A 115,343-nucleotide genomic window follows, 5' to 3' on the forward strand; every position below is an offset into this window, starting at 1 on the left:
CTTGAGCTTTTGGAAGCAGATGCCACATTCTCAAGCTTCCTTGTGGACGAAAACAGACCCATACATGCGGCACAGGAGTTTATTCCCATTCGGGCAGGACTGGTGCGTTTGCGCGCGGCGCTATGCCGCAACAGCCGCTCGTCCGAAGCACTCTTTTGGTTGGAACAGATCGGCTGGGGCGAACTGCTGGAGCTGGCTGACAAGCGTGATCATGCAGGCCGTGAACTGATCGCTGGCCGTGCTTTCTGTGCGCCGGAGGGTGGTGTTGCCATTCTCCCCAAAGACTGGTGCGACCATGCGGCGGCCTAACGCCTCTGAACTGGCCCGGCTTCTGGCGGACCACATTACGCGCCTTGCGCCTGAACTGCTGCCTCATGGCAAAAAGGACGGTGCAGAATGGCGCGTGGGGTCTTTAGCTGGAGAGCCGGGGCAAAGCCTTGCTGTGCGTCTGACAGGTGCGCGGCGGGGGCTGTGGTGTGACTTCTCCAGTGGGGAGCGTGGCGATGCTTTGGACCTTGTAGCCGCCTGCCTGTTCAGCCATAACCGCAAAGATGCAATGGCATGGGCAAGCACATGGCTGGGGCTGGCGAACAACGCGCCACAAGCCCCCGTCCAGCGCCCTCCGGTTCAAGAAAAACTGAATAGTCCTGAACTGGACAAGGAAGCACAGCAGCGCAGGGCCAAGGCCCGGCGGCTGTGGCAGGACGCCGCGCCCGGCATTGCTGGCACTCCAGTCGAAACCTATCTGTCTGGCCGTGGCATAGACCTGCGCTTGCTTGGCCGTGCGCCGGGTGCGTTGCGCTTTCATCCCGCCGTGTGGTGTGCGGAGGTGCAGCGCCCTTTGCCTGCCATGCTGGGCGCTATCTGTGGGCCAACGGGAAAGATGGTTGCGGTGCACCGCACATGGCTGGCAAAGGCACCCTCCGGCGCATGGTGCAAGGCTGATCTGGCAAATGCCAAAAAGGTGCTGGGCAGTTTTGCTGGTGGATGCGTGAGGCTCTGGCGTGGTGGCTCTGGTGCAGCCCTTGGCATGGCTCCGGATGGTGATGTGACCATTCTGGCGGAGGGCATAGAAACAGCCCTGAGTTGTGCCGTTGCCTGTCCGGAATACCGAGTTCTAGCCTCTGTAAGCCTGTCAAACATGGCTGCCGTCAAACTGCCTGACACCATCACCGAAATTATTGTGGCGGCTGATAACGATGCCGGAAATCCGGCTGCGCGTAAGGCGCTGAAAGCTGCCCTTCACCAATTTGCACAGCAGGGCCGCACTGTTCGGCTCGCCGTGCCAGAAATCGAACATGGAGACTGGAACGATGTCCTCCGAAACGAACCAGACACAGGCCGGAACAGGTCGTGAAGGTGTGCGGGCAGCTTTGTCGGGTGCCAAAGTTATCAAACTGAAAAGCGGTAACGGTAAAGATACCAAGAGCAAGCCCTCCGCTAGACGGACAGAAACAGAGGACGGGCGCTTTTTCTGTGACGCTCATGGCCTGTTCCGAAAAGCAGTGGACAGCGCCAAAACCGATACGAAACTGTCCGGCCCTATTGAAGCCCTAGCCGAAACACGCGGGCCAGATGGCAAAGGCTGGGGCATCCTGCTGGGCTGGATTGACCGGGACGGACAACAGCATGAGCAAGCCTTTCCGCGTAGCCTGTTCAGTGGCGATTGTGGCGAATTGCGGAGCCAGCTTGCAGACGGAGGGCTTACGCTTGCAAGTAGCCCGGCCGCCAAGGCCGCCTTTGCGGACTGGTTAAGCAGCATTTCTACACCAGAGCGGGCGCAGTCGGTCGGGCGCATTGGCTGGCACACGCTGCCGGCTGGCCGGGCCTATGTGCTGCCAGATGCCACCTACGGCAACATGGACGAACGGGTAGTGCTGCAAACAGCCGAGCCGGAAACGGATCTGTTTGGTGTATCTGGCACGGTGGAAGAATGGCAGCAGCACATAGGTTTGCTGTGCCGGGGCAACAGTCGCCTTATCTTGAGTGTATCAAGTGCGTTTGCGGCACCATTGCTTGGCCTGCTGGGGCTGGATGGTGGTGGTATATCGCTCTTTGGTGCCAGCCGGGCCGGTAAATCCACAGCATTGCTGGTTGCCTCCAGCGTATGCGGTGGCACGGCAGATGCCGGGGCCAAAGGCTATGCCCGCTCTTGGCGCTCTACCAGCAACGGACTGGAAAGCGTTGCGCTAGCAAGCTGTGATGCCCTGCTACCGCTGGACGAAATAGGACAGCTAGACCCAAGAGAAATTGCTGATGTGAGCTACATGCTTGCCAATGGGCAGGGCAAAGTCCGTGCCAGTCGTACCGGCTCTGCGCGGGCAGTTGCGCGCTGGCGGGTGCTGTTTTTGAGCACGGGTGAAAAAACGCTGGATGATGTGAACCGTGAGGCTGGCCGGGCCACCAAAGCAGGCATGGAGGTGCGCTACTGTGACGTGCCAGCCGATGCAGGAGCCGGTATGGGCCTGTTTGAGAACACGCACCATATGGATAACGCTGGGGAGTTTGCAGACCATCTGGGCAATGCCTGCGGGCAGTTTTACGGCGCACCTTTTCGGGCCTTTCTGGAACGTCTGACCGCCCTCATGGCGGAGGAAGGCATACGCCCACTACGGGAACGCCTGCTGGAGCGTCTGGAAGCCATAGCAACAGGATACCTGCAAAACTGGCCCCGTGCCTCCGGACAGGTGCGTTCTGTTGCCCGGCGCTTCGCCATGATTGCCGTGGGCGGTGAACTGGCAACCACCTTTGGCCTGACCGGATGGGATGCAGATACGGCAGACGTGCTGGTTGGCCTGTGTTTTGGTGACTGGTTACGGGCGCGTGGCACCTCTGGCCGGAGGGAAGATGAACAGGCCGTGCAGCAACTCCGCGACTTCATTGCCCGCAATGGTGCGTCCCGCTTTCAGGATTGGGTGGACAGAACGGCAGAAGAACTCCCCCAGTCATGGGATGAGGGCAAACCACCACCAGAGAGATACCGCACACAGAACCAAGCAGGCTGGAGACGCTGGGCCAAAACGCAAGAGGGACAATGGGGCTGGGGTTACATGCTCACGTCCTCGGGGATGCGTGAGGCTCTAGCGGGCCTGAACTTGCGGGACGCAACCAAGGTGCTGGCCGAGCGTGGTGTGCTGATACCGGATAAAGAGGGCAAGTTCTCACAATCTGTCCGCCCGCCGGGGCAAGCTGGCAATATCCGGCTCTATGTGGTGGCCGGAAACATTCTGGCACTCGCTGCCGGCAATGAATGACCTATAGCCGGAGGGAGCATGTCTGTTTTCCCCCCGGTCTATTTCCGCTCGGTATGCACCAGTAGCATGACTCGCTGTGTCTCTTTGAAGTATACCCCATAGAGACAAATTTGTGAGACAGTGGGTTGGCGGTTTTCTGCGTCTCAAATGGGTTGATTTTTAATTTTGAGACACATAAAAGAGAAAGTCTAAACCCTATTGAGACAAACGAGACTCGGAATGACCATTTACGGATATGCGCGAGTCAGCACGACTGACCAAGACCTGACCATTCAGGAGCAGACCCTTGCCGCAGCCGGGTGCACGGTCATTCGCTCCGAAAAGGTTTCAGGGTCGAGCACTAGTGGCAGGAAAGAACTGCAAACCCTGCTTGCCTTCCTCCAGCGGGGCGATGTGCTGGTCGTCACACGCATAGACCGGCTGGCCCGCTCTATTGCTGACCTTCAAACCATTATGATGGAACTCAAGGCAAAGGGTGCAGCCTTGCGCTGCACAGAACAGCCCGTGGACACCAGCACGGCAGCAGGCAAAGCCTTTCTGGATATGCTGGGTGTGTTTGCCGAGTTTGAGACAAACCTCCGCCGGGAACGCCAGATGGAAGGCATAGCCAAGGCTAAAGCGGACGGACGTTATAAAGGACGAAAGCCTACAGCCCGCAATCAGGCCACCGAAGTGCAGGCACTTATGGAGCAGGGTATGAGCGCCACCGAGATTGCCAGCCGTCTTGGTATAAGCCGGGCCTCTGTTTATCGCTGCAAGGATGCAGCCGAGCCTGCGTGAGCCGTGGACATGCCGTGCGTGGTGTGTGCGGGCAGCGCGCGGGTTTCTTTTCCGATTTTTGAGCATTTCAGAGCTAAAACAGGCCGAGCTATGCACCAAAAGCATAACGAAAAATGTGTATTTTAAGGGGCAAAAAGCAGGGAAAACCAGCCGTTTAGAGCGGCAATATCCCTATGAATGGCAGAAAACAGCCATTCATGCTTTCAAAGTGATACACCTATTTTCGGCAGGTGTAACAGCCAGAACAAAAAAGGTGTATCACTTTTAGATAATTAAATCAGTCACTTATCCAGAGTGATACACCTGTTACACCTGATACACCTTTTTTTGGGTAGGGGTGGTAAGAACAGGAAGGTGTGACGCGGCCAAGGTCATGCGTAAAGCGCATATCTCAACCTTGGCTCATAGGCTGGGGGCTATCGGAAAGTCGGGATGCCCTTGGGCACCGCAACCGCATCAGGCTCACGCGCGGATTTTTTCGGCTGTTTGAAAAAAATCAAGTTTTCAAACGCTGGTGACTGTCATGGGGATGGGGGTATCCAATCTCTAGCGGCCATGAGCACCCGGACCGCGCCATGGGCAAATTTTTGCATCCGCGAAATTGAAACAAAAAGACACACAGGTAGCCGGAGGGCCAAGGCTGTCAGGTTTTTGAGAGAGAAAATCTGTGGCGGGAAAGAACCCTGCCCCATGCCAGCTCAGAAAACGCGGTTTCAAATGACTCCGGATTGACTCCGGAAGGCAGGAGAACCCTGCCAGCCTGAAACCTGAAAACCACCAAAAGCTAAGGAAAAGCTTGGTGGGTGCACAAGGACTCGAACCTTGGACCCGCTGATTAAGAGTCAGCTGCTCTACCAACTGAGCTATGCACCCTTACAGCCCATGAGGCTGAATTGGGGGTCTTTTACCACCCCTTTTTAAACAACACAAGCCTGAAAATTCAAGATTTTAACAAAGCCAGAACCGTATCTAGCTGATCGAGATTTTTATAGTGAATTTCCAAAGAGCCACCTTTGCGGCCATCAAAATTCACAGCCACCTTCAGCCCCAGTCTGTTGGCCAGGTCACGCTCAAGCGCTGCGATTTCTGGATTTCTGGTTTTTTTCTCTTCAGCCGCTGGTTTACGGTTCTGCTGTTCCAACGCCTTTTGCACCAGAGCTTCAGTCTGACGGACAGACAGGCCCTTGGCAATCACCTCTGCTGCTGCTGCTATGGCATTAGGGTGTGCCAACAATGCTCTGGCATGGCCTGCGGATAACGTGCCTTTTTTCAGCTCATCCCGAACAGCCGGCGGTAGCTTGAGCAAACGCAGCATGTTGGCAACATGCGGCCGGGACTTGCCAATGGCTTTGGCCAGTTCATCCTGCGTCAGGCTGTATTCGTCCATCAAGCGGCTAAAGCCTTCCGCCTCTTCCACAGGGTTGAGGTCCGCACGCTGGAGGTTTTCCACCAACGCGGCGGCCATAGCATCTGCTTCGCTCAGATCACGCACATGCACCGGAACTTCGTGGCACTGGGCTAGCTGGGCGGCGCGCCACCTGCGCTCCCCTGCGATAATCTGATACTGACCTTTTTTATTCGGGTCCGGACGCACCAGAATAGGCTGTAAAATACCACGCTCACGAATGGACTCAGCCAGTTCCTCAAGAGCGGCTGGCTCCATATCCTGCCGTGGTTGAAAAGGTCCGGCAACAAGAGCCTCGACCGGAAGAACGCTCACTGCACCACCCTTCTGTTCGGAATCAGTTCCTTTTGCATTAGCGGATACGCCAGCGGCTTCCCCCAATAATGCTGCGAGTCCTCTGCCCAGTTTAGGGCGGGCAGCAGACTTGCTCCGCGGTGGTGCGCTCATGCCGTTCTCCTCATAATTTCGGCAGCAAGCGCCTGATACGCCGCAGCCCCGGTTGCACGGGGGTCATACGTCATGACGGGCAGACCATGGCTTTGCGCCTCGGAAATACGAATATTTCTGGGGATAAGGGTCTCAAGGACATCATCCCCAAAAAAGCTGCGCGCATCTGCCGCAACCAGTTCAGACAGATTATTGCGCTTGTCATACATGGTGAGCACAATGCCTGCGATCTTAAGATCCGGATTAAGATTTTTGGTGACATGCCCAATGGTTTTAACCAGATGCCCCAACCCTTCCAACGCAAAGAATTCGCACTGCAAGGGCGCCAGCACACCATGGGCCGCCACAAGGGCATTGAGCGTAAGCAGGCCAAGGCTTGGGGGGCAGTCGATAATAATATAGTCAGCCTGCTGGGCCAGAGGGGCTAAGGCCTCGCTCAGGCGATGCTCCCGCCCTTCTGTGTCAACCAGCTCAATTTCTGCCCCAACCAACTCGGTATTGGCAGCAATAACAGACAGGTTCTCAATTTCCGTCGGTTGCAGAACATCCTGCGCAGACTTTTCGTGCATAAGCAGGGCATAGGCCCCACCTTTTCTGGCATCGTAACTGACGCCAACACCCGTGGACGCATTGCCCTGCGGGTCCAGATCCAGAAGAACAACACGAGCGCCATCGGCTGCCAGAGCTGCTGCCAGATTAATGGCCGTGGTGGTTTTGCCCACGCCGCCTTTCTGGTTTGCTACTGCAAGAATGCAGCAGTCTTTTCTGTTCTTTTTAGCCTTCTGCACGATTAAAATTACTCACTTCCAGAATCACACCATCGGGGCTTGTCTTGCTGGGCCATGACCGGACATCAAACCGCCAGGTCTTAGCCGCATCCTCAATTTCCTGTTCAGCCTGCCGTCCTTTTAAAAACAGGCCAACGCCATCGGGCTTTAGCAAGGGACGAGCCCATTCCAACAATTTGTCCAACGGGGCCAGCGCACGCGCCGTTACAACGGGTGCAGGGGCAACTTCCGCACGGTCAAGCCGGCATGGCAGAACGGTCAACTGCGCGCCGGTTATTCTGGCAGCCTCACGCAGAAAAGCAGATTTTCTTTGGTCCGCCTCAATCAGAACACCCGGAATATTGGCGGCAATACCGACCACAATACCGGGGAATCCCCCTCCTGACCCCATATCAACAAAATGTCTGCGCCCTTTTAACAAAGGAACCAGTTGGAGACTATCCAGAATATGCCGCTCCCACAGGTTATCCATATCCTTTGGGGAAACCAGATTAATCCGCTCATTCCATTTTTTGAGCAGCGCCGCATAAGCCTGCAATCGTTCTTCTGTTTCACGTGAAACAGAAACACTCTCACTCTGCATGAGCATGGTCCTGACCTTTACGCAAATACGCCAGAATGGCCATAAGCGCGGATGGCGTAATGCCGGGAATTCTCTGCGCGGCACTAAAGCTCTCGGGCTTGGCCTGCTCCAACCGTTCCCGCATTTCGGCACTCAGCCCACCAATGCTGGCAAAATCCATTGCTGCGGGAAACCGGATTTCTGTCTCAGCTTCAAGCTGTTTGATTTCCCTGTTCTGGCGGGTCAGATACCCACTATACCGCGCCTGAGTGGTAACATACTGCCGAACACGATCTGGCACATTCAAAAACCATGGCGCCACCTGCTCCACTACGGACTGATCGGCCCCATAGCCCATAATTTCCAGCAAGGTTCTACGCTTGCCGTCCTGCGCTACTTTCATCCCCACACTGGCAAGTTGTTGCGGCTGCCAGCTCTCGGCCTGTGCCCGCTCTGTTACAGACTCAATTTCCGCCAGTTCATGCTCAAAGGCCGCTTTACGTTGAGCCCCAACACAGCCCCACTCCATACCCAGCTTTGTCAGACGAATATCAGCATTATCGGCCCGCAGCGTCAGCCTGTATTCCGCGCGAGAGGTGAACATACGGTAGGGTTCGCTCACCCCCTGCGTTGTCAGGTCATCCACCATAACGCCAATATAGGCCTTGCCTCTATCCAGACTGACGGAGGACTGCCCCCCTGCGCGCCGAGCAGCATTGACCCCGGCCAGAAGCCCCTGCGCACCGGCCTCCTCATACCCTGTTGTCCCATTAATCTGCCCGGCCAGAAACAGACCGGGGCACTGCCGCAGTTCAAGCGATGTGGTTAGTTCACGCGGGTCAACATAGTCATACTCCACAGCGTAACCATACTGCGCAATAACAGCGCGCTCGAGGCCGGGGATAGAATGGATCATGGCATCCTGCACATCCGCAGGCAGGCTGGTGGAAATTCCATTGGGGTAAACCAGATTTCCGCCCTCATGCTCCGGTAGCGCTTCGGGTTCCAGAAAAATCTGATGGCTGGTTTTTTCCGCAAACCGCACGACTTTGTCTTCGATCGAAGGGCAATACCGTGGCCCACGGCCAGAAATTGCCCCACCATATACCGCAGACAGATGCAGATGCTCCCTGATAATATCGTGCGTTTTCTGTGTTGTCGCCGTAATGCCACAAACCATCTGACGGTTGGTTATGCTCTGTGTCATGCGGCTGAACGGTTCTGGGATATCGTCCCCTTTATCCTCAGCCAGCACGCTCCATTCAATACTATCCCGCTCAAGTCTTGCGGGGGTCCCTGTTTTGAGCCGGCCCATTCGTAGGTTCATGGAACGCAGACGCTGCGCGAGTGCAACCGAGGGTTGTTCGCCTATGCGTCCAGCGGGCTTTGATTTATGCCCAATATGAATAATTCCATCCAGAAAGGTTCCAGTGGTCAGCACCACGGCTCCAGCCTGCCATTGCCTGCCATCTTCACAAACAACACCACACACACGCCCGTCCGGCTGGCACAACAGGTCGGCGGCGGCACCTTGCTCTATATCCAGCCCCGGTGTTTGCTCCAGCATGTCCTGAATGGCCTGCCGGTATAACATGCGGTCAGCTTGCGCACGCGGCCCCTGCACTGCAGGCCCTTTGGAACGATTAAGCAATTTGAAGTGAATGCCCGCCCTATCTGCCGCGCGGCCCATAAGCCCATCCAGCGCATCAATTTCACGCACCAGATGGCCCTTACCAATACCGCCAATAGCGGGATTGCAGGACATGGCACCAACCGTCTTTTTATTATGCGTGAGCAGCAGCGTTCTGGCGCCACAACGTGCAGCCGCAGCAGCGGCCTCGCACCCTGCGTGGCCACCGCCCACCACAATCACATCATAAGACACCATCATAACCATAGGTCCTGCACTACACCGTTATTTACCAATACAAAACTGCCCGAAAATGGAACCGAGCAGTTCCTCCACCCCAACATGCCCTGTAAGACGGCCCAAAGCCCGCATGGCCAGGCGCAACTCCTCGCCACGCACTTCCGGCCATTCCTGCCGCAATGCTTCCTCCAGACTGGCACATGCCTCTTTAACACCAGCGCTATGGCGCGCTCTGGTCAGCAGCGGCATGTTGGTGGATGAGGCCGTAAGCTCCTGCACTTTGCTTTCCAGTATCTGCCGCAACGCGCCCAAACCCTGCCCACTTTTAAGACTAACCGGCACAACAGGAACGCCCTCTACCTCTGCCGGAAGTGGTGCCAAGTCAAGCTTGTTCCCCACCAGAATTGCATCAGGAAAAACACTTTGCGGCACATCCGTTGCAGCGAACATCTGCACAACGCAGTCTGCCTGTTTCACGTGAAACAACGCACGGCGCACACCTTCGGCTTCAATTTCATCCTCGGTTTCACGCAGGCCTGCCGTATCCACAAACGTAACTTTTATGCCCGCCAGACTGCCGACAATTTCCAACGCATCACGCGTTGTTCCCGCTATGGACGAAACTATGGCCGCATCCCGCTCCGCCAGCCAGTTCAGCAAGCTGGATTTCCCCGCATTGGGTGGCCCCGTAATGGCAAACACCACACCCCGTCGGATACGCTCACCCAGTTTGCCGTCTGCAATATGCTGCTGCATCTGGTCAATAAGCTGACGGATTCCTGAACGAATTTCCTCCTCCACTTCTGGAGGCAAATCCTCATCTGGGAAATCAATCAACGCTTCCTGAAACGCCAGAAGCTTTTTAAGCCGATCCGCCCAACCTTGGTAAACACCGCTTAACGCGCCATCAGCCTGTGCAAGGGCCTGCCTGCGCTGGCTTTCCGTTTCCGCTGCAATCAGGTCTGCTATCCCCTCGGCTTCCACAAGGTCCATCCGCCCATTGGTAAAAGCCCGGCGTGTAAACTCGCCCGGTTCGGCTGGTCTGGCGCCGCCCTGCACAAGGGCATTGGACACAGCCTGAATAATAGCAGGACCCGCATGGAGGTGCAGTTCAAACCCATCCTCCCCCGTATAGCTTTTTGGCCCCGGAAACCACAGCACAAGAGCCTCATCCAGCAGTGTGTCCTGCGTGCTGGCCTGCTGCCACACACGACGCAACACCGCTTTACGCGGAGGAGGCAGGGCACCACAGAGCTTTATCAGCAGGTCTGCGCTCCCTTTGCCGCTCACACGCATAACGGCAATGGCAGCCCGCTCCACCCCCGTAGAAAGAGCAAAAATGGTGCCTTCCCCCTGATACCCCACTGTGCCCTGCCCCTTTTCTATCCTACATGCCTATTTGCTAGAGTGTTCTAATGCAGTTTTGCCCGTAAACGTAGATTTAAAAGATGATAAAAAAACGGACTATATGAATGACATGCCATAAGGCACAATGTGCCACCTGCTTGAATACTGTTCCGTTTTAAACCACCCCAGAAAGTGCCTGACCATGCCCCAGCTTTCCCTCCATTCCCCTCTGGGACCACTCACCCTGTCTGAAGAAGATGGAAAAATTATTTCTCTGGATTGGGGCTGGGGACGTGACCAGACCGAAACACCATTGCTCTGTCAGGCTCGGGAGTGGTTGGACCAATGGTTTGATGACCCCGCAGCCCTAGGCGCATTCCCTTTTCCTCTGGAACCTTACGGTACAGCCTACCAGAAAAAAGTGTGGGCGCTTTTGCAGGATATTCCTGTTGGCGCAACCACAACATATGGCGAACTGGCACAGAAGGCCGGAGGCAGCCCCCAGTCCGTAGGGCAGGCTGTAGGCCGTAACCCTATACCCATTCTTATTCCCTGCCACCGCGTTCTGGCGCGTAACGGACTTGGAGGCTATTCGGGCGATGGTGGGGTAGATGACAAGGTCTGGCTGCTGGAACTGGAAGGCGTGGACCTCCCTACCAAAGCCTGATCAAGATAAGCTGGTTGCCCTGACGACAAAGAGCAACCAGCTTTTACGCCATTACCGCTTATCGCAATTTTGCGTTAAGTTGTTGTAAAAATAACCATCTTTACAATTAAACATCGCCGTCCCATCGCTTCCGGGCATATTTGCTGGCGGTGGCATTGTATTTGTGGAAGCCGGATATTGCCCATAATCCGGACTGGCATAGTAAGACGGCGGGGCATAAATGCTCTGCCCGTCTCCCTGCTGCACCGGCGTACTATCCGGCGTTGCAGGTGGAGCCTGATTATACTGCGGGTAAGAACCACTATACGTTTCTACATCCGCCATGCGACCATAAGCATAGGGCATGGACCATCCCCAGCCCCAACCGGCCCAATAGGGGCTCCAGTATGGATTGCCCCCCCAGTATGGGTTCCAGCCACCATACCCGCCATATCCTCCGTAATAATAGGGGGAATACCAGCCGCCATAATAGCCGCCCCATCCTCCCCATCCCCAGCCCCATCCTCCCCATCCCCAGCCCCAACCGCGGCCACCACCGCCCCACGGGCCTCCTCCACGCCAGCCGCCACCGCCACCCCAACCACCGGGACCGCCCCCATGCCAGCCACCGCCAGGACCACCAAAGTGACCACCACCTGGCCCACCGCCAAAATGGCCACCCCCATGTTGGGCATAAGCATGACCGCAAGAAAGACTGCCTCCAGCCAACAGAATGGCCAGTAAACCAACTTTCACTTTACTTGCCTGCTTCATTTTAAGCTCCTCATCCTGTTGCCTGTTGATCAGCAGACAAGAAAATCATGTTCTAAAAATGGGCATGATCGGGAACGCTTTCCAGCATATGTTTCCATCTTTTTTGGCATATCAGAAAAACGAATCACGCACGATTTGCCTTGCATATACAGAATGTCTGATATACCTTTTAATCAACGGAGAAAGCGAGGTGCCACACACCCTACCGCTTTTGCCCCCTAACAAACCCAAACTTAGGAGGCCGGACCCATGGCATGGAAAAAAGCAACTTTCGTTTCGCTCTGGCTCGCAGCCCTGAGCCTTGCTATCTGCTCCACTTTTATTTTTGTGACCTGCGGACTCAAGTTTTCCGTATTCCATGCCGGCATGGCCGTGCATTGGCAGGACTTTACGGACAATTCCGCACTCTCACATTTCCTGTGGCAGTCTCTGCCTGAATCCGAACACTGGTCGGACTATGCTTTGTCGCTTCCCGGTCTGGTTGCCAGCGCGGCGTTTGTCTCCAGCATTGTTCTAGGTTCTTATGCCGCATTGCAGCTTGAAGAGCTCAACCACGGTATTCAGGCAGACAGGCAGGCCGATATACGCCGCTGGGAAAGCCTTCTAGTTGGGCAGGTGCAGGATGCTCATCAACCCAGTCTTTTTGCCGCCAACAATGTTGTGGACGTGCATTATACCACGGTAGCCAAACAGGCCTGAGTGGCTTCCCCCATAAACACGTAAACCCCTACTTTCTGATTGAGAAAGTGGGGGTTTTTTATAGGTCTACGGGGAAAATTTAAAAGTTTATGGCTGAATACCAGTTAGATTCTGGATATTTGGCGCACCCCAAACTTATGCTTTAGCCAACACAAGTAGTGTATGCTGCACATGTTCCCCGCCGGGGAGAATTTAATTTTTACAGAAAAGCCATGGTCGGAGTGAGAGGATTCGAACCTCCGGCCCCTGCGTCCCGAACACAGTGCTCTACCAGGCTGAGCTACACTCCGTAATGGTTGAATGCGCTATACATCTCTCTTGCTATATAAGCAAGAGAGTAATTGCATTTAGCCTTGACGCCTTAAAGAGCGGACACAGGCAAACCGTCCACCTGATCCGCCACGGTAGAGCAAGTCAGAGCCGACTGAACATCGGGAACTACCTGCAACAACGCCCGCGCTTCGGCTGAGGCAAACCCCTGCCTGACGGCTGCATCCAGCATGGCGACCATGGCATCGGCCCATCCATCCACATTAATCAGCAGAATAGGCTTTTTGTGCTGCCCAAGCTGCTTCCATGTCAGAATTTCCATGGTTTCATCAAAAGTGCCAAACCCACCGGGAAGAATCCAGAATGCATCTGCCTCTGAAAACATAATCTGTTTACGGGCATGCATGGAGTCCGTCACGATCAGCTGCGAAACCTTCTCGTGCATCCGCTCACGTGTTTTCAAAAACTCGGGAATAACACCTGTAACAGCACCACCGGATTTGATGACTGAGTCAGCCACAACCCCCATCAACCCATTGGCGCCACCACCATAAATCAGTCGAATATTTTTTTCGGCCAATGTTTTGCCGGTCAATTCGGCTGTCTGTCGATAAACCGGTTTTTCTCCCATCCGGGAACCACAAAAAACCGCAACGGAACGCACAGTAAGAGACATATGACTTTTTCCTCCTGAGATTCTCTTTTTATAAATTTGAGCAATTCAAACATATGGGCAAACAACAATCCATGTTTTTGCCATTCATTTTAGAAGCTACGTTTAAGGTTACAGAAGTTTTTACAAAACGCAAATATTGGCCATGATCGGGCCTTTATAGTCAGACCCGGCAAGGCAAAACCTCTAACCAACGCAGCATGATCTGAACTTTATTACACGCCAGATCAGGACACTATATGATATAATATTATACTTTTTTAAAATGGCCTAACAACAACCATAATAACAATAATCATCATAAGGACAGTTGGAACTTCGTTCGCTATTCTATAGAATTTTTCGGAATTGTGGTTATCATCCCGTGCAAAACCACGATACCACCGACCACAAAAACCCTGAAATGCAAACATACACAGCACGGCCAGCAACTTTAAGTGCCACCAGCCTGCATGCCAGTCCACTGATCCGGGTGTTAAAACCAGTAAAACACCAAAGAACAGGCTGGAACACATGGCAGGCACCATAATTGCCTTGATAAGTCGGCGTTCCATGGTTTTGAAACGCGCGCTTTCCGCCGATCCCACCTTAACCTGACAATGATAAACAAAAAGACGGGGCAAATAAAACAGTCCCGCCATCCATGCCATGACAGACATGATATGGAAGGCAACCAACCATCTGACCCACGGAAGCAGCGCGTCAAAAACCATTATGATACGACCTTGACCAGTCTGGAAAGAATTTCTGGAAAGTCAGACAGTTTGTCTATTCTTTCGACCCCTTTCCAATCAGGTATCGCCTTGCCCGGCTCACGCAGCATAACACAGGCCATGCCAGCATTAACAGCCGCTCTGGCTCCGGGGTCACTATCTTCCAGCACCACACATTCGTAAGGCTGAACACCTTCCGCTTCTGCAGCCTTAAGATACACATCCGGCCGGGGTTTAGGTGTGCCCATATCCCGCGCTGAATGAATACGCCCATCAAAGTAAGGCGTAAGCTCGGTCACTGCAAACTTTACATCCATTTCCTCGCAAGAGGAGTTGGACGCAACCCTTACGGGAATCCCCAGTTCTTTCACGGCATCCAGCATGGCATGTACGCCAGAAATGGGTTCAACACCCTCCTTCATGGCAGCCACAAAACGCTGCTGCATTGTGGGCTCCCATTGGGGGCCAAGCTTTTTGCCCGCGTGCTGTTCGATCATAGGTTGAATGGTTGCCAGGGACATACCAGAAAAAGTCTGGACGGCCAGATTATCTGGCACGTCCCACCCAGCATCCCGCGCCGCCTGAGCACACAGGCGGCAGCAGGCTTCCTCGCTATCAACCAGCACACCATCACAGTCAAAAATAACCAGTTTAAGCGGTCCACGAAAAACCTGTGAGAGTGCTGATGGCATCAGGCTGTTTCCCGCACTGTCCGCACAAGATCGGCCACATGCTCAACTGGTGTTTGAGGCAGAACACCATGCCCAAGGTTAAATACATGGGCACGCCCTCGTCCTGCTTCACGCACACGCAGGGCCTCACGTCGCATGGCTTCGCCCCCAGCAAGTACAGCCACAGGGTCCAAATTCCCCTGTAGTCCCAGAGTCTGGGGGACCATATCGCGCACAATGGCCATATCAGCCCCTGTATCCAGCGCCAGCACATCTACCCCGGTTTCACGCGCATATTCAGCAGCCATAACACCGGCAAGACGCGGAAAACCGATAACGCGAACATGCGGGTAACGGGATTTGATGGTCTGAACAATCTGCCGGCTGGGCTGGATAACGTGACGGCGGAATTCAGACGGCGGAAGAAGCCCGGCCCATGAATCAAACAGCATGACGGCTTCAGCACCGGCTTCAATCTGGGCGCAAAGATAAGTTGCCGTTGTTTCCGTCAACAGGGCCATAAGCCGATCAAAAAGAGCAGGTTCGGAAAAAGCCATGTTCCGCGTTACAGAAAACTCACGCGATCCACGCCCTTCTACCATGTAGCAGGCAACGGTAAACGGCGCGCCGGTAAAGCCGAGCAAAGTTGTTGCGCCCGGTTTGGCAACACCAATGCTGTCTGGTCCATCCACGGCCTTGCGCAACCGGGACAAGGTCTCAATTACAGGGGCGGTGGCCTCGGCAATGCGGGCGGGGTCCAGTGCGTTCAGGTCCTGTTCAGAACGAATGGCGCCCAGAACGGGGCCTGTGCCTTCCACAAACTCCAAAGACTGACCCATGGCCCATGGCAGAATCAAAATATCGGAGAACAGGATGGCCCCATCCATGCCAAACCGGCGGATAGGTTGCAGGGTTAGTTCTGTTGCAATGTCCGGTGTCATGCAACGGGTCAGAAAATCCGCCTGAGCACGCATGGCGCGGAATTCAGGCAGGAACCGCCCGGCCTGTCTCATCAACCACATCGGAGGGGGCCAGAGAGCTTCTCCATTGAGACTTCTGAGCAGACGTTTGGCGGAGGGAATATGTGTTTGCGTTGTCATGAGCAGAAGTCCTGCACGTCTTTGTCTGCGCTGTCCACGTCCCACTTCCTATAAAAAAAGAAAGAAAAAGGTTTGATGAAGTATGAGGGTACTGTTGATAACGGGGTACCCGGCATTCCAAAAATGTACCCCACCTTTCCCACAGTGTGTACAGATTGAAGACCCTTGCAAAACAAAGGATTTTTGAAGTTATCCAGAAAACATCCAACACCCCCTGTGTACAACTCACCGGTTCATGAGAGTTGCAAGTTGTGCCCGGTACTCGGTACGGCCATGTTCTGAACTCCGTACAATCCACATGTACCCCGGTACTAAGGATAGTACTCACAGCCCCTTTTTTGACCAGTACCTGAAAGAGACTCGCTCCCGTGACCGATTTAGTACTAATGCCGACTCTAATACAGAACAGAGCAGATAAACTGCTTTTAGCCAGTGGATCATGGACCAGACGGCGTATTCTGGAAAATGCAGGACTGGTCTTTGAGGTTGAAGCGTCACCAGTGGATGAGGCTCCGCTGAAGCAGGAAGGACGGCAGAAAAACTGGTCAGCCGATGTGGTGGCTCTGCGTCTGGCAGAAGCCAAGGCTCTGTCGATCAAAAAACAGGATACAATTGTGATCGGGGCCGACCAGATGCTGACATGCGGTGCAGACTGGTATGACAAGCCAGAGGGGCTGGCAGGTGCACGGCAGCAGCTGCTTCAGCTCAGAGGAAAAACGCATGTCCTGCATACAGCAGTTGTGCTGTGCCAGAATGGGCATGTTCTCTGGCGTCATGTTGCCCAACCCACGCTGACCATGCGCATGTTCTCACATTCTTTTGTGGATGCTTATCTGGCTATGGAGGGAGAAGCCTGTCTGGGTTCTGTCGGGTCTTACAGGCTGGAGGGGCCGGGCATACAACTCTTTGCCACTATAGAAGGGGATGCGTTTGCCATTCAGGGTTTGCCCTTATTGCCCCTTATTGCAGCCTTGCGGGATATGAAAGTGCTGCCAGATTAAAAATAGGGGTTGTCAGCGTTTTGAGGAGGTTGTAAGAGGCTCAACACACGCAGCGGGACTGTTGCAAAACAGAACCAGACAGTGTGTGACAGAACAGTGGGGCCATAGCTCAGTTGGGAGAGCGCTTGAATGGCATTCAAGAGGTCGGCGGTTCGATTCCGCTTGGCTCCACCAGTTCTTCTTCCCAAAAAAATGCGATGAAATTGCGACTGTTAAAAAACAGTAGCCAGCATTTTTAGGGATATTGCCTTTTTTCAGACATATCCGGATGCCACAGTCTTTGGCAGGCAAGGCGTTAGGCGCTTTGCACATGGTATTTATGAAGCGAAGGCTGAATAATGAAAAAAGCATTGCTGGCAACAACACTGGTTATGGGTCTTGCGGCCTTCTCCGGAGCCGCTGCCCGGGCTGATGAGGCCTCTTCCACCGTTGGTGCCCCTCCCCCTCCGCCGCCAGAATGTGGCTGCATGCACCATGGACCGGGGCCGGGTGGACATATTCTTAAGCTGGATGGCATTAAGCTGACTTCGGACCAGAAGAAAAAGATCAAGGCGATTTTGGATGCTAACCGTCCGGAAGACCCCAAAGCTGGCATGGAGCAGACGCGTGCTCTGCAGGAGCAGATACGCACCGTTATGACAACGCCGGGGCCGGTTGATCAGGCCAAATTGCAGGATCTGGAGCAGCAGATTAGCGCGGTGCACACACAACATGCGCTGCATAAGTTGCAGGTCGAAGCCCAGATTCATGATGTGCTGACTAAAAAGCAGCTTAAGCAGATTGCTGAGCAGCCGGACCATCCGCCTGGCCCGCCGCCGGCATGTGGTGGCAAAATGCCTCCGCCGCCGTCTGAGGCTGGCCAGAGCGCCAAGCCTGAATAACAAGGTTAGAAGAGAGGGCTGCCGGTTTATTCCGGCAGCCCTTTTTTTGATTTACGTTGACTGAGCGGGAGTTACCCGGTTTTAGGGAGTGGACAAATACCGGAGGGCGCGAGAAGAGTGAGTATTCCTCCCCTGGTATTGATGAGATGACTGTCCCTTCCGCGTCCCATGCGTCTTCTTTCCCATTTCGGCTGATTTTTCTTTTAGGGCTGGTAACGGCCATAGGGCCGCTGGCAACAGATATGTACCTGCCAGCCTTTCCTTCAGTCGAACATGATCTGGGTGGTGGTGCTGGATCGGCGCAGTTTACGCTTGGCGCTTGGTTTTTAGGGCTGGCGTTTGGCCAGTTTTCGCAAGGTCCCCTTTCTGACCGTTTTGGGCGTAAAGCCCCACTGGTTATTGGCCTTGGTGTGTATGTGCTGGCTTCTGCCGGGTGTGCGCTTGCCAGTAACTACCATCTGTTCTGTCTGTTTCGGTTTATTGGCGCCTTTGGTGGATCAGCCGGGGCGGTTATTCCGCGCGCCATTGTGCGGGATGTCGCAACAGGCAAAAAAGGTGCGCATATTATGGCGCAGCTCACACTGGTTTTTGGTGTTATGCCTGTTCTGGCCCCCGGTATGGGAAGCCTTGTTCTTAAATTTGGTGACTGGCGCTGGATCTTCTGGATTGGTGCATTGTACGGTGTGGCGGCAATTGTGGGTATTCTGGTCATGTTGCCCGATACGCTGGCAGTTGCGAAGCGTATCCGCTTTCGGCCAGTGGAAATACTCTGGCGTTATCAGGGGATTCTGCGCGAGCCAGTCTTTTTTTCTAATGCGCTGATCACAACATTTTCCACTTTTGTCATGTTTGCCTATCTGGGAAGTGCGCCTGTTCTGTTTGAGCAGACATTACATTTCTCTGCTGGAGCATTCGGGCTGTTCTTTGGAGCAAATGCCGCAGCTTTTATTCTGGGCACCCAGATCAACGGTCGGCTTATACACCGTGTGTCCATGCCCGCTTTGCTGGAGGGGGCCATTCTATGGGCCTTTGCACTTGGGTGTGTGTTTGTTGCTTTGGCGGTGTCGGGCGTGGTGGGAGTTGCTCATCCGTGGCTGACCTGTACCTTTATTGTAGGGATAACGGGTGCTCTGGGGTTTATTGGCCCCAATGGCACGGTCATGTCTTTTTCCCGGCATGGGCATCATGCAGGCAGCGCATCTGCCCTGCTCGGTACCATGCAGTTCAGCTTTGGCTCGTTGAGCAGTGTGCTGGTGGGGTTGTTGCCCGGCGGAGGGGCTATTCCCACAGCCGTGGGAATGATGACTGGCGTGCTGGGTATGGCCATAGGCGATCTTCTACGCCGTAGAACATCTGACCAGCACGAGACAGAAGACTAAAAACCAGATCTTATTTGGTTTTCTGTGTCTGACTGTCGTCCTGCTTGCCATAAACGGCTTGAGCCTGTGGCGTAATGGTGTGCCCGTTATCCGTACGCATGGGGCCCGCAGAGCCGCCGCCATCATACATGGGGGGCAGGACTTCGTAGTGGTCTTCGGGTTTGGGAGGTGTGTCAGGCTTTTTTATGCCTGCGGCTTCCTGCGCGGCTTCAAGTTTTTCCTGCCGTTCAACGTCTCTTTGCGCTGCCCGTGCCTCGGCTGGTGCGGCCTCGGGTAAAAAACGACCGGGCCGTTCCGGCGGGAGATCAATATTGTCTCCCTCAATCATATGGTGGCAGCCTGCAAGAAGTGGGGTCAGCAGGAGCAGACGACCAAGGAGTGAGCTGTGTTTTTTTCCCAAAAGCATGGGCATATCCGAGGCAGAGGGAAAAAAGCGTTAATCAGCCTTCAATACGGCGGGCTTCGTCCGGCAGCATAACGGGAATGCCATCAAGAATAGGAAACGCCAGACCAGCTTTTTCGCTGATCAGCTCATTGGTTTGCGCATTAAAAACCAGCGGGCCTTTGGTTACCGGGCAGACCAGAATGGACAGAAGGCGCGGGTCAAGCGGTGCTGTATCGGACATAAAAACGGTTCCCACATCATATAGTCAGGAAGGAGGGCCTTCCTGTTCAGGACCGGACAGGTCTAGCAGTGTTTGCAGGACCCGCACACGGTCTGTCAGATTTTCTGCATCCAGCAATGCCTGTTTTTCCGCCGGAGGAAAAGGACAGATCATGGGTAAAGTAACCAGAAGCAGGCTATCATCCATCTGTTCTATCAGGGACCAGCGGGCATTCAGCCCTTTTTTTGAAAATAATGCTTGAGCGAGTTCAAAAGCTGGGCACGGTTAAACGGTTCGGATGGAATTTCATTCAGGTCTCCCGCAAAGGAAGACACATCAATACGCGCAAGCCGGTAACCCCGGCGCAGACCCGTTTCCCGCAGGAGGCGGAAGCGTAACAGGCCGGTCAGGGTAACGGCATAGGTGCCATCGGCCCGTTCGGTCATGGAGGTCAGGCGGCCAAGGCAACCAATGGAATAAAGGGGTGGTGCCTCATTACCTTCGTCCTCATCCTCCTGCCAGCGGGGCTGGATCAGGCCGATAAGCCGGTTGGATGCCAGAGCATCTTCCACCAATGCAATGTAGCGGGGCTCGAACACATTAAGCGGTAGTTTGCCTCTGGGTAAAAGCAGAACACCACTGAGCGGAAAAAGCCCCACTTCGGGTGGAATATCCGCAAGGGTCATGTCCCCCAGCCGCGGAATGCGGCGGGGGACATCGTCATCATCAGAAAAAGGTGGGGAGACGCTAGGCAAGGTCGGATCAGGAGAACAGGAGGGATGAGAGCCGACGGCGGGATACGGCTGTGGCGGGGTCTTCGTTCCCCCATGCTTCAAAAAAGCGCAGGAGTTGCTGGCGGGCGGCACCATCTTTCCAACCACGATCCACTTTGATGATGTGGAGCAGTTCGTTCGCGGCTTCCTCCCGTTTGCCTGCGGCATTCAGGGCTGTGGCCAGCTCGCAGCGGGCCTCATAATCTTCCGGGTTGGCGGCTAGGCGTGCGCGGATGCCTTCCATGGCTTCTGCTGCCTGGCGGCCTTCCTTCTTCAGCTCAAGCGCCGCGCGGGCACCAGCCACTTCCGGGGCATTGGTAATTTTTTCGGGCACATCAGCCAGCGCGGCTGCTGCGGCTTCCTCATCATCAAGTGCTAGCATGGCGCGGATCAGCCCCGCCCATGCTTTGGGGTTTTCCGGCTCTTCACCAATGACGGTGGAATACATGGCTGCGGCTTCTGCCGGGCGTCCGGTTTCCATGGCAACATCGGCTTCGTGCAACTGCTCTGTGGCCGGTAGAATGCCGCCCCCACTGGCTTTGAGCAGGGTTTCTATAAATTTTTTGACTTCGCTTTCAGGCAGCGCACCCTGGAACATATCCAGAATCTGCCCTTTCCAGAAGGCAGCCACCAGCGGGATGGACTGGAGCGGCAGACCTGCCTGTGCAAGCTGGCCAGCCAGTGCACGGTTGGCTTCAATATCAATTTTAACCAGCCGCACCTTACCCTTGGCGGCTTTAACAACTTTTTCCAGAACGGGGGTCAACTGTTTGCAGGGGCCACACCATTCCGCCCAGAAGTCCACCAGAACGGGCACGTTCCGGCTGGCTTCTATAACGTCCTGCATAAAGGTTGCCTGCGTGCCGTCGGTAATCACAGCTGCCGCGCCGGAGCCGCCAAAACTGTTGTCCGAACCCGGGGCTGGCTGACCGATCAGATGCTCCATCTGGTTTTGTTCCTCAAATTTCTGTCACGCAGGCAAAACAGTGCCTACCGTGCTTTTGGTCACAGTACATCACTTGTGTCTGTAAATGGTCAATCATGTTTGCAAGCGCAATGGTCAGAATGGCGGGGCAGGCCATTTTGCATACCCATGGCTGCCGTGTGTTTCATGGATTGCATAGGAGTGGATTAAAGCGCCATAATAGAGGACAAAACAGGAACGGCGGCAGAGAATTTTCCATGACAAAATCAGGCCTTCCCGGTCAGCACAGTATTCGGGTGCGTGGGGCACGTGTTCACAACCTGAAGAACATAGATATTGATATCCCCCGTGATAGGCTGACCGTGGTGACGGGGCTTTCCGGCTCCGGCAAATCCTCTCTGGCGTTTGACACCATTTATGCCGAAGGGCAGCGCCGGTATGTGGAGAGCCTGTCTGCCTATGCCCGCCAGTTCCTTGAACTGATGGGCAAACCGGATGTGGACTCCATAGAGGGGCTTTCTCCCGCCATTTCCATTGAGCAGAAAACCACCTCCAAAAATCCGCGCTCCACGGTCGGTACGGTAACCGAAATTTATGACTACATGCGTTTGCTCTGGGCACGGGCAGGCATACCGTATTCGCCTGCAACGGGGCTGCCCATTGAGGCACAGACCGTAACCCAGATGGTGGACCGTATTCTGGCCATGCCGGAGGGAACAAGGCTTGTGCTGCTTGCCCCGGTCATACGGGACAGGAAGGGCGAATACCGTAAGGAACTGGCTGAACTCCAGCGCAAAGGTTTTACCCGCGTGCGGGTGGACGGTACGTTGTATGAAATCGCGGACGTACCAAGCCTTAACCGCAAGTTACGCCATACGGTGGAAGTGGTTGTGGACCGGGTGGTGGTCAAACCCGGTATGGAAGCTCGTCTGGCGGATAGTTTTGAAACAGCTCTGGGCCTGAGTGACGGCATTGTTTACGCCGAGGAAGTGCTTAAGGGAGAAGAGCGAGAACCAGAAAAACTTGTGTTCTCATCACATTTTTCCTGTCCCGTCAGTGGTTTTACACTGGAAGAAATAGAGCCGCGTCTTTTCTCCTTCAATGCACCACAGGGGGCCTGCCCTGCCTGTGATGGGCTGGGCGTGGAGACATATTTTAACCCCGTTCTGGTTGTGCCTGATATTTCGTTGTCCCTTGCAAAAGGGGCCATTGCACCATGGAAAGATGCAAAATCTCCCCTTCTGGAACAAACGCTGGAAAGCCTAACAAAGCATTTTGGTGTCAGCATGAGCACCCCGTGGCGTGACCTGCCTGAAGAAGCGCAGAATGGTATTCTGTACGGCGTTACGGATGACATCAGCTTTACCTATCAGGATGGTAAAAAAAGCTATGTTGTGGAGCGACCTTTTGAAGGTGTTCTGACCAGTTTACAAAAACGGCTGGCTAATACGGATAGTGCATGGGTTAAGGAAGAACTTTCTCGCTATCAGTCAGAAAAACCCTGCCATGTCTGCCACGGTGCCCGCCTGCGGCCGGAGGCCCTTTCGGTACGTGTTGCCGATAAAACCATTGCGCAGGCGTGTGACCTGTCCATTGGGCGTGCTCTGGCATGGTTTGATACGGTTCTGCCAACCCTTACCCCCCAGCGGGCAGAGATTGCCCGGCGTATTCTGCGCGAAATTCTGGAGCGCCTGAAGTTTCTGGACGACGTGGGGCTGGATTATCTGACCCTCTCTCGTGGGTCGGCGACCCTCTCCGGGGGGGAAAGTCAGCGTATCCGTTTGGCCAGCCAGATTGGTTCGGGCCTGACCGGTGTGCTTTACGTGCTGGATGAACCTTCTATTGGCCTGCATCAGCGCGATAATGAACGGTTACTTGGAACGCTTGAGCGTTTAAAAAACCTTGGTAACACCCTTATTGTTGTTGAACATGATGAAGACGCCATAAGAAGTGCTGACTGGTTGGTGGATATGGGGCCGGGTGCCGGGGTTAATGGCGGTCAGGTTGTGGCGCAGGGCACCCCCAAGGATGTTGCCAAAAATCCGGATAGCCTGACGGGGGCTTATCTGTCTGGTCGCAAACGGATTGATGTGCCAGAGCAACGTCGGCCCGTAAACAAAAAGCGGATGCTTACGGTGGAAGGGGCTTCAGGCCATAACCTCAAGGATGTTACAGCGCATTTCCCGCTTGGTACCTTTACGTGCGTGACCGGGGTTTCGGGGAGCGGCAAATCCACTTTGGTGATCGACACGCTGTATAAGGCGCTCTCGCGCCAGCTTATGGGGGCAGCAACATCACCTGAGCCGTATAAAAAAATAAAAGGTATGGAGCAGGTCGATAAGATTATTGATATTGATCAGTCTCCTATTGGTCGCACTCCGCGTTCTAACCCTGCAACTTATACAGACCTGTTTACCCCTATTCGGGACTGGTTTGCCGAACTGCCAGAAAGCAAGGCGCGTGGTTACAAGGCTGGACGTTTTTCCTTTAACGTTAAAGGGGGACGGTGTGAGGCCTGTCAGGGTGATGGGGTGCTTAAAATTGAAATGCACTTTCTCCCCGATGTGTTTGTAACCTGCGATGCCTGCAAAGGTGCGCGCTATAACCGCGAAACGCTGGACATTCGTTTCCGCGGGAAGACCATAGCCGATGTGCTGTCCATGAGTGTGGATGAGGCGTATCCTCTTTTCTCTGCTCAGAATCGTATTCGTGACCGTCTGAAAATTTTGCAAAAGGTGGGCTTGGGTTACGTGGCGCTAGGGCAGCAGGCAACAACCCTGTCTGGTGGGGAAGCGCAGCGCATCAAACTTTCCAAGGAGCTGGCGCGCAGGGCTACAGGTCGAACCGTGTATATTCTGGATGAACCTACAACGGGTCTTCATACAGAAGATGTTAGAAAACTTCTGGAAGTTTTGCACGCTCTTGTCGATCAGGGGAATACGGTCATCGTCATTGAGCATAATCTGGAAGTCATTAAAACGGCTGACTGGATTATTGATGTGGGGCCGGAAGGGGGCGATGGCGGAGGCACCATTGTGGCAGAAGGTACGCCAGAAACCATTGCCGCCTGCAAAGCCAGCTATACTGGGCACTTTCTGGCACCCCTTCTGGCTAAAAAATCATGAAAAAATTCTGTGTATTCGGTCTAATTTGCAGTGCTTTATCCCTCTTTCCGTTGCAGGTACAGGCACAGTGCCTGCAACTACCCAAGAGCGTTCTGTTTGAAAAAATGACATGGACCGAAATTGCACAGGATATATCATGTGGTTTTAAAACCATTATTATTCCTGTAGGCGGAACGGAACAGAGCGGGCCTTACATAGCGGTTGGCAAGCATAATAGTCGTGTTCTGTTTCAGGCAGAAAAAATTGCCCGGCAGGCAGGGCGTACATTGGTGGCGCCTGTGGTTGCCTATGTGCCAGAAGGCGGCACCTCACCCCGTACATCCCACATGCGTTTTCCCGGTACCATTACGCTGCCACCAGATGTGTTTGAGAGGATGCTCTCCTCCATAGCGGAAAGCTTTCGCGTACAGGGGTTTAAGCTGGTTGTTCTGATCGGGGACCACGGTGGCTATCAGAAGGATATGGAAAGAGTGGCTGCGCAACTCAATGTGCGGTGGCAGAGCACAGGCGCGCATGTGCTGTATGTGCGCGCCTATTACGATGTTATTCCCCAGCAGTATGCAACATGGCTCCGGCAGAATGGGTACAGGCTGGATGTGGGCCAGCATGCAGATATAGGCGATACCTCGCTTATGTTGGCTGTGGACCCGTCCATGGTGCGGGAGGAGGCGCTCCGCCATGCACCTAATCCAACCATGGCGCAGGGCATTTATGGGGGAGATCCCAGACGGGCAACATCCACATTGGGGCAGCCGGGGCTGGCCATGCAGGTGGAAGCTGCGGTGAAAGCCATTGATGATGCGCGAAGCAAATAAATATATAAAATAATTTTTCTATAATAATAAATCGAAGATTTTAACCATACTCGAATAGACGTTATTTATTCTGCATGATAAATGCGGAGCCTCATCTAAGGTCTAAGAGTGATAACAGGCACAGAGGGTCTGGATTATGGGTTTTAAACAGTATCTGGTTGCGGCTGCTGCCATTGTTGGCCTGAGTGCTGGCAGTGTGTCGGGTTGGGCGCAGGATGTCGGTACGCCGTCCGAGAGTGTAGCGCCTGCTGAACCTTTGGTTCAGACCATTCCAGGCATGCCCGCAGTGCCGGACCCGGAGAACCTGTATAGTGAGACGGGCGTGGGCCATATTGCGCCGGACGTTGCGCAGGACCCGGCGCGGATCTATGTGCCCAACCTGCGGTCGAATGATGTGTATGTTATTGACCCGGCGACCAACAAGGTGGTGGATCGTTTTCCAGTTGGCAAAAGCCCCCAGCATGTTGTGCCGTCATGGGACCTGCGCACACTCTGGGTGACCAATAATGCCGAAGGCACCACCCATGGTAGCCTGACCCCCATTGACCCGCGTACGGCGCGCCCCGGCCCGTCCATTGCGGTGGATGACCCTTACAATATGTATTTCACGCCCGATGGTAAATCGGCCATTGTGGTGGCGGAAGCCCGTAAACGTCTGGATTTTCGGGACCCGCATAGTATGCAGTTGCAGCAATCCGTAGATGTGCCTGACTGTAAGGGCGTTAATCACGCCGACTTTTCCATAGATGGGCGTTACGCCATTTTCACCTGCGAATTTGGCGGCCATCTGGTTAAGGTGGATATGGTTGAGAAAAAGGTCCTTGGCTACCTTAAGCTTTCCAGTGGTGGTATGCCGCAGGATATTCTGGTCTCCCCCAACGGAAAAACCTTCTACGTTGCCGATATGATGGCCGATGGCGTTTTTCTGGTGGATGGCGATACGTTCCGCGAGGTTGGCTATGTCCGCACAGGTCTGGGGGCTCATGGGCTGTATCCCAGCCGTGATGGTACAAAAATGTATGTTGCCAACCGTGGTTCGCATCTGATCCACGGTCATCCTCATAGCAAAGGTGGTGGTGTTTCGGTTATTGATTTTGCAACCAACAAGGTTGTGGCAACATGGCCTATTCCCGGTGGCGGCAGCCCGGATATGGGAAATGTCAGCGCGGATGGGAAAGACCTATGGCTGTCTGGGCGGTTTGATGATGTTGTTTACCGCATTAATACAGAAACCGGCTCCATGATCAGTATCCCTGTTGGGCAGGAACCTCACGGTCTGACCGTATGGCCCCAGCCCGGCCGTTACTCCATTGGTCATACAGGAATCCTACGTTAAAATTCGTAGGTTTTCTGGACTGTTCAAAAGCCTTTCCTCATAATGGGGGAAAGGCTTTTTTATTGTTTTTTGGAGTAGCATGATCATGGATGTACAAAATAATCAGGCCTTGCAAAAACTCTCCCCTTACCGTGCTCTTTCCGTCGAGCAGGAAGAATTGTGCAAAACTGTTATACAGTTCTGTCAGGATCACATTATGCATGGGAATGCTGTTTTTGTAATCAAAGGGGATGCAGGAACGGGTAAAAGTATTGTCATTAACAAAATATTTAATGAAATACAGGAATTATCCAGTCAAAAAAACAAGACTAATCCTCTATTAGGAACCAAAAATTATCTGTTAGTCAATCATCCTGAAATGATGAAACTTTACAGAAATATTTCAGAAAATTCCATTTATGTAAAAAAGAAGGATTTTGAAAGGCCGACAACCTTTATTAATGCTATGCACAAAACCGGGCAGGTGGCAGACATTGTTCTGGTAGATGAGGCACATCTTCTTTTAACAAAATCAGATAAATACAATAGATTTTCTCAGGATAATCATCTTGAGGAAATTCTTAAATGCGCCAAGGTTGTTGTTATCGTTTTTGATGATAAGCAGGTACTCAAGTTTAAAAGCCATTGGACGGAAAGTCAGCTGGCATCGGTTCTTGCGCAAAAGCAGGTTAAAACCTACCACCTTAAAAATCAGTTCCGTATGCAGGCTGGTCCAGATATATGCCGATGGATAGAAAAGTTTTGTCAAAAATCAGTGCTGCCATTCCCTAAAGACCCTAAGTTTGAGCTGAGGTCTTTTGGTGATGCGCAGGAAATGTATGAGCTGGTCCGGCACAAAAATGCACAGTTCGGCCTCTCCCGCATGGTCGCGACATATGACTACCCATACAGGCTGGACGGGAAGGAGCATTTTGTAACGGAAGGGCGCTTCCATCTGAAGTGGGACATTGCCAAACCCGAGGCCCGCCTGCCGTGGGCTGAGCGGGCGGATACGATAGATGAGGTCGGGTCCGTTTATACCGTGCAGGGGTTTGACCTGAATTACGTGGGGCTGCTTCTGGGGCCCTCCGTACGGTACAATGCTCAAACCAACACGCTTGTGCTCGACCCAGCCCGGTATGAAGATGGCGCAGCATTTGCCGGGCGTAATGGCCTTGCCCACCCAGAGCAGACCATGGAGCGTATTATGCTCAATGCGATGAATGTGCTGATGACACGCGCCGTAAAAGGCCTGTACCTTTATGCGCATGACCCCGCGTTACGGGCGCATCTGGAGCGTATGCAGGCGTAACCGCCCCCGCCGGGGTACCGTGTCATTGCACGCATGGCAGGATTGTCCACCTAGCGGGGGCATAACGCGGGAAACAGCCAAATTACCCTCCGCTTCTGACCGGGGTGGACGAAAATTTTCATACAGAACTTGTTCTGTCCTCATTCTGATGCCAACTGAAAGGTAACAACACAGGCTTACCCTACAGATCGGATACTTCCGCCATGTTTATAGAAACCGAAGGCACTCCCAACCCCGCCACACTCAAGTTCCTGCCCGGTCAGGCTGTTGTGGGGGATGCAGGCACCATAGACTTTATTGATGCTGACGCCGTGGCGGGGCGCTCGGTTCTGGCTGATGCGCTGTTTGCCCTGCCGGGTGTTGCCCGCGTTTTTCTGGGCAACGACTTTGTTTCCGTCACCAAGGCCGATAGCGCGGACTGGGAAGAGCTGCGCCCCTTGGTGCTCTCCACTCTGATGGATCATTTTGTGGCGGGTCTGCCGGTTGTGGCCGAAGGTGTGGCCGTGCGGGAAGATGAAATTGCACCCGAGGATGCGGAGATTGTAACCCAGATCAAGGAACTGCTGGATACGCGCGTACGCCCGGCTGTTGCGGGAGATGGCGGGGATATTGTTTTCCGCGGGTATCGCAATGGCGTTGTGCGCCTGACCATGCAGGGGGCCTGCTCTGGCTGCCCGTCTTCCCGCGCAACGCTCAAGCACGGGGTGGAAAACATGCTCAAGCATTATGTGCCAGAAGTAGTCTCGGTCGAGCAGGTGGACTGAGCAGCCCCCAAGCTGGCTCTTTTCGGCACGGGGCGCTTGCCTTAAAGAGGTGAGGAAAGCGCCAGAGCAACCCGGCGCAGTTGGAGGCAGGACGGAACATGTTGGATGCAAGTGGGTTAGATCTGCTGTTTAACAAAGCGCGCACGCCCCTGCGCTGGACAACCCGCCCTGTGGAAGAAGACCTGTTGCGTCAGATGTATGATCTGGTGCGTATGGGGCCGACCTCGGGCAATTGCAGCCCTGCCCGCCTTGTTTTTATTACAGGTTCCAATGGGCGGGAAAAACTGCGTCCTGCCCTGTCTGCCGGGAACATCAACCGTGTTATGGGCGCGCCGGTTATTGCCATTGTGGCGCATGACCCGCTGTTTTTTGAACAGCTTCCCGTCCTTAGTCCGGGTGAAGACCTGCGTTCGTGGTTTGCTGCGGATGTTGGCCTGTCGGAAGAAACCGCGTTTAGGAATGGCACCTTGCAGGGGGGGTATATGATCATGGCCGCCCGTGCCCTTGGGCTGGATGTTCTGCCGGTTTCTGGCTTCGACCAGTCCATGGTGGAGGATGCTTTTCTGGCAGAGCAGGGGTGGCGAGCCAACTTTTTGCTGTGCCTTGGGTATGGGGATTTTACAGGCCTGCCTGAGCGCGCTCCCCGCCTGAATTTTGATCAGGCCTGCCGGATTGTACAATAGTGGTGCAGCGTATTCTGGTGCTTGATGGCAGCCCGGCTGGCGAGCAGGCCTCGGGCACGGCGGCGTGTGTCGCCAATAATGCGGGACAACTGCATGTGCTGGCCTATAGGCAGGAGGCAGGCAAACAGGCGGCGGAAGGTGTTAGCCTGCTGGCGGCCGAGGTTTTGCAGCAGGCCGGCTGGTCACACGCACAGAGCACTGCCCCGGATCTGGTCGCTGTTGTTGTGGGGCCGGGGTCGTTTACCGGTTTGCGGGCATCCTGCGCTGCGGCCGCAGGCTATGCCGTTGGTGTTGGGTGCCCGGTGGTCGGTGTAACGCGGGCGGAAGCACTTGCGCCTGAGTTGGATGCCATTCTTGCCGCTCAAGCAGAAAAGGTTGCGGGTTGGCTGGTGGTGACCGCAGCCCGGCGTGGCCGTGTGTTTGTTGAGGATGCACAGGGCGCGCGGGCCGTAACCGTAGCAGACTGGGTGCCTCCCGCGGGAACGTGGTTGGTTGCTGGGGAGGCTTGCTCGGAACTGGCTTTTCCCTCCGTTATTCAGAGCCATGTGAGCCACCCGGACGTAAAGCAGATAGCTGTTGCAGCATTAAAGCGTGTTGAGGGCGAACTGCCCCCGCGGAGCGCGCTCCCTTTATATGTGGACCCGCCAGAAGCCAAATTGCCAGCGAACGGACTACGGGCCGCACCCGTCTGATGGCCTCTGTTCATATCGCGGTTGTCGGGGCGGGTTATGCGGAGGTGCTGGCCCGCCTTCATGCAGACTGTTTTGTCCCACAGGACCAGTGGAATGGGGCCGCCATGGCCAGCCTGTTGGCTTCACCCGGCGTGAGTGCCGGGTTAATTCTGGTGGGTGAGCACCCGGCAGGTTTTGTAATGCTGCGCTGTATTGCGGGGGAGGCAGAAATTCTGACTCTTTGCGTATTGCCCGGATACAGGCGGCAGGGACTGGCCGCGCAACTGGTGGCATGGAGCCTGACCAGCGCCGCCGCGCAAAAAGCTGAAATGGTTTTTCTGGAAGTATCCGTGGCTAACCATGCCGCACAGGCTGTGTATGCACAGGCCGGTTTTGTGCAAAAGGGCCAGCGCAGGGCTTATTATCCCGATGGGTCTGATGCGCTTGTGCTCGCTTATGCTGTGAGCGCAGTTGGATAGCATGCTATGCCACCCCTTGGTGGCATAGCTTTATCCTGCTCCGGTCAGTCTGGTTCAGACTACCGTGTTACAGGGCGCGGTTGCCAATATCCGTCCGCCATACAGCACCATCCCACGTAATGGCCTTAACCCCGGCATAGGCGCGCTTCTGGGCTTCCTGCACCGTGTCGGCCAGTGCACACACGGCCAGCACACGCCCGCCGGAAACCACCAGTTCGCCCGCCATGTTCTGTGTGGTGCCAGCCTGAAAAACCCGAACACCGTCCAGAGCATTGGCTGTGTCCACACCATGAATGACTGCCCCTTTTTCCGGAGCGCTGGGGTAGCCACGGGCCGCCATAACCACACAGACCGATGCCTGATTGGAGAACGTGATGGGGGCCGTATCCAGCCGGTCTTCAGCCAGAGCCTTGAGCGCGGGAAGCAGGTCCGATGTCAGGCGGGGCAGCAGGGCTTCGGCCTCCGGGTCACCAAACCGCACATTGTATTCGATCAGGGAGGGGCCTTTATCGGTCAACATCAGCCCGGCAAAAATAACACCACGGAACGGGGTGCCGCGGCGTGCCATTTCGCGCAGCATGGGGCGCACCAGCAGGTCCAGTGCGGCTTCTTGCTCGGCCCGGCCAAAGCCTTTTGGGGGGGATACAGCGCCCATGCCGCCGGTGTTGGGGCCTGTGTCCCCGTCACCAATGCGTTTGTGGTCCTGTGCTGCGCCAATCAGGCAGGCTGTTTCCCCCGCGCAGAATGCAAAAAGGGAGACTTCCTCACCAACCAGACAGTCTTCTATCACTACGCTGCGGCCTGCATCGCCCAGCGCGCCGCCTGTCATCATGTCCGTAATGGCGGCTTCGGCTTCGGGCACGGAGGCAGCAACAACAACCCCTTTACCAGCAGCCAGTCCATCGGCCTTGACGACTATGGGCGCGCCTTTACGGCGGACATAGGCAATGGCAGACGCGGCATCCGTAAAGCGTTCCCACGCGGCGGTGGGAATACCCGCAGCGTCACATATTTCCTTGGTAAAGGTTTTGCTGCCTTCAAGCTGGGCTGCGGCTTGTGTGGGGCCAGCGCAAGGCAGGCCCGCCTGCGCGCAGGCATCGGCCAGCCCGGCCACCAGCGGTGCTTCGGGGCCGGGGACGACCAGATCAATTTTCTGCTCACGGGCAAATGTAACAAGGGCCGCCACATCCTGCGCCCCAATGGGCACGTTAACGCCGCAACGGGCCGTGCCGGGGTTGCCGGGGGCAATGAACAGCGCAGAAAGTGCTGGTGATTTGGCCAGTGTTTCGGCCAGGGCATGTTCGCGGCCGCCTGAGCCAACCAGAAGTACGCGCAATTCTTTTCTCCTGCTGTTCATGTCTGCTCTTTCAGGGCGAGCGTCTGTAGCATAGGTTATGCGGATGCACGAAGAGTTTGGAGCCGCTCCCCTTTCTGGCGGTAATGTTCCTGAATATACGGTTTCGGAAATTTCCGGCGCAATCCGGCGTACGCTGGAGGGCTCGTTCAGCCGCGTGCGCGTGCGTGGCGAAATTACGGAATTCAAACGCTACCCCTCCGGGCATATCTATTTTTCGCTCAAGGATGAGCGGGGCAAGATTTCCGGCGTGGTCTGGCGCGGTAGTGTCAGCCGCCTTGGGCTGGTGCCTGAAAACGGGCTGGAAATTATTGCAACCGGCAAGGTCTCCGCTTACGGCGAGCGTTCAAGCTACCAGCTTGTTGTGGAGCGCATGGAATATGCCGGGGAAGGTGCCCTGCTTGCCCGTATTGAGCGCCTGCGCCTTAAACTGGGAGAGGAGGGGCTGTTTGACCCTGCCCGTAAACGGACCATCCCTTTGCTGCCACGGGTTATCGGGCTTGTGACATCCCCTCAGGGCGCGGTGCTGCACGATATTTGTACAACCCTTAAACGGCGCTTCCCTCGCCCGGTCGTGCTGTGGCCTGTCCCCGTGCAGGGGGAAGGTGCCGCAGCCCAGATTGTGGCGGCCATTAACGGGTTTTCCGCGTTGGATGGCACGGGTGCGGTGCCCCGCCCGGATGTGCTGATTGTGGCACGTGGTGGTGGCTCGCTCGAAGACCTGATGGCGTTTAATGATGAAAGCGTGGTCAGGGCCGCAGCCGCCTGCTCTATTCCCCTGATTTCCGCCGTAGGGCACGAGACCGATACAACCCTGATCGACTTTGCATCCGATCGGAGGGCGCCCACGCCAACCGCCGCGGCAGAAATGGCGGTTCCTGTCCGAAGCGAACTGCTGGCGGATATTGAACATCGCGCAGCCCGTGCAACAGGCGCTCTGGCGCGGCAGATGCAAACCGTTCGCCTGCGGTTGGACAGGGCGGCAGCCTGTCTGCCGGACCTGCCTGCTCTGATGCAAACAGCCCGGATGCAGCTGGATGACCGGGGCCGTAGGCTGGATGTTGCCCTGCCTGCCCTTGTTCGTCGGCGCAAGGCAGATCTGGTTGCGGTTGAGCGGCATATGCCTGCGGTGGAAACGCTTTTGTCCGGGCGTAGAACACGCCTTGCCGTGCTGGCTGGCGCTTTTCAGGGGGGAATGCAGCATACGTTGCAACGTCAGGAGGTGCGTCTGGGCCGTTGCCGTGTATCTCCTGCCCCACTCATGGCGCTTTTGCGTGAGCGGCGGATTGCCCTTGGTGGTCTTGTCGGGCAGCTGGAGGCCGTGTCTCCTCAGGCTGTGCTGGCGCGTGGGTACGCATTGGTCACATCCGACGGTCACCCGGTTACACATGCGGCGGAGTTGAAGAATGGCCAGCAGGTTGACCTGACCTTTGGCGATGGTGCGCGCCGTGCTGTTATAGGGGGCCGACCGGTGCAGGGGCTTCTGGATCTGTAAGCCCATGTTGAGCCAGAGCGGGCAACAGGGTTATGTTGGCCTACCTACAACCGTGTGGGCAATAAGCCACATCGTGCTGAAAGACTGAAGTGCATGTCCATTCATGTTTGTATCAGGGCTATGGGAGCCTGCCTTACGCTAGGGTTACTGGCCGGTTGCGCCAGTCAGCCAGCCCGTATTCCCCCCCAGAGCTTTGCGCCGGGGCTGAGTGGTGAAACACCTCCCCCCGCGAACGAAAGCCAGTTGGTGAACGACCCTTCCGCTCCGGCTGATACCCCTTTGTGTGGTGCCGCCGCGCGGGAAGCCATGGCCATGGCCGTGCAGAATTACCCCCAGCCTCTTGCATCAGGGAACAGCTGCACACGCAGTGCGTGCTTTAACACCCAGACAGGCACCTATATTGCCGCAGATGGCACACAGCGGGTCTGCCGCTAGGGTACACAGGGTGTGTCCTTGCCGCTTTTGTGCTATAAATGCCGCCAAGTGCTCTTTTCCGGGCGGCCATTTGCTGGTAGGGGAAAAAGCAGTTCGCGAGAGTGACGGAACTGGTAGACGTAGTCGACTCAAAATCGACCGCCCTTACGGGCTTAGGGGTTCGAGTCCCCTCTCTCGCACCAGACTTGTCCCTTCCTCTTCTCGGCCAAGGTAATGAACGCCCTTTCCCCTTCCGTTTCGTCCCGTCCGGCCAGCCGCCCTCTTAATCCCTGCTTTTCGTCTGGTCCGTGCGCCAAACGTCCGGGGTGGAGCGTTGCCGCGTTGTCCAATGCGCTGGTTGGCCGCTCCCATCGTTCGCCAGAAGGGCGTGCACGCCTGAACGAGGTTATTGTGCGGTCTCGCAAAATTCTGGGCGTGCCCGATGGCTGGCGGGTTGGGATTGTGCCCGCGTCCGATACCGGGGCGGTGGAAATGGCCCTGTGGTCCCTGCTGGGCGCGCGCCCGGTGGACGTGCTGGCGTTTGAAAGTTTTTCCGCCCTGTGGGCGCAGGACATCGTAACCCAGCTTAAGCTGGAACAGACCCGTGTGCTCAAGGCGGATTATGGTCAGCTCCCTGACCTGTCCGAGGTCAACTGGGCGCATGATGTTGTGCTGGCATGGAATGGCACCACGTCTGGTGTGCGCCTGCCATCAGCCGATGCCATTCCCGCAGAGCATGAGGGACTGGTGATCTGCGATGCAACCTCCGCAGCTTTTGCCATGGACCTGCCGTGGGACCGGTTGGATGTGGTCACATGGTCATGGCAGAAGGCTCTTGGGGGGGAGGCGGCTCATGGGATGATCGCCCTTTCACCCCGTGCGGTGGAACGTCTGGAAACCTTCAAGGCGCCGCGCCCTCTGCCCAAGATTTTCCGTATGACATCCAAAGATGCCCTGATTGAAGGAATCTTCAGGGGGGACACGATTAACACACCGTCCATGCTGTGTGTGGAAGATGCGCTGGATAGCCTGCGTTGGGCGGAATCCGCCGGAGGGCTGGAAGGGCTTAAAGCGCGCTCTCAGGCTAATCTGGCCGCTGTTGCCGCGTGGGTTCAAAAAACCGACTGGGTGTCCTTTCTGGCGGAAAAAGAGGCAGAACGTTCCTCTACGGCCATTTGCCTGCGTATTGTCGCACCGTGGTTTCTGGCGCTAACGCGGGAAGAACAGACAGCAACAGTGAAAAAAATGCTGGCTGTGCTGGATAAGGAAGGGATTGCGTTTGACCTTGCCAGCTACCGTGATGCGCCTGTGGGTCTGCGCATATGGGGCGGTGCTACGGTGGAAGCCGCAGATGTTGCCGCTTTGCTGCCATGGCTGGACTGGGCGTTTGCACAGGTTGTGCCGGCATAACGTAAGGTGCTGATTATGGTCAGCCTTCCTTGCTGACTTTAAAAAGGCTGTGTGCAGGGCACACGGCCTTTTTTTATGTCCGAGTAAAGCGCGGATGGAGGCGCATAATCGGAAAAAAACATGATCTGATCAAAAGTATTTCAAATAGACCAATATAAAAAGGGCGGAAGGAAATATCCTTCCGCCCTTTGCCGTTAATGCCGATGAAAAGGCATTAGAACGGTGCGTCAATGTCCACAATGTCGATCAGCTTGGCATTGACGAACTCTTTAAGGCCAAGCCCCAGCAGTTCGCGGCCAAAGCCGGAGCGCTTGACGCCACCAAACGGCAGGTCGGCCTTAACCATGGTCGGATGGTTGATGTACACCATGCCCGTATCAATCTGTCGTGCCAGTTCTGCACCACGTTCTTCGTCTTTGGTGAAGATGGAGCCACCAAGCCCGTAAGGGGAGTCATTGGCAATTTCAATGGCGTGATCAGCATCTTTTGCACGGAACAGCATCGTTACCGGGCCAAAGAATTCCGTATGCCGGGCCGGATTACCTTCTTCCAGGTTGGTCAGAATAACCGGGCGGAAGAAGCAGCCCTTATTTGGCATTTCCAAAGGAATTTCTTCAGCTTTTGCGCCCTGCGCCACGGCGTCCGCAACCTGCTGCTTCAACCCTTCCACAGCTCCGCGGGAGGAGAGAGGGGGCAACGTGGTGGCCGGGTCCATAGGGTCACCCATGCGCAGTGCGGAAACGCCTTTGCGGTACAGCTCTACAAACTTGTCGTAAATGCCGTCTTCCACAATCATGCGCTTGGCGTTTACGCACACCTGCCCACCATTCCAGTGGCGGCCATAAACAGCCCATTTGGCAGCTTTTTCCACGTCGGCATCGTTCAGCACGATCAGTGCGTCCGAACCACCCAGTTCCATGGTGCACTTTTTAAGGGCAAGCCCTGCTTCAGATGCCACTTTGGCGCCAGCCCCTTCGGAGCCAGTCAGCGCCACGCCACGCACGCGCGGGTCAGCAATAATTTTAGCCAGCTGGTCACGCGTGGGGTAGAGGTTCTGGAAGCCACCTTCCAGCAGACCTGCATCATGCATCAGCTTTTCCATGGCGGCGGCACACTGTGGCACGTTGGAGGCGTGCTTGAGAATGACCACGTTACCAGCGGAAAGCTGCGGGGCAATAATGCGGGCAACCTGATAGTAGGGGAAGTTCCACGGTTCAATGGCCAGAAGAATACCCTGCGCTTCGAACACAATCTTGGCGCGGCCTTCCTTAACGGAGGCAAGGGGGAGTACTTCGGGGGCCAGAAGGCGCTCGGCATTGACGGCGTAATATTCAAAAATTGCCGCCGAAAGCTCGGTTTCTGCTTTGGCCTCAGCATAAAGCTTACCCATTTCAAGGGTCAGCAGCTTGGAGTATTCGTCCACGTTTGCGCGCAGAAGATCTGCGGCTTTTTGCAAAACGCGTGCACGTTCAGCAAAGGATGTGTTTTTCCACTTTTTGAAGGCAGTATGACCCTTGTCGAGTGCCGTATCAACTTCGGCATCGGTTGGGTTCGGAAAAACCTTGACCTGTTCTTCGGTAAAAGGGTTTGTCGTTGCGTAAGCCATCGGAAAAATCCTTTTGTTTGTCAATGTTGACGGGGGTTAGTTTCTGAAGTCCAGAACAACGCGCCCTTCAACACGACCATTCTTGAGATCATCAAATATCTGATTGATGTTTTCAAGTCTGTCAGTCTTGGTGACCGAGGTCACTTTTCCTTCAGCAAAGAAAGAGAGCGCCTCAATCATGTCCAGCCGGGTGCCTACAATGGAACCACGGATGGTAATGGCGTTCATGACCATGTCAAAAATAGAAATGGGGAAATCCCCCGGTGGCAGACCATTAAGGACCAGTGTGCCACCAGCGCGAACATACCCCATGGCCTGAGAAAAAGCCTTGGTGGAAACAGCTGTGATCAATCCTCCGTGAACGCCGCCAACTTCCTTTTGCATAAAGGCTGCCGGGTCAGTTGTTTTGGCGTTAACGGTGTGCACTGCGCCAAGTTTCCGTGCCGTTTCAAGTTTGGCATCGTCAATATCGACGGCAATCATGTTCAGGCCCATGGCAACGCCATACTGGATAGCCATCTGGCCCAGCCCACCAGCACCAGACACAGCAACCCAGTCCCCTGCGTGCGTGTCAGTCATCTTCAGGCCTTTATAAACGGTCAGACCTGCGCACAGAACTGGTGCAATTTTAATGGGGTCCGCCCCGGCTGGAATGTGGGCAACGTAGTTAGGGTCCGCCACGACATATTCAGCAAAGCAGCCATTAACGGAATAGCCCGTCTCTTCCTGCTTCTGGCACAGGGTTTCCCACCCGGCAAAGCAGTGTTCGCAGTGACCACAGGCCGAATAAAGGAACGGAACGCCAACCACGTCTCCTTCCTTTATCCAGTCAACATTGCTGCCAACCGCAACCACGGTGCCCACGCCCTCATGCCCCGGAATAAACGGGAGGGTCGGTTTTTTGGGCCAGTCACCGCTGGCTGCGTGCAGGTCTGTGTGGCAGACACCGCAGGCGATCATCTTAACCAGAATCTGGTTGGTGTTGATGGAGGGAATGTCCAGTTCTTCAAGCGTGAGCGGCTTGCCAAATTCATGGACGACAGCGGCTTTCATCTTGCCTGACATAATCTACGCCTTTTTTTGCGAATAAAAAAACGGGAGAAACCTTCCGGTTCCTCCCGCTTGCCCTTAGGCAGTGCCGAGTGCCTTGACGGCTTCGACCATTTTGGAGAGCACGGCCTGTGCATCCCCAAAGACCATGGTGCAGTTCTTTTGGAAGAACAGCGGGTTCTGCACCCCGGAGTAACCTGTGCCAGCACCCCGCTTGATGACAAATACCTGACGGGCCTTGTAGGCGTTCAGGATAGGCATCCCATAAATCGGGGAGGATTTATCGGTCAGGGCTTCGGGGTTGACCACGTCGTTTGCACCAATAATCAGGGCCACATCGGTGGTGGCAAAGCTGTCGTTAATATCGTCCATATCGTAAATCATGTCGTATGGAACGCCAGCTTCGGCCAGCAGCACGTTCATGTGCCCCGGCATGCGGCCTGCCACGGGATGGATGGCGAATTTGACATCCACACCATCAGCCACAAGCATTTTAACAAATTCGTACAGCTTCTGCTGTGCCTGCGCCACGGCCAGACCATAACCCGGCACGATAATGACGCTGGAGGCATACCGCATGGAGGTTGCGGCATCCGACGGGTCGGCAGACTTCATTTCCCCTTCTGGGCCTTTGGCGGCGCTTGCCGTGTCACCAAAGTTGCTGAACAGGACGTTGGTGAGCGAGCGGTTCATGGCTTTTGCCATCAGGGCGGTCAGCAGGGTGCCAGCCGAACCCACAACCATACCGGCAATCATCAGGGCGGGGTTGCCCATAACGTAGCCTTCAAGCCCAACGGCCAACCCGGTAAAGGCGTTGTAGAGCGAGATCACCACCGGCATGTCCGCCCCACCAATGGGAAGGGTCATGCAGATGCCAAACAGCAGGGCCGCACCAAAGAACAGAATACCCGGCAGCACGCCTGTGGGGGTGCCATACTGCATGACCGTCAGGGCGCCAAGCACCAGAGCGATCAGGAACAGGGCGGCATTGAAGATGCGCTGCCCGCCAAAACGCACGGGTTTCCGCATCCGGCCATCAAGTTTGGCCCATGCGATGATCGACCCGGTAAAGGAGATGCAGCCAATCAGCGCACCCACAATGGTGACACTGAGGTGCAGGCCAGATGTGGCATGGTCAGACAGCAGGCTGACAGCGGCCAGAGAAGCAGCCGAACCACCACCCATGCCGTTAAAAAATGGCAACCATCTGGGGCATGGCGGTCATCTGCACCGTGCGGCCGCGCCAGCCGGTCCACAGGCAGCCCAGCAGCAGCGCCACAACAGCCAGTGCAACATTGACCAACAGATGTGGGCGCGCATCGGGGCTTACGTTGAACAGGTTGAGGAACGTGGCCCCAACCACAAAAACCATGCCATACCCGGCCGTAACAATGCCGGACACGGCGGTAACGGGGGAAGACATGGCCTTCAGCCCGTAAATGAACAGTCCTGCGGCAATCAGTCCGCTCAGACCAACAATGTATTCGATAAACATGTTACTGCTGGCCTTTTTTCTCTGATGTCTGTTTCTGGCTCGGGCGGAACATGGCCAGCATACGGTCGGTCACGACGTAGCCGCCCATGACGTTCCCTGCGCCCAGAAAAACGCCAACAAAACCAATAATCTGTCCGGTCAGCGTGGTGGCGTTGAACAGCGCATCCAGCGCGCCAACCACCACAATGCCGTGGATAAAATTGGAGCCGGACATAAGGGGCGTATGCAGGATGGAGGGCACCCGGCTAATCACCACGTAGCCGGTAAATGCGGCCAGCATGAAGATGTAGAGGGCGATAATGAAGGTCATGGATGTTACGGAATCCATTATGCTTTCTCCGCTGGTGTGCCTTCGATGACCTTCTGGATGGCGGCATTGGTAATCTTGCCATCGTGGGTCAGCGTGGTGCCGGTTATGACTTCGTCTGTAAAATCGGGCTTGAGCACACCATCATGCAGAACCTGCTCCAGCAGGTTGTAGATGTTCTTGGCGTACAGTTCACTGGCCTGAGCTGCCAGACTGGAAGGCAGGTTGGTCGGACCAACCAGAACCACAGGGCCAACCTTGGTTATTTCGCCTGCCTTGGTGCCTTCACAGTTGCCACCATTGGGGGCCCCCATGTCCACCACCACGGACCCTTCCTTCATGCCAGCAAGCTGTTCCGCATCAATCAGGCGCGGGGCTTTACGGCCGGGGACGGCGGCTGTGGTAATAATCAGGTCTGCCTGTGCAATGTGCTGGGAAAGTGCAGCCCGGACCTTGGCTTTTTCTTCATCCGTCAGTTCGCGGGCATAACCGCCTGCGCCGCGGGCATCGACCCCGGTATCCACAAACTTGGCGCCAACGGACTCTGCTTCTTCCTTTGTTTCGGGGCGCACGTCGTAGCCTTCGCATACGGCGCCCAGACGGTGCGCCGTGGCCAGCGCTTGCAGGCCCGCAACACCAAGCCCCATGACCAACACACGGGCTGCACGTAGCGAGCCAACGGCGGTTGTCATCATGGGCAGGATTTTCTGCATATGGACGCTGCCCAGCAGCGGAGCGTAATACCCGGCGAGCGCTGCCTGGCTGGACAGAGCGTCCATGGCCTGCGCACGGCTGATACGAGGGATAAGCTCCATGGCAAAAGTGGTAATTTTGCCATCCCGTAGCGCCTTGACCAGTTCAGGCTGGGTTTGGGCGTAAATGAAGGAAACCAGCAGGGCGCCGGGCTTCATTTTTTTGACGGTATCAACCGAGGGGGGCTGGACGGCCAGCACAATGTCCGCATCTGCAACCAGCTTCCCTATGTCGGGCTCCTGCGTTACCTGCGCCTTTGTGTAAGCATCGTCCGTGTAGGTTGCAGCACTTCCGGCTCCCTGCTCCAGAACAAGATTTGCCCCAAGCTTGGCTATGCGCTGCGCTACCGCGGGAATCATGGCAACCCGGCGTTCGTCGGGTTGCGTTTCCTTCAGGATGGCAATTTTAACGGTCACGTTCTTTTCCCAATGCATTCTGTATGGGGGGAGGAGGGACCGGGGTGGCAGGGTAGAAAAACGGTCGTCCTCCACAACTTCTTCTGGTTGATATGACAACCATATCTGGGAAAGGTTGCATTGATATGCGTCAAAGAAACCTTTCCCTCGCGATATAAAATTATTTTTTTCATTATTGCACTTTATAAATAAGTTTCAGGCAGCATTTCTCGTAATGGTGTTCCAGTTATCAGCCGTGTGCGGGCCGCATGGGAGCACACCGTGGGGTGCGCACGCCCTTGCGGTGGAAACTGGGGGCGGGCAATTCCATTTGCAGGCGGAATGGTCTAGGGTTCGCGCAATTGGACGGACCCCGTGCAGGTGGCCGTTTTTCTGACTTTTAACGTGCTCTGAATCAAAGGTGGATTATGGGTTATCGGGTTGCTGTTGTAGGCGCGACAGGTGCTGTAGGACGGGAAATCCTCAAGACACTGGCCGAACGGGAATTCCCGGTGGATGATATTGTCGCACTGGCCTCCCCTCGTTCCGCGGGACGTGAAGTCTCGTTTGGGGACCGTGTTCTGAAAGTCCAGAACCTTGAGACCTTTGATTTCAAGGGCTGGGATGTCGGGCTGTTCTCCCCCGGTGGGTCTGTGTCCGCCAAGTATGCACCCATTGCCGCCAAGGCTGGTTGCGTTGTGATCGACAACACATCCCACTTCCGTATGGAGCCGGATGTGCCGCTGGTGGTGCCCGAGGTAAACCCCCTCGCCCTCAAGAGCATGAAGCGCAATATCATTGCCAATCCGAACTGCTCGACCATTCAGATGGTGGTGGCGCTCAAGCCCCTGCATGACCTGTTTACGCTCAAGCGGGTGGTTGTCTCCACGTATCAGGCCGTATCCGGCGCGGGGAAGGATGGCATGGACGAGCTGTTCTCCCAGACCCGTGGCTCCTTTGTGAACGACCCGCCAAAGATCGAGCAGTTCCAGAAGCAGATTTCCTTCAACTGCATTCCCCAGATCGACCGCTTCATGGATGACGGTGCGACCAAGGAAGAATGGAAGATGCGAGTCGAGACCAAGAAGATTCTCGACCCAGACGTGGAAGTTATTGCCACCTGCGTGCGTGTACCGGTGTTTGTCGGTCATTCCGAATCCGTTATTGCCGAGTTTGTGGAGCCGGTGGACCTGGAGCGTGCCCGTGAGGCCCTGCGGGAGTCCGAGGGTGTTGTGCTGCTCGATCAGCGTGAAGATGGCGGATATGTTACGCCACTGGAATGCGTGGGTGAGGATGCAACCTATGTGTCACGCCTTCGTGTCGATCCGACTGTTCCGCACGGTCTGGCCTTCTGGTGTGTGGCCGATAATCTGCGGAAAGGCGCGGCTTTGAACGCGGTGCAGATTGCTGAAACGATGGTTGCGCTCGACCTTCTGCCCAGACACGCCTGAGTGAGAATCCCGCCCCTCTCGGTCTCGTGTTGATCCGTTGAATTGACCGGCCGGAGGCGCGGGGCGTAGGACAAAAACGATGCAAAACGCTGGATGCAACCAGCGCACAGGGATAGACACGGGGTACGAGGCTGACAATGCAGGATATCCGTAAGGCCCTCTATGTAGGGAGCCGAAGTGACGGCACACTGATCCAGCGACCCATGTCGCCGCACTTGCAGGTGTACCGTTACCGGCTTTCCATGGTTCTTTCCATTTCGAATCGAATCACGGGAGTGATCGCTACAGCCGGTGCCGCGCTGGGCGTGTTCTGGCTTGGGGCAGCGGCCAAGGGGCCCAAGGCCTTTGCCACGGCCCGCAAGGTAACGGGCAACCCGCTTGGCCAGTTGGTGCTGGTAGGGTGGCTGGCTTCGGTCGTTTACCACACAGTCGGTGGCATCCGGCATCTCATCTGGGATGCGGGGTACCGGTACGACAAGGAAGAGCTGAACAAGGATGGCCCAGTGGCAGTGGGTGTTACAGCCGGCGTAAGCACCGTGCTGGCCGCTGCCCTGCTTGCTGTGGCAGGTTGCCGCAGAAGCAAACGCGCCAAAGCCGGGAAGGTGTCCTGACATGAATGCTTCTGTTCCACATATTGAAGTCATGCGCTCCCAGCTTGGGCGTGCGCGTGGTCTGGGTGCCGGACATTCCGGTGTGGGTCATTGGTGGGCCGAGCGCGTTTCCGCTGCCAGCCTGTTGCCGCTGTCCACGTGGTTTGTTGTGCAGATGTTCCGCCTTGGTGGCGCAGACCATGCCGAGGTGGTCAAATGGGGCGGCAAGCCCGTTAACGCCACAATGCTGGCTGCGCTGATCATCACCACATTCTACCATGCGCAGGTTGGCCTGCAGGTTATTGTGGACGATTACGTGCATGGCAAGGCGCACCTCCCTACCCGCCTGCTGGTCAAAATCGGTACGTCCCTTCTGGGGCTGCTGGGCGTGTTCGCCGTGATCAAGCTGGTGGCACGGAGCAGCACCGGTAAGTAACCGGGGCACCTGCCCAAGTATTTAAAGAGCCTTGTGCCGCCGACGGAACAGGTCGGATACGCGGCGGCATGAACCTGAACGACTGACAGGCCGAACGCATATGGGAGCGCCGTCACGATGAATGCCAATTCCTCTCCTTCTCGGGGAGCTTACCGGATTATTGATCACGCATATGATGTTGTGGTCGTGGGTGCAGGTGGTTCGGGCCTGCGTGCAACGCTGGGCATGGGGGCCGCTGGCCTGAGCACCGCTTGCGTAACCAAGGTTTTTCCTACGCGTAGCCACACGGTGGCAGCACAGGGGGGTATTGGTGCCTCCCTTGGCAACATGGCCGAGGATAACTGGCGCTGGCACATGTACGACACCGTAAAGGGGTCTGACTGGCTGGGGGATCAGGACGCAATCGAGTTCATGTGCCGTGAGGCCGTGCCCGCAGTACAGGAATTGGAGCACTTTGGTGTGCCCTTCTCCCGTACGGAAGATGGTAAGATCTACCAGCGTCCGTTTGGTGGCCATATGAGCGATTACGGCAAGGCGCCGGTGCCCCGCGCATGTGCCGCAGCCGACCGTACGGGCCATGCCATTCTGCACACGTTGTACCAGCAGTGCCTCAAACATAACGTTGAGTTCTTTGTCGAATACTTCGCCATTGACCTGATTATGGATGACGAGGGCGCCTGCCGTGGTGTTATGGCGTGGTGTCAGGATGATGGGACGATCCATCGCTTCAACGCCAAAACGGTGGTGCTGGCCACAGGCGGTTATGGCCGTGCTTACCAGTCCTGCACATCCGCCCATACCTGTACGGGTGATGGTAACGGCATGGTCATGCGTGCTGGCCTGCCCACGCAGGATATGGAATTTGTGCAGTTCCATCCTACGGGCATTTACCCCGCAGGCTGCCTGCTGACCGAAGGGTGCCGTGGTGAGGGTGGTTACCTGACCAACTCCGAAGGTGAGCGCTTTATGGAGCGTTATGCTCCCACGGCCAAGGACCTTGCCTCGCGCGATGTGGTGTCCCGCGCCATGACGATCGAGATTAAGGAAGGGCGTGGCTGTGGTCCCAAAAAAGACCACATCATGATGCATCTGGAGCATCTGGGCTCCGACCTGCTGCATGAACGTCTGCCGGGTATTCTGGAAACATCGCGTATTTTTGCTGGTGTGGACGTAACCAAGGAACCCGTGCCGGTTCTGCCGACCGTGCATTACAATATGGGTGGTATTCCCACCAATATTCACGGCGAAGTCGTGCGCCCCACAGCGGAAAACCCGGATGCCGTGGTCCCCGGTCTGATGGCCGTGGGCGAGGCAGCCTGTGTGTCCGTGCATGGTGCAAACCGTCTTGGTACCAACTCCCTGCTCGATCTGATCGTGTTTGGTCGTGCGGCTGCCCGCCGTGCGGCGGAAGTGGTTAAGCCGACGGACTTTGTGCGCCCCCTCCCCGCCGGTGCGGGTGAAGCTGCGCTGGATCGTCTGGACAAGCTGCGTTACGCCAAGGGTGGTACCAAGGTTTCCGCCATGCGGGACAGGCTCCAGCGTGACATGCAGACCCATGCCGCCGTGTTCCGCACGGAGGACAGTCTGCAGGAAGGCGTGAACAAGATTCGCGAAATCTGGAGTGGTCTGGGCGACATCTCCGTTTCCGATAGCTCACTGATCTGGAACAGTGACCTGATGGAAGCGCTGGAGTTTGAAAACCTGCTGGCCAACGCAACCGCCACGCTGGAAAGCGGCCTTGCCCGGCATGAAAGCCGTGGCGCACATGCCCGCGATGACTTCCCCGATCGTGATGACAAGGAATGGCTCAAACATTCCGTTTCCTGGCTGGATGACAAGGGTGGCGTCAAACTGACCTATCGTCCGGTGCATATGAAAACCCTGACCGACGATGTCGAGGTTTTCCCACCCAAAAAGCGCGTTTACTGATCCGCAGGGCAAAGGGAGGCGAACATGGTCGAACTCAGACTGCCGCGCAACAGCACCATAGGGAAAGGTCAGACCTTTCCCGCTCCGGCCGGCGCAAAGAATGTTAAAACCTTCAGGGTTTACCGTTGGTCTCCGGACGATGGTAAAAACCCGGTCATAGACTCATACGAGCTTGATCTGGATACAATCGGGCCAATGGTGCTGGATGCCATTATCCACATCAAGAATGAAGTGGACCCCACATTAACGTTCCGGCGCTCCTGCCGTGAAGGGATCTGTGGGTCCTGCGCCATGAACATTGATGGCGAAAACACCTTGGCGTGCCTTAAACCGATCAAAAGCATAAAGGGTGATGTACGGATTTATCCGTTGCCCCATATGCCGATTGTAAAAGATCTGGTGTCCAATCTGGATGGGGCCTACGCGCAGCTTCGCTCCATTCAGCCTTGGATGCAGGCGGATAGCGCACCTCCTCCGGATGGTGAACGCCGCCAGAGTATTGAGGAACGCGCCAAGCTGGACGGTATGTGGGAGTGCATTCTGTGCTTCTGCTGCACCACGTCTTGTCCGTCTTACTGGTGGAATGGGGACAAGTATCTCGGCCCGGCCGTGCTGCTTGCCGCATATCGCTGGATTGCGGATAGCCGTGATGAACATACAGGCGAGCGGCTGGATTCATTGGAAGATACGTTCAAGCTCTACGCTTGCCGCACTATTATGAACTGCACCCAGACCTGCCCCAAGGGGCTAAACCCGGCCAAGGCTATTGGCCGGATCAAGGAACTACAGATCGAACGCAAGATCTGACTATATCGGTCCAGTCTGGCAAATGTTCAGGAGAACCCGGCAGAGCTTTTTCTGCCGGGTTTTCTGTTTGCGCATTGTTGCAGATGAAATTGGCCAATGTTGACGCACAGGGCTGGAGGTGGAACATGGTGGCCACCCATGCACCTGCATGACACAAGGGGGTTTAGTGTTTAACGGCCATCTTTCTTCCCTGACCGGCCGTGCCAGAGCATGGACGGACAGCCTGTTTGTTGATCACGCTGTTCTTCGTCTGGTCTGGACCAACTTTCATGCGGTTATTCCCGGCAAGGTTTATCGCTGTAATCACCCAACGCCTGCCCGCCTGCGGAGGGCTGTAAGCAAACTGGGGTTGCGTACGCTGGTTAACCTGCGTGGCCACAGGCAATGTGGTTCGGACGCACTCTCGCGCAATGCCGCGGCACAGATCGGGATTACCCATCTGGACATGGCGTTTGAAAGTAGGGGTGCCCCCCATAAAGACCGTATCCTGCGCTTTGCACAAATGTACCGGGAGTTGCAGTTCCCCATGTTAATGCACTGCAAGTCCGGGGCAGACCGGGCAGGGTTGGCCTCAGCATTGGTCATTATGTTTGAAGGCGGAACAGCCGAGCAGGCTTTGGGTGAGCTTTCGTGGCGCTATTTGCATTTCCGTCGTTCGCGCACAGGTATTCTGGATGCTTTTTTCCTACGGTATCAGGCTCAGGCAGAAGGGCGCATACCGTTCATGGACTGGGTGCAGCATGAGTATGATGAGGTTGCCCTCAAGCAGGATTTTGTAGCAGGGCAGTTTTCCTCTTTCCTGACAGATCAGGTACTTCGTAGAGAATAAAAGTATTTTTTAATAAGGGATGTACCATGACACATGCGGAAGCAGCGCCGCGCAATGTGCCGGGGCTGGCTGTGTGTGCGGCTATTCTGTCTTGGGCCAGCGCCTATCCATTGGTGCGTATGGCGTTGATATATGTGCCCCCCGTCCCGCTTGCGGCTTTGCGTTATGCTGTGGCGGCGTTGGTGGTGTTGGGCTGGTTCTGCGTGTGTCGGCCAGCCTGCCCGCAGTGGCGGGATATGCCACGGTTCCTGCTGTGTGGGGCTGTGGGGATCGCTCTGTATAATATTCTGTTCAATACGGGCGAGCAGACGGTCTCTGCCGGAGCGACCAGCCTGCTCATTAACTTTGCGCCGTTTATGTCTGCTTTTGTGGCTGTGGTCTTTTTGGGAGAGACGCTGCCCTTATGGGGGTGGGTTGGCTCGGTTATTAGTTTTACTGGCATTGTGTTGATTGGGAGCGAGCAGCCCGGCGGTTTTGGCTTTGGGTCGGGTGCTATGGATGTGCTGGCCGCAGCATTCTGCTCTGCCCTGTATTTTTTGCTGCAACAGCCTCTGGTCGCGCGATACGGCGCATTGGCGTCAACCGCGTGGATCTTGCTGATTGGGGCGGTGGTATTGCTGCCATGGGTCCCTACAGGCGTTATGGCTTTGCAGGGTAAAGGGGCGTGGCCGTGGTGTTTGGCAATACTGCTCGGTTTTTTTCCAGCCGTGCTGGGTTATGCGGCATGGGCGCATGTGGTGGGGCAGATTGGGGTCGCCCGTTCATCGGGTTTTTTATACCTGCTGGCTCCAACAACACTGGTGCTGGCCTATGGCATGACTGGTGAGGTTCCAGCCCTTAAAACCCTGCTTGGTGGAGCTGTGGTTATGGCCGGGGTGGTGTTGATGCAGACTTATGGCCGCCCGCGCCCCATCCCGGTGGTGCTGCCTGATGGTCAGACCTGATCGGCACAAAAAAACCGCTGGAACCATGTGGCTCCAGCGGTCCTGATGGATAAAAAACGTGCCGAAGTTTAGACCGGCAGGGTTTTTTCCAGCGTAGTGCTAATGGCGGTCAGGCCGGGCAGAACCTTGCCTTCCAGCCATTCAAGGAAGGCACCGCCTGCGGTTGAGACATAGGTCATGTCATGCAGCACACCAGCATGGCGCAGGGCGGAAACAGTATCCCCCCCACCGGCAACAGTCTTCAGGCTCCCTGCTTTGGTCAGGCGGCCAGCTTCCTGTGCAACGGCGTTTGTACCCTCATCAAATGGGGGGAGTTCAAACACGCCAAGCGGGCCATTCCAGACCAGTGTTTTAAGGCCTGCCAGTTTGCTGTTGAGCAGTTTGACGGTTTCCGGCCCGACATCAAGCGCCATCCAGCCATCGGGGATGGCGGTAACGGGAACGGTGCTGGTTGGAGCACCCGCCATGAAGTCTTCCGAAATTACCACATCAACAGGCAGGATCAGGTCGCAGTTCTTGGCCTTGGCCTGCGCCATGATCTGGCGGGCCGTATCCAGCATGTCATCTTCTTTAAGTGACTTGCCGACATTTAGGCCCTGCGCCGCCAGAAAAGTGTTGGCCATGGCGCCGCCAATAGCCAGCATGTCCACTTTTTCCAGCATGTTTTCCAACAACTGGAGTTTGGTGGAAATTTTGGCTCCCCCCACAATGGCCCCTACAGGGCGTTCGGGGTTTTCCAGCGCGGCATACAGAGCCTGCAATTCCGCTTCCATCAGGCGGCCACCAAAGGATGGCAGATGGGTGGCAACGCCTGCCGTGGAAGCATGGGCACGGTGTGCGGCCGAGAACGCATCGTTCACATACACATCGCCAAGGCTGGCAAGGGCGGCGGACAGAGCCGCGTCATTTTGTTCCTCGCCGGGCTGGAAGCGGGTGTTTTCCAGCAGCAGCACCTCGCCATCCTTCAGGGAGCGGGTGGCTGCTTCGGCATCGGGGCCAATGCAGTCATGCGCAAAATTGACCGGGCGGCCCAGTGCTGTCGCCAGCGCCGTGGCAATGGGCTTGAGCGACATGTCGGGCACAACCTGCCCTTTGGGCCGGTCAAAATGGCTGAGCAGAATAACCCGGCCGCCCTTGTCCGCCAGTTCCCGAATGGTGGGTACGACCCGCTCAATGCGGGTCTGGTCGGTAACCTGACCGTCCTTCATGGGGACGTTCAGATCAACACGGAGCAGGACGCGCTTACCCTTGGGGTCCAGCTTGTCCAGCGTGGCAAAAGGAAGATTTGTAGCCATTAGAGCGATCCAAAAAGGGCTGCCGTGTCCGACATACGGTTGGAGAAACCCCATTCGTTGTCGTACCAGGAGCACACACGTACCAGTTTGCCACTATCCACCAGTGCGGTCTGCGTTGCATCAAAGGTGGAAGAAGCAATGGCGTGGTTAAAGTCGGAGCTAACCAGCGGCGCGGCGTTGTAGGCCAGCGCGTTCTTCATTTTACCAGAGTCTACAACAGCTTTGATCGCGTTGTTGACGTCTTCCACGCTGCCGGGAACTTTTTTGGGCACAAAGTCGAGCGAGACAACGGAGACATTGGCCGTTGGCACACGAATGGCCGTGCCATCCAGCTTACCTTTGAGCTGTGGCAGAACCAGACCCACGGCGCGGGCTGCCCCCGTGGAGGTGGGGATCATGTTCATGCCAGCGGCGCGGGCGCGGCGCAGGTCCTTGTGCAGGGTGTCCACCGTGCGCTGGTCACCGGTGTAGGAGTGGATGGTCACCATGTAACCACGCTCAATGCCAAAGGCATCTTCCATCACCTTGGCAATGGGGGCCAAGCAGTTGGTGGTGCAGGATGCGTTGGAGATGACGGTCATGTCCGATGTCAGCACATCCTGATTGACGCCGTAAACAATGGTTGCGTCCACATCTGTTGCCGGGGCGGAAACAATAACCTTACGTGCGCCAGCGGCCAGCAGTTGCCCTGCTTTTTCCTTGGTGGTGAACAGGCCGGTGCACTCCATGGCCACATCCACACCCTGAAAAGGCACTTTGGACGGGTCACGCTCTGCAGAAACGGTGATCGGGTCCCATGTCCGGCCATTGGCGGAAATGACCAGTTTGCCGTTTTCCACCCGCACATCCGCAGGCAGGCGTCCATGCACGCTGTCATAGCTCAGGAGGTGGGCGTTATCTTCAACGCTGCCCAGATCGTTAATGGCAACCGGCACCACGTCTGTGCGCCCGCTTTCAATAATGCCGCGCAGCACAAGGCGACCGATACGTCCAAAGCCATTGATGGCGATTTTGACTGCCATGGGATGTGTCTCCGTATTTTTTATAATCTTGTTATCGTTAGTGACATGTCCAGGTCTTCCAGCCGGGACGGGGTTGGGGCGGTCAGGGACGGGTCCTTTTGCGCTCCAGCTGCAAGAAGGCGCGTGAGCACTTTCTCGCAGATCGCTCCGGCTGTAATGCCAAAGCGTTCATACACCGCGTTGGCGGGGGCGGATATGCCAAAATCATCCATACCGATGAAAATTCCCTCCGCGCCAAGCCAGCGTTCCCAGCCAAAGCTGCTGGCGGCTTCTATACCGACGCGCAGCCCTTCCCGGCCCAGCACGGCTGAGCGGTAGGTGGCTGGCTGCTGTGCAAAAACCTCCCAGCAGGGGATGGAAACAACGGCCACATTCAGCCCCTGTTGGCTCAGATGCTGCCCTGCCTGCGTGGCAATGGCAACCTCTGGGCCGGATGCCATAAGTGTGACATGCCGCGGCCCTGTTCCGCAGCTTATGAGATACCCTCCGTGGGACGGCCCGCCGTAATGCCCTGCCCGCCTGCTGGCGCGGGGTGGTGGGGGGTGTGGGCAAAGAATGAGCAGGGCCGGGCCTTCCGGCCAGTTCAGGGCCGCTTGCCAGCAGGCAAAAGTTTCTTCCGCGCAGGCAGGGCGGAAAACAGCCAGATGTGGCATGGCGCGCAGGCTGGCCAGTTGTTCCACGGGCTGCCAGCCGCCTCCGTTGTCGCTTAGGGCCAGCCCGTCATCCGTTAACAGGTAGAGCACCTTGCTGCGCATGAGGGCGGTCATGCGGAGGGCGGAGCGCATACGGTCAATGGTCATCATGCCAGCAACCCCACAGGGGAGGACGCCACCATGCCGGGCCATGCCATTCAGCATACCAGCCATGCCGTGTTCCTGTATGCCGCAAGGTTGTGCCGCATGGCCAAAGGGGGCGGGCAGGTTAGCGCGGCGCGAGCTGCGGGTGCTGGAGGTTGCCGCCAGAATGGTAACATCCTGCCGTAGGATGGAGAGAGAGCGCAGCCCGGCAAAGGCTGCCTGCTGGGTGGACCCGTTCGGCGCCGTGCGCATGGTCTGGCGCCATACGCGGCCCCAGTCTTCGCGCATGGTCTGGCGGGCCTTGCCCAGTTGCTCACGTTCAAAATCGGCTCTGGCACGGTGTTGGGCCAACCTACGGAGCCATGAGCGGCGGATGGAGCTACCGCGCCGGGCGGTGGGGCTCCACGGGCCTGTCAGCTCTTCTTCCGGCGGCATGTCGGGCAGGGGGGAGCAACATTCCGGCATACAGGCCAGCAGCGTGGGCTTTCTGGCGCGTAGAATGGCCTGCAAGGCCGCCATTATGGCCCCAAGGTCGTGCGCGCGGACCTTGCGCACGCTCCATCCTGATGCGCTGAAGCGGGCCAGTGAGTCCGAAAAATCCGTCGGGTCAGTCAAGGGGGATGGGCAGACCAGAACAGCCATGCGGTTCAGGCCAAAACGGCTGGCCAGTTGTGCGGCTTCCAGTGCAACGCCGGTGGCCAGGTCGCTGTCCCGCGCCAGCACCCATGTACGGTGGTTGACCAGAGACCGCCCGTAGCGGTTGGCTAGTTGTTGCTCGGCCAACGCCATGCCAGCCGCTGCTGCCATACCCTGCCCGGCCGGTCCGGTTGCAATTTCCACCGCGGGGTGTTGGCCATATTCCAGAGTGGTGGGGCTGAGGCCGTGCGCATCCGGCGCTGTAAGGCGGAGCATGGCGGCCAGCAAAGGCAACATGGCGGAAGATGGAACAACGCAGCGGTCCCGGTCCGGCCAGTCCGGCACTGCGGGGTCAAAGCGGAGGATGCGGCACCACAGGGCGGTAATGGGCAGGCACATGGTTTGCAGCTCGGCCTGCGTGTCCACTTCGGTTGTGCCTGCGGTCAGCAGTTTGCGGGCGGCCGTGTCCATGCGCAGTACAAGCGCGTCCTGCGTGGAGGTGGAAGAAGCAGTGTGGTCTGAAGAAGACGTGCTGGCCATCAGCCCTGTGTCTGTCAGAAGGAGACTGTAAAAAGCGCCGGATCAACCGGGCCGAGATGCTTTTGCAGTTAACCAGAGAGCCAACGGTAACGGCAAGGGGCAGTTTTAGAGCCAGATATGTGTATTTAGGGGGCCGTTGCGGAGGTTGGGGCTTGCGTCTGGCGCATTGGAGCGCGAAAGAAGAAGGCGATAACCCTGTAAATACGTGCGTCTGGCACACTATATGTTTGAGTGGAGAAGAGTCCGGTCATGCTGTCCGTTGTTCATGGCGCACAAAAAAGGGGGGCTTTTCGGGCTGTTCTGGCACTATGTCTGTTAACGGGCATGGCTGGGTGTAAGCCTCTGGACCAACGGACATTCAACCCGTCAGCCAGTGTTGAGCCCAAACCGTACATTCCGCCACCCCCGCCGGCTCCCCCGCCCGTGCCGCCCCTGATCGAACTGGTTGCAGGCACGCCGCAGGCGGAGTGGAAGGCGCCAGTCGACCAGATTGCCCATCAGGCTCTTGCACGTAAAAAAGAAGTACTCTTTGTTGTAAGCTGTCTGGTGCCACCGCAGGCCAGTCAGGGGGATGAGCAATCTGCTCTGCTGGAACTGGTACAGCATGATGGTCGCGCTGTTATGCAGGAGCTAATGGACGCCGGGGCACCCGAAGCACAGGTGGAAATGTCCGCTATGCCGGATTCGTCGGTGACGAAGCCAACCGTACGGGTGTATGTGCGGTAGGTTGCGTAACCGAAACACTAAGTATTGAAGACAGAAAGGCCAGACGGCCGATGGGTAAGCCCATGCCCCGACCGTTTCTGACGAGAAGCGAGGAGAAACCAAGCGTGGGAGCGATCAAGAACGCCCGGCACCCTTTTTACAACCACTGCGAGGAAACGCTGGAGCGTATCAAGCAGCAGGGGCGCTACAGAACCTTTACGCCGCTGGCGCGTCAGGCAGAACGCTTTCCCCTGTATGAGGAATACGTCGCCAACCTGCCCGAAGGGCGTGACGTTATTGTCTGGTCCACCAACGACTATCTGGGTATGGGCGTTGTGCCCGAAGTGCAGGAAGCGGCCATTGCCGCCATTCGTGAGCATGGTGCAGGGGCAGGCGGAACCCGCAATATTGCAGGCACCAGCCCGCTGCATAACCAGCTGGAAGCGGAGCTTGCCGCCCTGCATGGCAAGGAAGCGGGTCTGCTCTTTATTTCCGGTTATGTGTCTAACCAGGCCAGTTTGCAGACAATTCTTATGTCCATGCCCGGCTGGATCTGCTTTTCCGACCGCCTGAACCACGCTTCCATGATTGCGGGCATCAAGAGCGCGCGGGGGTCGCAGACCGTTATTTTTGAACATAACGACCTACAGGATCTGGAAGCCAAGCTGGCAGCGGCTCCGGCCGATGCGCCTAAATTGATTGCGTTTGAGAGCGTGTACTCCATGGATGGAGACATGGCGGATATTGGCGCGATCTGTGCTCTGGCCAGAAAATACAACGCTCTGACCTATCTGGACGAAGTCCATGCTGTTGGGCTGTACGGTCAGGAAGGGGGCGGTGTGTCGCAACGTGATGGCGTTGCGGATCAGGTGGATATTATTGAGGGCACGCTGGCCAAAGGGTTTGGCGTGCATGGTGGGTATATTACCGCATCGGCCGAGATTGTGGATTTTCTGCGCTCAACGGCATCTGGGTTCATATTCACCACGGCTCTGCCTCCCTCTGTGGTGGGAGCTGCTTTGACAAGCGTACGCAAGGTGCGGGCGGAAAACTGGCGGCGCGAGTCCCTGTTTGAGCGTGTGCATACCATGCGGCAGCGTTTGCGGGCGGCTGGTGTGCCGTTTACCATGACACCAAGCCATATTGTGCCTATTCCCATTGGCGATGCTGAGCGCTGCAAACGGATAAGCCGTCGCCTTCTGGTGGAATTTGGGCATTATGCAACGCCCATTAATTACCCCACCGTGCCTGAAGGGACTGAACGCCTGCGGCTGACGCCGGGACCATTCCATACAGATGAGATGATGGATGATATGGTACGCGCTCTTGCCACCTTGTTGCGTGAGGAAGGTGCGATGCCTGAAGCCGCCCTGCCAAAGGTGGAAAAGGTAGCCTGATTACAGGGGAAGACGTTGCAAAAATAAAAAACCCTCCAGTTTTCTGGAGGGTTTTTTATTGCAGGTTATAGTGCGCAGGCAGGCTGTTCATGTTGGTTGTAATCTGCGCGAGTTCAGATACGTTGATAAAAAGATTGTCACAAATGGTATTCGTGTTGTGAACCGTCTCATTATTTTTGGCGGTTGAAACATTCAGTTTCTGCATAATCTGATGGAGTTGGTGAATTTCCTCCTTCTGTGCAAGCGCCGTTTCTTCAAACTCTTTAAAAGATTGAGCTATTTTTTCAACATGGTGGATAATGCCTGCCAATGTCTGGGAATTATCATTCATGGAGTCTGAGCAGGTGCTTATGGCATCTTGTGAATATGCAATAAGTGTTTTTGTGCGTTGCAGGGCTTCTGAAGTTTTGTGTGAGAGGTTACGGATTTCCTGCGCAACAACGCCAAACCCTGCACCATAGCTTCCCGCTTTGGCGGCTTCTATGGTGGCATTAATGCCCAGAATATTGATCTGGGCAGAAATGCTTTTCATAATATTAAGAATTTTTCCAATATCTTCTGATGCTTCTGATATTTTTTTGAATTTATCAATGGTGTCGTTAATTTTTATGCAGGAGTCTTTAATGTTAACAGAGGCGTGTTCTATATAATTTCTGGATTGCTCCATTTTGATATTCTGGTCTTCAGTTTTTTGAATAGTGGATTTTATTCTCTGGTCAGATTCAACAAGGTGCTGGTTCTGTATCTTGTTCCGTTCCGAAAGGTTCTCGGATTCATCTTTCAGATTGCGAGATTCGGCATTGATGGAATGTGTGGCGGTCTGAATTTTATGAAGTGTTTCATGGAGAGTTTGGGTGCGGTTTTGTAGCGTGTCAGAAATATGGTTACTGTGGATGTAGGACATCCGCATAAGATCAAATGGGGTGGCTGTTCCAACGTATGACTGATTATGCGTAATGATAAAAGACTTGTTAATATCAGATATTTTGTTGTTAAGAATTTCTTTTGTAAAATCAAGAATGGGTGTTCTGGCTTCAACCGTTAGCGGGTTGTCATCCATAAGCAGGGTGACGGGCCGTTTATGGTACAAAGCGTAGGAAAACGGGCTGGACATAAGGGAGAGGAAGCGTTGCCTCTCAACCACGCCAACAGGAATGTTTCTCCCGTTTATAATGCAAATATGATGGGTGTCAGGATGATTTTTAAAAATATCCATGACTGCGCTTCCGGATTCTGACGGACAGAGTCTGAATCCTTCCTGCGCGAGGGAACCCATGCTGAGCTGGTCAAATTTTTGCGGCAGGGTCATTTTTCGATTTTTTGTTAAAATAGAAGGATTTATAAAAGTAAGATTACTTTTTGTGGGGAGTAAAGTGACAGTTTTATGTCGCCCCGCGGGTGATGAAAACCCGTATGGGTGGCGTGTCCGGCTGGGGCCACGAGGGGGCAGGCGGTGGTCTGGCTAGCGCTGTAGCGCGCCGGGCCAGACCGTTGGTTGTGCGTGGTGTTAGTGGGTCTGCTTCAGCTTTTCGACTGCGGCCTTCAGGTCCTCCAGAGAGACCGCACCGGGAATAATCTGCTGCTCGCCAATAATAAAAGTCGGTGTGCCGTCCAGATCAATCGAGCGGGCCAGAGCAACATTCTGGGCCAGAGCCGTGGCAACGGCGGTACTCTTCATGTCTTTTACCAGCCGGTCTGCATCCAGCCCGGCCAGTCCTGCGGCATGGCGAATGCGCTCCACACCCGGTGCGCTGGTGTCCGCCATAAGTGCTTGCTGGAAGGGCTTGTAGGCGTTCTGTAGGCCAGCCGCCACAATGGCCTGAGAATCCAGCACGCTGTTTGGCCCCAGTACGGGAATAACTTTTTCCACCAGCTTCAGGTCAGGTTCCGCAGCGACCAGTGCGTCCAGGTCAGGCAGAACCTTGCGGCAGTAAGGGCAGCGCGGGTCATAAAATTCGACCACGCTCAACGTGCCGTGCGGGTTGCCCAGAACAATGTCGGTCGTGCTGTTGCCAAACTGTGCCTTGTTGCGGCGCACAACCTCCAGTGCGGAGGAGGCCTTCTGCTCCGATGCCTTGTTCTGCATCGCCGCGACCGCATCGGTCAGGATGGTAGGGTCGGTTTTGAGCGCGTTCCGTACGATCGAGACAATTTCGGCCCGTTGTGCGGGGGTAAAGCTGCCCTCGGTTGCGGCCTGCGCTGCGGACTGGCCGCCAAGCGCAAGCAGTGTTGCCAGAGCGCCTGAGGCTGTCAGACGGGAGAATGAAGAGATCAGTTTCTGCATGGTGTCCTTAATCCGTAAAACAGGACGCTACGGTGCGCGCACCCCTTGGGGCAAGGGAATACAATAGTGTTCTGTGGGAATGGCGCAAACCAAGTCTGTTGCTGACTGCCGGAAAGCAGGGTAATCCAGCAGAGAGATATTTAAAGTAGAGAAACGTCTGCCCGCCGGACGGGCCCAGAAGTGGAGAGAGCTAGGCGTGGCTGCCCGATTCAAGAAACACCGTTCTGTTCTGTCCCGCACCGGCTTGTCCGGTCGTTCCCGCGCGGCAGCGCTAGCACTTGCCCTTACCGGCACACTGGCCGCTTGTGGTGAGCCTGCACAGCAGGTCAGTCAGCCTGTTGTCAGTGGGTTTGTGGGGGAAGTGGCAGCGGATGAGCCGCGTGCGGCTCTGGTTGCGCGCGATGTGCTGGCCAAAGGCGGCAACGCGGCTGATGCGGCTGCGGCGCTTGGGCTGGCGCTGTCCGTCTCCTTACCGTCCCGCGCCTCCTTGGGTGGTGGTGGGGCCTGCCTTGCTTGGCGGCCGGGTGAGGCCGCAGGGCAGGCTTTTGTGTTCCTGCCTCATGGCCCTAGCCAGACCGATGCCGGAGCGGACAGACCTGCATCCGTGCCCCTGCTGGCGCGTGGCCTTTTTCTGATGCAGATGCGCTATGGCAGCGTCGATTTTGCGGATCTTGTTGTGCCAGCCCGCAATATGGCCTCTCACGGGGTGCCGGTGAGTGGCCTGCTGGCCGCCGACCTTGCCGCGGTTCAGTCTTCGCTTTTAGCGGATGACAAGGCGCGGGCCGTGTTTGGTAATGAAAATGGGCAGGCTTTGGCGGCTGACGATATTCTGGTGCAGTCCCGTTTGGCGGGTGCGTTGGAGCGTATGCGTATTGCCGGGGTGGGTGACCTGTACACGGGTGCGCTGGCCCAGACGTTTGTCGAAGGGGCGCAGGTTGCAGGCGGCGGTCTGGCAACAGCGGATCTGCGGAGTAACGTGCCTGTGGCGGAACCGCCGCTTACGGTCCATGCCAATGGGATGGATATTAGTTTTCTGCCGCCCCCGGCTGATGGTGGGCTGGGTATGGCTGCGTCCTATCTTGCCGGTGGCCGTGGTGGCGAACGTGTTGTGGCAGCATGGCGTGCGCGCCAGACAGGCAAGGGCAGCAGCGTAAGCGTGGCCGATGCGCAGGCGCTGCTTAACTCTGGTAGCCTGTCGGCTGGTGGGGGCCTGCCTGCGCTGCCTGCTTCCACATCGTTTGTGGTGACGGACCGGCAGGGTGAAACCGTGGCCTGCGCATTGAGCATGAACAATCTGTTCGGCACCGGCCGCATTGCGGGCTCTACGGGCATTGTGCTTGGGGCATCCCCAGCTCAACGGCCGCAGCCCCTGCTGGCGGCGGGTATTGCGCATCAGGGCGCGCAGCAGTTCCGTGCTGCTGCGGCGGCATCGGGGCAGAATGTTGCAGCCGATACGGCAGCCATTGCCCTTCAGGCGGCGGTTGCGGGTGTGCGGCCTCAGGTCACCAATGGGAATGGTCGGGCCAATTTTGTATCCTGCCCCGGCGGACTACCCTCTAACGCAGGCCGGTGCTTTGGCTGGACAGACCCGCGGGGCGCTGGTCTGGCTGTGGGGAACGCGCCAGTTTCTCATTAACATTGATGATGAAAAAAACATGAAGGGTGGCGTAGGATAAGCGCGCTACCCTTGCCATGTTTTTGTTTCGTTCTATATTGGAACAAAACAGGTCCAAATTCTTAACGGGACCTACACCAAAGCCGGGTGAACGTGGCGGTGCGTTGCGGAGCAAAAGGGTTTGTGGCAGGGGTTTAAAATCTGAACCAACAGGTTTTAGGCTTTGCTGCGCGGTTTGTGCAGGGCGCTGGTCAGGTTGTTCGGCCCATATGCTGAGGGAATGGTAGAGAATGGATAAGGCAAAGGCGCTGGAAGGCGCTCTTGGGCAGATTGAGCGGGCTTTTGGCAAAGGGTCCGTCATGCGGCTGGGCCAGCGGCCCAAGGAACAGTCGGATGTCATCTCCACCGGCTCGCTCGGGCTGGATATTGCGCTGGGCATTGGCGGTCTGCCGCGTGGCCGCGTGGTGGAAATTTACGGGCCGGAAAGCTCGGGTAAAACCACTTTGGCCCTGCACGCCATTGCAGAAGCGCAAAAGCGTGGCGGCACCTGCGCGTTTATTGACGCCGAACACGCGCTAGACCCCGGCTACGCCAAAAAGCTTGGGGTGGATATTGATAACTTGCTGATCAGCCAGCCTGATGCGGGTGAGCAGGCGTTGGAAATAGCTGATACACTGGTGCGCTCTGGCGCGATTGACGTGCTGGTGGTGGATAGTGTGGCGGCTCTGGTGCCCCGCGCCGAGCTTGAAGGCGATATGGGCGACAGCCATGTGGGCCTGCATGCCCGTCTAATGAGTCAGGCGTTGCGCAAGCTGACCGGCACGGTAGCGCGGTCCAATACGCTGATGATCTTCCTGAACCAGATCCGCCTCAAGATTGGTGTGATGTTCGGTAACCCGGAAACCACGACCGGGGGGAATGCGCTCAAGTTCTATTCTTCCGTGCGTATGGATATCCGCCGTATCGGGTCCATCAAGGACAAGGACGAGGTCACGGGGAACCAGACGCGCGTTAAGGTTGTCAAAAACAAGATGGCGCCTCCGTTCCGTCAGGTCGAGTTTGACATCATGTACGGCGAAGGCATCAGCAAGGTGGGGGAACTCATCGACCTTGGTGTGAAGGCCGGTGTGGTGGAAAAATCCGGCGCATGGTTCTCGTACGACAGCCAGCGCATTGGTCAGGGGCGTGAGAACGCCAAGCAGTTCCTGCGTGACCACCCGGAAATGGCCGCGGATATTGAACGCAAGGTGCGCGAACATGCAGGTGTTGTGGCGGAAGCCATGATGGTCGCGCCCGAACACGATACCGACGGCGAAGACTAACCAATAGGGCGGGAGAGTAGGCGGGCTTCCGGGTCGTAAGAAGCCAGAATGGTCTGCTCTTCCGCGCTGACGGCTTCTGGCGCAAACCCCTGTTTGGCCCAGAATTGCAGGGCATGGCGGGTGGATGTCAGGGTCAATGTATTCAGCCCGGCCTTACGGGCAGCCTGTTCGGCCAGCGTAATGGCCAACTGGGCATAGCCTTTTCCTCGCGCCTGTGGGGCTATTGCCAGATCATGAATGTACCATCGGTCGGCCGGTGCTGGTAAGGTATCCAGCAGGGTGTTTAGCGGGGGAGACAGCACACCTCGCCACGGATGGCTGATTAGATAACCGCTAAACTGGCCATCCAGAATCAGGCTCAGGCAGCCTGCGGGAGCAAGGTGCAGGCGCTCAGCAAAAATAATTGTGTCTTCGGGGTAGTCAGGGTGCACTCTGGCAGCCAGTGTTGTAACATAGCCAAGATCATCTGGCGCCATCAAACGCCAGATGGTATCTGCGCGCAAAGTGTTCATACCCAGGTTCCGCTGTTGATACGTGGTGTTGCACGGGGCCACTTATGACTGAAAAGCGGAGATCATGACAGGGCGACTGAGACTGACATTGCGGGTTGATGCCGATGGCCGTGCGGCATTGGGGCACGGCAAGGTACGCCTGCTGGAACAGTTGGCGGAAACCGGGTCCATTTCCGCCGCGGGCCGCGCCATGGGCATGTCCTACAGGCGCACATGGCTGCTGGTGGACAATCTGAACCAGCTTTTTGTGGAGCCTCTGGTTATGACCAGACCCGGCGGGGGTGGGGGTGCGTTCCTGACCGAAACCGGCAAAACCGTTCTGGCCCTTTACCGGCAGATCGAGCAGGATGCAGCCCAAGCAACCCAGGCTGGCCTTAGCCAGATGGAAGCTCTGTTGGCACCGCAGGCGGAATGCCTCCAAAAAACCTTATCTGAGTGACAAATTGCACGGCGTAAGTACAATTACGCCAGATAATTTCGGCAATAGCGGGAGATCAAAGTGTCATCAAACGTACAGCGACGAGGGGTCATTCGGGCCGGGGCAGGCGTGACTTTGGCATCGCTTGTTGGCGGAGTCGCCCGTAAGGCGCGCGCGGAGGGCCTGAGTGGGGCCACAGGTAAGTTTGATGACAGCACCGTAATTCAGATTGCCCGCCGGCTGGCAAATGCGGAATATCATCCTCCGGGCCAGAGCCTGCCTAAAGCGTTGGATAATCTGACATTCGACCAATATCGGGGCATTGCCTACAGGCCCGACCGCGCCTTGTGGGCCGGGGATAATCTGGCATTTGATGTTGAGTTCTTCCCCCGCGGTTTTCTTTATCGCCCCCGTATTGAAATTTATGAGGTCAGGGACGGGCAGGCTGGCGTTGTGCCCTACTCCCCCGACCTGTTCACCTACGCGGACCCCGCCTTGCGGGTAACGGACGATCTGGGTTTTGCCGGGGTCCGCCTGCGTACCGCCATTAACACCCCCGGTGTTATGGAAGAATTCTGCGTCTTTTTGGGGGCGTCCTACTTCCGGGCTGTTGCCAAAGGGCAGGATTACGGCCTGTCCGCCCGTGGTTTTGCCAATGGGACGGGGGACCCCAAGGGCGAGGAATTCGCCCTCTTCCGCGCATTCTGGCTGGAAAAACCCCAACCCGGCGTGCAGTCCATTGTGGTCCATGCCCTGCTGGACAGCCCAGCGGTGACAGGTGCTTTCCGCTTTACTATCCGCCCCGGTGACAACACCGTGTTTGATGTGCAGACAACCTTGTTCCCGCGGACCAAAATCGAGCAGTCCGGCATCGCACCGTTGACCGGCATGTTCTATTTTGATGTGAACGACCACAACCACGTGGACGACTGGCGCCCCGCAGCGCATGACAGTGAAGCCCTGCAAATGTGGACAGGTGCTGACCTGCAACTCTATCGCCCGTTGCGTAACCCGCTGGACCTCCAGTTCTCAACCTTCTCGGATGTGTCTCCCCGTGGGTTCGGGCTGATGCAGCGCCGCCGTGCCTTCCATGACTTTGAGGATCTGGCGCTTCATTACGAAAAACGCCCTTCCTTGTGGATCGAACCGATCGGGGATTGGGGTGCTGGCTGGGTAGATCTGGTGGAAATTCCCACCCCGAACGAGGTGAACGACAACATCGTTTCCTTCTGGCGGCCCAAGGAGCCGTTGCGTGCAGGGCAGGAATACCACTTTACCTACCGGATGTACTGGGGGTGGGATGCGCCCTTCCCCACGCCGCTGGCCCGTATTGGCGCAACCCGCATTGGCTCGGTTGTGGACAATAATGACGCCCGTTTTTTTGCCATAGACTTTATGGGGACGCCCTTTGAGCATCTGCCCAAGGACACCCATTTTCATGTGACGCCCAAAACCTCGGCAGGCAAAATCCAGAATGTGGTGGTCGAGCCTAATCCGGAAATTAACGGTGTGCGCACAACTTTCGAGTTTGTGCCCGGTGATGCCAAGGTCGCGGATCTGAGCGCGACGCTGGAAACGGATGCAGGGCCTATTTCTGAACAGTGGCTGTATCGGTGGACGCCGTAACAATGCCGGAACTGAACAGGGACGACCATCCGCAGCCTTTTCAGGCTCTTCCGCCCGAATCACGGTTGGAGATGCCGGTCCAGAGCCTCCAGCAGCCAGCCAATATGGAAGGGCGTAGCCGCACACCCGCTACATCGCCCCACAGCATTGTGTTGCGCCGCCTTGCGGTTATTGGCTCTGCTCTGGTTCTGACGGCTTACGGGGCATGGCGTACGCATATGGTTATGGACGAGGCAGGTGTGTCTGCCTTGGGCGTGGTCATGCTGGTGTTGTTTATTGCGCTGTTTATGTGGATTGCGCTGGCATTTACGTCCTCCGTCGCCGGGTTCTGCTCATTGGTGATGCATGGTGGTTTGGGCCTTGGTATCCGCCGGTCAGGTCCCCTGCCCCAGCTTACGCGCAAAACGGCCCTGTTGCTGCCAACCTATAACGAGCCGCCTCATCGCGTTATGGCCGGACTTAAGGCCATTTACAGCAGTCTGGAAGAAACCGGGCAGTTGGATAGCTTTGACCTGTTCATTCTGTCCGACACCACAAACCCGGATATATGGGTGAAGGAAGAAGCTGCTTTTCTGGCTCTGCGGGAGCAGGTCGGTGGGCAGGAGCGCATTTTTTATCGCCGTAGGCATAACAATGTGGAGCGCAAGGCAGGCAATGTGGGGGAATGGGTGCGCCGGTTTGGTGGCGCATACGACCACATGGTTACGCTGGATGCAGATTCCGTCATGTCTGGTCAGACGTTGGTGCGCATGGCGGATGCCATGGAGCGCAACCCCGGCGTAGGCCTTATTCAGACGCTTCCGGTTATTGTGGGTGGCACTACTCTCTTTGCCAGACTCCAGCAGTTTGCCGGTCGTGTTTATGGCCCCATTATTGCCTATGGCATTGCTTGGTGGCATGGCGCGGAGGGGAACTACTGGGGGCATAACGCCATTATTCGCACCCGGGCCTTTGCCAGTCAGGCTGGCTTGCCCCATGTGCCGGGTAAACCGCCTTTTGGTGGGCATATTCTGAGCCATGACTTTGTGGAAGCGGCACTCATGCGCCGTGGCGGCTGGGCCATTCATATGGTGCCCGCGCTGGATGGGTCTTACGAGGAAAGTCCGCCATCGCTGACCGATGTGGCCATTCGTGACCGGCGCTGGTGCCAAGGCAATCTGCAACACGTCAAGGTTCTGCCGACCAAAGGTCTGCATTGGATCAGCCGTATGCACATGGTGGTTGGTATTGGTGCATATGTGACCTCGCCTTTATGGCTGGTGTTCCTGCTGACCGGGATTCTGATTTCCCTTCAGGCGCATTTTCAGCGGCCTGAATATTTTGGCGATACCAAGCTCCTGTATCCGCACTGGCCGCATGTGGACCCGGTACAGGCCAAATACGTGTTTATTGGCACCATGGTTGTGCTGCTGGCGCCCAAACTGTTGGCCTATATTGCCCTGCTGCTGGACCCGGAGGCACGGCGTGGCAGTGGTGGCCCTGTTCGCGCGGCAGTCTCCGTACTGGTGGAAACACTTATTGGCGGTCTGATTGCCCCCATTGCCATGCTGATTCAGACATCAGGGGTTATTTCCATTCTGAGCGGGCATGATTCCGGTTGGAACACCCAGCGCCGGGATGATGGTGGTATTCCGTTTATGGAAGTGGCGCGGCAGTATTGTCGCTTTACCCTGTTTGGCCTTGCCCTTGGTGCTGGGGCATGGGTTGTGTCTCCTTCGCTGTTTTTCTGGATGACGCCGGTTTTGCTTGGGTTGGTTTTTTCCATTCCGTTGGTGGCGTTTACCAGCAGCCGAGGGGTTGGGTTGAGCTTCCGTCGGGCTGGTCTGCTGCTGGTGCCAGAGGAAACGCACCCTCCAGACGTGCTGAAAAAGCTGGAACGGGCGGAGGAAGATGATCAGGAACCAACCCTGCCAGATGATGCCCTGCGTGCCCTGCGCGCTGACCCAGAGCTCTGCCATGCGCATGTTGCCATGTTGCCCGCAGAGCGTAAGGCGGGAGATCCCATTAATCCTGACCAGCTTGTTGGGCTGGTCAAGCTGGAAGAAGCGCCGAGCCTACCAGCCGTAGAAAGCCGTTTGACGGTAAAAGAAAAAGCAGCCGTGCTGGGGAGCCGCAAAGGGGTCGAACTGATCCTGCATCTGCCGGAGGCCTAAGTTCCGTGCATCGGGCCTGATGTCTCATGGTCCATGTTGCGGCAGATCATGTGGGTCAAATCTGCGGTCTGGTCAGGCAATGCGCTGGCCAGCTACCCAGACTTCCTGCACGTTGAACTCAAAATCCATAACCACAAGGTCCGCAAGCTTGCCTGCGTGCAGCGTGCCTCGGTCGTCCAACCCAAGGTAGCGGGCCGGGTTGCGGGTGAGCAATACCGCAGCCTGATGCAAGGGGATGCCGGACTGTACGGCGTTGCGTAGAGCGGTATCCAGCGTTAGCACGCTGCCTGCCAGATTGCCGCTGGGCAGGCGTACCGCACCCTGTTCCACCACAACCTGCTGCCCACCCAACAGGCTTGGGCCTTCTGGCAAACCAGCAGCACGCATGGCGTCGGTTACAAAAAGAAGCCGGTCGGGCATAACGCGCTGGGCCAGGCGGAATGTGGCAGGGTGTACGTGGTGCGTATCAAAAATAAGCTCTGCGTAGGCGTCGCTGCACATCAGGGCGGTAGCTGGGCCGGGTTTGCGGCTTTCTATGCCAGCCATGGCGTTGAACAGATGTGTGGCGCCAGTTGTGCCCCCTGCGTTGCAGATCTGGCAGATGGCCTGTTCAGTCTGTTCATATCCGGCCAGCGTGTGCCCCAGACTGACCCGTACACCAGCCTGCGCAAAAAGCTGCATGGCATTGTGGGCATGGGGCAGCTCAGGGGCGAGGGTTACCACTTTGACGCAGCCAAAGGCCAGAACTTCCGCGACACGGTCAGGCGTAGGGGGGATGGCGTGTGGGGGCTGTGCACCTAGTTTGTGCGGGCTGACAAAAGGCCCTTCCAGATGCGCCCCATGTACATGAGGTCCTTGCGGTATGGTCGTGCCGGTCACTTCCTGAATAGCGGCCAGAGCACCCAGCACGTCTGCCCAAGGGCTGGTAATGGTGGTGGGCAGGATGGTGGTTGTGCCGTGCTGGGCATGGAAGCGTGCCAGAGCCTTAATAGCCTGCACTCCATCCATTGTGTCGGCACCGTTGCCGCCGTGTACATGGCAGTCAATAAAACCGGGCAGGATGTAGCGGTCTGGTACAGCGGCGCTGTCGGGCGTGATGGTATGTAGGCGGTCGGAGAACGCAATCTGCCCCGGCATAATGCGGTCTGGTAGAACAAGGTGCCCTTTAAGCTCAGTCATGGTTCAGATTCTTTTTTCAGGAGACATTGTTTTTGACGGCGGGAGCCACAGTGGAGAGTTTTGCATATGAGGCAATCAGTGCGTAGGAGCAAAGAGCCAGACCGGCAAAGGTTGTCTGAAAACCCATGACTGGTTTTAACAGTACAAAAATCTGCGGTACAACACCCCCTCCGCAATAGGCCATGACCAGAAAAGCCGAAACCTGAGCGGTATGGTGTCCTGCCCCTTTGAGAGCGATTGGGAACAGGGATGGAAAAATCATGGAGTTTGCAAAACCAAGTAGTGTCACACATAGAACAGACGCGTAGCCGTGGGTTGCCCATGCCCCAAGGCTGAGAACACCCCCACAGAGGCAGGAGAGGGGAAGGTAACGTTCCTGCGTGATAAACCGGGGGGACAGCACCAGACCCGTTATGTAACCACAGAGCATGAAAAACAGGGTCAAAGATGTAAAAAACTTTGTCTGGTCAACAGAAATACCAAACCCCTGCGCATAAGTTCCCACAGCATCCCCTGAGAGAACCTCTACTCCGACATAAAAAAACATGGCTCCGGCGCCGAGTAGGTTCCGGTAGCTGAGAGATGTTGTAAGTATTTTTAAAAATCTGTATTCAGAATTGTAATTATGAGAATAGTCTACACTTATTTCTGGTAAGGATGAGCGATCTGCCCACAGGGCGGTCAAAGCCAGAAAAACAGCCATGCCCATATAAGGCCAGTAAATGGAATTCAGAAAAACCTGCTGAACAGAGCGTTTTGTTTCAGGGTCCGTTAGAGTCTGGAGTTGTGCAGATATATCTCCAACATGGTGCATGGCTAGTGTAGCCAGCGCAATGGGGGCCAGAATACCCCCCAGTTTGTTGCAAATGCCCATAATGGCTATGCGCTGGGCGCTTCGATTGTCGGGGCCAAGCAGGCTGACATAGGGGTTTATGGCGACCTGCAATAAGGACAGCCCTGCCCCGAGCACCAAAAAGCCGCTTAATGCGCCGGGGTAGGAGCCCGCGTGGAGGCATTGGCCTGTAAGCACCATGCCGCCAGCCATGATGAGCAGAGCGTACACCAGTCCGTTTTTAAAACCTGTGTGTGTAACGCTCAGGCTCGCGGGGATGGAAAACAGGAAATAGGCAAAATAGAACACAAGCGGCACCAGAAAAGCCGCAAGATCATTCAGGGTAAACGCAACTCTTACAAAGGAGATAAGCGGCCCATTCAGCCACGTTACAAAACCGATGATAAAAAATAGAACGGCGGTCAGCACCAGCGGCCGCCACCCATAGGCTCCAGCCGGGCAGGGGATGCGCGCTGCGCCGGGTGTCTGGGTGGAGGGCTGTGGCATTGCTGGCTAAGGCCCCGTGGGAGAAAAGAGTAAGGAAGAAAGGCTTAATCGGCCGCCTGTACATCTTTGGATGGCAGGCTGTCTATTTTTTCGCAGGCTGCACGCAGGTCAGAGGACGGGTTGTGCGTTTCGCACAGTTTTTCCACATCTTCGGCGCAGGCCTCAATCGAGGTTTCAAAGTCGGATTCCAGCACGTCTTCCGCAACGGTCAGGTCCTGATTGCGCGTGTTTTCCTGTTCCTTTTGCAGGAGGTCCTGCGTTTTGTGCAGCTCCTTGAGCGAGTCAATGCAGGCAGGGCCAGCGGCATCGGGTTTGAAGTGCAGAACGGCGAGTTCCTTTTGCAACTGAACATTGTTGACGTTGCTGCGGGGGGCGGTTTCATCATCATCAGCCCGGGCGGCAGGGGCCATGGCCAGACTGCCAGCCAGAAGAACAGATGCCATTGCGGCATGATACAAACGGAAACCGGACACGGACACAATTCTCCTGACTTTGCGACGGTGCGCACCTATCATCCTGTTTTCTAGCCTGTCTGTGTTCAACAGGTAAAGAAACAACCCCGAAAAGCTGCCAGCAGGGTTGGCATGGGGCGGGGTTTGGTGCTAGGTGTAGTGTCGGAAAGTCGGCGGTGGACGGACACCTTGCTAAACCGGTCAGGTCCGGAAGGAAGCAGCCATGGTGAGTTTCGTCCGGGTCATTGTTCGGCTTTCCACCTCAATTTTCCGCCCTTGTGGATCAGACCATGCCGCGCCATCTGTGCCGGATATGCAGGGCGTGACCTTACATTCTTCGGGCAAAGCATGAGCGACACGACTGACGAGCAGTTTCCTCACGACGAGGGGCTTCCCAGTCCGGAACCGGAAGGCCCCGGCCTGTTTGGCGAGGCTGAACCGCCCGCTCCGGCCGCAGCAACGCCACCCCAGCCTCCGGCCCCTAACGCTGTAGCACCGCCTTACCGGGTTCTGGCGCGTAAATACCGTCCTACAACATTTGATGACCTGATTGGCCAAGAGGCTATGGTCCGCACCCTACGCAATGCGTTTGCGCTGGGGCGGGTGGCACACGCCTTTATGCTGACCGGGGTGCGGGGTGTGGGCAAAACCACCACGGCACGTATTATTGCCCGCGCCCTTAACTGCACCGGGCCAGACGGCAAAGGTGGCCCCACGGCAGACCCGTGCGGCGTATGCCCCAACTGCGTTGCTATTCTGAACGACCGCCACCCCGATGTGCTGGAAATGGACGCCGCCTCCCGTACGGGGGTGGATGATGTGCGCGAGATTATAGAGGCCACACGCTTCCGCCCCATGCAGGGCCGGATGAAGGTCTTTATCATCGACGAAGTGCACATGCTCTCCCGCAATGCCTTCAACGCCCTGCTCAAAACGCTGGAAGAGCCGCCTGCGCAGGTCACGTTCATTTTTGCTACGACCGAACTGCGTAAGGTGCCGGTTACAGTGCTGTCGCGCTGCCAGCGCTTTGACCTGCGGCGCGTGCCACAAGCTGATCTGGCCGGTCTGTTTGCCCGTATTGCGCAAAAGGAACATGTCCAACTGTCGGAAGATGCGTTGGCCCTTATTGCCCGTGCTGCGGACGGCTCGGTGCGTGATGGCTTGTCCCTGCTTGATCAGGCCATTGCGCAGGGGAGCGGCCTAACGGATGAAGGCGGCGTTATTGGCGCGACCATAGTGAGCGACATGCTGGGTCTGGCCGACCGCGAGGTTGTGTTTGACCTGCTGGACGCGGTGCTGACTGGCAAACCGGATGTAGCTCTGGCCCTGCTGGATGCCGCCTACGCACGGGGAGCAGACCCTGGGCTGGTGCTGGGGGATATGCTGGAACTGGTGCATGTCGTCTCCCGCCTGCGGGCCGTGCCCTCGCTGGGGGACTCGGCAGACATGCCGGAAGCCGAGCGGGTACGTGGCACGCATATGGCGGGTGCGTTTACGGTGCCCGTGCTTATGCGCGCATGGCAAATGCTGGTCAAAGGCGTGAGGGAGGTCGAGTCCGCACCAGACCGGCGCGCCGCGGCGGATATGGTGCTCATCCGCCTGTGTTATGTGGCCAACCTGCCCTCGCCAGAAGATCTGGTTAAACGCCTGTCCAGCACAGAGGATGGCGGAGGGGCCGCACGTGGGGCCTCCACCTTTGCGCCGCCTTCTGCTCCTACGGGCGCTCCGGCGGGCGCGGCTTTGGGTGGCAACGTGGCCGTGCCTGCACCAAAAGGGGCGAGCGGGCACGAACCACCACGCCTGCGTATGGTTAGTTCCGGCGGGGTGGCTGTGGCAGCCGTGCCTCAGCCAGTACCGGCCGATCCGGCTCCTGCCGTGCAGGCAGTTGCTCCGGCCGTACCGCCCATACCCCGCACATGGCGAGAGGCGGTTGCGTTGGTCAAGGACCAGCGTGAGGCTATTCTGCACGGGCAGCTCCGCCACGCGGCACATCTGATCTCCTTCTCGCAGGGGCGGATTGTTCTGCGGTTCGAGCGCGGGGTGCCGGGCGATATTGTTCCGCACCTGCGCCGCGTGCTGGACAGGGCAACAGGTATAAGCTGGCAAATTGAAACCGGCGTGGAGGACGGGGAACCCACGCTGGATGCGCAGGGAGCGGAAGTTATCCAGTTCCGCCGGAAGGAGGCGGAGGCCCACCCTCTCGTCAGGGCAATCCTGAACGCTTTTCCCGATGCTGAGCTGGGCGAAGTGAGGGACCACGGGTTGGACGACTACGGATTGCCGCCCGAAGAACCGCCCGAACTGCTGTTTGCTCCGGTAGATGCAGAGCCGCTGGATGAGGACGAACGGCCGTACGACCCCGGTGCCTCGCAAGACTGAACTGAAGGGCTTGGGCTGGCAAAATACGCCGTTCTGGGCCAGATAAAGACACATGATGCGCCGTAGGGGTGCGCCATGCCGCGCCACGCGGCGGACAGACAAGTTTAGGGGATGACCATGAAAAACCTTGCCTCACTGATGAAGCAGGCCACGCAGATGCAGTCCAAGATGGAAGCCATGCAGGCCACACTGGAATCCATGAGCATTGATGGCTCTGCCGGTGCGGGGATGGTGAGCGTTGTGCTGAGCGGCAAGGGCGACATGCGCTCCATTAAAATTGACCCCAAGCTGGCCGACCCGACCGAAATGGAAATGTTGCAGGACCTCATTGTGGCGGCCTGCGCAGACGCACGCAAAAAGCTGGATGAAAAAGCGGCTGAGGAAATGCAGAAGGTCACCGGTGGGCTTAACCTGCCCGCAGGTATGAAACTGCCGTTCTGAACCACAGACGCAACATGCCGTGAGGGCGTGAAAGGCAGGCCGGTATGGGTGGGCAGGAAATAGAGCAGCTTATTCGTCTGCTGGGGCGGTTGCCGGGGTTTGGCCCGCGTTCCGCTCGGCGGGTGGCGTTGTACCTGCTCCGGGAACCTCATACCCGCTTGGCCCCGCTGGCCCGCGCCATGGAGCGGGCGGGGGAGGCCATCCGCACCTGCTCGTCATGCGGTAACTTGGACACCTCGGACCCGTGCCACATCTGCACCGACCCTCTGCGGGACAAAGGGTTGGTCTGTGTGGTGGAAACAGTGGGAGACCTGTGGGCGCTGGAGCGGGCAGGGGTTCATCGCGGTGTCTATCAGGTTTTGGGGGGAACGCTCTCCCCTCTGGCTGGGGTCGGGCCGGAGGACCTAAACGTGTCTGCCCTGTTTGCCCGCCTGCAACAGGGTACGGTGCGAGAGGTTATTCTGGCCCTTGGCGCTACGGTGGAAGGGGCAACCACCATGCACTGGCTTATGGACCAGCTGGAGACCTATGAGGGGCTGACAGTCAGCCGCGTGGCGCAGGGTGTGCCCATGGGTGGCGCGCTGGATGTGCTGGATGATGGCACACTGGCCGCGGCACTGGGTGCCCGCCGCCCTGCCTGACAACACACGCCAACAAAAAGGATGAAAACCATGCCTGTGGACATGCTGCCTGTCAGCCCGGCCATACCGCGCCGGGCTCTGGTAACCGGGGGTGGCGCACGGCTGGGCCGGGCCATTGTGCTGGCTCTTGCTCAGGCCGGGTTTGATGTCGCCATTCACTACCGCAGTAATCAGGCCGAGGCGGAAGAGGCATTGCGTGCCGTGCAGGCGCTGGGCCGTTCCGGCTGTGTGCTGGAAGCCGACCTGATGCGGGAGGAAGAGGTGCAGGCCCTACATGGTCAGGCCACGCAGGCTCTGGGTGGCCCGTTGGGTGTGCTGGTCAACAATGCCTCCACCTTTGAGCGGGACGAGTGGGACGATGCCTCGCTTGAAAGCTGGATGATGCACATGAAGCCCAACCTCCGGGCGCCGTTTGTGCTTATTCAGGCTTTTGCCAAAGGGCTGCCACAGGGCGCACAGGGCATGGTGCTGAACATGCTGGATGAGCGCGTGTGGTCGCTAACCCCTCACTTTGTCAGCTATACCGTATCCAAAAGTGCGCTGTGGACACTGACACAGACCATGGCGCTGGCTCTTGCCCCGCGAGGGATCAGGGTTAATGCCGTAGGTCCCGGCCCCGCCCTGCCCAGCCCCAGACAGACGGAAGAGCAGTTTGCCCGCCAGTGTGCCTCCGTCCCACTGGGTCATGGTACCTCGCCCGATGAGGTCGCCCGTGCGGCGTTGGCACTTTTGGCCCTGCCCTCGGTTACCGGGCAGATGCTGGCTCTGGATGGCGGGCAACATTTGCAATGGTCCCCGGCCCCATTGGCCGGACATGCCTTGGAAGAATAAAAGAATGGCCGTTTTTGCTCCGTGGGCGGACCAGCCGCCGTTGCGTTGCCTGTTTTTGAAGAATATGGTGCTTGATGCCCATATTGGCGTGTTCCCTCATGAGCAGGGTGTGACCCAGCGCATTCGGGTTTCGGTCCATTTTGGCGTGGATGATCGTACAGATCTGGAGGTGGGGCCGGATGACCTGAGCCGCACGGTTTCGTACGAACGGGTTGTGCAGCTTGTCCACCGTATTGTGAGCGAAGGGCATGTGCGGCTGGTGGAAACATTGGCCGAACGCATTGCCTCGGGCGTCTTGACCGATGCGCGTGTGCGCGTTGTGCGGGTCCGGATAGAAAAGCTGGATGTGTTTGATGAGATAGAAGCCGTTGGCGTGGAAATAGAGCGCCGCCCAAGCAGTTAGCGAGGGCCTGACGGCACAAAAAACCCCGCTGCACGCAGCGGGGTTTTTTTTATGGTCTGACACACGATGTGTTCAGCATTCCCGAAGGATCAGGATTCGTGATCTTCCGAATCCGTGCTGACATCGATGTCTGAACTGATGTCGTCATCGTCATCATCCAGATCAGCGGTGTCTTCCATCACATCATCGTCGTCGGTATCGTCATCAGTATCGATGTCGATATCTTCATCGGTTTTCTTGATAGGGGCAGCACTCGCAGGAGCGGGGGACAGGCTGTCAGAGTTGCGGCGCAGGCGCGGCACCAGAGCAGGCTGTTCCGTTCCGCATTTGGGGCAAATGGCGGGTGCGCGGTTCAGGTCATAAAAACGGGCACCACAGGACACGCAGACGCGTTTGGTGCCGAGATCGGGCTGGGACATCTTGCTACCTGTCAATCCTGAGCAGATATTGGGGCCAACGCCCCGGAACACGAACGAACCCCGAACAGCCACGTAATGCTGCGGCGGGAATCGAACCAGACTGTTAAGGCGATGCCCAATGCCACTGTGTTTCGGGTTCTGTCAAACCCGTTGTTGGCATCTGAGCGTATTTTCTGCATCTCGGAAGCTCTTTTTCTGCTCTTACCCGGATTGACTTGCAGGCCATCCCGCCGGAATGAAAAGAGCATGACACACGCATCCTCATCCTCCGCCCGTCCGCTGCGGGTCACGCGCGCGCAGGCTCCTCTTTCCGGTTCCATCCGTGTGCCGGGTGACAAATCCATCAGCCATCGTGCGCTTATGTTCGCCTCCCTCGCTCGGGGGGAAACCCATATTACCGGGCTTTTGGAAGGGGAGGATGTTCTGCGCACCGCAGCGGCCATGCGTGCGCTGGGCGCGCAGGTTGTGCAGCAGGGACCGGGCGACTGGCTTGTAAACGGTATGGGCATTGGCAACCTGAAGGAGCCTGATGACGTGCTGGATATGGGGAATTCCGGCACGGCAGCCCGTCTTTTGTCCGGTATTCTGGCCAGCCACGGCATGGTGTCGGTTATGACCGGGGATGCCAGTTTGCGCCGTCGGCCCATGAAGCGGGTCATGGACCCGTTGGCCGGTACGGGGGCAACCTTTATGGCGCGGGAAGGGGGACGGCTGCCTATGGCCATTTCCGGTCTGGCGGACCCCAAGCCACTGAATTACCGCCTGCCCGTAGCTTCGGCGCAGGTCAAATCTGCTGTGCTGCTCGCGGGGCTGAACGCACAGGGGCAAACGCGGGTGGAAGAACCCGTGGCGACCCGTGACCATACCGAAAACATGCTCCGTCACTTTGGTGCGCACGTTAAAGTTGAGGAAACGGCGCAGGGTGGGCGCATTATTGTGTTGCAAGGGCGGCCAGATCTGGTGGCGCGGGATGTGGTGGTGCCGGGTGACCCGTCCTCTGCCGCTTTCCCCATCGTGGCTGCTCTGCTGGTGCCGGGGGCGGATATTGTTATTTCCACCGTCGGGCTTAACCCTCTGCGGACCGGGCTGTTCGTAACCCTGCAGGAAATGGGGGCGCGGCTAGAGGTTACAAACGTGCGCACGGAAGGGGGCGAGCTTGTGGGCGACCTGCACGTGCAGGCTTCTGCCCTAAAAGGGGTGGATGTGCCTGCAGACCGTGCGCCTTCCATGATTGATGAATACCCCATTCTGGCTGTGGCAGCCGCCTATGCCTCTGGCGTGTCCCGCTTCCGTGGCGTGGAGGAACTGCGCGTGAAGGAAAGTGACCGGTTGGCCGCAACCGTGGCGCTGCTGGAAAACAACGGCGTTAAAACAGCAGTGGAAGGCGATGATCTGGTCGTCTATGGCACCAATAACGCCATTCCCGGTGGTGGCGTGGTGCAGACCCATATGGACCACCGGCTGGCCATGAGCGCCTCCGTGCTGGGGCTGGTCGCCCAGAACCCGGTGGAAATTGATGACACCGCGTTTATAGACACCAGCTTCCCCGGCTATTTGCAGTTGATGAACAGCCTTGGCGCGGGGTTTGCAGTCTGATGCGCGGCGGACCGGTTATTGCCGTGGATGGCCCAGCAGCGGCAGGTAAGGGCACGCTGGCCCGCAAGCTGGCGGAAGCGCTGGGACTGCCGTATCTGGACACAGGGCTGCTGTACCGTGCTGTTGGCCGTCTGGCCCTTGATGAAGGGCAGGACCCCGCACAGCCCGCGCAGCAGTTTGCCGAGCGCCTGACACCGGCAGACATGCAGCGTACCGACCTGCGCACGCCAGAAGTGGCACAGGCCGCCAGCAAGGTGGCCGCACAGCCTGCCGTAAGAGCTGCGTTGGTGGAAACCCAGCGCCGGTTTGCCGCCGAGCGTGGTGCGGTGCTGGACGGGCGCGATATTGGTACGGCCATTTTTCCCGATGCGGATGTCAAACTGTTCATCACGGCATCCCCCGCAACCCGTACCCGTCGGCGCTTTTTGCAAAATGGGGGCAACCCGGATGCGCCCGATGCTCAGGCACGTCTGCGGGAGATGGAAGAGGCGTTGTGTGCCCGTGATAAGGCGGACGCCAGCCGGGATTCTGCTCCCATGTGCATAGCTGATGACGCGTATGTGATAGAAACAGATACGCTGGATGCGCAGGCCGTTCTGGCCGAAGCCTTGCGGTTTACGCGCGAACGACTCGCGGTAACGCGCGGCTGAGCGCAGGAACCCTATTGTGGGGTAAAAGAGACGTACGGCATTTTTTGCCCCACATTTACGCCCTGAACTGCGGTTTGAGTTGACAAACCGGGGTCAGGTGTTCTCTGTGCAAACAGAAATCCGCCGTAGATGGTGGGTTCTTCTTGATAACAGTGGGTCTGACCAAAAGGGCGGAGGGCGCTGTCGCCCCCCGTTATGTCAGGCAAGTCGTGCCGCGGATTGCGGGGCGCAGGAACAGTCTGCCTGCATGTTGCTGGCGGGCTCAGGATTTACGGTACCACATGGCTTCAGCCACAACCCAGACCACGGATCACTTCCGTGGTGAAGATTTTGCTGCCCTTCTTGACGAGACTCTCGGCCGTGATTCCGGCTTTGACGGGTCCGTTGTTCGCGGTCGCGTTGTCCGCCTGACGGATGATTACGCCATTGTTGACGTTGGCCTGAAGAGCGAAGGCCGCGTTGCCCTGCGTGAATTTGCTCCTCCTGGTGTTAAGCCGGAAGTGCAGCCGGGCGATGTGATCGAACTGTACGTCGAGCGTTACGAAGACCGCGACGGCAGCATCGTTCTCTCCCGCGAAAAAGCACGCCGTGAAGAAGCATGGACCAGCCTCGAAAAAGCTTTCGAAGCCAACCAGCGCGTTAACGGCACCATCTATGGCCGCGTTAAAGGTGGCTTTACGGTTGATCTGGGCGGCGCCATGGCGTTCCTTCCCGGCAGCCAGGTGGACATCCGCCCCGTGCGTGACGTCGGCCCGCTGATGGGTGTGCCCCAGCCGTTCCAGATCCTGAAGATGGACCGTGCACGTGGCAACATCGTTGTGTCCCGTCGTGCCGTTCTGGAAGAAACGCGTGCTGAACAGCGCAGCGAACTGATCCAGGGTCTGACCGAAGGCATGATCCTTGACGGCGTGGTCAAGAACATCACCGATTACGGTGCGTTCGTTGATCTGGGCGGCGTTGACGGCCTGCTGCATGTGACCGACATTGCATGGAAGCGCATCAACCACCCCTCCGAAGCTCTGCAGATCGGCCAGCCGGTGCGCGTGCAGGTTATCCGCTTCAACCCGGAAACGCAGCGTATCTCCCTTGGCATGAAGCAGCTTGAAGCTGATCCGTGGGAAAATGTTGCCCTTAAGTACCCGCCGGGTGCCCGCTTTACGGGCCGCGTGACCAACATTACCGATTACGGCGCATTCGTTGAGCTGGAACCGGGTGTTGAAGGTCTGGTGCACGTTTCCGAAATGTCCTGGACGAAGAAGAACGTCCACCCCGGCAAAATCGTTGCGACCTCTCAGGAAGTGGACGTGATGGTTCTGGATGTGGACAGCTCCAAGCGCCGCATCTCCCTGGGTCTGAAGCAGGTTCAGCGCAATCCTTGGGAACAGTTCGCAGAAGAGCACAAGGTTGGCTCCACCGTGGAAGGCGAAATCCGCAACATTACGGAATTCGGCCTGTTCATCGGTCTGTCCGCAGACATCGACGGCATGGTGCACATGTCCGACCTGTCTTGGGACGAACCGGGCGAAGAAGCCATGAAGCACTACGAAAAGGGCCAGGTTGTCAAAGCCAAGGTTCTGGACGTGGATGTGGAAAAAGAACGTATCTCCCTGGGCATCAAGCAGCTTCAGGAAGATCCGGCAGCCGACGCTCTGGCCAGCATCCAGAAGGGTGCGATCGTGACCTGCATCGTGACCGCTGTGCAGACCAACGGCATTGAAGTGAAGGTTGACGATGTTCTGAGCGGCTTTATCCGTCGTGCAGAACTGGCTCGTGACAAAGCCGAACAGCGTCCGGAACGCTTCGCCGTTGGCGAACGTGTGGATGCCAAGGTTGTGTCCGTTGACCGTACGTCCCGCAAAGTTGCCCTGACCATTAAGGGCCGCGAAGTGGAAGAAGACAAGCAGGCTATCAACGAATACGGTTCCGCAGACAGCGGTGCATCGCTCGGTGATATTCTGGGTGCAGCGATCCGTCGCCGTAACACCGAAGACTGAGCATAAAAAAACCGGGGTGGTTTGCGCCACCCTGGTTTGGCAAAGCATTTTGCCATGCAAAAAAGAGCGCCTCACAAGGGCGCTCTTTTTTTATGTGCTGTGTTCTAGTCCAGACAGGCCTTGCGGAAGGCGGCAAACGCACGGGCACGGTGGCTGATGGCGTTTTTTTCTTCGTCCGTCATCTGGGCAAAGCTGCGGGTTTCGTTTTCGGGTTCAAAAATCGGGTCATACCCATGTCCGTTGGCGCCACGAGGCGGCCAGACAATCTGCCCGTCAATACGTCCCTCAAAGCTTTGGGTGCGCCCATCGGGGAAGGCGAGGCAGAGCACACACACAAACCATGCGTTGCGTTCATCCTTCCCAATGCCTTCTTCAATACGGGCCATCGCGCCGTTAAAGTCCTTTTCGGGGCCAGCCCAGCGGGCGGAGTAAATGCCCGGTGCCCCACCAAGTGCGCTTACGCACAGGCCGGAATCATCGGCAAGGGCGGGTAGGTTGGCCGCTTGGGCGGCCGCCAGCGCCTTGATGGCGGCATTGCCAGCAAAGGTTGTGGCGGTTTCTTCCGGTTCGGGCAGGTTCAGTTCCCCGGCGGAAAGAACGGTAATGCCAAATTCCGCCATAAGGGCGGAAAACTCGGCCAGCTTGCCAGCATTATGGGTGGCAAGCACCAGCCTGTCGCCGGATTTGAGGAGAGGTTGGGTCATGTCCTGCATTGCTCTGCTACGTTGACGGCGGTCAACTGGGCTTCAAACAGTTCGCCTGCACCTTTGCGGGCGAGGGCGAACAGGGTGTTAAAGGCGTCCTCCGCAAAGGGGGCGCTTTCTGCCGATGCCTGAATTTCCACAATACGGTGGTCGGCACTCAGCACAAAATTGGTGTCGGCCAAGGCGGCGCTATCTTCCGCATAGTCCAGATCCAGCACGGCACCTGCATTGGTTAACCCGCAGGATACGGCGGCGACCTGCCCGGTCAGGGGTATGCGTTGCAGCACACGGTTGGCTACCAGTTTGCCAAGGGCCAGCCGCAGGGCCACCCATGCGCCGGTAATCGAGGCGCAGCGCGTGCCGCCATCGGCGTTAAGCACGTCACAGTCCAGGGTGATGCAGATTTCGCCCAGCGCCTTGAGGTCCGTGACCGCACGGAGCGAACGGCCGATCAGGCGCTGGATTTCCTGCGTGCGGCCGGACTGTTTGCCCTTTGCCGCCTCACGCGGCCCGCGTGCATGGGTGGCGCGGGGCAACATGCCATATTCCGCCGTAACCCACCCGCTCCCCTTGCCGCGCAGGAATGGGGGCACGCGGCTTTCCACACTGGCGGTGCACAGCACCTCGGTGCCACCTACGCGGATAAGGGCAGAGCCTTCCGCATGGTGGGAAAAACCGGTCTCGATAATAATGGGGCGCATCTGCCCGGCCTCGCGGCCTGATGGACGCATGGTGCTGCTCCTGAAAAAAATGACAAAGGGTTGTGCCTGCACATAAAATGCTTTTGCCCGGAGTAAAACCGGCAATAAGCCGTTATAAACGCCTATCAGACCGCATGAAGGAGCTTTGTCACCATGAAGCGTGGCCTGCTGCCAGCCCAGGCGATGTTACCACCCGAGCTGGATGGACGCTCTGCGAACATCCTGCGCGAGCTGGTGGAAGAATATATGGCCAATGGCGAACCCGTGGGCTCGCGCACGCTTTCCCGCCGGTTGGGGCAACCGCTTTCTCCCGCCACAATCCGCAATGTTATGGTGTCTTTGACCGAGGCGGGCCTGCTGTTTTCCCCCCATACGTCCGCAGGACGTCTGCCAACGGAAAAGGGTTTGCGCCTGTTTGTGGACGGGCTGCTCCAGTTTGGCGCCCTGTCCGAGGAGGAGCAGAAGGTCATTGGCCACTCGCTGGAGGCCCGTGGTCGCTCCTTGCAGGACACACTGACCGAGGCATCCTCCCTGCTGGCCGGTATGTCAGACGCGGCGGGGCTGGTGGTGGCTCCAAAGGGAGAAGGCGGGATCAAGCACATAGAATTTGTGGCGCTGGGCGGTAATCGTGCGCTGGTTATTCTGGTTGGGGCAGATGGGCATGTGGAAAACCGGGTGATTGAAATTCCGCCCGGCACCCCACCCTCTGCTCTGGTGGAAGCCGCCAATTACCTGAATGCCCGCGCCATGGGTGCGTCCCTGCCAGATCTGCGCCACCGCGTGGGTACGGAAATGAGCGAAAACCGCACGGTCCTGAACAGCCTGACAGCCGAGGTGGTGGAAAGTGGTCTGGCCATATGGAACGGGGACCGGGGAGAAAGTGGCGGCACACTGATTGTGCGGGGCCAGTCTCGTCTGTTGGCCGATGTGGATGGGCAGGAGCGTCTTGCCGCCATCCAGACTCTTTTTGACCGGCTGGAAGCGCAGGAAACCATGTTACGCCTGCTGGAACTGGTCGAAAGTTCTGAGGGTGTGCGGATTTTTATTGGAGCGGAAAGCGGATTGTTCGGGGCAACCGGCATGTCTGTTGTCATGGCGCCAGCGCGGAATGAGGCAAACAGGATTGTGGGCGCCATAGGCGTTATTGGCCCTACGCGCATCAATTACGGGCGGGTAGTGCCGGTTGTGGATTATACCGCACGGATATTGGGTGACCTGCTTGGCTAGGCAAAACGCCAGAGCAGGGAGAGGTTGGGGCACAGGTCGGAATTCCGCCATGATTGTAAAGAGAATGGTGATGGCGAGGAGACGACAGGAGATGGGAATGGTAAAGGACCGGTATGACACGCACTCCACCTTCTGGTGATCCGGATTCCTCCCGGCACGATCGGGACAACACACAGTCTTTTCCCCTGCGCAGGCCTCGCTTCCGCCAATGGCGTATGTTGCTTGGCACGGCTGCGGCTGTACTGCTGGTAGGGAGTGCTGGCGGTGCGGTAGTTGTGTGGTCGCAGTACCAGAGCATTGTGGCTGACCTGCCAACGGTCGATGGCCTGCGTTCCTATCAGCCGCCGGTTATGAGCCGCCTGTATGCGGGGGATGACCAGCTTGTGGCCGAACTGGCCGACGAACGGCGTATATTTGTGCCGTCCAACGCCATTCCCGACCGGGTTAAAAATGCATTTATCGCGGCAGAAGACCAGAAGTTCTGGACCCACAAAGGGGTAGACCCAGCCGCTATTATCCGCGCGGGGCTGACTGACCTTACGCGGGATAAGGGGCGTAGGCCCATTGGGGCGTCCACCATTACGCAGCAGGTTGCGCGCGTTATGTTGCTGGGCACCAATGCCGTCTCGTTCAAGCGCAAGGCCAAGGAAGCGTTTCTGGCCATGCGTATTGAGCAGGTTCTGCCCAAGGAAAAAATTCTCGAAATCTATCTGAACGAAATTTATCTGGGTAACGGCGCGTATGGCATTGGGGCCGCCGCTCAGACGTACTTCAACAAACCGCTGGACCAACTGGACAACGCAGAGGCTGCCTTTTTGGCGGCGTTGCCCAAGTCGCCCACCAACTACAACCCCGTCCGTTTCCCCGATGCCGCTCGTGGCCGGCGGAACTGGGTGCTGGAACGCATGGCGGATGTAGGGGCCATTACGCAGGATGACGCCCGGTTGGCCGAGGCCGAACCTCTGACCACCACGAGCTTTTCCCGGCCCGGCCCGGCACCCGGCTCCGAATGGTTTGCGGAGGAAGTGCGGCGCCAACTGCTGGAGCGGTATGGTCAGGACGTGACCATGCAGGGGGGGCTGGATGTGCATACCAGTCTGGACCTGCCCTTGCAGCGTGCGGCCCAGTCCATTCTACAACAGGGGCTTATGGCGTATGACCGCCAGCACCGTGGCTGGCATGGCCCTGTAACTCATCTGTCCACGCCTCCCGTTCTCTCGCAGGAGGAATGGGTGCGGGCGCTGCGCACGGCAAGTGCTCCGGCGGGTATGCTGGACCAGTGGCGTCTGGCCATTGTTCTGGATGGGAACAAGGGGCAGGTCGGCTGGCTGGAAGGCAGTGTAGTCCGCCGGAACATGGCACAGGGTGGGGAAGCCCATACGGGCCAGATCCAGCAAAAGGATATGGCGTGGGTCCGCCGCTCCCGCCCCCTGCGTACCGGGGATATTGTTATGGTCGAGCCCCAGACCGGGCAGTCTGTTGTGGCGCTCATGCAGATTCCGGTGGTGGAGGGGGCCATTGTGACCATGAACGCCCGGACCGGGCGTGTTATGGCGCTGGTGGGTGGCTGGTCTTTTCAGGCATCGCAGTTCGACCGGGCAACACAGGCGTTGCGTCAGCCGGGGTCATCCTTCAAACCGTTTGTTTATTTGCAGGCCATGGAGCAGGGCATATCGCCATCTCAGGAGTTTGATGATTCTCCTGTGTCCTATGGCACATGGCATCCGAATAACTACGAAAAAGACTTCTGGGGCCCCACGTCCCTGCATGATGCGCTGCGTGAATCGCGCAACCTTGTGACCATTCGTCTTGCGGCCCATCTGGGTATGAACACGGTGGCGGATACGGCCATCAAGCTTGGGCTGGTGGACAGTATGCCCCATGTGCTGCCTGCGGCACTGGGCGCGGTTGAAACAACCGTGCTGAAGGAAGCAGGCGCCTATGCGGCCCTCGCCGCCGGAGGGCGCAGGATTACCCCAACCCTGATTGACGATGTGCAGGACCGGGACGGGCATGTTATCTGGCGGCCCGCTAATGGGCTGTCTCTGGTCTCTGCTGCGTCTTTGGCCAATGAGGCAGGTGCCGCAACGGCTGCGCAGCCGGTTGGGGTGGATGCCGTTCATCCGGATGCCCCGCAGGGTAAGGCGGGTGCTCCGGCACCCGCTGCACCTGCCCAGCCTGCCGTTGTTGTGCTGACCCCCGATGACCTGCCCGCCTTGCGTGATGACAGGCCAAGAGCCGCATCCGAGCAAAGTGCATTTCAGATTACGACCATGTTGCAGGATGTCATTCGCCGTGGCACGGGCGTACGTGCGGGTGAAGGCATAGATGTGCCCGTAGCGGGTAAGACGGGCACCAGCCAGAACTTTAACGATGCCTGGTTTGCTGGGTACACGCCGGAACTGGTTACGGTGGTCTGGGTTGGGTTTGATACGCCACAGTCCCTCGGTCGGAACGAGACTGGGGGCGCTATTGCAGGCCCCCTGTGGAACAAGGTGATGAAAACCGCACTCAAGGACCAGCCAAAGCTGGACTTTGCCGCCCCCGATGGGGTGACGCTGGTCAGTTACGATACCGGCCGTGGTGTTGCGATTGATGCGTTCAAGGACGGGCAGCTCCCCGGCGTGAGTGCCAACCTGTTGAGCAACGTGGAGGCCCAGCAGTTGACGGCGGCCGATACGGGGGCGGAAAACATGCCGGATTCGGAAAGCGATATGGCGGCCAGCGCCAATGGGTCTGGCCCGCAGGGTGCTGGTGCTGCCAGCCCGGCGGAAGGGGGGAGTACGCAGGCTCCTGCACCTTCTGGGGGTGACATTGGCATGGGCGGCCTTTATTGAAGGCCGCTTGAAGCGGAATAAGATGACAATTTCCAGCAAGTAGATGGAGAACAGGCCCGATGTCTGCCGAGACAGAAGCCCTTAACGAGCAGATCAAGCAGTCCGTAGCGCTGCTGAGGAGGCATCTTTAACTGGGATGTCGCTGAAGCCCGCCTTGCGGAACTGAACAACCAGGCAGAAGACCCAGACCTGTGGAACAACCCTGAAGCCGCGCAGAAAATGATGCGTGAACGTACGCTTCTGGCCAACCAGATTGAGGGTGTGCAGGCGCTGGAAGCCAACGTGCGTGATACGTCGGAACTGATCGAACTGGCCGAAGCCGAAGGGGATACCGATCTGGTGTCCGAAGGTATGGCCAGTCTGCGCGCTCTGGCGGAGGAAGCCAAACGGCGGGAAATTGAAAGTCTCCTTTCGGGCGAGGCGGATAGCAACGACTGTTATCTGGAAGTCAACGCAGGGGCAGGTGGCACGGAGGCGCAGGACTGGGCCGAGATGATGCTGCGCATGTACACCCGTTGGGCCGAGGCGCACAATTACAAGGTGACGCTGATTGAAAGCTCGGAAGGGGAACAGGCCGGCCTCAAGTCTGCCACCATTCTGGTCTCCGGCCCCAATGCCTATGGCTGGCTGAAGACCGAAGCCGGTGTGCACCGCCTTGTGCGTATTTCTCCATTTGATGCCGCGGCTCGTCGCCAGACGTCCTTTGCATCGGTCTGGGTTTACCCAGTTATTGATGATTCAATTGAAATTGAAATCAATGACGCAGATCTGAAGGTGGACACTTTCCGTGCTTCAGGTGCTGGTGGTCAGCACGTGAACAAAACGGATTCCGCCATCCGTATTACGCATATGCCCACGGGCATTGTGGTGGCGTGTCAGACGGACCGGTCCCAGCACAGAAACCGTGCTACGGCCATGCAGATGTTGCGGGCGCGCCTGTATGAGGCGGAACTGCAACGGCGTGAGGCCGCAGCGGCGGAAGCCGAAGCCGCCAAGACCGATATTGGCTGGGGGCATCAGATCCGTTCGTACGTTCTGGCCCCGTACCAGATGGTCAAGGATCTGCGTACGAATGTTGAAACCGGCAACCCCGATGCGGTGCTGGATGGTGATCTGGACGCCTTTATGGCGGCCGCTCTGGCCATGCGCGTTGGGGCTACCCGCTCGGAGGCCAGTGCTAGCGCACAGTAGTTTATGGCTGTTTGATCCACCCGGTTTTGGCTGGGGAAAAAACAAAGGCGGCCTCCGTAAAGAAGGCCGCCTTTTTCTTTTGTGCAGGACATTTAAGATCATAAAGTTCAGATGCAAACATTTCTCATATAACCTGCTTGACATCTGCCGTGCCAGATTGCCCAATCAATGCAATGGATAAAAGGCAGGCCGTGAGGCGTGTCAGGTTGGGCCAGAGAGGCCAGACAGAATTCCTGAATGTTTTCGTGACTGAAAACAGGACAGAGGTTGTCTGTTCTGGCGGTCTAAAAAGGGAGGGCCAAAATGAGTAACCCTGAGCAGCAGCCAGGTTCGGCAAAGTATGCCTTTCGGGCAAGTGCTGCTGTTGGTGTCATTGCGTTCCTGGTCGTGCTTCTGATGCACGTTCTGGGCATATGGGGGCTGATGTACGGAATGGGCAACGGCGAGAGCCTGCCACCACCACCCAAGCCGCCCATTCAGACGCGCATTCTGCCGCCACCCCCGCCGCCTCCGCCACCTCCTCCGCCGCCACCCCCGCCGCCGGTCATGACGGTGCCGCCGCCGCCGTTTATTCCGCCGCCAAAGATTGAGGTGCCACCGCCACCCAAGCCACCCATGAAGCACGTGGCCCGCACGCCGCCCAAGCAGCCATCGGCCCCGCCGACCCAGACTGCCAAGGCGCCCCCTGCGGATACGCCGCCCAATGACTCGCCGGATACAACAGCAGGCACCTCGCCGCTGAACAATGTCCGCCCCGTCTATCCGCCAGAAATGGAGGAAGACAACATTGAAGGTCGCGTAACAGTTGTGTGTGATGTGGAAACAACCGGCATGACCAGCAACTGCCGTGTGCAGTCCGTAACCGGTGGCCAGGCATTTGCCCAATCCGCGCTGGATTACGTGCAGCAAGGCCCGTTACCAGGCCCGCAACCCGCAACGGGGTGCCTGTGCGGGAGCTGAACAAGACGTATGTCATCAGGTTCCGGCTGGATGACTGACGCAGAATAGACGGGCCGGCTTGATGCCGGACCACCATGGGATAACGCACTAACGGACCGCCCGGTCCACCCCCGTTAGAGGTTGAGACCGGGCCATTTTGATGAGGATCTTGAGTAAAATGACCAGACTGTCCCGTTCTTTTGTGTCAGGTCTTGCCGCCCCGGCTCTGGCGTTGCTGATGAGCACGGCCGCCCCGGTTGCCGCTTTTGCGCAGGATGCAGCAGCTCCGGCCGCCACGGCTCCGGCTGATGGTACGGTTGCCCCGGCCCCCGGCCCGGCGACCCCCACTGCCCCGGACACCGCCACCACCCCGGTGCCGACCGATGGCACAACCGCGCCAGCCCCAGCGGCAGAAGCCCCAGCCCCCGCTCCGGCACCGGAAGCCAAGGATGAAGCCAACCCGTATGGCCTGTCGGCCCTGTGGTCCAATGGTGACATCATCGCCCGTGGCGTGCTGCTGATTATGCTTGTTATGTCGCTTGGTACATGGTTCATCATGATCACCAAGTTCATCGAGCAGGGCCGTCTGTTTGCAGCCAGCAAGGACGCTACCAAAAACTTCTGGACCAAACACAGCATTCAGGAAGGGGCGTCCGCTCTCGCCTCCACCTCTCCGTTCCGCTACATCGCCGATACGGGTATTACCGCTGCTGAACACCATGAAGGCACGATGCAGGAAGCCATTGATCTGCATAGCTGGACCTCCATGTCCATCCAGCGTGCGGTCAACAACATCCAGAACAGCCTGCAGAAGGGGCTCGCCTTCCTTGGCACCGTGGGCTCCACCTCCCCGTTCATCGGGCTGTTTGGTACGGTGTGGGGCATCTACCACGCGCTGACCGCCATCGGCATTGCCGGTCAGGCTTCCATCGACAAGGTTGCCGGTCCTGTGGGTGAATCCCTCATCATGACCGCCATTGGTCTGGCTACGGCTGTGCCTGCGGTGCTGGGTTACAACCTGCTGGTCCGTCGCAACAAGGGCGCCATGGATCAGGTGCGTGACTTTGCCGATGACCTGCAGTCCATCCTCATCGGTGGCGTGCGTCATGGCAGCGCGGTCGACACCGTGCGGGTCAACCCCGACAACTCCCCGACCACGGTCACAACTTCTACACGGGTAGGCTGAGCCATGGGTATGCAGGTTGGCAACGAGGGGGGGGACGACGAAGTCGTCTCCGCCATCAACACGACCCCTCTGGTGGATGTGATGCTGGTGTTGCTGATCATCTTCCTGATCACCATTCCGGTCGCTACCCACACGGTCAAGGTCAACCTGCCGCGTGACATGAACCAGCCCACGCAGACCAGCATGAGCAACGTGGTGCTGGCGGTAACGGCGGACGGGACGGCCTTTTGGGATGAAACACAGCTAAAGGACCAGGCGGACCTGCTGGAGCATCTGGAAAAGGTGGCTGTGCTAAAACCGCAGCCGCAGATCCAGATCCGTGGGGACATGAAGGCCCGGTATGAAACTGTGGGCAAAATGGTGGCCGCGTGCCAGCAGGCCGGCATCTATCATATCGACTTCATTACCGAGAAGCCGAAGACGAACTGATAACGGCGGGCTGCGGCCCCCGTCCCCCGCGCTACAGAGCGCGGGCGGCAGGAGTGAAGAGAGTAACTGATCATGGGCATGAATGTCGGGTCGGATAGCACAACGGAAGACGAAGGCATTGTAGACATCAACACCACGCCATTGATTGACGTGATGCTGGTTCTGCTGATCATGCTGATCATCACCATTCCGTTGCAGACACAATCCGTTGCCATTGACCTGCCGCAGGGCAATCCACCTCCCTCGACGGAGGAGGTTCCGGTGGTTACCCTTGTGGTGGACTTTGATAATTCGATTACGTGGAACGGGCAGCCGGTCAACGGTGAGGACGAGCTTCAGGCGCACCTGCGTGAGATTGCAGCCGCACAGCCCAAGCCGGAATTCCACATCCAGCCCAACAGGCTGGCTGACTACAAGACTGTCATCCATGTCATGGCCGATGCACAGCGCCTCGGTGTGACACAGATGGGCATCGTCGGGCAGGAACAGTTCGTCGATCAGTAAGGGAGTAATTCAGACTATGACCATGCGTTTTGTGCGGGGCCTTCTGTGTTCCGCGACCGTTCTCTCTCTTGCCGTTCCGGCGGCTTATGCGGCGGACACATTGGGGCAGCCGGTTGGTACCGCATTGCAGCAGGCGCAGAGTGCTCTTGCCGCGCATGATTACACCAAGGCGATGGCTGCGGTTAATCAGGCTGATGCTGTAAAAGACAAAAACGCATATGAAGATTACACCATCGCCCAGATGCGCGCTGCCGTAGCCTCGCAGGCGGGGAATGTGGCGGAGGCGACTGCCGCTTATGAAAAACTGATTGCCTCCCCTCGCACTCCCCGCAACCTGAAAAACCAGATGCTGATGTCGGAAGGGACAATGGCTTACAACGCCAAGGATTATCCCAAGGCGGCAGTTGCCATCCAGCGTTATCTGAAGGAAGTTGGCCCTAACCCGCAGATGCAAACATTGCTGGCGCAGTCCTATTATTTGCAGAAGGATTATGCCAGCACGGTGCGTGTGTTAACGCCCGGTATTGCTGCGGTCATCAAGGCTGGGCAGAAGCCGGTAGAATCCCAGTTGCAGATGTTGGCAGCCAGCGCCACGGCTCTTAAGGATTCTACAACAGCTACACATGCTTATGTGCTGCTGGCGACCTATTATCCCAAAAAGGAATACTGGGCGCTGCTGCTGCACGAACTGGTTGTGAATACAAAAATTCCCGCCTCCCTCCAGCTTGATGTTTACCGTATCCGTCTGGCAGTGGGTGATATTTCCTCCGCGCGCGATTTTATGGAAATGACAGAAATCGCCATGCAGGGGCATATGCCGCAGCTAGCACTGGACCTGATGAACCAGGGTTACCAGCAGGGCGTTCTTGGCCAGGGAGCAGAAGCGCCACGGCAGGCCCGTCTGAAGGCTATGGTTGAAAAAACCGTTGCCGATAAAAAGGCATCTATCGAGGCGGATGAGAAAGCCGCTCTTACTCAGACATCGGGTAATGAGTTGCTGAATGTTGGCTATAACTATGTCACGTTTGGTCAGTCGGCCAAGGGACTGGCGCTCATGCAGCAGGCCATTGCCAAAGGTGTTACAGACCCCAACACGGCTCGCTTGCACCTTGGTCTGGCCCAGATGCAGGCGGGCAACAAGGCTGAGGCCATTCAGACTTTGAAAAGTGTTGCAGGAGATAATGGGGCTTACGATATTGCCCAGCTCTGGGTGCTTAAGCTTAATCAGCCTGCTGCGGCACACTAAACAAGTAAGTTTGTAAGGTGTTATGAAAAAGGCCGCTTTGCAGCGGCCTTTTTTTGTTACCCAGCTTTTTGCGGAGTGGGATTTATTACCCGGCTGGGCTGTGTGTCTGATGTGGTGGTGGAGTTTTCTTTCCAACCGCCACCCATGGCACGGTAGATTGTGACAAGGTTCTGATATTTTGCGACGGCGACATTAATCTGCGACTGTTGCGCCTGAAGGTAGTAACGCTGAGAGTCCAGAGTGGTCAGGTAGGAATCAGTCCCTGTTTCATAACGAAGTTTTGCAAGCCGGTAAGCATCCGCCGATGCACTGACCAGATCGTCCATCTGTCTTTTTTCGTCCAGATAGGCTTTGCGGGCCGCAAGGGCATCTGCGACCTCGCGGAAGGCTGTCTGCACTGTTTTTTCGTAGGTGGCGACCTTGGCGTTACGGGTTGCCTTGGCCACTTTAAGGTTGCCGCTGTTCATCCCCCACGTCCAAAGTGGGATCTGTAGGCTGGGGTTAAGCCCCCATGTGGTGGCGGCAGCCGTAAACAGCTTATGAAACTGCAGGCTGGAAACGCCGTCTGTTGCGGTGAGCGTAAGACGGGGGAAGAAAGCCGCACGGGCCGCCCCGATGCTAGCCTGAGATGCCAGAAGGTCATGCTCGGCGGCTTCAATATCCGGTCTGCGGGTTAGCAGGTCGGATGGCAGGCCAGCCGGCAGATCTGCCAGAACAGACTGTTTGCCCAACGGTAGAGGATCGGGCAGATTTTGCGGGATGGGCGACCCGATAAGCAGGGTTATCAGGTTTTCGTCCTGCTCGACCTTGCGGCGGGAGTCAGTCAGCAGGGTTGCGCTTTGCTGCACCTGTGTTTCCAACTGTCGGACAGTCAGCAGGTTTTCCTCACCATGGTTGTATTTATCCTGAGTCAGCCTCAGGCTGTCCTGCTGGCTGGCCAGTGTTCGCTCGGCCAGTGCCTGCGTGTCCCTGTCCCCCAGCCACGTAATATAGGCCATGGCAACCTGCGAGACGATGCTGATGACCATCCCCCGCATGTTTTCCTGCTGGTAGAGGGCGCGTTCCGCTGCTTCTTTTGTAAGAGAGCGGATGCGGCCGAACAGGTCGATCTCGTAGGACGAAAAACCAATTCCGCCAGAATAGTAGCGGAACGGGTTACGCGCCATGCCTGTGCCGGTTTTGTCGGTATCCAGCCCAGGAGCAAAGCTTAGACCTGCGGCATCGGATGGGGCCTGATACATCGGCCCACCTGTGGCCGAAATGGTGGGGAACAGGCCCGCATGTTGCACATCATACTCGCCCTGTGCCGTGGCAATGTTGGCGGCGGATGTGCGCAGATCCCGGTTTTCACGCAGGGCAATGGTGATCAGGGCTTGCAGGCGCGGGTCCACAAAGAACTCGCGCCAGCCAATATCGGCCGCCACTTTTGGCAGTAGGCTATCCCCCGTTTGGGCATAGTCGGGCCATGCGGAGGCCAACGGTGGCTTGGGCCGTGTGTATTTGGGTATCATGGTGCAGGCCGACAGGGCCTGTGTTGCTGCCACGGCCATAACAACAGAACGGAGCCGCAGGGAGCGACGGAAAAAGGACTGAGGAGCCATATCTTATTCGTTCCCGGTTGCGGTCTGGGCTGGAGGTGTGGCCTGTTCTCGTTCGCTCTGACGTTTGACGTGAAACACACGCAGAACCAGAACAAAAAAGACAGGCACAAAGTAGATGGCCAGGAGGGTTGCGGTGGCCATACCCCCGACCACGGCCGTGCCAATGGCCACGCGGGAGGCGGACCCGGCACCTGTGGTAATGGCCAGTGGGAACACCCCGACCACAAAGGCAATGGAGGTCATGAGGATGGGGCGCAGGCGCTCACGCGCTGCGGTAATAACCGCGTCCTCCAAAGATTCTCCACGTTCAAAGGCGGCTTTGGCAAACTCCACAATCAGAATGGCGTTTTTAACCGCCAGACCAACGGTGGTGAGCAGCCCGACCTGAAAATACACGTCGTTGCTCATGTTCCGCCACAGGGTTGCGGCAATGGACCCCAATACCCCCAGCGGAATAACGAGCATAACCGCAAATGGAATGGCCCAGCTTTCGTAAAGAGCGGCAAGGCACAGCAGGATAACAATACTTGCCAGCGCATAAAGCGGGCCAGTGGATGAGCCGGAGGAGATTTCCTCAAAGGACAGGCCGGTCCATTCAAACCCGATGCCTTCGGGCAGTTTGCTCAGAATGGCCTTGATGGCGGCAATGGCATCCCCCGAGCTGTAGCCAGCGGCAGGCTGGCCCAGAATTTCGTAGGAGTTAAAGCCGTTGTAATCCTCAACCTTTTGCGGACCAGTCAGCCAGTAACCGCGGATAAAGGCGTTAAGAGGGGCCAGCGTGTTGGTGTTGGTGCGGATGTACCATTTGTCCAGATCCTGCGGCAACATGCGGGAATCCGGGTTACCCTGAATGTAAACCTGTTTAACGCGGTCATTCCGGGTGAATTGGTTGACATAGATCGACCCCAGAGCGCCTTCGATTGTTGTGTTGATGTCATCAATCGTAATGCCCAGCGCGTTGGCTTTTTCGCGGTCAATATCAAGGTGATACTGCGAGGCATCTTCCATGCCGTTGGGGCGCACGGCCATCAGGCGCGGGTCTTGGCTGGCAAGGCCCAGCACCATGTTTCGGGCTGCCAGCAACTGCTGGTGGCCAAGGTGGGCGCGGTCTTCCAGCTCAAGGTCAAACCCGGTGGCGTTCCCCAGTTCCAGTACCGCAGGTGGGTTGATGGCAAAAATCTGGGCGCGTGGGTCAAACCAGTAATGCATCATGATCCGCCGTGCGATGGCGGCTGATGTCTGCGATGCCAGAGGGCGGTTTTTCCAGTCTGTGAGGCGGATGAAGAACGCACCGGAGTTCTGGCCCTGACCCGCAAAGTTAAACCCGCTAATGGCATAGACGGATTCAACAAGCCCTTTTTCGGACTGAAGAATGTAGTCCGTAATCTCACGGTTCAGCTTTGTGGTCTGCTCCATGGGGGTGTTGGGCGGCATGGTGACCTGACCAAAGATCAGCCCCTGATCTTCATCAGGCAAAAAGCCGCTGGGCAGGCGGGTAAACAGATAGCCCGCCAGCGCGCTGATCAGAACAAAGCTGATGATGGACAGCGCGGTGGAGGAGATCAGCTTACGCACGCCATTCAGGTAGCCTGTGGTCAGCCGGTTGAAGTTGCGGTTAAACCAGCCTGCAAGCCCGGTTGTTTTTTCATGCGTGCCGGGTTTGAGCATGGTGGCGCACAGGGCGGGTGTGAGCACCATGGCGACCAGAACCGACAGCCACATGGCTGAAACAATGGTGATGGAGAACTGGCGGTAAATCACCCCAACGGAGCCGGAAAAAGCCGCCATGGGCAGGAAGACGGCCGTCAGCACCAGCACAATGCCAACCAGCGCGCCGGAAATTTCGTCCATGGAGACGCGAGCCGCCTCGATGGGAGAAAGCTTTTTCTCCGACATCACGCGTTCAACGTTTTCCACCACCACAATGGCGTCATCCACCAGCAGCCCCACGGCCAGCACCATGGCAAGCATGGTCAGGGTGTTGATGGAAAAGCCAAAAATGTTGAGTAGGCCAAAGGTGCCCAGCAGCACCACCGGCACGGCAATGGTGGGAATAAGGGTCGCCCGGAAGTTCTGGAGGAACACCAGCATGACCAGAAAGACCAGTCCGATGGCTTCCAGAAGGGTGATGACCACTTCTTCAATGGAGAGGGTGATGAACGGTTCCGTGTCTAGCGGGTAAACAGTTTTCAGGCCCGGTGGGAAGAACTGCTCTAGTTCCGCAATTTTGGCACGTACGGCAGATTCGGTGGAAATCTGGTTCGCACCCGGTGCCAGCTTGAGCGCCATACCCGATGCGGGGTGGTTATTGTAGTAAGAGGACGTGTTGTAGGTCTGTGGCCCCAGTTCCACTTTGGCCACATCCTTGATGCGGACCTGAGACCCGTCGGGCTGGACCTTGAGCAGGATTTTTTCAAATTCGGGGGCCGAGGTCAGGCGGGTTGGGCCAATAATTGTGGCATCCAGCCGGATGTCCTTGTTGGCCGGCAGCCCTCCCAGTTCCCCGGAGGAAACCTGAATGTTCTGGGTCTGAATAGCTGTTTCCACGTCCCGAACGGTCAGGCCGTAGTTGAACAGCTTGTTAGGGTCCATCCAGATGCGCATGGCGTATTCGGAACCAAACAGCGTGTGGTCCCCAACGCCGGTTACGCGGCTGAGCGGGTCAGAAATATTGGAAGCCACATAATCGGCAATGTCGGAGCCGGTCATGCTGTTGTTGGTGGAGATAAACGCCAGAACCAGCATGAAGTTCTTGACGGCTTTTGTAATGCTCAGACCCTGCGCGGTGACTTCCTGCGGCAGTTTGGGCTGGGCAAGCTGGAGCTTGTTCTGCACCTGCACCTGAGCAATGTCAGGGTTTGTGCCCTGCTCAAAGGTCAGGTCAATTTCCATCTGCCCGGAGGCGTAGGACTGGGCCGAAATATATTCCAGATGATCCAGACCAAACATCTGCTGGAGTATGGGGCGCACGACCGTATCGTTCACCGTATCGGCCGAAGCACCGGGGTAGGTGACGGTAATGGCGATCTGCGGTGGGGCGATGCTGGGATACTGGGCAATAGGCAGCCGCAGGATGGACAGCCCGCCAAACAGCATGATGATCAGGCTGATCACCCACGCAAAAATGGGTCGGTTGATAAAGAACCGCGAAAGAGACATGGATTTACTGCCTTTTTTGCGCAGGCTGTGCAGCGGAGCCGGTTGTGTTGTCGGTCTGGGGTGTGCTGTCCATGACCGAGACCTTATCGCCGGGGTTTATCTTTTGCGTGCCGCTGACTACGACGCGTTCACCGGCCTTGAGGCCGTCGGAAACGACCCAGTTGGTGCCAATGGCCATGCCAAGTTTGATCTGGCGGAGGGCGACCGTGTTGTCGGGCTGTACAACCCACACCTGCGGGTCACCGTGGGTGTTACGGCTGACGGCCTCCTGCGGCACCAGCAGGGCGTTGGGGTCAATCCCCTCGTCCAGCTGAGCATGGACATACATGCCCGGCAGCAGCAGTTTTTGCGGGTTCGGCATAATGGCGCGCACGATAACGGTGGAGGTTGTGGTGTCCACGTTAACTTCGGCCAGAGCCATGTGGCCCTTGAATTCGTACGGTGAACCATCTTCCAGCGTCAGGCTTACAGGCACTTCACCATTAGCCTGCCGCTGGATGCGGCCTTCCGCCAGCTCACGCTTGAGGCGGAGCAGGGTGATGGCGGGCAGGTTCACGTCCACGTAAATAGGGTCAAGCCGGGTGATGATGGCCGTATTGTTGGTCTGTTCGGCCGTTACAAGGGCGCCAACCGTAATAAGGGTACGGCCAATACGGCCGGAAATGGGGGCATACATTTTGGTGTAGCCAAGGTTGACCTGGGCGCTTTCAACCTGCCCCTGAGCGCTCTCTATCTGGCCAGCGGCCTGTTTTTCCGCTGCTACGGCATCATCATAGTCCTGCTGGCTTATGGCGTGTTCGCGGATAAGCTGCTTGTAGCGTCGGACTTTGGCCTTGGCTGTGCCGTCTATGGCCATCGCCTGCGCCAGTTGCCCACGGGCGGTGTCATACACGGCTTTGTAGCGGGCTGGGTCAATCTGGTAGAGTTGCTGGCCTGCCACCACATCGGACCCTTCGGTAAACAGGCGTTTGAGCACAACGCCGGTGACCTGTGGGCGGACCTGAGCAATTTCAAACGCATCCGTACGGCCGGGCAGGCTGGTGTGTACACTCACAGGCTGGGGTTTCATGGTAATCACGCCAACGGCCTGAGGTGGCATCTGCGGTGCGCCCTGCTGGCGTTTACAGCCAGCAAGGGCAAATAGGGCAACCGTGCAGAGCAGGACCGGACGAAGAGAAAAAGTGTGTGTTGTCACTTTGGTGTGGCCCTGTTTGTTAAGGGGTTTTCCGCACTTATCAGGTTCGGCAAGCTTTTTTGGACTCGGGGGTAATGCGCCGTATCCTGCCCCGTTGGGGCGCTTAAGCCAGATGCTGCCTTGTGGAGAAAACAGAGTGGAAAATTAAGGTGAAAAAACAGTACTAAGTGTTACCTTTAGCCTGCAAGCTAAAAGTGCATCTCAGGCAAGTCAAGAGCTGATCATGCCAGAAACACAAGCATTATTGCGGGTGTCAGGCCGTATTGGCGTTGCTTTCGTCCAGCCGTGTGTCGCGGTGGACCCAGGTGGAAAGCAGCAGGCCAAAACCCAGCATGACGTTCAGCATGGCCGATCCCCCGTAAGAGACAAGCGGCAAAGGCACCCCCCCAACAGGGATGGCGCCCATGACCATGGACAGGTTGACCAAGCAGTAAAAGAAAAAGTTCATGCTGATGCCAAGGGCAATCAACCGGCCAAAACGGTTACGGCAGCGAATGGCCATAACCATGCCCCCCATAATAAGCAGAACAAGCAGGGCAATAACGGTTGCTGCGCCAATAAAGCCCCATTCCTCCGCGATCATGGTAAAAATGAAGTCTGTCTGCTTTTCGGGCAGGAAGTTGAGCTGCCCCTGAGACCCATGCAGGTAACCCTGCCCCCACATACCCCCAGACCCCAGTGCAATTTTGGACTGGATGATGTTGTAGCCTGCGCCCAGCGGGTCATTTTCGGGGTGTAGAAAGGTGGTGATGCGGGCTTTCTGGTAGTCATGCAGATGCTTGTAAGCAAACTGGATAAGGGACGGTACGGGCAGGATCAGCAGAATAATCTGCCAAAGGCGCATACCCGCCGTAAAAAACATGGATGCGCCAATGCCACCAATAATGACAGCCGTACCCAGATTAGGCTCCTTGAGCACCAGACCAACCGGCACAAGGACCATAAGGGCCGGGGGAATCAGCCATAACGGGTTGCCCATACGGGCATAATCCATGCGGGAAAACCACGTGGCCAACACGGCTACAAGAGCAATTTTGGCAAACTCGGATGGCTGAATCTGAAGCCCACCGACCATGAGCCACCGCTCTGCTCCTTTGCCCACATGGCCCATATGCAGCACCGCCACCAGCAGCACGAGCGAGAGGGCATACATCCCCCATGATGCCCGCATAAGCAGGCGGGGAGGCAACATGGCCACAGTGACCATAAGCACCAGTCCCACGGCAAAACGTGCAGCCTGTGGCGCGGCAAACGGGTAGGGTACCCCGCCGCCAGCGGAATAGAGGGTGACGTATCCAATGCCCGCCAGCGTACAGATGAGCAGAACATACAGCCAACTGATTCGCCATAGCTTGGCCATGAGCTTGAAGCTTGGCTCCGCCCGCAGCAGACGTTTGTGGAATCTGATGGGGTTATTCAAAGCTGTCGTCCGCGTTGGCCACGTTTTCGGGCGGCGGCGTGGTATGGTTGGACGGGTCACGCAGCAGCGTGTCCCGCATAATGTTACGTGCCAGCGGGGCGGCGGCATCTGCCCCAGCATTGCCGTGCTCGATCACGACCGAGACCGCATAGCGTGGTGCATCATACGGCGCAAAGCAGATGAACAGGGCGTGTGGCCGGTATTCCCACGGCAGGTTGGCAGAGTTGAAGTGCCCGCTCTCACGCAGTGCGCGGGAAACGTGGCGCACCTGAGCCGAACCCGTTTTGCCCGCCATGGTCATGCCCGGCAGGTCCAGCTGTGCCTTGGGGGCCGTGCCGTGGGGTTCGTTTACCACCGCAAACATGCCAGCACGCAGGGCCTGTAGGTATTTTTCAGGCATGTTGAGGCTTGGCCAGTTTTCGGGGTTGGCCATGGGGCTGAGCTCGCCATTGACGGCGCGCATAAGGTGGGGCTGCACGGCGCGACCGGTGGCCATGCGGGCGGTGTAGGTGGCCAGTTGCAGGGGCGTTACCTGTATGAACCCCTGCCCGATCCCGCTGACAATGGTGTCTCCCCCGTTCCAGTGGTGGTGGTGGGCTTGCCGCCATGCGGGGGTGGGAATCAGCCCTGTGCGGGTATGGGGCAGCTCAATATCCAGCGGTACGCCAAGGCCCATACGGTGCGCGGTCTCGGCAATACGGTCCATGCCTATGCGGCGGGCGATTTCGTAAAAATACACGTCGCAGGAGTATTTGAGCGCCTGATGCAGGTCGACCGACCCATGCCCCCAGCGTGACCAGCAGTGGAAGCGCGTTCCACCCACATCCAGATGGCCGGGGCAGAAAACCCGGTCCGTGGGGGAGATCAGCCCGGATTCCAGTGCGGCCATCGCTACGGCAGGCTTGAAGGTGGACCCCGGAGGGTACACGCCTGCCACAGCCTTGTTGATGAGTGGTGTGTGCTGGTTGTTTGTCCACTCAATCCACTGTGCGTGGCTGACACCGCTATCAAACAGGGAGGGGTCGAACGAAGGGGTGCTGACCATAGCCAGCACTTCGCCATTATGGCAGTCGAGCACCACGGCGGAGGCCGTTTGGTCGCCAATATGGTTCAGGACGCGTTGTTGCAGGCCGCGGTCGATGGTCAGGGAGATTTCTTCCCCCGGCACACCTTCCTCGCGGTTCAGTTCGGAAATGACGCGACCTACAGCGTTTACTTCCATTTCCACAGAACCGGCAGTGCCGCGCAGTTTTTCGTCCTGATTCTGTTCTATGCCTGCGCGGCCCACCCGCATGCCGGGCAGGGCCAGCAGGGTGGAATGCGCCACGTCGTTTTCGTTAGGGGGGGCAACGTAGCCGATAATATGGGCCAGCAGTTCGCCCTCGGGGTACACACGGCGTGTGCCCACATCAATCAGCACACCGGGCAGGGATGGTGCGTTGAGTTCGATCCGCGCCATTTCATCCCACGAGAGGAAGTCGCGCAGCATAACGGGCACAAACCGGCGCTGGTGGCGCAGTTCACGCGCTATGCGGTTGCGGTCGCGCTCATCAAGCGGAATAAGGGCGGAAAAGCGCTCTATGGTGCCGGTCACATCGGTCGTTTCCTCCGGCATAAGGAGGGCGCGCCAGTTTTCCTTGTTGTTGGCAAGGGCAATGCCGTAGCGGTCCACAATGCGGCCACGCGGTGGGGCCAGCAGGCGTTTGCTTACCCTGTTGTTGGCCGCCATGCGGGCATAGTGGTCACCATCGTTGATCTGGATATGGTACAGGCGGCGGGCCAGCTCGCCCATGGCACCGGCCTGGACCGCCATACACAGCAATGCGCGCCGGGTAAAAACGCCGCGTGCCGGATCCTTCTGATCACGGATGGGCATCAGGCGGCGGTTTTCGCGTTTACGCCGCTTTAGCCACATGGGAGCACCTCCCATGCGGTCATGGCGTGTCCTTCTCGTCCAGAATGTGCAGGAACCACGAGAAAGTGGCGGAAAGCAACGGATAGACCCCTATGCAGAGCAAGGCTTCAAAACAGGCAGGTGCCGGATCAAGCAGATGCAGCCGGAACAGGCAGGCCAGCGCCCACTGCAACGCCGCGGCAGCCGCTCCTACCAGCCCGAACAGGCACCATACTACTAAAAAATTCATCCGCATGAGACCAAAACGGGCATAGCTGCCGATGCCATGCACCAACAGTAGAATAAAGGCGCTGACGCCCAGCGGTGTAAACCCCACCAGATCCATAAAAAGTCCCAGTAGAAACACCGCCAGCGACGGCATGCCGGATGGACGCCATACTGACCAGAAAAAAATGGTGTTGATAACAATGGCCGGAAGCAGTTCCGCCGAGCCGGGAATGGTAATGGGGGCCGAGAAAAAAATAATGACCAACGCCGTAAAAACGGAAGGCAGAAGATGCCGCGCAGTACGGTCGAGTCGCTGGCGGGAGGTCAGCTGGGTGTCGGTATCATGTTCCCAACGGGGCTGGTGCGGGTCGGACATGGCGTTATCCCTCCTGCCCCGGACCGAGCAATGTTTTAAACGGCAATGTCAGGGCACGGTGCGGGCGGGTAAGCGGCACATGACCGGGGGCTTCAGGGGGTTCAATTTCGGACTGCCCAAAGTCGAACACGCGCAGCATGGTCAGCCTGTCCAGCCGGGCAAAGGGCTGCACCACGGGCTGACCGGGGTGTAGGTAATGCACACTGCCAATGGGAATGCCGGATGGAAAAGCCCCGGCCTGATCGGAGGTAACAACCCGCTCACCCTCTATGGGGCGGGTATCCTGCGAATAATACAGCAGGCGCGGTAGGGGGGAATTATCACCTACCATAATGGCGGCGGCATGGCTGGATTCCAGCTCTACAGGCAGGCGGCTGGCTATGTCGGTAATAAGCAGAATACGGGCCGCATGAGCCCCCACTTCTGTGACGCGGCCCGCAAGACCATTGGAGGCCAACGCAACATTGCCTGTTTGCACGCCGCTTGTGGTGCCAGCCACCAGCAGGACCGCACGAGCATAAATACCCCCGCTATCGGCCACAACTCGGCCTGTTACAAAGGCCGGAGTGGGTTCTGGCACCCAGTGGAGTTCGGTTTTAAGGGCGTCGTTCTCCCGCGCGAGGGAAACGGCTACTTCGTACCATCGCCGTAGATTGGCGTTTTCCGTTGCAAGGCGATGGTTTTCTTCCGACAGGTTACGGGCTTCCTTCAGCCCATGAACCAGCCGTTCGCTATCGCTCTGGGTGCGGGAGAGCAGGCTCCATAAAGGGGCCAGCACATCGGCCACGCGCATACGCGCCTTATCTGCCAGAGGACGGTCGGCCTGCCCGGCAATAATGATCCCGACGGACATAAGCAGCAGAACCGGGAGCACCAGTTTGCTTAACGCCTGCCTTACCTGAATGGAAACCGGGACCATGGAAAACCGGATGCCCTTTTCTGACGGCATGAAAAACCAGACTTACCCACGGGCCGCAGACCATACCGTGGCGTAAAGCCGGACGTTTAGTACATGGTGGTCAGCACGTTGCGCAGACGCTTCATTTCTTCCAATGCACGGCCAGTGCCCAGCGCCACGCAGGACAGGGCGTCTTCTGCAATTGTGACAGGCAACCCTGTTGCCAGACGCAGCACATCGGCCATGCGGTAGAGTAGTGCGCCGCCGCCGGTCAGGACAATGCCTTTATCAACAATATCTGCAGCTAGTTCTGGCGGTGTGTTTTCCAATGCGGTTTTGACCGCATCCACAATCTGGCTGATCGGCTCCATCAGGCTTTCGGCAATCTGGGCCTGAGAGACCTGTACCTCACGCGGGACGCCATTGATCAGGTCCCGGCCCTTAACATCCAGCCACGGGCCGCTGTCGTCCGGGTCATCGGGGGGGAGGGCCGCGCCAAGGTTGATTTTAATCCGCTCGGCCGAGCTTTCCCCAATCAGCAGATTATAGGCCCGGCGGATGTAGGAGATAATGGCCTCGTCCATCTTGTCCCCGCCAACGCGGACCGAGCGGGCATAGACAATGCCACCAAGGGAGATAACCGCTACTTCCGTGGTGCCACCGCCAATATCCACAATCATGCTGCCGGACGGCTCGGTCACCGGCAGACCCGCGCCTATGGCAGCGGCCATGGGTTCCTCAATCAGGAAGACGCGGCGCGCACCAGCACTCTCGGCACTTTCCTGAATGGCGCGGCGTTCAACGGCGGTAGAGCCGGAGGGCACGCACACAATAATCTGCGGGCTGGCAAAAGCCCGGCGGTTATGCACTTTGCGAATGAAATGTTTGATCATTTCTTCCGCAACATCAAAGTCGGCAATCACCCCATCCCGCATGGGGCGAATGGCGGCAATATTGCCCGGAGTCCGCCCGACCATCTGTTTGGCTTCGTCCCCTACAGCCAGAAGCTGCTTTTTGCCGCGTATGTCTGCAATCGCCACAACCGAGGGTTCGTTCAGCACAATGCCACGCCCTTTGACATACACAAGGGTATTGGCAGTACCGAGATCGATGGCCATGTCAGCAGACATAAGACCGAGCAGACGAGAGAACATCCAGGACTCCTGGTTGAGGCGGCACTACGCGACTGTGTGTAAGGGGCAGGCAAACAAAACGGACCCCAACGGTCGCTTTGGTCAATATGTTTGCACGGATTAACGGGGCATAGCGAGGCAGACAAGCCCTCTGTTCATAAACTTCCGCATAATTTCGTGCGGGGAGGGGTCTGCCGCGCCATTTGGGGGCATAAGCCCCCGCTAGTACGCTTGGTTCAGACCGCCAGAGCTTCTGGCGCAGTCCGAGCGCGTTTGACCAGCAGCTTGTTCAGCGCATGTACATAAGCACGCACGGCGGAAACAACGGTGTCCGCATCCGCACCCTGACCGTCCACCAGTTTACCGTCCTCTTCCAGCCGGACTGTGGTGCGGGCCTGCGCATCGGTCCCTTCCGTAACGGCGCCAACAGAGAACAGGGCCAGACGGGCTTCGTGCGGGAAGGCCTGCCGCAGGGCATTAAAGGCGGCATCTACCGGTCCGTTGCCTGTTGCGCTGGCCTGCACGTCCTTGCCCTCGACCTGAATGGTCAGGTCCACTTCGGACGGGTTGCCCGAGGTGGAAGTCAGGCTCAGGGCCGCAAAACGGATATGGTCGTGGTCACGGGCTTCATCATCAACCAGCGCGACAATATCATCGTCGTAAACGACCTTCTTGCGGTCGGCCAGATCCTTGAAGCGGGAGAACGCTTCGTTCAGGCGGGCATCGTCCATGTCCGCATATCCCAGCGCCTTCAGCTTGTCGCGGAAGGCGGCACGGCCGGAATGTTTGCCCATGACCAGCGAGGACCGGCTCCAGCCAACGCTTTCGGGGGTCATAATCTCATAGGTCGCGGCGTTTTTCAGCACACCGTCCTGATGGATGCCACTTTCATGCGCAAAGGCGTTGCGGCCCACAATGGCCTTGTTGGGCTGCACGTCAAAGCTGGTGATGGTGGCCAGCATACGTGAGACCTTGAGCAGGTCGGTCGTCTGGATACCGGTGTTGAAGGGGTACTGGTCGTGGCGTGTGCGCAGCGCCATCACAATTTCTTCCAGCGCCGCATTACCCGCACGTTCGCCAATACCGTTAATGGTGCATTCCACCTGCCGTGCGCCACCGCGCAGGGAGGCCAGCGTATTGGCAACGCCCAGACCCAGATCGTTATGGTTGTGGGCGGAAAAAATGACCTGATCCGCACCCGGCACCCGTTCACGCAGCATGGAAAAGATTTTTTCCATGTCTTCGGGGGTGGCGTATCCGACCGTGTCGGGAACGTTGATGGTGGTAGCGCCGGCCTTGATGGCGGCTTCTACACAACGGCACAGAAAATCGGGGTCAGTGCGCGAGCCGTCCTCGGCAGACCATTCCACATCGTCCGTCAGGTTGCGTGCAGCCGTATTCCCCGAAGTAATCAGATCCAGAACGGTTTCCGGCTCCATGCGCAGCTTGTACTTCATGTGCAGAGGGGAGGTGGAGATAAAGTTGTGGATACGCTTGCGTTCCGCCGGGGCCAGCGCCTCGCCTGCGGCCGCAATATCCTTTGCGCCACCACTGCGGGCCAGTGCGCAGATTACGGCACCCTTGGTGTGGCGGGCAATTTCGTTAACGGATTCAAAGTCACCTTTGGAGGCTACTGGAAAACCTGCCTCAATAACATCCACGCCCAGTGTTGCCAGGGCTTCGGCCATGCGCAGTTTTTCCGCCAGATTCATGGAAAAACCGGGGGACTGTTCGCCATCACGCAGGGTCGTGTCAAAAATGATGACACGGTCGGGTGTCATACGGCCAAAGGATGGGTGGTTGAAGCTGGACTGATCAGCAGACATGAAATTTTTCCTGAATTACTCTGGTCTGGCGCTGCCAAAGGCTTGTCACGCCTGATGATTTGCCTGTGCTGAACACAGGCGCTCTCGCTTGCAAAATCCCCTGGGCGCGGCAGCACATGGCCGCCCTGATCGCTCAGGGGCAGATAAGTCGAAGGAGAAGGTCCAGACGAAAAGCCACGCCGCCCTGAGCCGCTGTTACGCGGGTCGTGAGGGAATCGGACATGAACCGGTCGGAAATCATGCCCGGTAGAATACCGTCCTGTTTTGTCAGTGCAACAGGAAAATAACCAGCGTGGGAATTCATTGGCCTGCCGTCAGGCCTGCGGCTTGCCACGCCGCAGGGTGTGCAGCACGTACAGCATGACTCCCAGCAGAACAGCGGCAAAAGTCTGGTGTACGGCTCCGGCCCAGACCGGCACAACCAGCAGCAGGGTGGTCACACCCAGCCCGTACTGGATCAGCACGGCCCAGCCGAGCAGAATAATGCCATTCTGGGCCCGAGGGCCAAGGCCTGCGCTACGGCGTAGCCCGACCAGCAGTACGGCCCCAATGCTCAGAGCGGTCAGGGTTGCCAGCAGGCGATGGTCAAACTGGATGGCGGCCTTGTTAACAACCCAGTTCATCCACAGGGGAGAAAGCTGGGCGTAGTCAGCCGGAATCAGATGCCCGTCCATGAGTGGAAAGGTGTTGAACAAAAAGCCAGCATGGGTGCCAGCCGTAAAGCCACCCGCAATAATGGTAGTGCAGAGCAGTCCGATGCTGATGCAGGCCAGCCGTTTGGTCAGCTTGACACCGGGCGTAAAGGCCGTGGGTTCTGGCTGCGGCCAGCGGATGGAAAACGCAGTCCACAAAATGGCGCCATACAGCAGCAGGGCAGCACTCAGATGCAGCACGAGTCGAACAGGTTCAACCGCCGTGCTGTTGGCCCTAAAGCCAGAGGCCACCATAAACCAGCCAATAGCGCCCTGTAGTGCCCCCAGAACAAAAAATATGAACAGCCGAGCCGCCAGTCTGCGGGTGATCATCCCCTTGATGACAAACCACACCAGTGGAGCCAGCAGTACCAGCCCCATCAGGCGGCCCCAGAAGCGGTGAATCCACTCCGCCCAGAAAATTCTCTGGAACCCTTCCAGCCCAAACCCCTCATGCTGGAGGTGGTACTGTGGGATGGTCTTGTACAGTGCAAAAAGCCGCTCCCACTCCGCGTGGGACAGGGGCGGAATAATGCCCGATACAGGCTGCCAGTCCATAATGGACAGGCCGGAGCCGGTCAGGCGCGTCACGCCGCCAATGGCAATCATGCCCAGCAACATGAAACATAGAAGGAACAGCCAGCCAGAGATCAGGCGGCGGTGGGCGGGCGTCATGTCTTGCTGGCGCTGGGGCGTGGTGGGCATGGCACTCTTTTGCGCTGGGGTTAAACTTTATGGCTAGGGTTTACAGCCAGCTTGCGGGCTGCGGCAAGAAGATGCTAGCGGCCAAGGTATGGAACCTGCCCCTCCTGCACCAGATCGCTCGTTCAGGGTGTTGTGCAAACCGTTGCTGATGCTGCTTATTCTGGTGGTTGGCGCCATAGGGCTGCGCCACGTACCGGCCTTGCAACATGTGTTGGACAGCACGGATATGCTGCGCAAGACCCCCGGTGGGTGGCTGATGTTTCTGGCTGGAGCATCCATCTGGTGTGCTTTTGGGCTCCCCCGGCAGGCCGCCGGTTTTGCCGCAGGGCTGACCTATGGTGTGGCCGCAGGGCTTGCCATGATTACCCTAGCTTCTACATTAGGGTGTGTGGCTGGCTTTTTATGGGCTCGCTGGGGTGGTCGTTCGTGGGCACAGGCCCGCCTTGGGCCACGGTTTGAAAAGCTGGATGCGTTTCTGACCCATACGCCCTTTTTGAGTATTCTGACATTGCGCCTGTTGCCTGTTGGGTCTGCCTTGCTGCTCAACCTGCTGGGAGGCGTGTCTGGCATGGCGCTAGGGCCATTTGTTGCGGCCACTCTGGTGGGGGCGTTACCCCAGAACGCTGTTACGGTGTTGCTGGGTGCGGGTGTGCAGGTTGGGGCGGCTTGGCAATATGGCGCAGGGGCTTTGCTGTTTGCCCTTTCTGCCGGGTTGGGGCTCTGGCTCTGGCGGCATGCTCGTATTGCTACGGTTGGCGCGCAGGGCTAGGCCCGGCCCGCTGTTTATCCACCCCGGTTTTCCCCAGTTATTTTTTCCACAGTGGGATTGATCCATTTGCGGCATTTATCTGACAGGACGTACCCGGAGGGCCGGGTATGACATCTTCTTCCGTTGTACGGCCACCTGCTGCGCAGGAAGCAGTCCGGCCCGTTTTTGCAGAGGGCATACCGGGCTGGTTTTCCCTGTTGCTCGGGTTCTTAACGGCTGTTGGCCCCATTTCGACCGACATTTACCTGCCTGCCTTTCCGGCTATGGAGCAGAGTTTTCATACCAGTGCGGGTAATGTGCAGTTTACGCTGGCCATCTGGTTTGTGGGGCTTGCCATTGGGCAGTTGAGTGTTGGCCCGCTGGCGGACAGGTATGGCCGCCGTATGCCCATGCTGGTGGGGAACCTGCTGTATGCTGCGGCGTCCGCCGTGTGTGCGTTTGCGCCGGATGTTACCACATTTTCCGTTGCCCGGTTTGTGGCGTCCGTTGGGGCGTCGGCCAGTCTGGTCGTGCCAACGGCCTGTGTGCGTGATGTGGTGTCCGACCGTGCGGCGGGTGCGCGTATGATGTCCCGGCTGATTATGGTTATGGGGGTGGTGCCCATTCTGGCTCCCATGCTGGGTGGTCTGGTTGTGGAGTTTGCTTCCTGGCGGCTGATTTTCTGGGCTTCGGCGGTGTATGGCGTGGTGTGCGTGGCGCTGGTGCTGTGGGTTTTGCCAGAAACACTACCCTACCAGAAAAGGCAGGCCCTTTCCCCCGTTACACTGGTGACCCGTTATGTCAGCCTGTTCTGGGACCGGGGTTACAATACGTACGCCATGATTACGGCGTTTTCGACCTTTATGTCCTTCAGCTATCTTACGGCGGCGCCGTTTGTCTTTGTGCAGCTTTTCCATTTTTCTCCACTGCATTTTTCCATGTTGTTCGGCGTTATGTCCGTGTTCATGATTGGTGCATCTCAGGTGAACGGCCTGCTGGTCGGGCGGGTGGATACGGGGCGCCTGCTGCATGGCGCCGTGGCCATGTCCGTTTTGGGGACGCTGCTTATGGTTGGGGTCAGCATATGGAGTGTCTGGTACGCCCCTGCCGCGTACCGGCAGTATGAGGTCTGGCTGGTTATTGGCACCATGGTGCTGGCACTGGCCCCCACGGGGATTATTTTCCCCAATGCGATGATGATGGCTCTGGCCGACCATCCATCGCAGGCTGGTGCGGCATCGGCTCTTGCCGGAACGCTGCAATATGTTCTGGGGGCGCTGGCTGGGGTGGTTGTTGGGCAGTTTGCGGCCACATCTTCGTTACCAATGGCTGGATGTATGTGCTTTGGCGCGCTTATGATGCTGTGTATGCACATGTTCCGCCCGGCGGTGCGCGAGATTGCCTGATCCTGCATGGGCAGCCATGCCTTGCCCGGCCCGGCTCAAGGTGCCATGCCCACGGGGTAGGGAGGTACACGGAAATGGGGAGCGTGCCTGACATGCTACGGCATCCAGCAAGACGGGCTCATATTCTGGCTCTTATCGGGGCTGGTGTGTTGATTGTGACCTTTGGCGGTATTGGTATTGAGCTGGGTAATGACATGGCCCGGCATGGCGACCTGGATCGCCAGAGCACGGCGGCGGGCAGCTACCTGCGCGGTGTGCACCACGCTACCAGCAACGCACGGATTTGCCATTACGCTTTTGAGGCCGAACATACCCCCGCGGATGGCGAATGCTATTTGCAGGCCATTACCCAGTTGTCCGATGCCCGTACTGGGTTTGACGGTTTCCGTTCCGTGCAGTTGCGTCAGGGTGAAGGGCGCAGGGAAGTGCTGGATGTGGTGGAAAAGCAGCTCCAGACCATCAGCGCATGGCCCAGATCGGCGGATGCCATGCCGGAGGGTGGTGCCGCCCTGCTGGCTACGCTGGACCAGAATCTGTCTGTTTTAAGCCGGGCCAGCACGCTGGATCAGGCTGACCGTGTGGCCAACATGCTGCGGAATACAAGCTGGCAGCGCAGGCTGGCACTACTGGGTATTCTGACCGGTGTACTGAGCATGATCTCGGCGGGTTGGGTGCTGGACCGTTCCTCTCTCGCGGCAGCCCGGGCCGAGGCCTCCTCGCGTGATCTGGCTTTGCGGCTGCGTGCCACGCTGGACAGCCTGAGTCTGGGTGTGGCCGTGTTTGGCGCCGATGGGCGTTTGTGGCACTGGAACGAGCAATTGGCCACTGTGCTCGGTCTGGGTAAGGATTTCTTGCGCACCGGCCTGTCCTACAATGCGTTGAGTGGCCGACTGGTGGTGGATGGCGTCCCCTTACTGGAGCCGTTCGAACATATTGAGAGCAGCCTGTCCAAAGGGGAACTGGCTCCGCCTGTTGTGGTGGAATGCAAAGGCGGCAATGGCGCGGATCTGGAACTGTGCCGCACGCTGTTTTTTGCCCCGGATGGCGCTGCCGAGCGGCGCGGTTTTGTGCTGACTGCGGCGGATATTACCATGCGCCTGCGTAGTGAACGCGCCTTGGGTGAGGCGCAAAAGCTGCGTGCGCTTGGCCAGTTGACCGCAGGGATTGCACACGACTTTAAAAATCTGCTGACGGTTATTCTGGGCAATCTGGAGCTGGCGGCGGAATACGACCAGCCTGATCAGGTTGAACAGCGGCAGGAGTATCTGTCCGCGGCAACCCATGCCGGGCATCGTTCCGAGGCCCTGACCGGGCAGCTTCTCTCCTTCATGCGCAGGCAGAGCGGTGCCCCGGATTCGTTGCGTCTGTCGGACCTGTTTTCCTTTTTGGGCGGTCTACTGGGGCGGGTTATTGGTCCGCGGATTGTGGTGGAATGTGGGGCTGTTCACGACATATGGCCCGTAAGGGCAGACCCGGCCCAGTTGGAAAGTGCGGTGCTTAATCTGGCCATCAATGCGCGTGATGCCATGCCCTCTGGCGGGCGGCTGCGTATTTCAGCCCGGAATGTTACGTTTTCCGTCAATGCCGATCTGATGAGCCTGCCGGTGGAAGAAGGGCGCAGTATTCGTGTTGTGTCCGACCCCTCTCCCCTTCCTGCTGGGGATTGGATCAGGCTGGATGTGGCAGATAGCGGATTTGGCATGACGCGGGAGGTCATGGACCGGTTGTTTGAACCGTTCTTTACCACCAAGCGTGAAGGGGCCGGTACGGGCCTTGGCATGGCTATGGTACTGGCGTTTTCCCAACAGGCCAGTGGCCGGGTTGTGGTGGCAACAGGGCGAGGTAGTGGTACCGAGGTTTCGTTGTGGTTGCCGCGCGCTGTAACTGCCCATGCGGGGGAGGACGCAACGGCGACTGTTATGCCCGCGTTGGCCAAGCCCGTAAGCCCGGCTCCTGCGCAGGCCCGGAGCTTGCAGGTTCTGGTGGTGGAGGATGACGCCGCCATCCGCGATATTGTTGTAACCATTCTGAGCATGGCCGGGCATAAAGTGCTTGAGGCCGGAGATGGTGAGCAGGCGTTTGATACGGCAGCTGGGGTTGAAGGCTCGCTGGACCTGTTGGTGACGGATATTCAGTTGCCCGGTCCTTTGGACGGGGTCACCCTGTCCCGCGTGTTGGTCGAGCGGTATCCGGCTTTGGCTGTGGTTTATATGTCGGGCGACCTGACAGCCGATTCCCCGCCGCCGGAGGGGAGTGTGCCCAACGTTCGCCTGCTGGCCAAACCGTTCCGGCGTGATGGGTTGATGGAGGCGGTTACCGCAGCCCTGAGCGCACGCGCGGGTGCCTGACGCGCCATATACTCCCTTGCGGAACAGGTCTGTGCGGGATAAGCGGGGGCCGGTTGCCTCAGAACTGTTCGCCGGCGGTGCTTGACCTATGGGAATTTAAGGCAGGATGGAAAACGCGCTTCCACAGGGTTGGACGCATGGACGAAGGATTGTCAAAAATCATGACGGGACGTCAGGACATCGATCTTAAAAATTACATCCGTCACATTCCCGATTTCCCCAAGCCGGGTATTCTGTTTTACGATATTTCAACACTGATGCGGAACCCGGATGCATGGCAGATCGCCATGGGCCGCCTGACCCGCCAGATTGCGCCTTTGCAGCCCGATATGCTGGCCGCTGTGGAATCCCGCGGGTTCCTGACCGCCGCCCCGATTGCCGACCGGATGGGCTGCGGTATGCTCATGCTGCGTAAAAGCGGCAAACTGCCGGGCCAGACCATTTCCCACACATACGATCTGGAATATGGCAGCGACACGCTGGAAATTCAGGCCGATGCGGTCAAACCCGGCCAGCGTGTTGTGGTTATGGATGACCTGCTGGCGACAGGTGGCACGCTGGCTGCGTCCATCGAACTGCTGCGCAAGGCTGGTGCCGAAGTGGTTGGCGCATCCGTTCTGGTGGAACTGACGGGCCTTGGTGGCCGCAGCAAGCTGGATACGACCGTAACAAGCCTGCTCTCCTACGAAGAATAAGAGCGTAGGAACGGTTTTTTCCCATGCCATGTCCTGTGCGTAACGCTGGGTGCAGGACAGGGCATACGAGGTGTGAATACGCTTTTGGGCTTCTTTAGGGTAAGAAGAAGCGGATGGCAGTATTTCTGATCAGACCCGACCGGCAGAACGCGGCATGAAGGCTGCGGCGTTTTCGTTCGGCCAGTTTTGTCAGGCCTTCAAGACCATTGTGCGGCAGGCGTTGGAAGGGGGCGGTCCCCCGCGCGACCTGAGCAAACTGCGCTGGCTGTTTGCGCCTAACCTGCTGTCCTTCGGGTATGCGCTCCGTACGACCCTCTCCTCTCTTATCGCTCTAGGCATTGCCCTGTGGTGGGAACTGGGGAGTCCGCAATGGGCCGCCCTGACCGTGTGGATGGTGGCGCAGGGTACGCGCGGCAAATCCATTGCCAAAGCGCGGTGGCATATGTTTGGCATGGTGGTGGGGACCATTTGCGCCATTGTCCTTGTGGGCAGTATGCCGCAATCGCCTTTGCTGTATATTTTCTGGGTTGCGGCGGGTATTGGCGGGTTCTGCTTTATTGGCACCCTGCTGCCCGGCCCGGCCACCATGACCAACTACCGTATTCACGGTATGCGGGCTTCGGGTTTTACCTACGCCATTATTGCGCTGGATGGGGCTGCGGCGCCGGACCAGATCTTCCATATCGCCATGGCCCGTGCCACGTACATTACGCTGGGCATTGTGGTGGAAACCACTATTTCCTCCCTGTTCCAGTACAGGCTGGGCCTGCGGGCCAGAAACAGGCTCGCCACCAATTTTGTACAGGCCTTGGATGGCGCGGTACCCGCTCTTGTGCGGCTGCTGGGGGGGACCGGCGTGCGGTGGCCAATTCTCCAAGCGTGTTTACAACTATTGTCGGCCTGAGTGATCAGGTTGAATTTGCCGAAGTGGAAATGGGCGAGCACCAGCATGAGGGTGACCATGCCCGTGCTGCCCTTGCCGCCATTGCCGTGCTGATGTCCCGCGGGCTTGATCTGGGCGCGTTGTTGTCCATGCCGGAAAGTCAGGGGCAGGAGTACCAGCAGGTAGCGGGTGATGTGGCGCAGTTTTTACAGACCATTCCGCAGCGCCTGTCGGACGACCAGCCTGTGGCACCGGTTCTGCGTGATCTGGTTGCCCTGCGTGCGACCTGCACCCAGCTTGCCGCAACCTGCCTTGAGCAGGAAATGATAGCCGCCACCCATCCACCCGTAGATGTGGCGCAGGAAAGCAGTCTGTCGCGCGAGGGGCAGCTCTTGCACAAGCTGGGCGCTATTCTGGACGAACTGCAACAGGCCATCGAACAGTTTGAGATGAGCCGGAACCCCTTGCCCCACGATCATTTCCGATACCCGATGAAGAGTTATCGGGACTGGCGCATGGCGTTCACCAACAGTTTGCGCGCCTCCGTGACCATTTTTGGCTCCGGAATTATCTGGATTACGACCGGTTGGACCGATGGGCTGACATTTATGATGTTTGTTTCCATTGTCTGCGCCCTGTTCTCCACGTTGGAGCAGCCTGCTCTGGCTACGCAGGCGTTCCTACATGGCACAATTTTTGTGGTTGGCATGAGCGGGCTGCTGGATTTGTGGATTATGGCGCAGCCAACCATTTACGAAACACTGGCTCTTTGTCTGGCGGTGCCCATGCTGGTGGGGGGGCTTGCGTTTGCATGGCCACCACTGGTGCTGGCGGCCGTGGCTTACAACCTGTTCCTGCCCATTCTTATTGGCCCCATGAACCAGGGCCGTATGGACGAAATTCTGTACTTCAACACGGCTCTGCCCCTGTTTCTGGCCATGGTTTTTTCCATGTGGATGTACCGGGTCTTTCTGCCGTTTGACCCCGATGGCCTGCGTTGGGATTTGCGTGTGAGCATTCTGCGCCGTCTGCGCAGGTTGGCTCAGCACCGTGCCGCCCCCCCTATGACGGAAGTGATCGGGCGCGGGGTGGATGGTTTTGTCCGTCTGGCATCCATGACAACGGATGACCGGAGTACCTTTGTGCGCGACCGCTACGTAAGTGGCGTGCTTTCGGGGATGACCATAGAGCTGAACCTGCTGCGCCTGCGGGCCATTCTGGCGCGCGATATTCTGCCTGATGAGGCTAGGCACGCCACCGAGGCCATGATGAACCGTATGCGCCAGTTCTCCGGCCGCTATGGGGGGCAATACGGCCGTACCGCCCGCGCGGCTCATCTGGCCGTGGAATATCTGACACGTATGGAGCAGGCCGAAACAAACCTTTCCGTGCGCGAGGAAATGTTACGTGCATTGGCCAGCCTGCATGTGATTGAAACGGAACTAAAGGAAAATCAGGCGTTCTTTGATGCATCCTCTCCTTATCTGGACAAGGCGTTTTCCTGAACGCAGTCTGTGCATGGTGTAAACCACGGTCAGGGAAGGATCGGGTGGTTATGGCGTGCAGGGCAGGAGAGAGACATCATGCTGGATGCAAAGAATACGTGGGATAATACGCGGGCCAGAGCAGCGTTACGGTCCATGTTTGATGCGGCAGTTGCCAGTGCGGACCCCTTCCGGGTGTTGGCGGCCCATCTTCCCAACAAACCCAGAGGCCGTTGTGTTGTAGTGGGCGCTGGCAAAGCCTCTGCCGCCATGGCCGCAGCGCTGGAAGCAGCATGGCCGGATGTGGCGCTGGAAGGGGTGGTTGTCACGCGGGATGGACACGCTGCGCCCACCCGGCATGTGCGGATTATGGAAGCCTCCCACCCTGTTCCAGACCAGCGGAGTGAAGCAGCGGCCAGAGCCATCATGCAGGCCGTGCAGGGGCTTGGACCGGATGATCTGGTCGTGGCGCTGGTCTCGGGCGGCGGGTCTTCTCTTCTGGCGTTGCCCGCACCGGGGCTGACATTGGATGACAAGCGCACGGTAGGTCGGCAGTTACTGCGTTCTGGCGCAACCATTACGGAAATGAACATCGTGCGGCGGTATCTGTCCGCCATAAAAGGGGGCCGTCTGGCTCAGGCGGCCAGTCCCGCACAAGTGTTGACCCTAGTGATAAGCGATGTGCCGGGTGATGACCCCTCGGTCATTGCCAGTGGGCCAACGGTTGCACCATCTGGCACGGCGGAAGACGCCATCAGTATTGTGCAGCGTTACAGGCTGGACCTGTCACCCGCTGTGCATCGGGTGCTGGAGCAGGCTGTGCTGGACCAGAAGGAGCACAAACCCCAGCCAGACCCGCGTAACCGTGTGGTGATGATTGCAACACCGCTTATGGCTCTTCAGGCCGCAGCGGATAAGGCCCGGCAACTAGGGTTGGCACCACTTATTCTGGGGGATGCGCTGGAAGGGGAAAGTCAGGTTGCTGGTATCCTGCTGGGTGGTGTGGCCCGATCGGTCCATTTGCATGGTCTGCCAGTCCGCCCTCCAGCCGTGCTGTTAAGTGGCGGTGAAACAACAGTGACCATCCGGGCAGGCGAAAGTGCTGGCAAAGGGGGGCGGAATACGGAGTTTTTGCTCTCCTGCGCACATTTTCTGGGTGGTGAAAAGGGTATCTGGGGCTTGGCGGGGGACAGTGATGGCATAGATGGCACCGAGGATGCCGCAGGAGCCATTTTTGCCCCGGACACGTTGGCCCGTGCCGCGCAGGCAGGCTATATGGCCGAGCCGTACTTGCGGAACCATGACAGTTATACGTTTTTCAAAGCGGTGGGTGATCTGGTTATGACCGGGCCAACACTGACCAATGTGAACGATATTCGTCTATTGCTGATTGCCTGAACGGCGCATTCTTAGTCCTGTAGTGCGCGCGCCACTTCACGGCGCAGGGCGGGGATAATTATTTCGCCAAATGCGGGGGTGCGCCGTTCCCACATGCCAGTACGCCATGACGGATGTGGTAAGGGGAAGTAGGTGGGCAGATACCGAGCAAACTGCTCGACCCGCTCAAACACCTTGCCTTTACCCAGAATGTGGTTTTGTGCGTAGGACCCAACCAGAAGCGTAAGCCGGATATTGGGCAGATGGTCCAGTATGCGTTGCCGCCAGAGCGGAGCGCATTCCGGCCTTGGCGGCCGGTCTCCGCCTTGTGGAAGCACGCCGGGGTAACACAGCCCCATGGGAACAATGGCCACTTTTTCCGTATCGTAAAAAAGGTCGCGGTCCATGCCCAGCCATGCGCGCAGGCGATCACCCGAGGCATCGTTAAACGAAACACCTGTTTCGTGCACCTTGGTGCCGGGGGCTTGGCTGGCAATCAGCAACCGTGCGCGGGGCGAGGCATGCAGGACCGGCCGGGGTCCCAGCGGGAGCGACTGGGCACAGGCGGTACAAGCCCGGATCTGGTGGAGCAGGGTTGCCAGTTGGCTGTCTGTCGTGTCGTGCGGAGGCAGGGGAGTGGTCCTGTGTAAACTGTAGGCGGAGGCAGGCTTAACAGAACCAATATGTGTACGGTGTGTAATAAAAAACACCGCAGCGTTGCCACTGCGGTGTTTTTTTAACCAAGCCAGTCGAATGAAAGGCAGAGAGGTAAAGTCAGGAGACCTTACTGTTCTGCATCCACCCCGGTATGGGTCTGCGGCGCAAAGGTCCAGCCAGAGCCGTAAGGCTGCGGCATAAACAGGCCCCATGTTGACGTAGCAGAGGTCGGGTCGGCCCAGCCGGTGGTCGGGATCGGAGCGTGGTCCAGACGGAGTTTCTGAACGTCAGCGGCCGTCACGTTAGCCGGAGCCTTGTTGCCCCATGCGGAGCGGATGAAGTTGACCACATCAGCCATCTGCTGGTCGGACAGGATGTTCTTGTAGTCCGGCATGGCAACGGCAGACGGTGCCCAGTTGGTAGGCGGCAGAACACCACCGGCCATAACAATGTGGGCAATGGAGGTCGGGTCATCACCAACAACAACCGGGTTACCAGCCAGCGGCGGGAACATGCGGGCTACACCACCACCATCGTTGCGATGGCAGGCTGCGCACTGTTCAACATAGACCCGAGCGCCGGGGTTGTTGGCCGTGTTGCCTGAATCCAGAGCCTGAGCCGTGGACGGATCGTATGTGTAGTCACCCCGTGACGGCGGAACCGGCGGCATGGACTTCAGATACTTGGCAATGGCGTGCAGGTCAGAGTCGGTGAAGTACTGGGTGCTCCAGCCAACCACGTCAGCCATGCCACCAAATACGGCGGAGTGGTCTGTACGGCCGGACTTCAGGAACAGGTAGATGTCATCTTCAGACCAGCGGCCAAGGCCCACAACCGGGTCGTTGCGCAGGCTGGGCGCAATCCAGTTGTCGATCGGCGCACCACCAGCAAGGAAGTCAGGACCACCGGAGGCATCCAGCGCCTTTTCCTGCATGGCAAAGCCACGGGGTGTATGGCACGCACCGCAATGTCCGGCACCCGTTACAAGGTATTCACCGCGGGCAATGTCTGCATCCGTACCCGGAGCAGGCGTAAAGTCCTTGGGTGTGGGGGCAAACATGGAGCGCCAGATGGACAGCGGCCAGCGCATGGACAGCGGCCAGCTAATGCCCGTTCCCGGTTTTTCTGGGCGATCGGTTTCACACCATGCATGAAGTAAGCATAGAGTGATTTGATATCGTCCTGAGACATACGAGCAAAGGACGGATACGGCATGGCCGGATAAAGCGTGCTGCCGTCCTTGCGGACACCGTGGCGCACGGCTTCATCAAACTCCTGCAACGTATAGGTGCCAATCCCGTAAGTGGGGTCAGGCGTAATGTTGGTCGAATAAATCATGCCGATGGGGGTTTTGATTGCCAGCCCACCTGCAAATTTCTGACCGTTGAGTGCTGTGTGGCAAGCCACACAGTCACCAAGACGGGCAACGTATTCGCCCTTTTTGATCAGGTCTTCATCCGCTCCCTGTGCGTGTGCCAGGGAGGTTCCTGCCAGAAGCCCGACAGTGACCGCTCCAAGAGCGGCTTTTAGTCTGTTCATCATCATTTTTACCACTGTATCGCTTGTGTACCGAATGACGTCATGACTGCCGCTTTATTGGGGCGTAATGCCCACGACCGGGACCTGCGGAACCCCCTGATCGTTCTTTCGGGCGTCCACTTCGCGCTGATAGGTCTCGTTCGCCCTCTTGATGAGGTACTGACGAATGGATTCGATTTCTTCAGGCTTCATGCTCGTGTCAAAGCGGTCCATGCCGTAAGCGGTCAGCGCGCCGCGGCCCACAACATTGTAGAACGCGTCCTGATGACGGATGGAACCGGACCAACGCAGGTCAGGGAGCACACCGGCCCCTTCACCGTTGTCACCGTGGCAGGTCTGGCAATAGGTCTGATACTGGAAGTAGCCCTTGGCGGCTTCCTTCGTGTCATATTCCGCAGGCGGCTTGACGGGCAGGAAGCCCAGTTCGTTCATGGTCGGCAGCTGCGCTTTGCCATCCAGAGAGAACACGGCAATGTAGGAATGGTTGACGGTCCAGCCGGACGTACGGCCCATACCACCCATGGAGATCGGGTAGATGCCGCCCCAGCCCACTTCAACCGCAACGTACTGCTTGCCGTTGACGCTGTAGGTCACAGGCGGAGCAATAATGCCGCTCTGTGCGTCAAACTTGTAAAGGTCAGCACCGTTGGTTGCGTCGTAGGCGTGGAATTCACCGTTGGCGAGGCCCTGGAACAGCAGGTCACCACCAGTTGCCAGAACACCACCGTTCCATGGGCCCTTGTGGTCGATCTTCCACACGGTTTCCATCTTCACCGGATCCCATGCGAGCAGTTCGCCGTGCAGGTCCTTCAGGTAAGCGGAGCGGGCTTCAGGGGTATCAGGCAGGCCGGTCTTGGTCATGTCCAGACCGATGTTCCATGAATCCGGATGCGGTTTGAAGCCGCCAACCTGGTTCTGGTAACCAAACGGAATCTGGTGCGCAGGCAGGTAGACCAGGTGGGTCTTGGGGCTGTACGCCATAGCCATAAAGTTATGAGCACCCAGCGGGCCGGGAATGCCGTACCAGAAGTTGCCGTTAAGGGTCCACAGGCCTTCGGGCTTGTAGATCGGGCGACCGGTCAGCGGATCAAGGCCACTGGCCCAGTTTTCGTAAACATAGTTCTTACCAGCCAGGAATTCACCCGTCTTGGCGTCCAGAACATAGAAGAAGCCGTTCTTGGGGGCCTGCACAACAACGTGGCGCATTTCACCATTGATCGGCATGTCAAGCGTCATGACCTGCTGAACAGAGGTGTAGTCCCACTGGTCCATGGTGGTGGCCTGGAAGTGCCAGACGTATTCGCCCGTTTCCGGCTTGACCGCCACAATGCTGCCCAGGAACAGGTTATTCCCGATGCCTTCGGAGCGGTATTTGTAGTTCCAGGGGGAACCGTTACCAACGGCCAGATAGACCAGATCGGACACGGGGTCATAGACAATGGAGTCCCACACGGTACCACCACCGCCCTGACGGATC

At 57.5% G+C, this 115,343-nt stretch carries 97 protein-coding genes, 4 tRNA genes, 1 other RNA gene and 5 pseudogenes (2 of these 107 only partly in view); 59 read left to right on the plus strand and 48 right to left on the minus strand.

All coding sequences use genetic code 11. The features are described 5' to 3' along the window. The 4 genes from AGA_RS01940 to AGA_RS01955 all read left to right on the plus strand — a co-directional run. Window positions 1–309 carry the 3' portion of a hypothetical protein gene (locus AGA_RS01940; protein WP_059022761.1) on the plus strand. It extends 300 nt beyond the left edge of the window, so the window shows 309 of its 609 coding nt (coding positions 301–609); its start codon lies off the left edge, out of view; it ends in the stop codon at window positions 307–309. Continuing rightward, window positions 296–1,357: a DUF7146 domain-containing protein gene (locus AGA_RS01945; protein ID WP_059022763.1), complete on the plus strand. Its 1,062-nt coding sequence runs from the start codon at window positions 296–298 to the stop codon at window positions 1,355–1,357. Before AGA_RS01940 ends, AGA_RS01945 begins: the two co-directional genes overlap by 14 nt. A gap of 4 nt (window positions 1,358–1,361) precedes the next feature. Further along, window positions 1,362–3,254, plus strand: coding sequence for a DUF927 domain-containing protein (locus AGA_RS01950; RefSeq protein WP_172793750.1), 1,893 nt, complete (start codon window positions 1,362–1,364; stop codon window positions 3,252–3,254). A 219-nt stretch (window positions 3,255–3,473) separates the two neighbouring features. Beyond that, window positions 3,474–4,034: a recombinase family protein gene (locus AGA_RS01955; protein ID WP_059022767.1), complete on the plus strand. Its 561-nt coding sequence runs from the start codon at window positions 3,474–3,476 to the stop codon at window positions 4,032–4,034. 797 nt (window positions 4,035–4,831) lie between these two features. Here AGA_RS01955 and AGA_RS01965 read toward each other — a convergent pair. The 6 genes from AGA_RS01965 to mnmE all read right to left on the minus strand — a co-directional run bounded on the left by AGA_RS01965 (window position 4,832) and on the right by mnmE (window position 10,471). Further along, window positions 4,832–4,907 (minus strand) — tRNA-Lys (locus AGA_RS01965). Window positions 4,908–4,974: 67 nt separating this feature from the next. After that, a complete protein-coding gene (locus AGA_RS01970; protein WP_059022770.1) occupies window positions 4,975–5,886 on the minus strand; it encodes a ParB/RepB/Spo0J family partition protein in 912 nt (303 codons plus the stop codon). After that, window positions 5,883–6,674 (minus strand): ParA family protein, encoded by a 792-nt coding sequence (locus AGA_RS01975; protein ID WP_059022772.1) that lies wholly within the window; start codon window positions 6,672–6,674, stop codon window positions 5,883–5,885. Before AGA_RS01975 ends, AGA_RS01970 begins: the two co-directional genes overlap by 4 nt. After that, window positions 6,661–7,263 carry a 16S rRNA (guanine(527)-N(7))-methyltransferase RsmG gene (gene rsmG / locus AGA_RS01980; RefSeq protein WP_059022774.1) on the minus strand — a complete coding sequence of 201 codons (603 nt, stop codon included), beginning with the start codon at window positions 7,261–7,263 and terminating at the stop codon, window positions 6,661–6,663. Before rsmG ends, AGA_RS01975 begins: the two co-directional genes overlap by 14 nt. Beyond that, window positions 7,247–9,127, minus strand: coding sequence for a tRNA uridine-5-carboxymethylaminomethyl(34) synthesis enzyme MnmG (gene mnmG / locus AGA_RS01985; protein WP_059024586.1), 1,881 nt, complete (start codon window positions 9,125–9,127; stop codon window positions 7,247–7,249). The genes rsmG and mnmG overlap by 17 nt, the downstream gene beginning before the upstream one ends. A gap of 24 nt (window positions 9,128–9,151) precedes the next feature. Beyond that, a complete protein-coding gene (mnmE, locus tag AGA_RS01990; protein WP_059022775.1) occupies window positions 9,152–10,471 on the minus strand; it encodes a tRNA uridine-5-carboxymethylaminomethyl(34) synthesis GTPase MnmE in 1,320 nt (439 codons plus the stop codon). 184 nt (window positions 10,472–10,655) lie between these two features. On the opposite strand from mnmE, the gene AGA_RS01995 reads away from it, so the two are divergent. Next, a complete protein-coding gene (locus AGA_RS01995; protein WP_059024587.1) occupies window positions 10,656–11,120 on the plus strand; it encodes a methylated-DNA--[protein]-cysteine S-methyltransferase in 465 nt (154 codons plus the stop codon). A 311-nt stretch (window positions 11,121–11,431) separates the two neighbouring features. Here the strand turns inward: AGA_RS01995 and AGA_RS13635 are convergent, their stop codons facing one another. Beyond that, the gene (locus tag AGA_RS13635) at window positions 11,432–11,800 is read right to left on the minus strand and encodes a hypothetical protein (protein ID WP_157065275.1); all 369 of its coding nucleotides are present in this window, start codon (window positions 11,798–11,800) and stop codon (window positions 11,432–11,434) included. Between the two features lie 322 nt (window positions 11,801–12,122). On the opposite strand from AGA_RS13635, the gene AGA_RS02010 reads away from it, so the two are divergent. Beyond that, entirely contained in the window at window positions 12,123–12,572 is a 450-nt protein-coding gene (locus AGA_RS02010; RefSeq protein ID WP_059022779.1) for a hypothetical protein, read from the plus strand. A 213-nt stretch (window positions 12,573–12,785) separates the two neighbouring features. Here the strand turns inward: AGA_RS02010 and AGA_RS02015 are convergent. The 5 genes from AGA_RS02015 to hemE all read right to left on the minus strand — a co-directional run bounded on the left by AGA_RS02015 (window position 12,786) and on the right by hemE (window position 15,999). Then, window positions 12,786–12,862, minus strand: a tRNA-Pro gene (locus AGA_RS02015). A gap of 71 nt (window positions 12,863–12,933) precedes the next feature. Further along, complete coding sequence (locus tag AGA_RS02020) at window positions 12,934–13,518, minus strand: LOG family protein (RefSeq protein WP_059022781.1); 585 nt, start codon at window positions 13,516–13,518, stop codon at window positions 12,934–12,936. A gap of 257 nt (window positions 13,519–13,775) precedes the next feature. Continuing rightward, entirely contained in the window at window positions 13,776–14,228 is a 453-nt protein-coding gene (hemJ, locus tag AGA_RS02025) for a protoporphyrinogen oxidase HemJ (protein WP_059022782.1), read from the minus strand. Further along, window positions 14,228–14,920 carry an HAD family hydrolase gene (locus AGA_RS02030; RefSeq protein ID WP_059022784.1) on the minus strand — a complete coding sequence of 231 codons (693 nt, stop codon included), beginning with the start codon at window positions 14,918–14,920 and terminating at the stop codon, window positions 14,228–14,230. The genes hemJ and AGA_RS02030 overlap by 1 nt, the downstream gene beginning before the upstream one ends. Then, window positions 14,920–15,999, minus strand: coding sequence for a uroporphyrinogen decarboxylase (gene hemE, locus AGA_RS02035; RefSeq protein ID WP_059022786.1), 1,080 nt, complete (start codon window positions 15,997–15,999; stop codon window positions 14,920–14,922). Before hemE ends, AGA_RS02030 begins: the two co-directional genes overlap by 1 nt. 368 nt (window positions 16,000–16,367) lie before the next feature. Here hemE and AGA_RS02040 point away from each other — a divergent pair, with 368 nt between their 5' ends. The 4 genes from AGA_RS02040 (at window position 16,368) to AGA_RS02055 (ending at window position 19,260) form a co-directional block, all read left to right on the plus strand. Beyond that, entirely contained in the window at window positions 16,368–17,000 is a 633-nt protein-coding gene (locus tag AGA_RS02040; RefSeq protein WP_172793711.1) for a Maf family protein, read from the plus strand. Between the two features lie 98 nt (window positions 17,001–17,098). Further along, window positions 17,099–17,174 (plus strand) — tRNA-Ala (locus AGA_RS02045). Between the two features lie 164 nt (window positions 17,175–17,338). After that, entirely contained in the window at window positions 17,339–17,881 is a 543-nt protein-coding gene (locus AGA_RS02050; RefSeq protein WP_059022789.1) for a Spy/CpxP family protein refolding chaperone, read from the plus strand. 146 nt (window positions 17,882–18,027) lie between these two features. After that, window positions 18,028–19,260 carry a multidrug effflux MFS transporter gene (locus tag AGA_RS02055; protein ID WP_059022791.1) on the plus strand — a complete coding sequence of 411 codons (1,233 nt, stop codon included), beginning with the start codon at window positions 18,028–18,030 and terminating at the stop codon, window positions 19,258–19,260. Between the two features lie 10 nt (window positions 19,261–19,270). Here the strand turns inward: AGA_RS02055 and AGA_RS02060 are convergent, their stop codons facing one another. From AGA_RS02060 to AGA_RS02075, 4 genes and pseudogenes are all read right to left on the minus strand, one after another. Then, window positions 19,271–19,672: a hypothetical protein gene (locus AGA_RS02060; RefSeq protein WP_059022792.1), complete on the minus strand. Its 402-nt coding sequence runs from the start codon at window positions 19,670–19,672 to the stop codon at window positions 19,271–19,273. A 28-nt stretch (window positions 19,673–19,700) separates the two neighbouring features. Next, the gene (locus AGA_RS02065; RefSeq protein WP_059024588.1) at window positions 19,701–19,886 is read right to left on the minus strand and encodes a Trm112 family protein; all 186 of its coding nucleotides are present in this window, start codon (window positions 19,884–19,886) and stop codon (window positions 19,701–19,703) included. A gap of 24 nt (window positions 19,887–19,910) precedes the next feature. Further along, window positions 19,911–20,551: pseudogene (locus AGA_RS02070) on the minus strand (LON peptidase substrate-binding domain-containing protein). A 76-nt stretch (window positions 20,552–20,627) separates the two neighbouring features. Beyond that, a complete protein-coding gene (locus AGA_RS02075; RefSeq protein ID WP_059022794.1) occupies window positions 20,628–21,584 on the minus strand; it encodes a tetratricopeptide repeat protein in 957 nt (318 codons plus the stop codon). A 236-nt stretch (window positions 21,585–21,820) separates the two neighbouring features. Between AGA_RS02075 and uvrA the strand changes: the two genes are divergently transcribed. From uvrA to AGA_RS02115, 8 genes are all read left to right on the plus strand, one after another. After that, entirely contained in the window at window positions 21,821–24,688 is a 2,868-nt protein-coding gene (gene uvrA / locus AGA_RS02080) for an excinuclease ABC subunit UvrA (RefSeq protein ID WP_059022796.1), read from the plus strand. Further along, window positions 24,685–25,503 (plus strand): creatininase family protein, encoded by an 819-nt coding sequence (locus AGA_RS02085; protein ID WP_059022798.1) that lies wholly within the window; start codon window positions 24,685–24,687, stop codon window positions 25,501–25,503. Before uvrA ends, AGA_RS02085 begins: the two co-directional genes overlap by 4 nt. A gap of 136 nt (window positions 25,504–25,639) precedes the next feature. Next, a complete protein-coding gene (locus tag AGA_RS02090; RefSeq protein WP_059022799.1) occupies window positions 25,640–26,839 on the plus strand; it encodes a YVTN family beta-propeller repeat protein in 1,200 nt (399 codons plus the stop codon). A gap of 79 nt (window positions 26,840–26,918) precedes the next feature. Next, window positions 26,919–28,130 carry a DUF2075 domain-containing protein gene (locus AGA_RS02095; protein WP_373319900.1) on the plus strand — a complete coding sequence of 404 codons (1,212 nt, stop codon included), beginning with the start codon at window positions 26,919–26,921 and terminating at the stop codon, window positions 28,128–28,130. A 203-nt stretch (window positions 28,131–28,333) separates the two neighbouring features. Further along, complete coding sequence (locus AGA_RS02100) at window positions 28,334–28,894, plus strand: NifU family protein (protein ID WP_059022801.1); 561 nt, start codon at window positions 28,334–28,336, stop codon at window positions 28,892–28,894. Window positions 28,895–28,992: 98 nt separating this feature from the next. Continuing rightward, window positions 28,993–29,577: a malonic semialdehyde reductase gene (locus AGA_RS02105; protein WP_059022803.1), complete on the plus strand. Its 585-nt coding sequence runs from the start codon at window positions 28,993–28,995 to the stop codon at window positions 29,575–29,577. Beyond that, entirely contained in the window at window positions 29,574–30,269 is a 696-nt protein-coding gene (gene tsaB, locus AGA_RS02110; protein ID WP_059022805.1) for a tRNA (adenosine(37)-N6)-threonylcarbamoyltransferase complex dimerization subunit type 1 TsaB, read from the plus strand. The genes AGA_RS02105 and tsaB overlap by 4 nt, the downstream gene beginning before the upstream one ends. Continuing rightward, the gene (locus AGA_RS02115) at window positions 30,269–30,727 is read left to right on the plus strand and encodes a GNAT family N-acetyltransferase (RefSeq protein ID WP_059022806.1); all 459 of its coding nucleotides are present in this window, start codon (window positions 30,269–30,271) and stop codon (window positions 30,725–30,727) included. Before tsaB ends, AGA_RS02115 begins: the two co-directional genes overlap by 1 nt. A gap of 67 nt (window positions 30,728–30,794) precedes the next feature. Here AGA_RS02115 and purD read toward each other — a convergent pair whose 3' ends face one another. Next, entirely contained in the window at window positions 30,795–32,084 is a 1,290-nt protein-coding gene (gene purD / locus AGA_RS02120) for a phosphoribosylamine--glycine ligase (RefSeq protein ID WP_172793712.1), read from the minus strand. Window positions 32,085–32,127: 43 nt separating this feature from the next. Between purD and xseA the strand changes: the two genes are divergently transcribed. From xseA to AGA_RS02140, 4 genes are all read left to right on the plus strand, one after another. Next, entirely contained in the window at window positions 32,128–33,576 is a 1,449-nt protein-coding gene (gene xseA, locus AGA_RS02125) for an exodeoxyribonuclease VII large subunit (protein WP_059022809.1), read from the plus strand. A 93-nt stretch (window positions 33,577–33,669) separates the two neighbouring features. Continuing rightward, window positions 33,670–34,011: a hypothetical protein gene (locus AGA_RS02130; RefSeq protein ID WP_059022812.1), complete on the plus strand. Its 342-nt coding sequence runs from the start codon at window positions 33,670–33,672 to the stop codon at window positions 34,009–34,011. Between the two features lie 95 nt (window positions 34,012–34,106). Beyond that, window positions 34,107–34,193, plus strand: a tRNA-Leu gene (locus AGA_RS02135). Window positions 34,194–34,224: 31 nt separating this feature from the next. After that, entirely contained in the window at window positions 34,225–35,400 is a 1,176-nt protein-coding gene (locus AGA_RS02140; protein ID WP_059022814.1) for a phosphoserine transaminase, read from the plus strand. 214 nt (window positions 35,401–35,614) lie between these two features. Here AGA_RS02140 and AGA_RS02145 read toward each other — a convergent pair whose 3' ends face one another. The 5 genes and pseudogenes from AGA_RS02145 to AGA_RS02165 form a co-directional block, all read right to left on the minus strand. After that, window positions 35,615–37,006, minus strand: coding sequence for an NAD-dependent succinate-semialdehyde dehydrogenase (locus AGA_RS02145; protein WP_059022816.1), 1,392 nt, complete (start codon window positions 37,004–37,006; stop codon window positions 35,615–35,617). 36 nt (window positions 37,007–37,042) lie between these two features. Next, on the minus strand, window positions 37,043–38,071 hold the full coding sequence (adhP, locus tag AGA_RS02150; RefSeq protein ID WP_059022817.1) for an alcohol dehydrogenase AdhP: 1,029 nt from the start codon (window positions 38,069–38,071) through the stop codon (window positions 37,043–37,045). 63 nt (window positions 38,072–38,134) lie between these two features. Further along, window positions 38,135–39,551: pseudogene (locus AGA_RS02155) on the minus strand (NAD(P)(+) transhydrogenase (Re/Si-specific) subunit beta). A gap of 1 nt (window position 39,552) precedes the next feature. Next, window positions 39,553–39,879 carry an NAD(P) transhydrogenase subunit alpha gene (locus AGA_RS02160; protein ID WP_059022819.1) on the minus strand — a complete coding sequence of 109 codons (327 nt, stop codon included), beginning with the start codon at window positions 39,877–39,879 and terminating at the stop codon, window positions 39,553–39,555. Then, window positions 39,879–41,027 carry an NAD(P) transhydrogenase subunit alpha gene (locus AGA_RS02165; RefSeq protein WP_059022820.1) on the minus strand — a complete coding sequence of 383 codons (1,149 nt, stop codon included), beginning with the start codon at window positions 41,025–41,027 and terminating at the stop codon, window positions 39,879–39,881. The genes AGA_RS02160 and AGA_RS02165 overlap by 1 nt, the downstream gene beginning before the upstream one ends. A gap of 407 nt (window positions 41,028–41,434) precedes the next feature. Here AGA_RS02165 and AGA_RS02170 point away from each other — a divergent pair, with 407 nt between their 5' ends. The 7 genes from AGA_RS02170 (at window position 41,435) to AGA_RS02200 (ending at window position 47,992) form a co-directional block, all read left to right on the plus strand. Continuing rightward, window positions 41,435–42,457, plus strand: coding sequence for an aspartate-semialdehyde dehydrogenase (locus AGA_RS02170; RefSeq protein ID WP_059022822.1), 1,023 nt, complete (start codon window positions 41,435–41,437; stop codon window positions 42,455–42,457). 137 nt (window positions 42,458–42,594) lie between these two features. Continuing rightward, window positions 42,595–43,068, plus strand: coding sequence for a succinate dehydrogenase, cytochrome b556 subunit (sdhC, locus tag AGA_RS02175; protein ID WP_048854973.1), 474 nt, complete (start codon window positions 42,595–42,597; stop codon window positions 43,066–43,068). Between the two features lies 1 nt (window position 43,069). Continuing rightward, complete coding sequence (sdhD, locus tag AGA_RS02180) at window positions 43,070–43,483, plus strand: succinate dehydrogenase, hydrophobic membrane anchor protein (protein ID WP_048854972.1); 414 nt, start codon at window positions 43,070–43,072, stop codon at window positions 43,481–43,483. A 117-nt stretch (window positions 43,484–43,600) separates the two neighbouring features. Next, a complete protein-coding gene (gene sdhA, locus AGA_RS02185; protein ID WP_059022823.1) occupies window positions 43,601–45,412 on the plus strand; it encodes a succinate dehydrogenase flavoprotein subunit in 1,812 nt (603 codons plus the stop codon). A gap of 24 nt (window positions 45,413–45,436) precedes the next feature. Then, entirely contained in the window at window positions 45,437–46,219 is a 783-nt protein-coding gene (locus AGA_RS02190; protein ID WP_059022825.1) for a succinate dehydrogenase iron-sulfur subunit, read from the plus strand. 166 nt (window positions 46,220–46,385) lie between these two features. Further along, window positions 46,386–47,048: a tyrosine-protein phosphatase gene (locus tag AGA_RS02195; protein WP_059024590.1), complete on the plus strand. Its 663-nt coding sequence runs from the start codon at window positions 46,386–46,388 to the stop codon at window positions 47,046–47,048. A 26-nt stretch (window positions 47,049–47,074) separates the two neighbouring features. Beyond that, window positions 47,075–47,992, plus strand: coding sequence for a DMT family transporter (locus tag AGA_RS02200; RefSeq protein ID WP_059022826.1), 918 nt, complete (start codon window positions 47,075–47,077; stop codon window positions 47,990–47,992). Window positions 47,993–48,060: 68 nt separating this feature from the next. On the opposite strand, the gene AGA_RS02205 is transcribed toward AGA_RS02200, so the two are convergent. From AGA_RS02205 to AGA_RS02215, 3 genes are read right to left on the minus strand one after another with little or no spacing between them, the layout of a single operon-like run. Further along, on the minus strand, window positions 48,061–49,287 hold the full coding sequence (locus tag AGA_RS02205) for a phosphoglycerate kinase (RefSeq protein WP_059022828.1): 1,227 nt from the start codon (window positions 49,285–49,287) through the stop codon (window positions 48,061–48,063). Beyond that, a complete protein-coding gene (gap, locus tag AGA_RS02210) occupies window positions 49,287–50,309 on the minus strand; it encodes a type I glyceraldehyde-3-phosphate dehydrogenase (protein WP_059022829.1) in 1,023 nt (340 codons plus the stop codon). Before gap ends, AGA_RS02205 begins: the two co-directional genes overlap by 1 nt. A gap of 20 nt (window positions 50,310–50,329) precedes the next feature. Beyond that, window positions 50,330–52,282 carry a transketolase-like TK C-terminal-containing protein gene (locus AGA_RS02215; protein ID WP_059022831.1) on the minus strand — a complete coding sequence of 651 codons (1,953 nt, stop codon included), beginning with the start codon at window positions 52,280–52,282 and terminating at the stop codon, window positions 50,330–50,332. 231 nt (window positions 52,283–52,513) lie between these two features. Between AGA_RS02215 and AGA_RS02220 the strand changes: the two genes are divergently transcribed. Beyond that, window positions 52,514–53,008 (plus strand): hypothetical protein, encoded by a 495-nt coding sequence (locus tag AGA_RS02220; RefSeq protein ID WP_231945908.1) that lies wholly within the window; start codon window positions 52,514–52,516, stop codon window positions 53,006–53,008. 62 nt (window positions 53,009–53,070) lie between these two features. After that, a complete protein-coding gene (gene hemA / locus AGA_RS02225; protein ID WP_059024591.1) occupies window positions 53,071–54,384 on the plus strand; it encodes a 5-aminolevulinate synthase in 1,314 nt (437 codons plus the stop codon). A gap of 55 nt (window positions 54,385–54,439) precedes the next feature. Here hemA and AGA_RS02230 read toward each other — a convergent pair whose 3' ends face one another. Beyond that, window positions 54,440–55,693, minus strand: a complete 1,254-nt coding sequence (locus AGA_RS02230) for a methyl-accepting chemotaxis protein (protein ID WP_059022835.1) — start codon at window positions 55,691–55,693, stop codon at window positions 54,440–54,442. Between the two features lie 198 nt (window positions 55,694–55,891). Further along, entirely contained in the window at window positions 55,892–56,668 is a 777-nt protein-coding gene (locus tag AGA_RS02235) for a DsbA family protein (RefSeq protein WP_059022837.1), read from the minus strand. Window positions 56,669–56,864: 196 nt separating this feature from the next. On the opposite strand from AGA_RS02235, the gene AGA_RS02240 reads away from it, so the two are divergent. Both AGA_RS02240 and recA read left to right on the plus strand, forming a co-directional pair. After that, the gene (locus tag AGA_RS02240) at window positions 56,865–58,304 is read left to right on the plus strand and encodes a gamma-glutamyltransferase (protein WP_059022839.1); all 1,440 of its coding nucleotides are present in this window, start codon (window positions 56,865–56,867) and stop codon (window positions 58,302–58,304) included. 269 nt (window positions 58,305–58,573) lie between these two features. Further along, entirely contained in the window at window positions 58,574–59,605 is a 1,032-nt protein-coding gene (recA, locus tag AGA_RS02245; RefSeq protein WP_059022841.1) for a recombinase RecA, read from the plus strand. Here the strand turns inward: recA and AGA_RS02250 are convergent. Further along, window positions 59,602–60,117: a GNAT family N-acetyltransferase gene (locus tag AGA_RS02250; RefSeq protein WP_059022842.1), complete on the minus strand. Its 516-nt coding sequence runs from the start codon at window positions 60,115–60,117 to the stop codon at window positions 59,602–59,604. The two genes, recA and AGA_RS02250, sit on opposite strands and share 4 nt — an antisense overlap. A 64-nt stretch (window positions 60,118–60,181) precedes the next feature. On the opposite strand from AGA_RS02250, the gene AGA_RS02255 reads away from it, so the two are divergent. Genes AGA_RS02255 through mdoH form a run of 3 tightly spaced genes read left to right on the plus strand, consistent with a single transcriptional unit; the run spans window position 60,182 to window position 64,314 of the window. Further along, window positions 60,182–60,556, plus strand: a complete 375-nt coding sequence (locus tag AGA_RS02255; protein ID WP_059022844.1) for a winged helix-turn-helix domain-containing protein — start codon at window positions 60,182–60,184, stop codon at window positions 60,554–60,556. Between the two features lie 60 nt (window positions 60,557–60,616). After that, window positions 60,617–62,161 carry a glucan biosynthesis protein gene (locus tag AGA_RS02260; protein ID WP_059022845.1) on the plus strand — a complete coding sequence of 515 codons (1,545 nt, stop codon included), beginning with the start codon at window positions 60,617–60,619 and terminating at the stop codon, window positions 62,159–62,161. 2 nt (window positions 62,162–62,163) lie between these two features. Continuing rightward, window positions 62,164–64,314 (plus strand): glucans biosynthesis glucosyltransferase MdoH, encoded by a 2,151-nt coding sequence (gene mdoH, locus AGA_RS02265; RefSeq protein WP_059022847.1) that lies wholly within the window; start codon window positions 62,164–62,166, stop codon window positions 64,312–64,314. 72 nt (window positions 64,315–64,386) lie between these two features. Here the strand turns inward: mdoH and nagA are convergent, their stop codons facing one another. Genes nagA through AGA_RS02280 form a run of 3 tightly spaced genes read right to left on the minus strand, consistent with a single transcriptional unit; the run spans window position 64,387 to window position 67,305 of the window. After that, a complete protein-coding gene (gene nagA, locus AGA_RS02270) occupies window positions 64,387–65,493 on the minus strand; it encodes an N-acetylglucosamine-6-phosphate deacetylase (RefSeq protein ID WP_059022849.1) in 1,107 nt (368 codons plus the stop codon). Between the two features lie 16 nt (window positions 65,494–65,509). Continuing rightward, window positions 65,510–66,832, minus strand: coding sequence for a glucose/galactose MFS transporter (gene gluP, locus AGA_RS02275; protein WP_059022851.1), 1,323 nt, complete (start codon window positions 66,830–66,832; stop codon window positions 65,510–65,512). A 44-nt stretch (window positions 66,833–66,876) separates the two neighbouring features. Continuing rightward, window positions 66,877–67,305, minus strand: coding sequence for a hypothetical protein (locus AGA_RS02280; RefSeq protein ID WP_157065276.1), 429 nt, complete (start codon window positions 67,303–67,305; stop codon window positions 66,877–66,879). 143 nt (window positions 67,306–67,448) lie between these two features. On the opposite strand from AGA_RS02280, the gene ffs reads away from it, so the two are divergent. The 6 genes from ffs (at window position 67,449) to folB (ending at window position 71,979) form a co-directional block, all read left to right on the plus strand. Further along, an RNA gene (gene ffs / locus AGA_RS13365) (signal recognition particle sRNA small type) lies at window positions 67,449–67,546 on the plus strand. An 86-nt stretch (window positions 67,547–67,632) separates the two neighbouring features. Then, on the plus strand, window positions 67,633–69,663 hold the full coding sequence (locus AGA_RS02285) for a DNA polymerase III subunit gamma/tau (RefSeq protein ID WP_059022855.1): 2,031 nt from the start codon (window positions 67,633–67,635) through the stop codon (window positions 69,661–69,663). A gap of 117 nt (window positions 69,664–69,780) precedes the next feature. After that, window positions 69,781–70,104 (plus strand): YbaB/EbfC family nucleoid-associated protein, encoded by a 324-nt coding sequence (locus AGA_RS02290; protein ID WP_059024592.1) that lies wholly within the window; start codon window positions 69,781–69,783, stop codon window positions 70,102–70,104. Window positions 70,105–70,148: 44 nt separating this feature from the next. Beyond that, window positions 70,149–70,745: a recombination mediator RecR gene (gene recR, locus AGA_RS02295; protein WP_059022857.1), complete on the plus strand. Its 597-nt coding sequence runs from the start codon at window positions 70,149–70,151 to the stop codon at window positions 70,743–70,745. A gap of 30 nt (window positions 70,746–70,775) precedes the next feature. After that, on the plus strand, window positions 70,776–71,576 hold the full coding sequence (locus AGA_RS02300; RefSeq protein WP_059024593.1) for an SDR family oxidoreductase: 801 nt from the start codon (window positions 70,776–70,778) through the stop codon (window positions 71,574–71,576). A 4-nt stretch (window positions 71,577–71,580) separates the two neighbouring features. Next, window positions 71,581–71,979 (plus strand): dihydroneopterin aldolase, encoded by a 399-nt coding sequence (gene folB, locus AGA_RS02305; protein ID WP_059022858.1) that lies wholly within the window; start codon window positions 71,581–71,583, stop codon window positions 71,977–71,979. Between the two features lie 89 nt (window positions 71,980–72,068). Here the strand turns inward: folB and AGA_RS02310 are convergent, their stop codons facing one another. Further along, window positions 72,069–72,398 (minus strand): TIGR02300 family protein, encoded by a 330-nt coding sequence (locus AGA_RS02310; protein ID WP_059022859.1) that lies wholly within the window; start codon window positions 72,396–72,398, stop codon window positions 72,069–72,071. Window positions 72,399–72,644: 246 nt separating this feature from the next. On the opposite strand from AGA_RS02310, the gene aroA reads away from it, so the two are divergent. The 3 genes from aroA to rpsA all read left to right on the plus strand — a co-directional run bounded on the left by aroA (window position 72,645) and on the right by rpsA (window position 76,638). Then, window positions 72,645–73,994: a 3-phosphoshikimate 1-carboxyvinyltransferase gene (aroA, locus tag AGA_RS02315; RefSeq protein ID WP_059024594.1), complete on the plus strand. Its 1,350-nt coding sequence runs from the start codon at window positions 72,645–72,647 to the stop codon at window positions 73,992–73,994. Then, entirely contained in the window at window positions 73,991–74,644 is a 654-nt protein-coding gene (cmk, locus tag AGA_RS02320; RefSeq protein WP_172793751.1) for a (d)CMP kinase, read from the plus strand. The genes aroA and cmk overlap by 4 nt, the downstream gene beginning before the upstream one ends. Before the next feature lie 281 nt (window positions 74,645–74,925). After that, a complete protein-coding gene (gene rpsA, locus AGA_RS02325; RefSeq protein ID WP_059022863.1) occupies window positions 74,926–76,638 on the plus strand; it encodes a 30S ribosomal protein S1 in 1,713 nt (570 codons plus the stop codon). A gap of 104 nt (window positions 76,639–76,742) precedes the next feature. Here rpsA and rdgB read toward each other — a convergent pair whose 3' ends face one another. Beyond that, entirely contained in the window at window positions 76,743–77,342 is a 600-nt protein-coding gene (gene rdgB / locus AGA_RS02330) for an RdgB/HAM1 family non-canonical purine NTP pyrophosphatase (RefSeq protein WP_059022864.1), read from the minus strand. Then, on the minus strand, window positions 77,339–78,073 hold the full coding sequence (gene rph / locus AGA_RS02335; RefSeq protein WP_059022865.1) for a ribonuclease PH: 735 nt from the start codon (window positions 78,071–78,073) through the stop codon (window positions 77,339–77,341). Before rph ends, rdgB begins: the two co-directional genes overlap by 4 nt. Window positions 78,074–78,196: 123 nt before the next feature. On the opposite strand from rph, the gene hrcA reads away from it, so the two are divergent. The 8 genes and pseudogenes from hrcA (at window position 78,197) to AGA_RS02375 (ending at window position 87,602) form a co-directional block, all read left to right on the plus strand. Continuing rightward, window positions 78,197–79,270 (plus strand): heat-inducible transcriptional repressor HrcA, encoded by a 1,074-nt coding sequence (hrcA, locus tag AGA_RS02340; protein WP_059022866.1) that lies wholly within the window; start codon window positions 78,197–78,199, stop codon window positions 79,268–79,270. Window positions 79,271–79,383: 113 nt separating this feature from the next. After that, window positions 79,384–82,107, plus strand: coding sequence for a penicillin-binding protein 1A (locus tag AGA_RS02345; protein WP_059022867.1), 2,724 nt, complete (start codon window positions 79,384–79,386; stop codon window positions 82,105–82,107). Between the two features lie 59 nt (window positions 82,108–82,166). Next, window positions 82,167–83,298 (plus strand): peptide chain release factor 2 gene (prfB, locus tag AGA_RS02350; RefSeq protein ID WP_157065277.1). Its coding sequence is split into 2 segments (ribosomal slippage): window positions 82,167–82,235 and window positions 82,237–83,298, totalling 1,131 coding nucleotides; the frame shifts between segments, so codons are not numbered across the junction. Window positions 83,299–83,601: 303 nt separating this feature from the next. After that, window positions 83,602–84,296: pseudogene (locus tag AGA_RS02355) on the plus strand (energy transducer TonB). 119 nt (window positions 84,297–84,415) lie between these two features. Then, entirely contained in the window at window positions 84,416–85,423 is a 1,008-nt protein-coding gene (locus AGA_RS02360; RefSeq protein ID WP_083503511.1) for a MotA/TolQ/ExbB proton channel family protein, read from the plus strand. A 3-nt stretch (window positions 85,424–85,426) separates the two neighbouring features. Beyond that, on the plus strand, window positions 85,427–85,852 hold the full coding sequence (locus AGA_RS02365; protein ID WP_059022868.1) for an ExbD/TolR family protein: 426 nt from the start codon (window positions 85,427–85,429) through the stop codon (window positions 85,850–85,852). Window positions 85,853–85,924: 72 nt separating this feature from the next. Beyond that, the gene (locus AGA_RS02370; protein WP_059022869.1) at window positions 85,925–86,356 is read left to right on the plus strand and encodes an ExbD/TolR family protein; all 432 of its coding nucleotides are present in this window, start codon (window positions 85,925–85,927) and stop codon (window positions 86,354–86,356) included. Between the two features lie 16 nt (window positions 86,357–86,372). Beyond that, complete coding sequence (locus AGA_RS02375) at window positions 86,373–87,602, plus strand: tetratricopeptide repeat protein (RefSeq protein WP_059022870.1); 1,230 nt, start codon at window positions 86,373–86,375, stop codon at window positions 87,600–87,602. Between the two features lie 56 nt (window positions 87,603–87,658). On the opposite strand, the gene AGA_RS02380 is transcribed toward AGA_RS02375, so the two are convergent. From AGA_RS02380 to AGA_RS02425, 11 genes are all read right to left on the minus strand, one after another. Beyond that, on the minus strand, window positions 87,659–89,152 hold the full coding sequence (locus AGA_RS02380) for an efflux transporter outer membrane subunit (RefSeq protein WP_059024597.1): 1,494 nt from the start codon (window positions 89,150–89,152) through the stop codon (window positions 87,659–87,661). A gap of 54 nt (window positions 89,153–89,206) precedes the next feature. Beyond that, window positions 89,207–92,362, minus strand: coding sequence for an efflux RND transporter permease subunit (locus AGA_RS02385; protein ID WP_059022871.1), 3,156 nt, complete (start codon window positions 92,360–92,362; stop codon window positions 89,207–89,209). 4 nt (window positions 92,363–92,366) lie between these two features. Further along, window positions 92,367–93,557, minus strand: coding sequence for an efflux RND transporter periplasmic adaptor subunit (locus AGA_RS02390; protein ID WP_059022872.1), 1,191 nt, complete (start codon window positions 93,555–93,557; stop codon window positions 92,367–92,369). 253 nt (window positions 93,558–93,810) lie between these two features. Beyond that, window positions 93,811–94,965 carry a rod shape-determining protein RodA gene (gene rodA, locus AGA_RS02395; protein ID WP_059024598.1) on the minus strand — a complete coding sequence of 385 codons (1,155 nt, stop codon included), beginning with the start codon at window positions 94,963–94,965 and terminating at the stop codon, window positions 93,811–93,813. A 4-nt stretch (window positions 94,966–94,969) separates the two neighbouring features. After that, window positions 94,970–96,892 carry a penicillin-binding protein 2 gene (mrdA, locus tag AGA_RS02400; RefSeq protein ID WP_059024599.1) on the minus strand — a complete coding sequence of 641 codons (1,923 nt, stop codon included), beginning with the start codon at window positions 96,890–96,892 and terminating at the stop codon, window positions 94,970–94,972. A 19-nt stretch (window positions 96,893–96,911) separates the two neighbouring features. Then, window positions 96,912–97,475 carry a hypothetical protein gene (locus AGA_RS02405; protein WP_059022873.1) on the minus strand — a complete coding sequence of 188 codons (564 nt, stop codon included), beginning with the start codon at window positions 97,473–97,475 and terminating at the stop codon, window positions 96,912–96,914. Between the two features lie 4 nt (window positions 97,476–97,479). Beyond that, complete coding sequence (gene mreC, locus AGA_RS02410; protein WP_059022874.1) at window positions 97,480–98,394, minus strand: rod shape-determining protein MreC; 915 nt, start codon at window positions 98,392–98,394, stop codon at window positions 97,480–97,482. An 86-nt stretch (window positions 98,395–98,480) separates the two neighbouring features. Next, on the minus strand, window positions 98,481–99,527 hold the full coding sequence (locus AGA_RS02415; RefSeq protein WP_059022875.1) for a rod shape-determining protein: 1,047 nt from the start codon (window positions 99,525–99,527) through the stop codon (window positions 98,481–98,483). Window positions 99,528–99,742: 215 nt separating this feature from the next. Further along, complete coding sequence (locus AGA_RS02420) at window positions 99,743–101,332, minus strand: 2-isopropylmalate synthase (RefSeq protein WP_059022876.1); 1,590 nt, start codon at window positions 101,330–101,332, stop codon at window positions 99,743–99,745. A 133-nt stretch (window positions 101,333–101,465) separates the two neighbouring features. Continuing rightward, the gene (locus AGA_RS13640) at window positions 101,466–101,636 is read right to left on the minus strand and encodes a hypothetical protein (RefSeq protein ID WP_157065278.1); all 171 of its coding nucleotides are present in this window, start codon (window positions 101,634–101,636) and stop codon (window positions 101,466–101,468) included. Window positions 101,637–101,646: 10 nt separating this feature from the next. Continuing rightward, on the minus strand, window positions 101,647–102,699 hold the full coding sequence (locus AGA_RS02425) for a COX15/CtaA family protein (protein ID WP_172793753.1): 1,053 nt from the start codon (window positions 102,697–102,699) through the stop codon (window positions 101,647–101,649). Window positions 102,700–102,817: 118 nt separating this feature from the next. On the opposite strand from AGA_RS02425, the gene AGA_RS02430 reads away from it, so the two are divergent. The 6 genes and pseudogenes from AGA_RS02430 to AGA_RS02455 all read left to right on the plus strand — a co-directional run bounded on the left by AGA_RS02430 (window position 102,818) and on the right by AGA_RS02455 (window position 111,691). Then, window positions 102,818–103,498 (plus strand): TVP38/TMEM64 family protein, encoded by a 681-nt coding sequence (locus AGA_RS02430; RefSeq protein ID WP_231945913.1) that lies wholly within the window; start codon window positions 102,818–102,820, stop codon window positions 103,496–103,498. A 107-nt stretch (window positions 103,499–103,605) separates the two neighbouring features. Beyond that, window positions 103,606–104,883: a multidrug effflux MFS transporter gene (locus AGA_RS02435; protein ID WP_059022878.1), complete on the plus strand. Its 1,278-nt coding sequence runs from the start codon at window positions 103,606–103,608 to the stop codon at window positions 104,881–104,883. A gap of 92 nt (window positions 104,884–104,975) precedes the next feature. After that, entirely contained in the window at window positions 104,976–107,231 is a 2,256-nt protein-coding gene (locus tag AGA_RS02440) for an ATP-binding protein (protein WP_059024600.1), read from the plus strand. A gap of 161 nt (window positions 107,232–107,392) precedes the next feature. Continuing rightward, a complete protein-coding gene (locus AGA_RS02445) occupies window positions 107,393–107,926 on the plus strand; it encodes an adenine phosphoribosyltransferase (RefSeq protein ID WP_059024601.1) in 534 nt (177 codons plus the stop codon). Between the two features lie 154 nt (window positions 107,927–108,080). After that, window positions 108,081–110,314: pseudogene (locus tag AGA_RS02450) on the plus strand (FUSC family protein). Window positions 110,315–110,392: 78 nt separating this feature from the next. Continuing rightward, a complete protein-coding gene (locus AGA_RS02455) occupies window positions 110,393–111,691 on the plus strand; it encodes a glycerate kinase type-2 family protein (RefSeq protein WP_059022879.1) in 1,299 nt (432 codons plus the stop codon). Window positions 111,692–111,702: 11 nt separating this feature from the next. Here AGA_RS02455 and AGA_RS02460 read toward each other — a convergent pair whose 3' ends face one another. The 3 genes and pseudogenes from AGA_RS02460 to AGA_RS02470 form a co-directional block, all read right to left on the minus strand. Further along, on the minus strand, window positions 111,703–112,302 hold the full coding sequence (locus AGA_RS02460) for a uracil-DNA glycosylase family protein (RefSeq protein WP_059024602.1): 600 nt from the start codon (window positions 112,300–112,302) through the stop codon (window positions 111,703–111,705). Between the two features lie 152 nt (window positions 112,303–112,454). Next, a pseudogene (locus AGA_RS02465) lies at window positions 112,455–113,872 on the minus strand (c-type cytochrome). A 48-nt stretch (window positions 113,873–113,920) separates the two neighbouring features. Next, on the minus strand, window positions 113,921–115,343 hold the 3' portion of the coding sequence (locus tag AGA_RS02470; protein ID WP_059022880.1) for a PQQ-dependent dehydrogenase, methanol/ethanol family. It continues 809 nt past the right edge of the window; 1,423 of the gene's 2,232 nt are visible here — the last part of the coding sequence; its start codon lies beyond the right edge, outside the window; its stop codon occupies window positions 113,921–113,923.

This window comes from Acetobacter ghanensis (genome assembly GCF_001499675.1).
Classification (GTDB): domain Bacteria; phylum Pseudomonadota; class Alphaproteobacteria; order Acetobacterales; family Acetobacteraceae; genus Acetobacter; species Acetobacter ghanensis.

Coding starts and splice junctions, on each gene's coding strand:
- AGA_RS01945 (WP_059022763.1), top strand. CDS start 296: ATGCGGCGGCCTAACGCCTCTGAACTGGCCCGGCTTCTGGCGGACCAC.
- AGA_RS01955 (WP_059022767.1), top strand. CDS start 3,474: ATGACCATTTACGGATATGCGCGAGTCAGCACGACTGACCAAGACCTG.
- AGA_RS01970 (WP_059022770.1), bottom strand. CDS start 5,886: ATGAGCGCACCACCGCGGAGCAAGTCTGCTGCCCGCCCTAAACTGGGC.
- rsmG (WP_059022774.1), bottom strand. CDS start 7,263: ATGCTCATGCAGAGTGAGAGTGTTTCTGTTTCACGTGAAACAGAAGAA.
- mnmG (WP_059024586.1), bottom strand. CDS start 9,127: ATGATGGTGTCTTATGATGTGATTGTGGTGGGCGGTGGCCACGCAGGG.
- AGA_RS01995 (WP_059024587.1), top strand. CDS start 10,656: ATGCCCCAGCTTTCCCTCCATTCCCCTCTGGGACCACTCACCCTGTCT.
- AGA_RS13635 (WP_157065275.1), bottom strand. CDS start 11,800: ATGCTTATGCCCAACATGGGGGTGGCCATTTTGGCGGTGGGCCAGGTG.
- AGA_RS02010 (WP_059022779.1), top strand. CDS start 12,123: ATGGCATGGAAAAAAGCAACTTTCGTTTCGCTCTGGCTCGCAGCCCTG.
- AGA_RS02020 (WP_059022781.1), bottom strand. CDS start 13,518: ATGTCTCTTACTGTGCGTTCCGTTGCGGTTTTTTGTGGTTCCCGGATG.
- hemJ (WP_059022782.1), bottom strand. CDS start 14,228: ATGGTTTTTGACGCGCTGCTTCCGTGGGTCAGATGGTTGGTTGCCTTC.
- AGA_RS02030 (WP_059022784.1), bottom strand. CDS start 14,920: ATGCCATCAGCACTCTCACAGGTTTTTCGTGGACCGCTTAAACTGGTT.
- hemE (WP_059022786.1), bottom strand. CDS start 15,999: ATGACAACGCAAACACATATTCCCTCCGCCAAACGTCTGCTCAGAAGT.
- AGA_RS02050 (WP_059022789.1), top strand. CDS start 17,339: ATGAAAAAAGCATTGCTGGCAACAACACTGGTTATGGGTCTTGCGGCC.
- AGA_RS02055 (WP_059022791.1), top strand. CDS start 18,028: ATGACTGTCCCTTCCGCGTCCCATGCGTCTTCTTTCCCATTTCGGCTG.
- AGA_RS02060 (WP_059022792.1), bottom strand. CDS start 19,672: ATGCCCATGCTTTTGGGAAAAAAACACAGCTCACTCCTTGGTCGTCTG.
- AGA_RS02065 (WP_059024588.1), bottom strand. CDS start 19,886: ATGTCCGATACAGCACCGCTTGACCCGCGCCTTCTGTCCATTCTGGTC.
- AGA_RS02075 (WP_059022794.1), bottom strand. CDS start 21,584: ATGGAGCATCTGATCGGTCAGCCAGCCCCGGGTTCGGACAACAGTTTT.
- uvrA (WP_059022796.1), top strand. CDS start 21,821: ATGACAAAATCAGGCCTTCCCGGTCAGCACAGTATTCGGGTGCGTGGG.
- AGA_RS02085 (WP_059022798.1), top strand. CDS start 24,685: ATGAAAAAATTCTGTGTATTCGGTCTAATTTGCAGTGCTTTATCCCTC.
- AGA_RS02090 (WP_059022799.1), top strand. CDS start 25,640: ATGGGTTTTAAACAGTATCTGGTTGCGGCTGCTGCCATTGTTGGCCTG.
- AGA_RS02095 (WP_373319900.1), top strand. CDS start 26,919: ATGATCATGGATGTACAAAATAATCAGGCCTTGCAAAAACTCTCCCCT.
- AGA_RS02100 (WP_059022801.1), top strand. CDS start 28,334: ATGTTTATAGAAACCGAAGGCACTCCCAACCCCGCCACACTCAAGTTC.
- AGA_RS02105 (WP_059022803.1), top strand. CDS start 28,993: ATGTTGGATGCAAGTGGGTTAGATCTGCTGTTTAACAAAGCGCGCACG.
- AGA_RS02115 (WP_059022806.1), top strand. CDS start 30,269: ATGGCCTCTGTTCATATCGCGGTTGTCGGGGCGGGTTATGCGGAGGTG.
- purD (WP_172793712.1), bottom strand. CDS start 32,084: ATGAACAGCAGGAGAAAAGAATTGCGCGTACTTCTGGTTGGCTCAGGC.
- xseA (WP_059022809.1), top strand. CDS start 32,128: ATGCACGAAGAGTTTGGAGCCGCTCCCCTTTCTGGCGGTAATGTTCCT.
- AGA_RS02130 (WP_059022812.1), top strand. CDS start 33,670: ATGTCCATTCATGTTTGTATCAGGGCTATGGGAGCCTGCCTTACGCTA.
- AGA_RS02140 (WP_059022814.1), top strand. CDS start 34,225: ATGAACGCCCTTTCCCCTTCCGTTTCGTCCCGTCCGGCCAGCCGCCCT.
- AGA_RS02145 (WP_059022816.1), bottom strand. CDS start 37,006: ATGGCTTACGCAACGACAAACCCTTTTACCGAAGAACAGGTCAAGGTT.
- adhP (WP_059022817.1), bottom strand. CDS start 38,071: ATGTCAGGCAAGATGAAAGCCGCTGTCGTCCATGAATTTGGCAAGCCG.
- AGA_RS02160 (WP_059022819.1), bottom strand. CDS start 39,879: ATGGATTCCGTAACATCCATGACCTTCATTATCGCCCTCTACATCTTC.
- AGA_RS02170 (WP_059022822.1), top strand. CDS start 41,435: ATGGGTTATCGGGTTGCTGTTGTAGGCGCGACAGGTGCTGTAGGACGG.
- sdhC (WP_048854973.1), top strand. CDS start 42,595: ATGCAGGATATCCGTAAGGCCCTCTATGTAGGGAGCCGAAGTGACGGC.
- sdhD (WP_048854972.1), top strand. CDS start 43,070: ATGAATGCTTCTGTTCCACATATTGAAGTCATGCGCTCCCAGCTTGGG.
- sdhA (WP_059022823.1), top strand. CDS start 43,601: ATGAATGCCAATTCCTCTCCTTCTCGGGGAGCTTACCGGATTATTGAT.
- AGA_RS02190 (WP_059022825.1), top strand. CDS start 45,437: ATGGTCGAACTCAGACTGCCGCGCAACAGCACCATAGGGAAAGGTCAG.
- AGA_RS02200 (WP_059022826.1), top strand. CDS start 47,075: ATGACACATGCGGAAGCAGCGCCGCGCAATGTGCCGGGGCTGGCTGTG.
- AGA_RS02205 (WP_059022828.1), bottom strand. CDS start 49,287: ATGGCTACAAATCTTCCTTTTGCCACGCTGGACAAGCTGGACCCCAAG.
- gap (WP_059022829.1), bottom strand. CDS start 50,309: ATGGCAGTCAAAATCGCCATCAATGGCTTTGGACGTATCGGTCGCCTT.
- AGA_RS02215 (WP_059022831.1), bottom strand. CDS start 52,282: ATGGCCAGCACGTCTTCTTCAGACCACACTGCTTCTTCCACCTCCACG.
- hemA (WP_059024591.1), top strand. CDS start 53,071: ATGCCCCGACCGTTTCTGACGAGAAGCGAGGAGAAACCAAGCGTGGGA.
- AGA_RS02230 (WP_059022835.1), bottom strand. CDS start 55,693: ATGACCCTGCCGCAAAAATTTGACCAGCTCAGCATGGGTTCCCTCGCG.
- AGA_RS02235 (WP_059022837.1), bottom strand. CDS start 56,668: ATGCAGAAACTGATCTCTTCATTCTCCCGTCTGACAGCCTCAGGCGCT.
- recA (WP_059022841.1), top strand. CDS start 58,574: ATGGATAAGGCAAAGGCGCTGGAAGGCGCTCTTGGGCAGATTGAGCGG.
- AGA_RS02250 (WP_059022842.1), bottom strand. CDS start 60,117: ATGAACACTTTGCGCGCAGATACCATCTGGCGTTTGATGGCGCCAGAT.
- AGA_RS02255 (WP_059022844.1), top strand. CDS start 60,182: ATGACAGGGCGACTGAGACTGACATTGCGGGTTGATGCCGATGGCCGT.
- mdoH (WP_059022847.1), top strand. CDS start 62,164: ATGCCGGAACTGAACAGGGACGACCATCCGCAGCCTTTTCAGGCTCTT.
- nagA (WP_059022849.1), bottom strand. CDS start 65,493: ATGACTGAGCTTAAAGGGCACCTTGTTCTACCAGACCGCATTATGCCG.
- gluP (WP_059022851.1), bottom strand. CDS start 66,832: ATGCCACAGCCCTCCACCCAGACACCCGGCGCAGCGCGCATCCCCTGC.
- AGA_RS02285 (WP_059022855.1), top strand. CDS start 67,633: ATGAGCGACACGACTGACGAGCAGTTTCCTCACGACGAGGGGCTTCCC.
- AGA_RS02290 (WP_059024592.1), top strand. CDS start 69,781: ATGAAAAACCTTGCCTCACTGATGAAGCAGGCCACGCAGATGCAGTCC.
- recR (WP_059022857.1), top strand. CDS start 70,149: ATGGGTGGGCAGGAAATAGAGCAGCTTATTCGTCTGCTGGGGCGGTTG.
- AGA_RS02300 (WP_059024593.1), top strand. CDS start 70,776: ATGCCTGTGGACATGCTGCCTGTCAGCCCGGCCATACCGCGCCGGGCT.
- folB (WP_059022858.1), top strand. CDS start 71,581: ATGGCCGTTTTTGCTCCGTGGGCGGACCAGCCGCCGTTGCGTTGCCTG.
- AGA_RS02310 (WP_059022859.1), bottom strand. CDS start 72,398: ATGTCCCAGCCCGATCTCGGCACCAAACGCGTCTGCGTGTCCTGTGGT.
- aroA (WP_059024594.1), top strand. CDS start 72,645: ATGACACACGCATCCTCATCCTCCGCCCGTCCGCTGCGGGTCACGCGC.
- rpsA (WP_059022863.1), top strand. CDS start 74,926: ATGGCTTCAGCCACAACCCAGACCACGGATCACTTCCGTGGTGAAGAT.
- rdgB (WP_059022864.1), bottom strand. CDS start 77,342: ATGACCCAACCTCTCCTCAAATCCGGCGACAGGCTGGTGCTTGCCACC.
- rph (WP_059022865.1), bottom strand. CDS start 78,073: ATGCGTCCATCAGGCCGCGAGGCCGGGCAGATGCGCCCCATTATTATC.
- hrcA (WP_059022866.1), top strand. CDS start 78,197: ATGAAGCGTGGCCTGCTGCCAGCCCAGGCGATGTTACCACCCGAGCTG.
- AGA_RS02345 (WP_059022867.1), top strand. CDS start 79,384: ATGACACGCACTCCACCTTCTGGTGATCCGGATTCCTCCCGGCACGAT.
- AGA_RS02360 (WP_083503511.1), top strand. CDS start 84,416: ATGACCAGACTGTCCCGTTCTTTTGTGTCAGGTCTTGCCGCCCCGGCT.
- AGA_RS02365 (WP_059022868.1), top strand. CDS start 85,427: ATGGGTATGCAGGTTGGCAACGAGGGGGGGGACGACGAAGTCGTCTCC.
- AGA_RS02370 (WP_059022869.1), top strand. CDS start 85,925: ATGGGCATGAATGTCGGGTCGGATAGCACAACGGAAGACGAAGGCATT.
- AGA_RS02375 (WP_059022870.1), top strand. CDS start 86,373: ATGACCATGCGTTTTGTGCGGGGCCTTCTGTGTTCCGCGACCGTTCTC.
- AGA_RS02380 (WP_059024597.1), bottom strand. CDS start 89,152: ATGGCCGTGGCAGCAACACAGGCCCTGTCGGCCTGCACCATGATACCC.
- AGA_RS02385 (WP_059022871.1), bottom strand. CDS start 92,362: ATGTCTCTTTCGCGGTTCTTTATCAACCGACCCATTTTTGCGTGGGTG.
- mrdA (WP_059024599.1), bottom strand. CDS start 96,892: ATGTGGCTAAAGCGGCGTAAACGCGAAAACCGCCGCCTGATGCCCATC.
- AGA_RS02405 (WP_059022873.1), bottom strand. CDS start 97,475: ATGTCCGACCCGCACCAGCCCCGTTGGGAACATGATACCGACACCCAG.
- mreC (WP_059022874.1), bottom strand. CDS start 98,394: ATGGTCCCGGTTTCCATTCAGGTAAGGCAGGCGTTAAGCAAACTGGTG.
- AGA_RS02415 (WP_059022875.1), bottom strand. CDS start 99,527: ATGTTCTCTCGTCTGCTCGGTCTTATGTCTGCTGACATGGCCATCGAT.
- AGA_RS02420 (WP_059022876.1), bottom strand. CDS start 101,332: ATGTCTGCTGATCAGTCCAGCTTCAACCACCCATCCTTTGGCCGTATG.
- AGA_RS13640 (WP_157065278.1), bottom strand. CDS start 101,636: ATGAATTCCCACGCTGGTTATTTTCCTGTTGCACTGACAAAACAGGAC.
- AGA_RS02425 (WP_172793753.1), bottom strand. CDS start 102,699: ATGACGCCCGCCCACCGCCGCCTGATCTCTGGCTGGCTGTTCCTTCTA.
- AGA_RS02430 (WP_231945913.1), top strand. CDS start 102,818: ATGGAACCTGCCCCTCCTGCACCAGATCGCTCGTTCAGGGTGTTGTGC.
- AGA_RS02435 (WP_059022878.1), top strand. CDS start 103,606: ATGACATCTTCTTCCGTTGTACGGCCACCTGCTGCGCAGGAAGCAGTC.
- AGA_RS02440 (WP_059024600.1), top strand. CDS start 104,976: ATGCTACGGCATCCAGCAAGACGGGCTCATATTCTGGCTCTTATCGGG.
- AGA_RS02445 (WP_059024601.1), top strand. CDS start 107,393: ATGACGGGACGTCAGGACATCGATCTTAAAAATTACATCCGTCACATT.
- AGA_RS02455 (WP_059022879.1), top strand. CDS start 110,393: ATGCTGGATGCAAAGAATACGTGGGATAATACGCGGGCCAGAGCAGCG.